Below are 114,322 nucleotides of genomic sequence, written 5' to 3' on the forward strand. Positions count from 1 at the left end.
GGTCAAACTGGTATTCGGTGCAGCCAGCGGTGGCAGCCAGTCGTACAACCTGGTCGACGCCAAGGGCGCGACCATCGGCACCGGCACCATCGTGCCTGGCCAGTCGAACACGCTGAACCTGAAAGTCGGCATCGTCGATGCCAGCGGCAACCCGGTGATGGACACTACCGTCACGCCGAACGTACAGAAGACCTTCACCGTGCAGACCACCGTGGGCGGCACGCCGAAAACCGGCGAGACCTTCACCATGAACCTGACCGGCGCGGCGTCTTCGGACAACCGCAACGCCCAGGCACTGGTCGCATTGCAAACCAAACAGACCGTGGACACCGGTTCGGCGAGCAAGGGCATCAGCCTGACTGACGCCTATAACACCCTGGTGACCAACGTCGGTACCAAGACCGCCCAAGGCAAGTCCGACAGCGCCGCAACCACGGCGATTCTGGAGAACGCCAAGGGTGCCCGCGATTCGTTGTCCGGGGTCAACCTGGACGAAGAAACCGGCAACCTGGTCAAGTACCAGCAGTACTACACAGCGTCTTCGCAGATCATCAAAGCTGCGCAGGAAACTTTCGCCACGCTGATCAACAGCCTTTAAGGAGTCGTAATTCATGCGCATTTCCACCGCCCAGTATTACGGAACGCAAGCCTCGGATTATCAGCGTAACTTCAACAAGGCTGTCGCTACCGCGAGCGAGGCGAGCAGCCTGCAGCGTATCAACACCGCCGCCGATGATCCGATCGGTGCCGGGCGCTTGCTGCAATTGGGCCAGCAGGCGGCGATGCTCGATCAGTACAAGACCAACGTCAACACCACCAAAAGCGCCTTGACCGTGCAGGAGTCCACTCTGGATTCGATTACCACGGCGCTTGCGCGAGCCAAAGAGCTGGCGCTGGCCGCGAACAACGGCACCATCACCGACAAGGACCGCCAGGCATATGCCTCGGAACTGGGTGAGATCCAACAGCAAGTGCTGGGCCTGATGAACGCCAAGGATGCCAACGGCAACTACCTGTTCTCCGGTTCGAAAACCGATACCGCGCCGTATTCGAAGAATTCTGACGGCACGTTCAGCTACAACGGCGACCAGACCACCATCGATCTGGGCATCGGCGACGGCATGACCGTGGGTACCAACACCACCGGTTGGGACGCGTTCCAGCAGACCATCAACACCGGCCGCACCAACACCAAAATGACTGCGCCAGCTGTGGATGACGGCCGTGTCGTGCTGTCCAACGGCACCGTCGGCACTGCCGCCACCTACGACGCCAAGTTCACCGCCGGGCAGCCGTATACCATCGATTTCGTCAGCAGCACCCAGCTGAAAATCACCGATGCCTTGGGTAACGATGTGACTGCCGAGGCCAGCCAGAATGGCCTGATCAGCAACAGCACCGGCGCCAACCAGACTGTCAGCTTCCGTGGTGTCGACCTCAAGCTGAACGTCAACCTGAAGGCTGGCGATACCAATCCGGACGCCGTTATCGCAGGGCACAGTTTTCAGCTGTCGGCCTCGCCGGACTCGTTCACCACCACGCGTAATCCGGGTAACCCGTCGACCAGCGTGATCACCGGTTCGACCATCACCGATCAGGCAGCCTACACCGCAGCGTTCCCGCAGGGCGGCGCGGTGCTCAAGTTCACCAGCGCCACCGATTTCGATCTGTATGCCGCGCCAGTGACCGCCGACAGCAAGCCGGTTTCCTCGGGCACGGTCGCCGGCGGTAACGCCACCGCTGCCGGTGTGACTTTCGCCCTGGGCAGCGCGCCGGCCGCTGGTGATCAGTTCTCGATCCAGCCGAACAATCATCAGACCCAGAACGTGCTCGACACTCTGGGCCAGATGATCACCGCGCTGAATACGCCAGTCGACGGTGACCCGGTTGCCAAGCAGAAATTGCAGGGCGCGATGGAGGCAGGCCTCGGCAACATCGATGCAGCTTCCAACCAGATCGGCACCGCAGTCACCACCATTGGTGCGCGCGGCCAGGCGCTGGACATGCAGACCATTACCAACGACAGCCTGACCACGGCGAACAGCACGACCCAGGGTTCGATTCGTGATTCCGATCCGGCTGAAGTCATGACCCGTCTGACCCTGCAACAGACCATGCTGCAAGCCGCGCAACTGGCGTTCAGCAAGATCAGTCAGTTGGGGCTGTTCAACAAGATCTGATGATTGGCGGGCGCGTGCGCGCCCGCCAACGTTGTCCCTCTGTTAATGATTTTTTGCGGTATCAAGGGCTCGTTTTTGCGAGCGGGCTCGTACCGCCTGTGAGCCCGCCGTGAATTCACTCCCCCTCGTCAGCATTGCCATCCCTGCGTTCAATCCGCGCTTTTTCGAGCGGGCATTGAACAGCGCCGTCAGCCAGACATACGCGCCTCTTGAGATCATTGTCTGCGACGACAGTCGTGGTCATGAGATCGAAGGGATTGTCAGCGCTGTGGCCGAGCGCTCGGGTGTTGCCGTGCGCTATGTGCGCAACCCGCGCACATTGGGCATGGTCGGCAATCTCAAGGCGTGCCTTGATCAGGCGCAGGGTGAATTCGTCAAGTTCATGTGTGACGACGATCATCTCTATGCCGCCTGCATCGAGCAGCAGGCGCACGAGATGTTGCGTGAGGAAGTCAGCCTGGTGCTGGCTCAGCGGTTATTCTGGGACGCCGACGACATCATTCTGCCGGCGCGCCTGGAAAACACTTCGTTGTCACCGGCCAGCGGTCTGTTCAAGGGTGACGACCTGCTGGGCATTTTTGAAAAATTTCCGGTCAATGTGCTGGGCGGTTTCTCCAGCGCCTTGTTCCGTCGTTCGGACCTCGTCGACTTGTTGCCGGCGCTGACTCAGGACGGCCACTGCTTTGTCGCCACCCTGGATTTCGCCTTGTACGTATGCCTGCTGCGGCGCGGCAATCTGGCGATGTCGAACACCGTGCTCAGTGCCGAGCGGCTGTATCCGGAGCGCTTGAGTGCTCAGCAGCCGATGAAAGACGCGGTCGAGGTCGAGCGCGAGTGGATTCTGCAAATGCTCAAGGCGCGCAGCGGCGAGTCGGCGCCAGCGCCGGGTTGGGTGCGCTATGTCCCGCTGACCAAGGCTGACGCAATGCCGCGTGTCTGGGAAGAGCTGCCCCTGAGTCGTACGCTGGGTACCAAGCAGAGTCGCCAGGAGTGGTGCGTCGGCATCGATAGCTGGAGCTTCGCCGAACTCTACGCGCACTGGCTGCAATGCCGCAGTCTCACTGAAGGGCAGCGCAAGTTACTGCCGGAAACTCTGGCCGCCTGGCCACAACAGCCGCGAATAGTGCCGATCGTCATTGATGCCCAGGGCAGTCGCGATGGAGTCGAGCGCACGCTTGAGGCGCTTGCTCGGCAGGACTATGCCCCTGAACTGATTCTGGTGCTGTCCGCTTCCTGTAACGAGGCGACGCTGGATGGCCGCGTGTTCCACATGCCACTGGAAGGTGACGGGCTGGGTCAGATCAACGCGTTGTTGCCCCAACTGGAGGGCGCCGACTGGTTTTACCTGTTGCAGGCCGGTGACCGGCTGATGGCGCCGGCCTTGCTGGTCATGGCTGACCGGATCGCGCACTCGCCGTCGCTCGGTTGCGTGTACAGCGATGAAGGCGGTCTGCGCGATGGTGAGTCCGTGGAACCCGCCTTCAAACCCGATTTCAACCTTGATCTGATGCGCAGCTACCCGTATGTCGGGCGCGCCTTGGCGTTCAAGCGCGAACGCTTTCTGGCGCTGGGTGGTTTTGACACGACGTTCACCGAACTGGCTCCTCACGACATGCTGTGGCGCATGGTCGAAAGCGACGGCACCCAAGTGATCGGGCATGTCGCCGAAGTTCTGCTGGAGTCGCCATTCGATCTGTCGCGGTGGTTGGCCGAGCCAGGCGTCATCGAACAGAACCCTCGTGTGCTCGAAGCGCATCTGCAACGCATTGGCGTTGCCCATGAAATCCGCCGTGGCAGTTGCCAATTCCTCAATCGTGTCGATTATCGGCACGCGCGCCGTCCGCTTGTGTCGATCATCATCGTGACCCGGGATCAGACCGCTGCCTTGCAGCGGTGTGTCGAGACCGTGCTGGAAAAAAGCGCCTACGCCGAATACGAACTGCTGCTGGTCGACAACGGCAGCGAAACCGCTGAGGCCAGAGCATGGCTGGACGGCATCGCGCAATTGGGTGGTGACCGAATCCGCGTGCTGACGTACCCGCAGCCGGACAACATGGCTGCCCTGCACAATTTTGCCGTGACCAAGGCTCGTGGCGAATATGTGCTGCTGCTCAATACCTTTGCGGTGATTACCCACGCCGACTGGCTGGACGAGCTACTCAATCATGCGCAGCGCCCGGAAGTCGGCGTGGTCGGCGCCAAGTTGTTCAACCCGGATGGTTATGTGCTGCATGCCGGCATGATTCTGGGGATGCAGGGCGCGGTCGGGTTGCCATTTTATGGACAGTCGCTGCAGTCGGACGGTTATATGTTCCGGCTGCAGGCCGCCCACGATCTGAGTGCGGTCGGCGGTGATTGCCTGATGGTGCGCAAGGCGGTTTTCGAGGCGGTGGCAGGGCTTGATGAAGAGGATCTGAAGCAGGCGCTGAACGTGGTGGATCTGTGCCTGCGCATCGGCCAGGAAGGCTACCTGGTAGTGTGGACGCCTTATGCCTTGCTGGCTCAGGGCGTGCGCCCGACTGTCGAGTCGACAGCTGAGCAAGGCGAGCAACATTTGCACGAGCAGGAAATCTTCTACAAGCGCTGGCTGCCGCGCATTGCCCGCGATCCGGCCTTCAATGTCAACCTGTCCTTGCAGGGCGTCGGCGCGACGAGTTTCAGCCTTGAGCCGGGCCTGCGTACGGGGTGGACTGCTTTCTCCAGGCCGCAATTGCCCAACGTACTCGCCGTGCCGATCAATGCCTCAGCCATTGGCCATTACCGCATGAGTCAGCCGCTGATAGAGCTGGAAGCGGCGAACCGGGCCGAAGGGTGTATTCGTTACGGCTTGCCGTCGATCATTGAAATCGAGCGTCAGTCGCCGGATGTCATCGTCCTGCAAGGGCGCTATTCCCAGGGCGCGATCGATGAAATCCCGCCGCTGAAAAAATTCTGCCATGCCCGGCGCATCTTCGAGCTGGATGACTATGTGATTGATGTTCCGCATCGCAATGCGCATATCCGCAACATGCCCAGCAAGCAGGAAATGGAGCGGATGGTGCGCCAGGCGATCAGCCTGTGCGACCGCGTGGTGGTGTCGACTCAACCACTGGCCAATGCGCTGTCGGACATGCACCACGACATTCGCGTAGTCCCCAACATGCTCGCGCAAAACCTCTGGACCGGTTTGCGGGGTCAGCGCCGCACCTCGAAAAAACCTCGCGTGGGTTGGGGCGGAGGCACCAGCCACCATGGCGATCTGGCGGTGATTGCCGATGTCGTGCGTGAGCTGGCCAACGAAGTCGACTGGGTATTCTTTGGCATGTGCCCGGATGACCTGCGTCCGTACATGCACGAGTTCCACGGTGTGATTCCTCTGGACGTCTATCCGGCCAAGCTGGCCAGTCTGAACCTCGACCTGGCTCTGGCACCGCTGGAGTTTCACATTTTCAATGACTGCAAGAGCAATCTGCGTTTGCTGGAATACGGCGCCTGCGGTTACCCGGTCATCTGCACTGATACCGAAGCCTATCAGGGCTATCTGCCGTGCACGCGGGTGAAGACCAACAGCACTGATGAGTGGCTGCAGGCGATTCGCATGCATCTGGCCGACCCTGACGCCAGTTATCGCATGGGTGACGAGCTGCACGAGGTGGTCATGCGCGATTATGTGTTGCGTGGTGACAATCTGCGGTATTGGGAGAATGGCTGGCTGGCGGATTGATCGTTTATATAGGCGGCTTTTTGGGGTTGCCTTTTTTTTGGGGCCTTGGCGGCCTTGGCGGCCTTTGGGCCGACCAGGCTGTTGGGGGTTTTGGGTGTAGATCCGTTTCTGCGGGTGTTGCTGATTACGGTTCCGCCCTTACGGCGGGTCACCTTTTTCAAACGCCAAAAAGGTAACCCAAAAGGCTTGCTCCTACGTTCGGCCCTCGCAGGCTCGGGTTCCTTCGCTGCGGGACTGATCCGGGCGCAGCGGCTCCGGTTTGCTTCGCTGCACCTCCTTCCGCTGTGTTCGACTTCGTCGAACGGTCGCTACGCTCCCACGCCCGGATCAATCCCTCCACTCAGCCTTCCGACGTCGCCGGTGGATCAAGATCAAAAGCGGTACTCGAGCTTGCGCTCATTGTTGAGTGGGGCGGCTTTGCCGCGGGCAGCTGCGCTGCTTTGATTTGCTTTGCTTTGCTTTGCTTTGCTTTGCTTTGCTTTGCTTTTGCTTTTGTGGGAGCGAGCCTGCTCGCGAAGGCGGCCTGCCGAGCAACCCGTTTCTCCCAAATGCCCACGATCCAACTGTAGGAGCTGCCGAAGGCTGCGATCTTTTGCTCTTGCTCTTGCTCTTGCTCTTGCTCTTGCTCTTGCTCTTGCTCTTGCTCTTGCTCTTGCTGTTCTGTGGGAGCGAGCCTGCTCGCGAAGGCGGCCTGACAGCCGACCCATTTCTTGCTGGATGCACGCGATCCAACTGGAGCTGCCGAAGGCTCGGGCCGCGATCGGACGATCTTTGCTCTGGCTTTCGATCTCTTGCCCCTTCACGCCCTCAGCCTGCCCATCAGCCTGTTGCCACTTCCACCGAAGCCTCTATCAGCTATCTCCCAAAACCCGGCTACGAGCTGGCGCGTTTCCTGCAAGTGCCCCGCAAATCGCCATAAAACGAGCGCTCGCGGTGTTTCCTCCTGCGCCCGTAGCGGCAGAAGGTTTGGCCAGAAGGCCTGCGACGCTCAAAAAAGCAGTGCGCAGCCCGGTGACGTACGAGAGGGGAGACGATGAAGGCAGTAATTTTGGCGGGTGGCCTCGGCACGCGCATCAGTGAAGAGTCGCACCTCAAGCCCAAGCCGATGATCGAGATTGGCGGCAAGCCAATTCTCTGGCACATCATGAAGCAGTATTCCGCCCACGGGATCCACGACTTCGTCATTTGCCTGGGCTACAAGGGCTACGCGATCAAGGACTTCTTCGCCAACTACTTCCTGCATACATCCGACGTCACTTTCGACATGCGCAACAACCGCATGGACGTCCATCAGAACTACAGCGAGCCGTGGAGTGTGACCCTCATCGATACCGGCGAGGAAACCATGACCGGTGGCCGCCTGTTGCGTGCCGCGCGTTATCTCAAGGATGAAGAGGCGTTCTGCTTCACCTATGGCGATGGCGTTTCCGACATCAATATTGCTGAGCTGGTCGACTATCACAAGGCTCACGGCCGCCTGGCGACCGTCACTGCGGTGCAGCCGCCAGGTCGTTACGGCGCGCTTGAACGGCAAGGTGACCAGGTGCTGGGTTTCACTGAAAAACCTCGTGGTGACGGTGGCTGGATCAATGGCGGTTTCTTCGTGCTGTCGCCAAAAGTGCTGCCCTACATCAGCGATGACAGCACCACCTGGGAAGCCGAGCCGTTGGCCCGTCTGGCTCAGGACGAACAACTGAAAGCCTTCGAGCACGAAGGTTTCTGGCATCCGATGGACACCCTGCGCGACAAGAACCATCTCGAAGCGCTGTGGCAGAGCGGGGAGGCCCCATGGAAGCAATGGGCCTGAGTGCGGAGTTCTGGCGTGGCAAGCGTGTTCTCGTCACCGGACACACCGGTTTCAAAGGCAGTTGGCTGACCCTTTGGCTGCAAAGCCTCGGCGCGCAGGTCAGCGGTTTTTCCCTGGATCCGTCGACTGAGCCAAGCCTGTTCGAACTGGCGCGCGTACACGAAGGCATCAACGACCAGCGCGGCGATTTGCGTGACCTCGGCGCCTTGCTGGAAATCATCGCCGAGACCGAACCGGAGATCGTCCTGCATCTGGCCGCCCAGCCCTTGGTGCGCGAGGGCTATCGCGATCCGCTCGGCACCTATTCAAGCAATGTCATGGGCACGCTGAACCTGCTCGAAGCGATTCGTCAGGTCGGCGGCGTGCGCGCCTGCGTGCTTGTGACTACCGACAAGGTCTACGCCAACAAGGAATGGCTGTGGCCGTACCGCGAAGACGAAGCCCTCGGTGGCCACGATCCTTACAGCAGCAGCAAGGCCTGCTGCGAGTTGCTCGCGCAGTCCTACGCCGCGTCGTTCTTCCCGGCGGACAAACATGCCGAGCATGGTTTGGCCCTGGCGACCGCACGCGCCGGCAATGTGCTGGGCGGCGGTGACTTTGCCCCGGAGCGACTGATTCCCGACGTGCTCAAAGCCTGGAGTGCCGACGAGCCGGTGACCCTGCGTTACCCGCAAGCCGTGCGCCCATGGCAGCACGCCCTTGAACCGCTGGCGGGTTACCTGCAATTGGCCGCAGGCCTTTATGAGCGAGGTCCGGAGTATGCCGGCGCGTGGAACTTCGGCCCCGGTGAGGCGGACATGTGCAGCGTCGGCGAAGTCGTCGAATTGCTCGCCAGCCGCTGGCCGCAGGCACCTGGTTTGCGTATCGAAAAAAGCGAACTGCATGAAGCCGGCCTGCTGCGCCTGGACAGCAGCCGTGCGCGGCAATTGCTGGGTTGGCAAGCGCGCTGGACCTTGCAGCAATGCCTGGCCCAGACCCTCGACTGGCATCTGGCCTGGCAGAACGGCGATGACATGCGCGCTGTAACTCTGGGCCAGTTGAATCTGTACCGAGGCGCGCTGTGAGCGAGTTTTCCCTGAAAGCGTTGCCATTGGCCGGTCTGTTCAGCGTTCAGCACAAACGTTTCGAAGATCAGCGCGGGCACTTCGCCCGGTTGTTCTGCGAGGGCAGCCTGAGTGCGTTCGGCAATGAATTTCATATCCGCCAGATCAACCACTCCTGCACCCGCGAGAAGGGTAGTGTGCGTGGCCTGCATTATCAGAATGCCAACGCCCCGGAAGCCAAACTGATCACGTGCCTGCGCGGTGAAGTCTGGGATGTTGCGGTGGATCTGCGTCCTGAGTCGGAAACCTTTTTGCACTGGCACGCCGAGCACTTGAAGGCGGGCGATGGCCGCAGCCTGTTGATTCCGGCCGGTTTCGCTCATGGCTTTCAGACGCTCACCGACGACGCCGAATTGCTCTATCTGCACAGCGCCGATTACGCGCCGGAGCACGAGGGCGGCTTGTCGGTGAACGATCCTCGGCTGGCGATTGCCTGGCCGTTGCCTGTCAATAATTTGTCAGCGCGCGATTCCAGCCATCCTGCGCTCGATCAACACTTTGCTGGAGTGCGTCTATGAATTGCCGTGGGTGCGCCGCACCGCTGAATCTGCCGCTGATCGACCTCGGTACTTCGCCGCCGTCCAACGCCTACGTGCATGCCGATCGTCTGGAACAGGCCGAGCAATGGGTCCCGCTCAAAGTCGCGGTGTGCCAGCAATGCTGGCTGGTGCAGACCGAGGACTACACCAGTGCCGACAGCCTGTTCGATGCCGAGTACGCCTACTTCAGTTCGTTCTCCAGCACTTGGCTGAATCACGCCGAGCGCTATGTCGCCGAGATGAGTGAGCGCTTCGGGCTTAACGCCGACAGTCGTGTCGTCGAGATCGCCGCCAATGACGGTTACCTGCTGCAATACGTCGCCGCGCGCGGGATCCCATGCCTGGGCGTCGAGCCGACTCGCAGCACCGCACAGGCTGCACGCGAGAAAGGCCTGGAAATTCGCGAGCTGTTCTTCGGCTGCGACACCGCCACGCAATTGCGCAACGAAGGCTGGAACGCCGACCTGATGACGGCCAACAACGTGCTCGCCCATGTGCCGGACATCAACGATTTCCTCGCCGGCTTCGCGACGCTGCTCAAGCCGACCGGCGTCGCCACTTTCGAGTTTCCGCAACTGCTGACGCTGATGGCTGGCGCGCAGTTCGACACGCTGTATCACGAACATTATTCCTACCTGTCGCTGACCGCCGTGCAGACCCTGTGCGAGCGCAATGGCCTGGAAGTGTTCGACGTCAGCCAGTTGAGCACTCACGGCGGCTCGCTGCGCGTATTCGTGCAGCGCAAGGACGGCCAGCGCCGCGCTGTTCTCCCGGCAGTTCAGCAACAACTGCAGGCCGAGCTCGCTGCCGGGGTGACAACTGCCGAGTTCTACGCGACCCTCGCGCCTGCTGCCGAACGCATCAAACATGACCTGCTGCGCTTCTTGTTGCAGGCCAAAGCCGACGGCAAACGTGTGGTCGGTTACGGCGCGGCGGCCAAGGGCAATACCTTGCTCAACTACGCCGGAGTCAAAGCGGATCTGCTGTCCTGGGTGGCCGATGCCAACCCGCACAAACAGGGCAAGTTCTTGCCGGGCAGTCGCATCCCGATTGTTGCGCCAGCGCAGATCGACATTGAGCAACCGGACTACGTGCTGGTGCTGCCCTGGAACCTGCTGCACGAAGTCAGTCAGCAACTGGCGCAGGTGCGTCAGTGGGACGGGCGCTTCGTCATCGCCGTGCCTGAGTTGAAAGTGCTGTGAAAGTTCTGGTCACTGGCGCCACAGGCTTTGTCGGTCGGCATCTGGTTGCTGCATTGCTTGAGCGCGGCTGCGAAGTCCGCGCGGTGGCGCGCAACGCAGAAACCGCGCAGGGCATGCCATGGATTAACCACGTCGAATTCGTCGCGGCAGACATTCACGCTGCCGACCTGAATGTCGTCGCGCTGACCGAAGGCATCGACGCGCTGGCGCATCTGGCCTGGCCGGGGTTGCCGAACTATCGGGCGCTGTTTCATTTCGAGCACAACCTGATGGCCGATTACCGCTTTATCAAAAACGCGATAGAGGCGGGCGTGTCGCAGGTGCTGGTGACCGGCACCTGCTTCGAATACGGCATGCAGAGCGGTCCGCTCAGCGAGTCAACCGAGCCACGGCCGAGCAATCCCTACGGTCTGGCCAAACATACGCTGCACCTGTTTCTGCAGAATCTGCAGCAGGAGCAACCGTTCACCCTGCAATGGGCGCGCTTGTTCTATCTGCACGGCGAAGGGCAGAACCCCAACAGCCTGTTGGCCGCGCTGGACCGGGCAATCGATAGCGGCGAGGCGTCGTTCAACATGTCGGCCGGTGAGCAGTTGCGCGATTTCCTCGCGATTGAAACCGCCGCGAGTCATCTCGCCGCGATCCTCCATCAGCGCGACTTTGGTGGCGTGGTCAACTGCGCCAGCGGTCAACCGGTGTCGGTGCGTGCGCTGGTCGAACAGCGCTTGCGTGAGCGTGGCGCAACCCTGGCTCTGAACCTCGGCCATTACCCGTATCCGACCCACGAACCGCTGGCGTTCTGGGCCGTCACCGAGCGTTTGCAACAGTTATTGGGAGAGTCGCCATGAGGCACGAGTTGTACCGGGCCACCGGCCTGCCGGTATTGCAGAACCGCACTTTCGCCGATGCCGAATCGGCGCGGGCCTCGGCCAGCGCCGACATGGTCCTGGTTCAGGACGAGCGCAGCGGTCTGGTCTTCAACGCCGCGTTCGATGCCGACAAGCTCAGTTATGACGCCGACTATCAGAACGAGCAGGCGCACTCCGGTCAGTTCCAGAAGCATTTAAGTGACGTCGAAGGCATCATCGGCAAGCACTTCAAGGGCCAGGAGCTGATCGAGGTCGGCTGCGGCAAGGGCTACTTTCTCGAGCTGCTCAAAAGCCTTGGCTATTCGATTACCGGCATCGACCCGGCTTATGAAGGCGAAAACCCCGAGGTGATCAAGGCGCCGTTTACGCGCGGCCTCGGCCTGGCGGCAGATGCCATTGTGCTGCGTCATGTGCTGGAGCACATCGAAGACCCGGTGAGCTTTCTGGCCGTGATCGCCGAGGCCAATCAGGGCGGGCAGATCTATATCGAAGTGCCGTGCCTGGACTGGATCCTCGAGCACAAGGCCTGGTTCGACCTGTTCTACGAACACGTCAATTATTTCCGCCTCGATGACCTGCGCCGGATGTTCGGCACGGTGCACGAGGCCGGGCATCTGTTCGGCGGCCAATATCTGTACATCGTCGCTGATCTGTCGACGTTGCGCCTGATACCCGAACAACCGGTGCCGCGCCTGACTCTGCCTGAAGATTTCAGCGCCAGCCTCGACCGTGCTGTGCAGATCATCCGCTCGGCGCCTGCGCAGGGTTCGGCGATCTGGGGTGCCTCGTCCAAAGGCGTGATCTATTCGCTGTACCTGCAACGCGCCGGCGTTGCGGTCGATCGCGTAGTCGATATCAACCCGGCCAAGCAGGGGCGTTATCTGCCGCTGAGCGGCGCGCGCGTGTCCTCGCCGCAAGAGGCCATGGATGCGCTGCCGGAAGGCGCGCACCTGTTTGTGATGAATTCCAATTACCTCGAAGAGATCAAGCGGATGACCGGTGGACGCTACGTCTATCACGCCGTCGACAGCGCTTCGTTCCAGTGACCCTTGAGATGACCAACATGACCGACAACAGCATCAACCAAGCCTTCGAAGCCGAGTGCCGCGAGCAGATCGCCCAGCAAGGTGACGACCCGAAACTGACCGGCCTGGCCCGGGATTTCTTCAACGAATCGGCCAAGCACAAATACAGCTACCACTTCTCGTGGATGGGCCGCCCGATCATCCAGCTGCCGCAAGACATGATGGCCATGCAGGAGATCATCTGGCAGGTCAAGCCGGACCTGGTTATCGAGTGCGGCATTGCCCACGGCGGTTCGATCATCTACTACGCCTCGCTGCTCGAGCTGCAAGGCCACGGCGAAGTGCTCGGCATCGACCTCGACATTCGTCCGCACAACCGTGAAGCCATCGAAAGCCACCCGATGGCCAAGCGCATCAAGATGATCGAAGGCTCAAGCATCGACCCGGCCATTGCCGCTCAGGTGCAGGCCGCCGCCAAAGGCAAGAAAGTCATTCTGGTCCTCGACTCCAACCACACCCACGATCACGTGCTCGAAGAGCTGCGCCTCTACGCGCCGCTGGTGTCGGTCGACAGCTATTGCGTGGTCATGGACACCGTGGTTGAAGACATGCCGGCCGATTTCTTCCCGGATCGTCCATGGGGCCCGGGCGACAACCCGAAAACCGCCGTGTGGAAGTACCTGGAAGAGAACCAGGACTTCGAAATCGACCAGCAATTGCAGAACAAACTGCTGATCACCGTGGCGCCGGACGGCTACCTGCGTCGCGTTCGTTAATTCGCAACATTTACCCAGAGTTGTTTCGGCGAGTCGCCGGTTGTGGAGAGAAGTTATGCAAGGCAAGTACAGTTCTGAACTGACGCTACCGCTCGATGAGCTGTTGACGGTGGTGCTCATTACCCACAACCGACCGGCGTTCCTGCGTCGGGCTGTGAAGTATTACAGCGACTTGCCCTGCAAGATCATGGTGCTCGACTCCTCGCCGGAACGTCCGGAAGGCGATTTTTCCGCCGTCGATTACCATCATGTGCCGCAATTCGCGTACTGGGGGATGCAGGCCAAACTGGCCTATGGTGTCGAGCAACTGACCACGCCGTACATGGTGCTGGCGGCCGATGACGACTTCATCCTGCATGATTCATTGGCCGAATCCGTGGGTTTCCTGCAGGCCAATCCGGATTACGGCATGTGCCACGGCTACTGCCTGATGTACCTGACGCTGGCCGGTGGCGTCAGCTACTACCGCCGCGACAAAAAGGTCCAGGAAGACTACTGCTCTGAACAGGCTCAGGAGCGGGTCATCGATTACATGAGCCAGTACATCCCGCCGTTCTATGCGGTGACCCGTACTGATCTGATGAAGACCTGGCACTCGGCATTGCCACCCGGCACCAGCTTCCAGTGGCAGGAAATCGGCCATGTCTATTTCCTGCTGGCCAGTGCCAAAGCACGGATTCTGCCGATCCCTTATGTGGTTCGGGAGATCAACTACGGTGCCTCCGAGCACAGCACCGAGGTGTATCACTCGCTGACCTACGTCGATGCCAAATCGGTCGCCGAGCGTGAAGCCTTTGCCGAGTTCCTTGCCGCGCTGCCAACCCAGATCAAAGGGCTGAACGCCGAGCAGGGCAAAGCGCTTGCCCTGCAAAGCTTCGAGGCAATGGTCGACAGCCTGCAATCGAATCGAGCGCTGACTGCGGAGCTGATCATCCAGTCCACCTGGAATCAGGAGCTCAAGTACCCGGATCGTCGTTTCGGGCCTTTGCAGTACGTGGAAATGCCGTTCTACAACGAGGCATTTTTCGACCGCCTGGCGCAGTTCGAATTCATGCTGCACGCCATGCCGGCGGGGCGCATCCAGCTTGAAGGCCTGGAGGGCGTCTGGACCCGTCAGGCGCACTTGCTGCAAGCACGCAACAACGACACGCCGGAAAGCGTTCTCGACCGTTTGTGGCAGGCTCACGATCTCAATGCGTTCAATCGCACCGTGATCAAGCGGCTGGCGGCTCAGCTGACTGCGATGGGCCAAGCCGAAGAGGCGCAAGCGATGCAGGCCTGGATCGAGCGTCTCGAAGCGTTGACCGTCGATGACCATCATGCGGTCATGGACAAGATGCAGTCCGGTCGCCTGCTCAACTGGCTGGCCGCACGTGCGCCCGGCGCTCACCTCGAGGCAATCGGCCAACATCTGGCGGTGAATGGCGGCGGGCCGCAGTTCGGCATTTTTCTGCTGGATCTGGACGACGACATCGACAAGCTTCAGGTGTCTCTCGACAGCTTGCTGGAAGGGCAGTGCAAGGCCTTCCGCATTGTCGTGTTCACCACCGGCGAAGCGCCCGCCGCGACCACGGCACAGAACACCCTGCATTTTGTCCGAGTGACCGCGGGCAATCTGATCGACAAGCTCAATCAAAGCGCTCGTCAATCGCCGTCTGACTGGCTGCTGTTGGCTGAAGCCGGTGATGAGTTCACTGCCAGCGGATTGTTGCGCGCCAGCCTGGAGTTGATGAACGCCGGCGATTGCCGCGCGGTATCCACCGACGAAATCCAGCGTCAGGAAAACGGTGCCCTGACCGACGTGTTCCGGCCGGGCTTCAACCTTGATCTGCTGCTGAGCCTGCCAACGCTGATGGCGCGGCACTGGCTGGTACGGCGCGATGCGCTGGTCGAAATCGGCGGCTATCGCGCTGATTTCAGTCAGGCACTGGAGCTCGATGTGCTGCTGCGTCTTATCGAAGAACACGGCCTCAACAGCCTGGCTCACCTCGACGAGCCGCTATTGATCAGCCAGGCACCAGAGCTGGTCGAGAATGCTGACGAGCGCCTGGCGCTGCTGCGCCATTTGGGCAATCGCGGTTACAAGGGCAAAGTGACGTCAGCGGTTCCGGGGGTTTACCAGATCGACTACCACCACAGTGATCGTCCGCTGGTGTCGATCATTATTCCGGCGGGCAGCGATCTGGCGGTGCTGCAACGTTGCCTTGAAGGTGTGTTGCTGCGTACCCGTTACCATCACTATGAAGTGCTGATCGCCGCCACTGCGGATCAGACGGCTGAGATCAATGACTGGCTCGGGACTTACAAGCACTCCAGAGTGCAGGTGCTGCGTACTGATCGGACGTTGAGCGCAGCAGGATTATTCAACGCGGGCAGTCGTCAGGCGCGTGGCGAGTACCTGGTGCTGCTCGCCGCCGATGCGGAAGTGGTCAATCCGAACTGGCTCGACTCTTTGCTCAACCATGCTCTGCGTCCAGAGGTTGGCGTGGTCGGGCCGAAACTGATCGACCGTGATCGCAAGATCAGCCAGGCGGGATTGATCCTGGGCCTGAACGGCGGGGTCGATTCGCCCTTCGTTGGTGAAGAGCACGATGCCGACGGTTACCTGCATCGCTTGGCGGTGGAACAAAACTACTCGGCGGTATCAAGCGTGTGCCTGATGGTCCGCAAAGAGCTGTACGAGGCGCTCGGCGGTCTGGACGAAAGCACATTTGCCGAAGGCTTCAGCGATGTCGATCTGTGCCTGAGCGCCGGGCAGGCCGGTTATCTGACGGTATGGACTCCGGCGGTGCAAGTCATCCATCAGGGCGGTATGCCTGACGCCCCGCAAGCGCTGCTGGCCCTGCGCGAAAAATGGCCGGCGGCATTCGTTCAGGATCAGGCCTACAACGCGAACCTGAGCCTGAAGGGCAAAGGCTTCGTGCTCGATGACAATGCTTCACTGGACTGGGCACAGTTGCTCGCTTAAGCCTGGCGACAGGGACGGAATTGACAAAATGTTCAACGGTAAATCGATCTTCATCTCCGGCGGCACCGGCTCGTTCGGACGCAATTTCATCCGTCGCTTGCTGGAGCAATACCAGCCCAAGCGCGTGGTGGTGTTCTCCCGCGACGAGCTCAAGCAATACGAAATGCAGCAGACCTTCAATGCACCGTGCATGCGTTATTTCATCGGTGACGTGCGTGACGCCGAGCGCTTGCGGCAGGCGATGCGCGGCATCGATTACGTCGTGCATGCCGCCGCGTTGAAGCAGGTGCCGGCGGCGGAGTACAACCCGACCGAATGCATTCGCACCAACGTCAACGGCGCGGAAAACATCATCGCTGCGGCGATCGATAACGGCGTAAAGAAAGTCGTCGCGCTGTCCACCGACAAGGCGGCCAGCCCGATCAATCTGTACGGCGCGACCAAGTTGCTTTCGGACAAATTGTTCGTCGCCGCCAACAACATCGCCGGCGAGCAGCAAACCCGTTTCGCCGTGGTGCGCTACGGCAACGTCGCTGGCTCGCGTGGTTCGGTGGTGCCGTTCTTCAGCAAGCTGATCGCTGACGGCGCGCAAGAATTGCCGATCACCGACGAGCGCATGACGCGGTTCTGGATCACTCTCGACCACGGCGTGCAGTTCGTCCTCGATAGCTTCGCTCGCATGCACGGCGGCGAAGTGTTCGTGCCGAAGATCCCGTCGATCCGCATCGTCGATCTGGCGCGCGGCATGGCCGAGCATCTGCCGCACAAGAACGTCGGCATTCGTCCCGGTGAGAAGCTGCACGAACTGATGGTGCCGCTGGACGATGCGCGCATGACTCTGGAGTTCGAGGATCACTACACGATTCAGCCGTCGATTCGTTTTACCAGCGTCGACGTCGATTTTGCCGTCGATAAACTCGGTGAACGTGGCCGTGCTGTGAGCGAAGATTTCGAGTATCGCTCGGATACCAATCCGCATTTCCTTTCGGTCGGGCAGATCGCCGATCTGCACGCGAAGCTGTCGGTATGATTCCCTACGGTCGGCAGAGCCTTGATCAGGCGGACATCGATGCGGTGGTCGACGTCCTGCAATCGGACTGGCTGACCCAGGGGCCGACCATCGAACGCTTCGAGCAGGCGATGGCCGAGCGCTGTCAGGCGGATTTCGCCGTGGCGGTGTGCAATGCCACGGCGGCGCTGCACATTGCTTGTCTGGCCGCTGACCTGGGCCCGGGCGATCGCTTGTGGACCTCGCCGAACACCTTTCTCGCCTCAGCCAATTGCGGACGCTATTGCGGCGCCGAGGTTGATTTCGTCGACATCGATCCGCTGACCTGGAACCTCGACGCCTTTGCCCTTGAAACGAAGCTCGAGCAGGCCGAACGCGACGGCACGCTGCCGAAAGTCCTCGTTGCCGTAGCGTTCTCCGGGCAGAGCTGTGACCTGCGCAAGATTGCCGACCTGGCGGGGCGCTACAACTTCACCGTAATCGAAGATGCCTCGCACGCGGTGGGGGCGAGCTACGCCGGCCGCCCGGTCGGTTGCGGCGAATTTGCGGCAATGACGGTGTTCAGTTTTCACCCGGTGAAAATCATCACCAGCGCCGAAGGCGGCATGGTCCTGACCAATCGCCCGGTGCTGGCCGGACGTCTGCGACGCCTGCGCAGCCATGGCATGACCCGCGAAGCCGAGCACATGACCGAGCCCAGCCACGGGCCTTGGTATTACCAGCAAATCGAGCTGGGCTTCAACTATCGGATCACCGATCTGCAAGCGGCGCTGGGCCTGTCGCAACTGGCCAAACTGGATGAGTTTGTTGCACGTCGCCGGGAACTGGCCGCACGTTACGATCAACTCCTCGCCTACCTGCCGCTGACCTTGCCGAGCGCGCAACCGGAGGCCGAATCGGCGTGGCACCTTTACGTGGTGCGCGTGCAGGTCGAGCGCTGCAACCTCAGTCATCGCCAGGTGTTCGAAGGTTTGCGCGCCGCCGGCATCGGCGTGAATCTGCACTATATTCCGCTGCATCTGCAGCCTTACTATCGCAAGCTGGGTTTTGCCGAGGGCGATTTCCCCGAGGCCGAGCGCTACTACGCCGAGGCGATCAGCTTGCCGCTGTTCCCTTTGCTCAGCGAAGCACAACAGGGTCAGGTGGTCGAGCAACTGCGTCGGCTGCTACTGGAGGAGTAAGGCACCGTGAGCTGCGTCGCGATCATCCCCGCCCGTGGTGGCAGCAAGCGCATTCCGCGCAAGAATCTCAAACCGTTCGACGGCGTACCGATGATCGTCCGCTCGATTCGCACGGCGCTGGAGTCAGGGCTGTTCGAGAGCGTTGTGGTCAGCACCGACGATGACGAAATTGCCGACATCGCGAGGGCGCACGGTGCGCAGGTACCGTTCATGCGCCCGGCGGAACTTGCCGATGATTACACCGGCACCGCTGCGGTGATCGTGCATGCCTTGCAGCAATTGCCGACGTTCGATTACGCCTGTTGTGTATACGCGACTGCACCGTTGTTGCAGGCGCGTTATCTGCGTCAGGGTCTGGATTTGCTCAAGCAGCATCCGCACAAGTCGTTTGCCTTTTCGGTGTGCGGCTTCGGCTTCCCGGTGCAGCGCGCACTGACCCTCGACGAGGAGGGCGCGTTGACGTCTTTGTACCCCGAATTTCGTACGACCCGTTCGCAGGATCTGCCCGAAGCATTTCAGGATGCCGGGCAGTTTTACTGGGGGCGCAGCGAAGCGTGGTTGCGTGGCGAGACGCTGTTCTCGCCAGCGAGCCTGCCGGTGATCCTGCCGCGTCATCTGGTCCAGGACATCGACACGCCCGAAGACTGGCAACGCGCCGAATATCTGTACGCCGCACTCAGAGCCGGCGGAGAACTGCAATGAGAGTGCTGATCCGCGCCGACGCTTCGCCGACCATTGGCAGCGGCCACATTGCCCGCTGCCTGACCTTGGCGCGGGTGCTGCGCGGGCAGGGCAGTCATGTCGCATTCGCCTGTCGGCGTTTGCCCGGGCATCGACTGGATGCCTTGAATGCCGAGGGCTTCGAGACCTTCGCGCTGCCCGAGCGCTATCGTGATGAAGACCCGCTGCAGGCTATCGAATCGATGTTGCCGTGGCAGTTCGATATTGATGCACTGGGCCTGCTGCTGGACGGGCAGGCACCGTTCGACTGGATCATCACCGACCATTACGGCCTCGATCATCACTGGCAAACCGCCGCCCGGCGCTGGGCGCATCGAATCGCCGCCGTGGATGATCTGGCCACGCGGCGCTACAGCGTCGATCTGCTGCTCAATCAGAACCTGTCCGGTCTTAGCGAAAACTACGCGCCGCTGCTCCCCCCAGGCTGTCGCACCTTGCTCGGCCCGCGCTACGCCATGTTGCGCGAAGAATTCAACTGCGATGCCATCGAGATCAAACCGAAGGCCCGGCGTGTGCTGGTGAATTTCGGCGGTTTCGACGCGGCGAGACAGACTCATCATGCGATGCTGGCGCTGGCTGATTTCACTGAGTTGCAGGTGGACTTCGTCGCTGGCGCCGACAACCCGGCGTGGACGCAGATGCAAGCGTTGGCCGAGACGCGACCGAACTGGCGCCTGCACAGTTTCGTTAGCGATTTCCATCAGCGCATGACTGAGGCCGATCTGTTTATCGGCGCTGGCGGAGGCACCAGTTGGGAGCGCGCGGCGCTGGGTTTGCCGACGATCTGCATCGCCGTGGCGAACAATCAGCAGGCCAACGGCGAAGTCATGGCCGCTGCCGGTGCGCATGTGTTCATGGGCGCCCGCGAGCAGGTCAGCGTCGAGCAGTTGCGTGATGCGGTCGGCTTCGTCGTGAACAATCATTTTTTGCGCCGCAGCCTCGCCGAGCGTTCGCGGCAACTGGTCGACGGACGCGGTGCCGAACGCGTGGCGGCGGCGCTGGCCGGCGCGGTGCTGAAACTGCGCCCGGCGACGCTGGACGATGCGCAGTTGCTGTTCGATGGGCGCAATGCTGAAGCGGTACGGCGCTGGTCGCTGGAAACCGGTGTGATCGATTGGACTCAGCATCTGAACTGGCTGACAGCGACCCTGCGCAATCCGCAACGGTTGCTGTTGATCGCCGAGGCGGACGACGGCCCGGTCGGGGTGCTGCGTTACGACTTGCGCGGGTTCGAAGCCGAAGTGTCGATTTATCTGCTGGAAGGGCGTTTCGGCCTCGGTTGGGGCAGGGCAGTGCTCAGCCGTGGCGAAGCGTTTGTCGCTGCGCACTGGCCGCAACTGACACGCATCACTGCCCGGGTCATGCCGGCCAATCAGTCCTCATTGAAAGTCTTTCGCGACGCCGGGTTCATCCAGGAAACCTGCGCGTTCAGCCGTGTTTTGAAGGATCACCCGCATGTCTAGTTTCAAGATTGGCCACCACACCATCGGTGCCGATGCGCCGCCGTTCATCATTGCCGAGATGAGCGGCAACCATAACCAGTCCCTCGCCGTCGCTCTGCAAATCGTCGAGGCGGCGGCCAAGGCCGGGGCGCATGCCTTGAAGCTGCAAACCTACACCGCCGAAACCATGACCCTGGATTTGGCTGAAGGTGAATTCTTCATCAAGGATCCGGGCAGTCTGTGGGCCGGCACGTCGCTCTACGATCTCTACGAAAAAGCCCACACACCGTGGGAGTGGCACGCGCCGATTTTTGCTCGGGCCAAGGAGTTGGGGATGCTCGCATTCTCGACGCCGTTCGATGACAGCGCGGTGGATTTTCTCGAAAGCCTTGAAGTGCCGGCGTACAAGATCGCCAGTTTCGAAAACACCGATCTGCCGCTGATCCGCCGTGTGGCGGCTACGGGCAAACCGCTGATCATCTCCACCGGCATGGCCAGCATCGCCGAACTGGATGAAACCGTGCGTGCCGCCCGCGAGGCCGGGTGCAAGGATCTGGTGTTGCTCAAGTGCACCAGCACTTATCCGGCCACGCCACTCAACAGCAATGTGCGCACGATCCCGCATCTGCGCGAGCTGTTTGGTTGCGAGGTGGGGCTGTCAGATCATTCGATGGGCGTTGGCGTGTCGGTGGCGGCGGTGGCGCTGGGGGCGACGGTGGTGGAGAAGCATTTCACCCTCGATCGTTCCGCCGGTGGCGTGGACGCGAGTTTCTCCCTGGAGCCTGCGGAGCTGGCCAGTCTGGTCGTCGAAACCGAGCGTGCCTGGCAGGCGATGGGGCGTGTTCAGTACGGTCCGACCGAGGCCGAGCGCAAGTCGCTGGTCTATCGCCGCTCGCTGTATGTCACCGCTGACATGGCTGCCGGTGAAGCCTTTACCGGAGACAATCTGCGCGCCATTCGCCCCGGTCTCGGTCTGCCGCCCAAGCACACCGAAGCCGTCCTCGGACGCCGTGCGCGCACCGCGATCAAGCGCGGTACGCCGCTGGACTGGTCGCTGGTCGAATAGGCCAATCTGCCATCGATTCGGCAAAATAGCGTGACCTGCGAGTCATAACGCGCATCTTCACTGTATTGTATTGACCGGGGAGATGGCGCCTGGCCCGTTTTGCGGTTCCAGTGATAGCCCTTTGCGCTTCCCGTGGCTGCCCGTCGTGGCGGCCGTTTTCTGTTTGTCGGCGCCCCTCGAATCCTTGCGAGCGGTGGTTTTGGGCTGTTTTTTATTGGGAAGCCGTAATGATTGGCATAAAAAGCATTGCGAGCTACGTTCCTGTAGCCGGCGTGGACAATTACGCACAAGGTGCAAAATTCGAGAAGGATGAAGAATTCATCCTGGGCAAGATCGGTTCGGCGTTCCTGCCGCGCAAAGACGCTGAGCAGGAAACCTCCGATCTGTGCGTGGAAGCGGCCAATGCGCTGTTTGCCAGCAATCCTGAACTGAAGCGTGAATCGATTGACGCGTTGATTGTCGTCACCCAGAACGGTGATGAAGAAGGCCTGCCGCACACAGCAGCAATCGTCCAGGACAAGCTCGGCCTGCCGACCAATGTCGCAGCGTTCGATATTTCCTTGGGCTGCTCCGGTTACGTCTACGGCATCTACGCGATCAAGGGCTTCATGGAAGCCGCCGGCCTGAAGAACGGCCTGCTGATTACCGCTGACCCGTATTCGAAAATCGTCGACCCTGAAGACCGCAACACCACCATGCTGTTCGGCGATGCCGCCACCGCTACCTGGATGGGCGAAAACCCGACCTGGGCGCTGGGCAAGGCCAAGTTCGGCACCGACGGTTCCGGCGCACCGCACTTGAAAGTCAGCAACGGCGTGTTCTTCATGAACGGTCGTCAGGTGTTCAACTTCGCATTGCTGAAAGTGCCGGCGCACTTGCACGAGCTGCTCGACGATTCCAATCTCAAGGCCGATGACATCGACGCATTCTGCATTCACCAGGGCAGCGCGGCGATTGTCGATGCCGTGGCGCGACGCTTCGAAGGCGAACCGGAGAAGTTCATCAAGGACATGGTCGAGACCGGCAACACCGTGTCGTCGAGCATTCCGTTGCTGCTCGAAAAACACGTGCTCGACTCCGACTGGCAGCGCGTTGCACTGAGCGGTTTTGGCGTGGGCCTGTCGTGGGGCTCGGCGATCATTTATCGCCCGTAAGCTGCAGCAAAAACCACTGATACAAAAATAGCGTTCAAGGTTAACCTTGAACGCTATTTTTTTGCCCGAGAAGGAGCGCGAGGCGCCATGAGCGAGTTTTTCCAAGCCAATGCCGAGGTGTTGCAACGGCGCTGGCCGGCGCTGTTCGAGCGATTGATGGCTGAAGACAGCGCGTCCGTGCAGGCCGAACTCGTGCAAGGGCTGGGCTCGACGCTGAGCGTCGATGGCATTCAGCTGACCAGTCGCCATGATCGTCTGCACGAGGCGCAGATCCAGGCGGCGAGCCTGCCGGAAAAACCGCAACTTCACGTTTATGGCACTGGCCTGGGCGACTTGGCAGGCGTGCTGCTCGAGCGCGCAGGCCTGGAAAAACTGTACGTACACATTCTCAATGGCGCGCTCTTTGCGCTGGTGCTGCAGTTGCTCGATCAGCGCCAGTGGCTGGAGGATCCTCGGGTCGAACTGTTTTACGCCGGTGATCACCCTGACTTCTTCACGCCATTCTTTGCCTTGCCGGCCGAGATGCTGCTGGCCGATGACTTCAATGCAAAGGTCCGCGACCGGCTGATCAATGAAGTGCATTTGATATTCAACAATCGCGATTTCGATCCGCTGTCGACAGAAATCCAGCAACGCTTGCAGGAATGTCTGCCGGTGTTGCTTGGCGATGACGATGTCGCGCAGCTGTTCGGCAGTTGCGCTGGACGTGAAATCTACGTGATCGCCACCGGACCGACGCTGGAGCAGCATTTCGAGCGTCTGGCGGCGATTCGTCAGCGTGCCGAGCGGCCGTTGTTCATCTGCGTTGATACGGCCTATCGGCCATTGCGTGAGCACGGCATCGTGCCTGATCTGGTGGTGAGCATCGATCAGCGCATCGGCTTGCGGCATCTGCCCTTCGAGACGTCTGACGGCATTACGCTGGTGTACCTGCCGATGAGCGATCCGCAGGTATTGAAGTCATGGAAGGGCAAGCGTTATGGCGGCTATTCGGCCAGCCCGATCTATGCCGAGCTGAAAGAACAGTATCCACGCGGCGAGCTGCACGTCGGCGGCAGCGTGATTCATCCGGCGGTGGATCTCGCGGTAAAAATGGGCGCGAGGCGTATCACGCTATTTGGCGCTGACTTCGCTTTCCCGATGAACAAGACTCACGCCGGTTGGAATGACGGCGATCTCGGACCACCGGTGAATCAGGCGCGGCACTGGGTGCGCGATGGCCACGGTCAGCGCGTCAGCACTCAGCTGAACTTTCGCGGTTATCTGTGTGTGCTTGAGCGTTATATCGCCGCGCATCCGCAGGTCGAGTTTCTCAACAGCAGCCGCGCCGGTGCATTGATTGCCGGGACCGCTTTCAATCCGGAGTTCGTGCAATGAGTGCGCTGAACCAGAGTCAGCATCAGTGCCGCCAGTGCGCGGCTTTGTTTCGCTTGGGGCGTGATGTCGAGGCGGCGTTGACGATGGTCGATGTATTCGAACAGGCTCAACTATGCCTGGCGTCTGCCTCGGAGAAGGTGCAGCAGGACTGGGCACAGGTGCTCACGCAAATGCTCGACTGTCAGGAGCGCCAGGACTGGTTGGGCCTGGCTGACTATATGGAATACGAACTGGTCGAATTGCTGGAAAGTGCCAGGCGCTGAACCGCTGCGCCGCGCTGGCCCGCGGCTTTGCGTTACAGGCGGTTTTATGACGTCATTTTTTCGCGCTGGATGTGCTGCTAAGTCTTTGTTTTCTCGGGGGTGGCGTGGTGATGGCAAAATTTTTTCAAAAAGCCCTCAAGCAACCTGCAAACCCGACGATAACTATTACGAAGGTTCTCTAGGCCATACCCGGCGGTTGCCAGGGCCGGAAGCCGCAGTACCCAACCAACGAGGAATTCGTCATGGCTTTAACAGTAAACACCAACACCACATCGTTGAACGTTCAGAAAAACCTGAACCGCGCTTCCGACGCTCTGTCCACCTCGATGCAGCGCCTGTCTTCCGGCCTGAAAATCAACAGCGCCAAAGACGACGCCGCTGGCCTGCAGATCTCCAACCGTATGTCCTCGCAGATCCGCGGTAACACCCAGGCCATCCAGAACGCCAACGACGGTATCTCCGTTGCCCAGACCGCTGAAGGCGCTCTGCAAGCTTCGACCGACATCCTGCAGCGTATGCGTGAACTGGCTGTTAAAGCTCGTAACGGTACCAACGGCACCGCTGACCAGACCGCTACCAACGCTGAATTCGCTCAGATGTCTGACGAAATCACCCGTATCTCGGCTGCTACCAACCTGAACGGCAAAAACCTGCTGGACGGTTCGGCTGGTACTGTGACCCTGCAAGTTGGCGCAAACACCGGTTCGGCTAACCACATCGACCTGGTACTGAGCTCCAAGTTCGACGCCGTCAGCCTGTCGGTAGGTAGCGGTACTGTAGTTCTGACCGGTACTTCGGGTACTGGTGCTGGTTCTGCTTCGCAGAACATCGACAACGCGATCACTGCAATCGACGCCGCTATCGCTGCAATCGGTGCAACCCGTGCCAGCCTGGGTGCTTCGCAAAACCGTCTGACCAGCACCATCTCCAACCTGCAGAACATCACTGAAAACACCACCGCTGCTCAGGGTCGTGTACAGGACACCGACTTCGCCGCAGAAACTGCTAACCTGACCAAGCAGCAGACTCTGCAGCAAGCTTCGACCTCCGTACTGGCTCAAGCCAACCAACTGCCTTCCGCTGTACTGAAGCTGCTTCAGTAATCCGGAACAAGTTTAGGCGGGGGAGTGCGCTTGTCGTGCTCTCTCGCTTTTTTACGTTAAGAGGTGATGGGCATGGACATGAGCGTAAAGCTTAACGTGTCTTATCCGGCTCCCAAGCCAGTGACACCGGTTGCTGACAAACCGTCAGAGCTGCCTAAAGTCCAAAAGACTGAAGCACCGGTCGCTGCCAAGGATCAGGATTCGGACGGCGCCAAGTTGAAGCTGGCGGTGCAAGAGATCGAAAAGTTCGTCCAGTCGATCAAGCGTAATCTGGAGTTCTCGATTGACGAGCATTCCGGCAAGGTCATCGTCAAGGTGATCGCGAGCGAGACGGGTGAAGTCGTTCGACAGATTCCTTCCGCCGAAGCCCTCAAACTGGCCGACAGCCTCGCCAATGCAAGTCATGTATTGTTCGACGCCAAGGTCTGATAAATGGCATGAATAGTGTTTGTTCGTTCTCAGGACGCGTGTAACGGTCAAAAGAATGGCAGCAATCTGAAGGGAGATGCACATGGCAAGTCCAATTTTACCGGGTTCCGGACTGGGTTCCGGCCTGGACATCGGCGCGATCGTGACCGCGCTGGTCAACGCCGACAAGTCTGCCAAGCAGACGCAGATCGATACCGCGACCAAAAGCAACAGCCTGAAGATTTCCGGCGTTGGTTCGCTGAAAAGTGCACTGGCGGCCTATCAGAAAGCGATGGGTGATCTGAACAAGGCAACAAGCCCGGCGTTTGCCGGTTTTACTGCAACCTCGGATACGCCAACTGTCGTCGGTGCCACTTCGGATAAAACCGCCGTGCCGGGTACTTACAGCGTAGTCGTGAAAAACCTGGCCACCGGCTCCAAAGTTGCCAGTGCCGCCTTTGCCGGCGGGGCCGCCAGTGCCATTCCGAGTGGTACTCTGAAAATCAGTCAGAATGGCATTGATTACAATGTCGCGATTCCGGCCAATGCCACCTTGCAGTCCACGCGCGATGCGATCAACACCGCGCAGTCCAGCAATGGCATTTCCGCGAACATCGTGACTGACAGTACCGGCGCCTCGCGTCTGGTACTGAGCTCCAACAAGACGGGCGCCGGCATGGACCTGCAGGTCAGCGGTATCGCCGGTCTCGAGATCGATGGCACCCAGAAGATGGGTGACAGTCCTGCGGCAGGGGCATCCGGTGCGGTCGGTGATGTGGCCAAGGACGCGAGCCTGACCATCGACGGACTGGCCGTTACCAGCAAGACCAACACCGTCACCGGTGCGATCAGCGGCATGACGCTGAATCTGGTCACTGCGAGTCCCGTCGTGGGCGGCGTGCCAACGCCGGCTACTGTATCGGTTGCGACCAATACCGCCGGCATCCAGACATCGCTGCAATCGTTCATCGATTCCTATAACACCCTGAAGAAAACCATCGACACCTTGTCCAAGGCAACGCCGGATGCCGATGGCAATCTGACCGTTTCGGCGGCGTTCACTGGTGACGCTCTGCCGCGTTCGTTGATGGCGGACGTGCGCGCTCAGTTGACAGATCCAGGGGCGGGCGGAGCAGGCCAATTGTCCGTGCTTTCACAGATGGGTGTGTTGACTGACAGTAAAACCGGTTTGCTGACGCTCGATACTGCAGTGTTCAACAAGCGTATGGAAATCCCAGGCATGGCTGGCCAGGTTCAGCAGCTCTTCAGCGGCACCGACGCCAAGAATGGTCTGTTGGCGCGTATGACTGCGGCGGTTGATCCGTACGTCAAGACCGGTGGGCTGCTGGATCAGCGCAGCTCCAACTTGGCGAGTCTGACGAGCGGCTTGCAGAAGCAGCAGGCGGCGCTGGATCTGCGGGTTGCCAACCTGACGTCGACATTGACCGCCAAGTACAACGCCATGGACTTGCTGGTAGGGCAGATGAAGGCAACGGCGAGCAACATCACGTCGTTCTTCAGCTCGCTGAACGCTCAGCAGTCGGCGAAGTAACAGTCAGTAACGACAAAAACCCGGCTACGCTTTATCGGCGTGCGCCGGGTTTTTGTCTTTTGATCTAAAGTTTTCGGGCCGGTTGGCGATACACTGGTTATACGAGTCAACGTGGCAATGAGGTAGAACATGAACCCGATGTTAGCCCTTCGGCAGTACCAGAAAGTCGGCGCCCATGCGCAGACGTCCGAAGCGAGCCCGCACCGCCTGGTGCAAATGTTGATGGAAGGTGGCCTGGCCCGGATTGCGCAGGCCAAGGGCGCCATTGAGCGCAAGGATATTCCCGGCAAGTGCACGGCGATCAGCAAGGCCATCGGCATTGTCAGTGGCCTGCGTGAAGGTCTCGACCTTGAAAACAATGCAGAGGCACTGGCCGATCTGGATGGCCTGTACATCTACATGATGAAGCGCCTCGCCGAGGCGAACATCAGCAGCGATCCCCGTGTACTCGACGAAGTCGCCGGCCTGCTGACCACGGTCAAAGAAGGTTGGGACGCCATCGCGCCCGTGCCGGCTCCGCAGTTCTGAAGGAGATCACCATGAGTCTTGTATTGCAGCGAATTGCCGATACCCGTGAAGCGTTGGTCGGAGCATTGGCCGAACGAAACTGGGAAGCCATCGGCGAGCTGGATCTGGCTTGCCGTTCCTGCATGGAAGACGTCATGGCGGAAGCTTCGCTGGACGAAGTTGCGTTGCGCGATAACCTTGAAGAGCTGCTATTCGTCTACAAAGAGCTTCTCGAGGTGGCAATGGGCGAGCGGCAGGCGATAGCCAACGAGATGTCGCAGATCACCCAAGCGCAAAAGGCTGCAAAGGTTTACCATCTGTTTGGTTGATTAACCGTCAGTTGAACCAGAGATGTGCGCCATAAATTTGACTGTGCACGGTTTTTTGACTTAACTAGTGGCTATTATCAGATTTAGGGCGTCTACAGGCACAAGGTGTCCTGCAAGCGTCTCGCTTGCCCCATTTTTCGGGCATTGAGTTGACTAGGGAAGTTGCTATTGCATGTGGCGTGAAACCAAAATTCTGCTGATCGATGACGATAGCGTCCGCCGCCGCGACCTGGCGGTGATTCTAAATTTTCTTGGCGAAGAAAATTTACCCTGCGGCAGCCATGACTGGCAGCAGGCAGTCGGCTCTTTGTCGTCTAGTCGTGAAGTCATTTGCGTACTGATCGGGACCGTTAATGCTCCTGGCGCGCTTTTGGGCTTGCTAAAGACACTCGCAACCTGGGATGAGTTCCTTCCGGTTTTGTTAATGGGCGATAATTCTTCCGTTGACCTGCCTGAAGACCAGCGTCGTCGCGTGCTGTCAACCCTGGAAATGCCGCCCAGCTACAGCAAATTGCTCGATTCGCTGCATCGCGCCCAGGTCTATCGCGAAATGTACGACCAGGCCCGCGAGCGCGGCCGTCATCGCGAACCCAATCTTTTCCGCAGTCTTGTCGGCACCAGCCGTGCGATTCAGCACGTCCGGCAGATGATGCAGCAAGTGGCCGACACCGACGCCAGCGTGCTGATCCTCGGCGAGTCCGGCACCGGCAAGGAAGTGGTCGCGCGCAACCTGCACTACCACTCCAAACGCCGCGACGCGCCATTCGTGCCGGTCAACTGCGGGGCGATCCCGGCAGAGCTGCTGGAAAGCGAACTGTTCGGCCACGAGAAGGGCGCCTTCACTGGCGCGATCACCAGCCGTGCCGGGCGCTTTGAGCTGGCCAACGGCGGCACGCTGTTTCTCGACGAAATCGGCGACATGCCGCTGCCGATGCAGGTCAAGCTGCTGCGCGTATTGCAAGAGCGCACCTTCGAACGCGTGGGCAGCAACAAGACCCAGAGCGTCGACGTGCGCATCATTGCCGCAACGCACAAGAATCTCGAAAGCATGATCGAGATCGGCTCGTTCCGTGAAGACCTCTACTATCGCCTGAACGTGTTCCCGATCGAGATGGCGCCGCTGCGTGAGCGCGTCGAAGACATCCCGCTGCTGATGAACGAACTGATCTCGCGCATGGAGCACGAGAAGCGCGGTTCGATCCGTTTCAACTCGGCGGCGATCATGTCGCTGTGCCGTCACGGCTGGCCGGGCAACGTCCGCGAACTCGCCAACCTGGTCGAGCGCATGGCGATCATGCACCCGTACGGGGTGATTGGCGTGGTCGAGTTGCCGAAGAAATTCCGCTACGTCGACGACGAAGACGAGCAGATGGTCGACAGCCTGCGCAGCGATCTGGAAGAACGCGTGGCCATCAACGGCCATACGCCGGACTTCAGCGCCAACGCGTTGCTGCCGCCGGAAGGTCTCGACCTCAAAGACTACCTCGGTGGCCTGGAGCAGGGCCTGATTCAGCAAGCGCTGGACGATGCCAATGGCATTGTCGCCCGTGCCGCTGAGCGTCTGCGTATTCGTCGTACCACCCTGGTCGAGAAGATGCGCAAGTACGGCATGAGCCGGGCTGGAGGAGATGAACAGGCGGATGATTGACGCCTGTTTTTCAAGCGCTTCATTTATAAGCGGTTTTTTTTAGGCACGGGTATTGCTATAGCCCTCGCAACGTTCCGTTTCACTGACGGTCAGCCAAGCGAGAGAGCCCAATGCCCCAAGCCGCCCAGATCTCTTCTGCCTCCAATATCGTGGGGCAACCCTCGTCCGTAGAGCAGGCAAGTCGTCAGGGACTTGAGCAGGCCTTCCAGCTGTTCAACCAGATGTCGAGCCAGCTGACCGACTCCTACAGCCTGCTCGAAGCGCGCGTCACCGAACTCAAAGGGGAGCTGGCCGTGGTCAGCGCTCAGCGCATGCAGGAGCTGGCGGAAAAAGAACGCCTGGCCAATCGCCTGCAAAACCTCCTCGATTTGTTGCCCGGCGGCGTGATCGTCATCGACGGCCACGGTCTGGTGCGCGAAGCCAATCCCGCCGCCATCGATCTGCTCGGCTCGCCACTCGAGGGCGAACTCTGGCGCCATGTGATCGCGCGCTGCTTCGCTCCCCGTGAAGACGACGGTCATGAAATCTCCTTGAAAAACGGTCGACGCCTGTCGATTTCCACCCGCTCGCTGGATGCCGAGCCGGGGCAGTTGGTGCTGCTCAACGACTTGACGGAAACACGTCATCTGCAAGACCAGTTGGCGCGCCACGAACGTTTGTCATCGCTGGGGCGCATGGTTGCCTCGCTGGCCCACCAGATTCGAACACCGCTGTCCGCCGCTTTGCTCTACGCCAGTCATTTGACTGAACAGCAATTGCCGGTGGAAACCCAGCAACGCTTTGCTGGCCGCCTGAAAGAGCGCCTGCACGAACTCGAACATCAGGTGCGCGACATGCTGGTGTTCGCTCGCGGTGAATTGCCGCTGACCGACCGCCTCACGCCCGGTGCCTTGATGCAGTCGCTGCAGGCTGCGGCGCTGACCCATGTGCAGGACCTGCCGATCCGCTGGCAGTGCGACAGCCATGCCGGTGAGTTGCTGTGCAACCGCGACACGTTGGTCGGCGCGCTGCTGAATCTGATTGAAAACGCCATTCAGGCCAGCGCTGGCGAAGCGCGCCTGAAAGTGCATTGCTACACCAGAGGCAACACCCTGCGTCTGTGTGTCAGCGACAGCGGCAGCGGCATTGAGCCGACAGTTTTGGCGCGTCTCGGCGAGCCTTTTTTTACTACCAAAGTCACCGGCACCGGCCTCGGCCTGACCGTGGTCAAAGCGGTGGCCCGTGCGCATCAGGGAGAATTGACCCTGCGTTCGCGAGTCGGGCGCGGCACTTGCGCGCAGGTCAGTCTGCCGCTGTTTTCCGCTGTACAAGGAGTTGAATAAACGTCATGGGCATCAAGGTGTTGCTGGTCGAGGATGACCGTTCGTTGCGCGAAGCGCTGGCCGATACGCTGCTCCTCGCCGGCCACGACTATCACGCCGTCGGCAGCGCCGAAGAAGCGCTGACGGCGGTCGCGCAGCAAGCTTTCAGCCTGGTGGTCAGCGACGTCAACATGCCGGGCATGGACGGTCATCAATTGCTTGCGTTGCTGCGCGCACGCCAGCCGCAATTGCCGGTACTGCTGATGACCGCCCATGGCGCGGTCGAGCGTGCGGTCGATGCGATGCGCCAAGGCGCGGCGGATTATCTGGTCAAGCCGTTTGAGCCCAAGGCATTGCTCGATCTGGTGGCGCGGCATGCGCTGGGCTGCATTGATGCAGGCGAAGCGGAAGGCCCCGTCGCCGTTGAACCGGCCAGTGCGCAGTTGCTTGAGTTGGCCGCACGGGTTGCGCGCAGTGATTCGACTGTCCTCATTTCCGGCGAGTCCGGCACCGGTAAAGAAGTGCTGGCGCGCTATATCCACCAGCAATCGCGACGGGCGAGCCAGCCGTTTATTGCGATCAACTGCGCGGCGATCCCCGACAACATGCTCGAAGCAACACTGTTCGGCCATGAGAAGGGCTCGTTCACCGGCGCCATCGCCTCGCAGGCCGGCAAGTTCGAGCAAGCGGACGGCGGCACCATTCTGCTCGATGAAATTTCCGAAATGCCCCTGGGTCTGCAAGCCAAGTTGCTGCGCGTCCTGCAAGAGCGGGAAGTGGAGCGAGTGGGCGCGCGCAAGCCGATCAGTCTGGATATTCGCGTGGTCGCCACGACCAATCGTGATCTGGCCGGCGAGGTGGCGGCTGGGCGTTTTCGCGAAGACCTGTTTTACCGCTTGTCGGTTTTCCCCTTGGCCTGGCGTCCACTTCGCGAGCGCACTGCCGATATCCTGCCGCTGGCGGAAAAATTGTTGGCCAAACACGTCAATAAAATGAAGCACGCAGCAGCGAAGCTGTCCCCCGAAGCTCAAGCTTGCCTGACCGCGTACCCGTGGCCGGGCAACGTGCGGGAGCTGGACAACGCCATTCAGCGCGCGTTGATTCTGCAGCAGGGCGGTTTGATTCAGCCGCAGGATTTCTGCCTGAGCGGTGCGGTGACATTTGCGCCGTTGCCGATCACGGCACCGGTGATCCGCGAGGTGGAAATCGAGGCGGATTCTTCCGGCGCGCTGGGCGATGACCTGCGCCGCCGGGAGTTTCAGATGATCATCGACACCCTGCGCGCCGAGCGTGGCCGCCGTAAGGAAGCTGCCGAAAAGCTCGGCATCAGCCCGCGCACCCTGCGCTACAAACTGGCGCAAATGCGCGATGCCGGGATGGATGTCGAAGGTTATCTGTTCGCCACCTGATCGATGCTGCAAAACATTCCAGATGCTTTTCTCAGGAGGGTGCCCACTAGCTGGCACCCTTGTTGCTAATACCTGTGTACCCGCCGAGTGAGTGTCAAAAAATTGCGGGCCGCCCAAGAGAGTAGACCATGAGCCAAGGTATTGAATTTAATCGGTTGATGATGGACATGCAGGCCATGAAAGTGGATGCCATGTCTGCGCGTAAATCGACTGCCGCTGTCCCTGAAATCGCGGGCAGCAGCTTTTCCGACATGCTCGGTCAGGCGATCAATAAAGTCAGCGATACCCAGCAGGCGTCGACTCAACTGGCCAACGCGTTCGAGATCGGCAAGAGCGGTGTCGACCTGACTGACGTCATGATTGCGTCGCAAAAAGCCAGCGTGTCGTTCCAGGCTCTGACCCAGGTGCGCAACAAGCTGGTCCAGGCTTACCAAGACATCATGCAGATGCCGGTTTAAGGGCGAAATAAGTCATGGCAGAAGCAGTCGCTGATAACGTTCCGGCCAAGGCCACCCCGATCGACGGCAAACCGCCGCTGTTCGGCCTGTCCTTTCTGGAAAACCTTTCCCAGATGACCGTGCTGCGTCAGGTCGGCCTGTTGGTCGGTCTGGCAGCGAGCGTGGCGATTGGCTTTGCCGTGGTGCTGTGGTCGCAGCAGCCGGATTACCGTCCACTGTACGGCAGCCTTGCCGGTATGGACGCCAAGCAGGTCATGGAAACCCTGGCCGCCGCTGACATTCCCTACAACGTAGAACCCAATTCCGGCGCCTTGCTGGTCAAGGCCGACGACCTGTCCCGTGCGCGGATGAAACTCGCTGCCGCTGGTGTCACTCCCAGCGACGGCAACATCGGTTTCGAAATCCTCGACAAGGAACAGGGTCTGGGCACCAGCCAGTTCATGGAAGCGACCCGTTATCGTCGCGGCCTCGAAGGCGAACTGGCGCGGACCATCTCCAGCCTGAACAACGTCAAGGGTGCCCGCGTGCATCTGGCCATTCCGAAGAGTTCGGTGTTCGTCCGTGACGAGCGCAAGCCTAGCGCTTCGGTACTGGTCGAGCTGTACAGCGGGCGTTCGCTTGAGCCGGGTCAGGTGGTGGCGATCATCAATCTGGTCGCGACTTCCGTGCCCGAGTTGAGCAAATCGCAGATCACCGTCGTCGATCAGAAGGGCAACCTGCTCTCCGATCAGGCGGAGAACTCGGAAATGACCATGGCCGGCAAGCAGTTCGATTACAGCCGCCGCATGGAAAGCATGCTCACCCAGCGCGTGCACAACATTCTGCAACCGGTACTGGGCAACGATCGCTACAAGGCTGAAGTCTCCGCCGACGTCGATTTCAGTGCCGTCGAATCGACCGCCGAGCAGTTCAACCCGGACCAACCGGCGTTGCGCAGCGAGCAGTCGGTCAACGAACAACGCACCGCCAGCAATGGCCCGCAAGGTGTGCCGGGTGCCCTGAGCAACCAGCCGCCGTCGCCAGCCTCGGCGCCGCAGACCACCGGTGGCACCGCCGCACCGGCCGGAATGATTCAGCCAGGTCAGCCTTTGGTTGATGCCAACGGTCAGCAGATCATGGACCCGGCCACCGGCCAGCCGATGCTCGCACCGTACCCGGCGGACAAGCGTCAACAATCCACCAAGAACTTCGAGCTCGACCGTTCGATCAGCCACACCAAGCAGCAGCAGGGCCGTCTCAATCGCCTGTCGGTGTCGGTCGTGGTCGACGATCAGGTCAAGGTCAACCCGGCCAACGGTGAAACCAGCCGTGCGCCGTGGAGCGCCGACGAATTGGCGCGCTTCACCCGTCTGGTGCAGGACGCGGTCGGTTTCGACGCCAGCCGTGGCGACAGCGTCAGCGTGATCAACATGCCGTTCTCCGCCGAGCGCGGCGAAGTGATTGCCGATATTCCGTTCTACTCCCAGCCATGGTTCTGGGACATCGTCAAACAAGTGCTGGGTGTGCTGTTCATCCTCGTACTGGTGTTTGGTGTGCTGCGTCCGGTGCTCAACAACATCACCGGCGGTGGCAAAGGCAAGGAGCTGGCCGGTCTGGGCAGCGACGTGGAACTCGGTGGCATGGGCGGCCTGGACGGCGAACTGGCCAACGACCGCGTGAGCCTCGGTGGTCCGCAGAGCATTCTGTTGCCGAGCCCGAGCGAGGGTTATGACGCGCAGCTGAATGCAATCAAGAGTCTGGTAGCTGAAGACCCGGGTCGCGTGGCCCAGGTCGTGAAAGAGTGGATTAACGCAGATGAGTGATAACCGAGCCGCCACCGTCAAACTGACCAAGGTCGACAAAGCCGCGATTCTGCTGCTGTCCCTGGGTTCGACCGATGCTGCGCAAGTGCTGCGCCACATGGGGCCCAAAGAGGTTCAGCGCGTCGGCGTGGCCATGGCGCAGATGGGCAACGTCCATCGCGAACAGGTCGAGCAGGTGATGAGCGAGTTCGTCGACATCGTCGGCGATCAGACCAGTCTCGGCGTCGGATCCGACGACTACGTACGCAAGATGCTTACCCAGGCCCTGGGCGAAGACAAGGCCAACGGCCTGATCGACCGCATCCTGCTCGGTGGCAACACCAGTGGCCTCGACAGCCTGAAATGGATGGAGCCGCGCGCAGTCGCCGACGTCATCCGTTACGAACACCCGCAGATTCAGGCGATCGTGGTCGCGTACCTCGACCCGGATCAGGCCGGTGAAGTGCTCGGCAACTTCGACCACAAAGTGCGTCTGGACATCATCCTGCGCGTCTCGTCGTTGAACACCGTGCAACCGGCCGCCTTGAAAGAACTCAACCAGATTCTCGAGAAACAGTTCTCCGGCAACTCGAACGCCTCGCGCACCACCCTGGGTGGCATCAAGCGTGCGGCCGACATCATGAACTTCCTCGACAGCTCGATCGAAGGCCAGCTCATGGACTCGATCCGCGAAGTCGACGAAGACCTGTCCGGTCAGATCGAAGACCTCATGTTCGTGTTCAACAACCTTGCCGACGTCGACGACCGTGGCATTCAGGCGCTGTTGCGCGAAGTCTCTTCCGATGTGCTGGTGCTGGCCCTCAAAGGCTCGGACGAGGGCGTCAAGGAAAAGATCTTCAAGAACATGTCCAAGCGTGCCGCCGAACTGTTGCGCGACGACCTCGAGGCGAAAGGCCCGGTGCGCGTCAGCGACGTCGAAACCGCGCAGAAGGAGATCCTCACTATTGCCCGTCGTATGGCCGAAGCCGGCGAGATCGTGCTCGGTGGCAAGGGCGGCGAGGAAATGATCTAAGCCCATGGATAAGCCTGACGAGTCTGTGACGGATCTGATCCGCGCCCGTGATGTTCGCGGCTTCGAATCCTGGGCGCTGCCCAGCTTCGACCCGCCGAAACCGGAACCCGAGCCGGAGCCGGAACCCGAACCGCCGGAAATGGAAGAAGTGCCGCTGGAAGAAGTCCAGCCACTGACCCTGGAAGAACTCGAAAGCATCCGTCAGGAGGCTTACAACGAGGGCTTCGCCATTGGTGAAAAGGAAGGTTTTCACAGCACCACGCTGAAGGTGCGTCAGGAAGCAGAAACGGCGCTGGCGGCGAAAATCGCCAGCCTTGAGCTGCTGATGGCCAACCTGTTCGAACCGATCGCCGAGCAAGACACCCAGATTGAAAAGTCGCTGGTTGACCTCGTGCAACACATCACCAAGCAGGTGATCAAGCGCGAACTGGCCATCGACTCGACACAGATCGAACACGTCATGCGCGATGCCCTCAAGCTGTTGCCGCTGGGCGTGGAAAACGTGCGCCTGTACGTTAATCCGCAGGATTTCGCCCAGGTCAAAGCCCTGCGCGAACGCCACGAAGAAACCTGGCGCATCGTCGAAGACGAGTCGCTGTTGCCGGGCGGCTGCCGGGTTGAAACCGAGCACAGCCGCATCGACGCCAGCGTCGAATCGCGGGTGACCCAGGTCATGGCCAAGCTGTTCGACCAGTTGCACGAGCAGGCTCTGCATCCGGCAGCGCCTGACTTGAGTCTGGACATTCCCGAAGACACCCCAGCGGCTGTCGACTCTGACGAGCCGCGCGCGGACGCCAGCGATGCGCCTTGAACGCACCAGTTTCGCCAAGCGCCTGAGCACCTACGCCGAGGCCACCGAGATTGCCGGCGCGCCGATCCTTGAAGGTCGGCTGCTGCGCATGGTTGGCCTGACCCTCGAAGCCGAAGGCCTGCGCGCCGCCATGGGCACCCGCTGCATGGTGATCAATGACGACAGCTACCATCCGTCTCAGGTGGAAGCGGAAGTCATGGGTTTTTCCGGCAGCAAAGTCTTTCTGATGCCGGTCGGCAGCGTCGCCGGCATTGCCCCGGGCGCGCGCGTGGTGCCGCTGGCCGATACCGGTCGTTTGCCGATGGGCATGAGCATGCTCGGCCGTGTTCTTGACGGTGCTGGCCGCGCGCTGGACGGCAAGGGTGGCATGAAGGCCGAAGACTGGGTGCCGATGGACGGCCCGACCATCAACCCGCTCAACCGTGATCCGATCAGCGTACCGCTGGATGTCGGCATCCGTTGCATCAACGGTTTGCTGACGGTCGGCCGTGGCCAGCGTCTGGGTCTGTTCGCCGGTACCGGTGTCGGTAAATCGGTGCTGTTGGGCATGATGACCCGCTTCACCGAGGCCGACATCATCGTCGTCGGCCTGATCGGTGAGCGTGGTCGCGAAGTTAAAGAATTCATCGAACACATTCTCGGTGAAGAAGGCCTCAAACGTTCGGTAGTGGTCGCCTCGCCAGCGGACGATGCACCGCTGATGCGTATGCGTGCCGCGATGTATTGCACGCGCATCGCCGAGTATTTCCGCGACAAAGGCAAGAACGTTCTGCTGCTGATGGACTCGCTGACCCGTTTCGCCCAGGCCCAGCGCGAAATTGCGCTGGCCATCGGCGAACCGCCAGCAACCAAGGGTTATCCGCCCTCGGTGTTCGCCAAACTGCCGAAACTGGTGGAGCGCGCCGGTAATGCGGAGAAGGGCGGCGGTTCGATCACGGCGTTCTACACCGTACTGTCCGAAGGCGATGACCAGCAGGACCCGATTGCCGACTCGGCGCGTGGCGTGCTTGACGGCCACATCGTCCTGTCGCGGCGCCTGGCCGAGGAAGGCCACTATCCGGCGATCGACATCGAAGCCTCGATCAGCCGGGTGATGCCCGCGGTGGTTTCGCCGGATCACATGCAGCGCGCGCAGTATTTCAAGCAGCTTTGGTCGCGCTATCAGCAGAGCCGCGATCTGATCAGCGTCGGTGCCTATGTGGCCGGTGGCGATCGCGAGACCGATCTGGCGATTTCCCTGCAACCGCAGTTGGTCAGGTATCAGCGCCAGGGCCTCAACGACAAAATCAATCTGGGTGAAAGCCAGGCCTATCTGGAAACCCTGTTCGCCCCTGCGGCGGGCGGGTAACCGGCCATGGCCGTCAGCCGCGCTGCGCGCCTGGCACCGGTGGTGGACATGGCCGAGAAGGCCGAGAAAGCCGCCGTGCAGCGCCTCGCCTACTTTCAGGGCCAGGTCAAAGTTGCCGAAAGCAAACTGGCCGACCTCAATGCCTTTCGTCTGGATTACTCGCAGCAGTGGATCGTGCGCGGCAGCACCGGCGTGACCGGGCAATGGCTGCTGGGTTTTCAGGGGTTTCTGGCGCAACTCGACACCGCCGTCGACCAGCAGCGGCAGAGCCTGGTCTGGCACCAGAACAAGCTCGACAAGGCGCGAGAGGAATGGCAGCAGGCGTTTGCCCGCGTCGAGGGCTTGCGCAAACTGGTGCAGCGCTATCGTGATGAAGCGCAACGCCTGGAAGACAAACGCGAGCAGAAGCTGCTCGATGAACTGTCACAGCGTTTGCCACGGCGTGATGCCTTCTAAACCACACCGCCAAACCCTGTGGGAGCGAGCCTGCTCGCGAAAGCGCCGTGTCAGTCAATCCTGTAGTCAACTGACAGAATGCCTTCGCGAGCAGGCTCGCTCCCACACTTGTTCCACTGCTGCGCCTTGCCCCAAGCCTATCCAGGTGCTAAACCTTGTACAGGTTCGTCAATGACAAGGAAGCCAGTCAATGTCAGTCGTTACAGAAGTCTCTCCAGACCAGAAAAAGCTCACGATCGCCGTCAAAGGCCGGTTCGATTTTGGTCGCCATCAGGAATTTCGCGAGTCGTATGAACGGCTCCCACACAAACCCGAATCCATCGTGGTCGATCTCAAAGAGGCCACTTACCTCGACAGCTCCGCGCTGGGCATGCTGCTCCTGCTGCGTGATCACGCCGGTGGCGACAATTCGGATATCCGCGTCGTCAATAGCAGCTCCGATGTGAAGAAAATTCTCGCGATTTCCAACTTCGACAAACTCTTCGACATCAGTTGATGCCCATGCAGGCGCAAGAGCCGCTGACTATTCTTATCGCCGAAGACAGTGCCGCCGACCGGCTGCTGCTGTCGACCATCGTCCGCCGTCAGGGCCATCAGGTGCTGACAGCGGCCAATGGTGCCGAGGCGGTCGAAACGTTCAAAGAGCAGCAGCCCGATCTGGTGTTGATGGACGCGCTGATGCCGGTGATGGACGGCTTCGAAGCGGCGCGGCAGATCAAGGCGCTGGCGGGTGAAGCGTTGGTGCCGATCATCTTCCTCACCTCGCTGACCGAGAGTGAAGCGCTGGCCCGGTGTCTGGAGGCCGGCGGCGACGACTTTCTGGCGAAGCCGTACAACCAGGTGATCCTTGCCGCCAAAATCAAGGCGATGGATCGCTTGCGTCGCCTTCAGGCCACGGTCCTGCAGCAGCGCGATCTGATCGCGAAACATCATGACTATCTGCTCAACGAACAACGCGTGGCCAAAGCGGTGTTCGACAAGGTCGCGCATTCCGGATGCCTGAGTGCGCCGAACATTCGGTACCTGCAATCGCCTTACGCCCTGTTCAATGGCGATCTGTTGCTCGCTGCGTATACGCCGGCCGGTGACATGCACGTCATGCTCGGCGATTTCACCGGGCATGGCTTGCCGGCAGCGGTGGGGGCGATGCCGCTGGCCGAAGTGTTTTATGGGATGACCGCCAAGGGCTATGGCCTGGCCGAAACCCTGCGCGAGATGAACGCCAAGCTCAAGCGCATCCTGCCGGTGGACATGTTCTGCTGTGCCACCTTGCTCAGTCTGAGTTTCCAGAGCCGTTCGGTGGAGGTGTGGAACGGCGGCATGCCCGACGGTTACCTGCACCGCATGGCCAGTGGCGAACGCGTGCCCTTGCCGGCGCGGCATTTGCCCCTGGGGATTCTCAGCGCGCAAGCCTTCGATGACCGTACGGATGTCTATCCGATGGCGGTTGATGATCGGGTGTTCCTGTTGTCGGACGGTGTCATCGATACCTGCGATGCCAATGATCAGTTGTTCGGCGTTGAACGCTTGCAGCAGGTGTTTGCGGCGAACCGCGAGCCGGATCGGTTATTCGAGGATATCGAACAGGCGCTGCGCGATTTTCGCGGACAGGCCCGAGATGACGTAAGCATGGTCGAGGTCAGTCTGCTCGAGTCGGCTCAGGCCCACGGCGCGACGCCGGTGTATTCCGACAGCGGCCAGTCGTGCCCGCTGGACTGGTCGGCCAGTTTCGAGTTTCGCGGCGCCACACTCAGGCGCTTCAATCCATTGCCGTTCCTCTTGCAGTTGCTGCTTGAGGTGCATGGCCTGCGCGCGCAAAGCGGGGCGCTGTACAGCGTGCTCGCCGAGTTGTATTCCAATGGGCTGGAGCATGGCGTGCTCGGGCTGGACTCGAGCCTCAAACGCGATGCGGCAGGTTTCGCCCGCTACTATGAAATGCGCGCGGCGCGGTTGGAGGCGCTGCAAGACGGTTTCGTGCGAGTGCATTTGCAGGTCCAGCCGCAAGGCGAGGGTGGGCGGCTGGTCATTCGTGTCGATGACAGTGGCAAGGGGTTTGATGTGGCGCGGGTCATGGAAAGGCCCGTGGATAACGTCCGCTTGTCGGGACGCGGCATCGGTCTGGTCCGGCAACTGGGGCGCAACGCCAGTTGGTCGGACCAGGGTCGTAGTGCCAGCGTGGAGTTTTTCTGGGAGATTGAGGCATAATCCGCCCATTCTTGATCAAGGAGTGAGCAAGTGACAGACGCACATGTAAATCGCGAAGTCCTCGATACTTTGCGCGAGGTGATGGAGGACGGCTATACGGAATTGCTGGAGACTTTTCTGGCAGATTCGCAAAGCCGCCTGCACGAGTTGCAGGACAGCACCAGCGCCAAAGCGCTTTCCGATGTAGCGCATAGCTTCAAGGGCAGCGCCAGCAACATGGGCGCGGTTCGACTGGCCGAGTTGTGCCAGGACCTGGAGTCGAACGCGAAGGACAAAAGCCCGGAAGCGCTCGCTCAGCTAGTCGCCGATATCCATTCTGAATTCGCCGAAGTACGTCCGGTGTACGAAAGCGAAAAGCACCACGCCCACATCCACTGAAGCTGCCGTCCGGCGCTTTTCGCAAGTGTCTGGCCAAACTGGCCCGGCACTTGCAGTCAACTTGCTCAACTGTACCTACGATCCCAGTGCAGCGGAGACCTTGTCATGCCTGCGACCCCCAACATTCTTCTTCAGACCGCCGCTCAGGCCAAGGCGCAAGCCGTCTCTGCCAAATCGTCGGCAATGGCCGCAGACGCCGGGGACAAGGCCTCCAGCTTCGCCAAAGTGTTTGCCGATCAGGCGCCGGCCAAGCCCGCCGTGAGCGCTGACAATTCAGTCAAGCCGGCACGCGATAAGGTCGCGGACAGCAGCGGCAAAAAGGATATCGGCAAAGAGCAGTCTGCCGCGCCCGAGCCAGCAGTTGCCGATAGCGGCAAAGCGTTGCCTGCCGACAAGGCGGCGGCGAGCGACGACGCGACAGCGACTGCCGATGACACCACTGAAACCGTACAAACCCCTGTGGCCGATGCCGCGCCTGTAGACCCGGCCCTTGATCCGGCCTTGGCGCAAGTCGTTCAGCCGTTGGTGGCAGCGCCTGTGGTGCAAACGCCAACAGTCGCCACGCCAGCGCAGCCGGAAACCGAGACGCCTGCATTGGCGGTCGTGTCGGGCATGGTCAAAGATCCGGCGGCAACCGACAGCGATTTCGATCCATCGGCCGACCCGCTCGACTCGATGCCGGCCGTGCGCATGGCGATGGAGCAGGGCGGGCATATTTCCGCCGCCAGTCAGGCGCAACCGAAAGCCACGCCTGCTCAAGCTCAGGCTGACGGCGAATTGACCGCCGCGCAGAACTTTGCCGCCGGCATGGCCAGCATGCTCGACGTGCAGGCCGACAAGGACAGCACCAGTCAGGGCGGCGAACAAGCTTTCAGCGGGCTGATCGACGATGGTCTGAAGGATCTGAAATCGGCTACCAGCGACACCCGCGTCGATGACTTCGCCAACCGTCTGGCGGCACTGACCCAGGCCGCTACGCCGAAAACCGCCAATGCGCTGCCGGTGAATCAGCCGATCGCCATGCACCAGAGCGGCTGGACCGAAGAAGTGGTCAACCGCGTCATGTACCTGTCCAGCGTCAACCTGAAGGCCGCCGACATTCAGTTGCAGCCGGCGGAGCTTGGGCGTCTGGATATCCGCGTGAACATGGTTCCCGATCAGCAAACCCAGGTCACCTTTATGAGCGCACACCCAAGCGTGCGTGAAGCGCTCGACAGCCAGATGCACCGCCTGCGTGACATGTTCAACCAGCAGGGCATGGGCCAGGTGGACGTCAACGTCGCCGACCAGAACCGTGGCTGGCAGGGGCAGCAAGGTCAGGAACAGGCGCAGCAGGGGCAGAGTGGCCGGACCAGCGCTGCGGGTGGCCGCCTGGATTCGGCGGATGAGGAATTGGCACCGGCTACTGTCGCTGAAGTGGCGGCGCAGACTACCAGCGTAATTGGCAGCAGCGCGGTCGACTATTACGCCTGAGCAAATCAAGAGCCCCCTCACCCTAGCCCTCTCCCAGAGGGGAGAGGGGACCGATTGGGGAATCTTGAAGAACTACGCCGACCTGAACGAGCATCGCTGAATCCGTTCGACATTCGGCGACCTGTTGATTCCCGCCCTGAACTTGCAATCACCTCGGTTGTGCAGGTCGATGTCCAGCCCCATTACATCTCGGTCGGCCCCCTCTCCCTCAGGGAGAGGGCTGGGGTGAGGGGTGCTTTTGACTTTAGCGTCGTTCTCGACCTCCGACACTTCTGGCATAACACTTGCTCTTGCCTTGCCGTGCGACTGTGAAACCCCCGATTAGTGACGGATTATTGGCATGGCGAAGAGCGAAGCTGCAGCAGTAAAAGACCCCGCAACCAAAGGCAAACTCAAGCTGATCATCGTGATCGTGCTGGCGTTGCTGGTGGCCATTGGTGCATCCGTCGGGGCGACCTGGTTCTTCATGCACGGCGCGCAAAGCAAGCCTGCCGAGGCCGCTGAAGCAGCGCCGGTCGGCAAGCAGGCGGCGATTTTCGAGCCGATGGCGCCGGCCTTCGTGGCCAACTACAACCAGAACGGCCGTCAGCGCTACATGCAGGTGAGCATCACCATGCTGGCGCGGAATCAGGCCGATCTGGACGCGCTCAAAGTGCACATGCCGGTTATCCGCAACAACCTGGTAATGCTCTTCTCCGGTCAGGATTTCGCCACACTGGCGACACCGGTCGGCCAAGAGATGTTGCGCCAGAAGGCCACCGCCAGCGTCCAGGAAGTGGCGCAGAAAGAACTGGGCAAAGTGGTCATCGAACAGTTGCTTTTCACTAATTTCGTACTGCAGTAGGAACACGACATGGCCGTGCAGGATCTGCTGTCCCAGGATGAAATCGATGCGCTGCTGCATGGCGTCGATGATGGTCTGGTACAGACCGATAATGCTGCCGAACCCGGCAGTGTCAAAAGCTACGACCTGACCAGTCAGGATCGCATCGTCCGTGGACGCATGCCGACGCTGGAAATGATCAACGAGCGCTTTGCCCGCTACACCCGCATCAGCATGTTCAACATGCTGCGCCGCTCGGCGGACGTGGCTGTCGGTGGTGTGCAGGTGATGAAGTTCGGCGAATACGTGCACTCGCTGTACGTGCCGACCAGCCTCAATCTGGTCAAGATCAAACCGCTGCGCGGCACCGCGCTGTTCATCCTCGACGCCAAACTGGTGTTCAAGCTGGTGGACAACTTCTTCGGTGGTGACGGCCGTCACGCCAAGATCGAAGGGCGTGAGTTCACCCCGACCGAGTTGCGCGTAGTGCGCATGGTGCTCGAGCAGGCTTTCGTCGATCTGAAAGAAGCCTGGCAGGCGATCATGGAAGTCAATTTCGAGTACATCAACTCGGAAGTGAACCCGGCCATGGCCAACATCGTCGGCCCGAGCGAAGCAATTGTGGTCTCCACCTTCCACATCGAACTCGATGGCGGTGGCGGCGATCTGCACGTGACCATGCCGTACTCGATGATCGAGCCAGTGCGCGAGATGCTCGACGCCGGTTTCCAGTCCGACCTCGACGATCAGGACGAGCGCTGGGTCAACGCCCTGCGCCAGGACGTGCTCGATGTCGACGTGCCGATCGGCGCCACCGTGGCCCGCCGCCAGTTGAAGCTGCGCGACATCCTGCACATGCAACCGGGCGATGTGATCCCGGTCGAGATGCCGGAAGACATGATCATGCGCGCCAACGGCGTGCCGGCCTTCAAGGTCAAGATGGGCTCGCACAAAGGCAACCTCGCGTTGCAGGTGATCGAGCCGATCGAGCGTCGCTGAGGCGGCGCTTTTCACCCCCGTATTTAACCGAATTGTTGCCCGCCGAGGACACATGATGAACGACGATATGAACGCGCAGGACGACCAGGCACTGGCCGATGAATGGGCTGCGGCCCTGGAAGAAACCGGTGACGCCGGCCAGGCTGACATCGATGCACTGCTGGCCGCCGACGCCGGCACTTCCAGCTCCAACCGTCTGCCGATGGAAGAGTTCGGCAGCGTGCCGAAGAACAATGATCCGGTGACCCTCGACGGTCCGAACCTGGACGTGATCCTCGACATTCCGGTGTCGATCTCGATGGAAGTCGGCAGTACCGACATCAACATCCGCAACCTGCTGCAACTCAACCAGGGTTCGGTGATCGAGCTTGATCGTCTGGCCGGTGAGCCGCTCGACGTGCTGGTCAACGGCACCTTGATCGCCCACGGCGAAGTAGTGGTGGTCAACGAGAAGTTCGGCATCCGCCTGACCGACGTGATCAGCCCAAGCGAACGCATCAAGAAGCTGCGCTGAGTGAAAAGGTTTCTCTGGGTGCTGCTGGCATGGCCGTTGGGCGTGCTGGCTGCCGAACCGAGCGCAACCACTGCCGCGCCTGCCGCCACCGCGCCAATGGTCAACAGCGGCGTGGCCGGTCAGTTAACGCAACTGGTGTTCGGTTTGCTGCTGGTGCTGGGTTTGATCTTTTTCCTCGCCTGGCTGTTGCGCCGCGTGCAGCAGGCGGGGCCAGCGGGCAAGGGCCAGGTAATCGAGCTGATCGGCTCACGCGCGCTCGGTCCGCGTGACCGCTTGATGCTGGTGCAGGTCGGCAACGAGCAGATTCTGCTCGGCCTCAGCCCCGGCACCATCACCGCGCTGCACGTGCTCAAAGAGCCGGTCGAAGTCCCCACCGCCAGTGAAAAAGCGACGCCGGAATTTGCTCAGCATCTGCTGAAGATTCTTGGCAAGGACCAAAAGGATACGAAGTAATGGGTGCGCTCCGCATCGTCTTGACGCTGGTCCTGTTGCTGGCCGCGCCGCTGGCGTTGGCCGCCGATCCGTTGTCGATCCCGGCGATCACGCTGGGCACCAATGCCGACGGCGCGCAGGAATATTCGGTCAGTCTGCAGATCCTGCTGATCATGACCGCGCTGAGCTTTATTCCAGCGGCGGTCATCCTGATGACCAGCTTCACGCGGATCATCATCGTCTTCTCGATATTGCGTCAGGCCCTCGGCCTGCAACAGACGCCGTCGAACCAGATCCTCACCGGCATGGCGCTGTTCCTGACGCTGTTCATCATGGCGCCGGTGTTCGACCGGGTGAACAACGACGCGCTGCAACCGTATCTGGCGGAAACCCTCACCGCCCAGCAAGCGGTGGAAAAGGCTCAGGTGCCGATCAAGGACTTCATGCTCGCGCAGACCCGCACCAGCGATCTGGAGCTGTTCATGCGCCTGTCCAAGCGCACCGACATTGCCAGCCCGGATCAGGCGCCGTTGACCATTCTGGTGCCGGCGTTCGTGACTTCCGAGCTTAAAACCGCCTTCCAGATCGGCTTCATGATCTTCATTCCGTTCCTGATCATCGACCTCGTCGTGGCGAGCGTGCTGATGGCCATGGGTATGATGATGCTCTCGCCGCTGATCATCTCGCTGCCGTTCAAGATCATGCTGTTCGTGCTGGTCGATGGCTGGGCGCTGATCATCGGTACTCTGGCCAGCAGTTTTGGAGGTGTTTCGCCATGACGCCGGAAGTCGCGGTCGATATCTTTCGTGAAGCCCTGTGGCTGACCACCATGATGGTCGCCATCCTGGTGGTGCCGAGCCTTCTGGTCGGCCTGCTGGTGTCGATGTTCCAGGCCGCCACGCAGATCAACGAACAGACCCTGAGCTTCCTGCCGCGTCTTCTGGTGATGCTGGTGACCCTGATCATCGGCGGTCCGTGGATCGTGCAGACGTTCATGGAATACATCATCCAGCTGTACAAAAACATTCCGATGGTCATCGGCTAAGCCATGCAATCGCTGCTTCAGCTGACCGACACCCAGATCAGCACCTGGGTGGCGTCGTTCATGTTGCCGCTGTTTCGCGTGGCGTCGATGCTGATGGTCATGCCGGTGTTCGGCACCACCCTGATCCCGCGCCGCGTGCGCCTGTATTTCGCCGTGGCGATCACCGTGGTCATCACCCCGGCGCTGCCGCCGATGCCCGCCGTCAGCCCACTCGATCTCAGCGGCCTGTTGCTGATCGGCGAGCAGATTCTGGTGGGCGCCGTACTCGGCTTTTCCCTGCAACTGTTCTTCCAGGCTTTCGCCGTCGCCGGGCAGATTGTTGCGATCCAGATGGGCATGGGCTTCGCCTCGATGATCGACCCTACCAACGGCGTTTCGGTGGCGGTGATCGGGCAGTTCTTCACCATGCTGGTGACGTTGCTGTTCCTGTCGATGAACGGCCATCTGGTGGTGTTCGAAGTCCTCACTGAAAGTTTCACCACGCTGCCGGTCGGCGGCGGTTTGATGGTTGCGCATTACTGGGAACTGGCCGGCAAACTCGGCTGGGTCCTCGGCGCCGCATTGCTGCTGGTGTTGCCGGCCGTCACCGCACTGTTGGTGGTCAACATCGCCTTCGGCGTGATGACCCGCGCCGCGCCGCAACTGAACATCTTCTCGATCGGTTTTCCGCTGACCCTGGTGCTCGGCCTGTTCATCGTCTGGGTGGGCCTGGCGGACATTCTCAACCAGTATCAACCGCTGGCCAGCGAGGCCTTGCAGTTGCTACGCGAACTGGCACGGGCGCGCTGAGTCATGGCAGAGAGCGAGAGCGGTCAGGACAAGACAGAAGACCCCACGGAGAAACGCAAAAAGGACTCCCGTGAGAAGGGTGAGATTGCCCGTTCCAAAGAGCTCAACACCCTCGCCGTGATGATGGCCGGCGCCTCTGCGCTGCTGATTTTCGGCGGCATGCTTGCGCAAGAAATGATGGACGTGATGCGCCTGAACTTCACCCTGTCCCGCGAAGTGGTCATGGATCAGGGCGCCATGGGCCGGTTTTTGCTGGAGTCGGGCCTGATCGCCTTGCTGGCGATTCAGCCGGTGATGATAACCCTGTTGCTCGCCGCCATCATCGGGCCAATCTCCCTGGGTGGCTGGCTGTTCGCGGCAAGTTCGCTGGCACCCAAATTCAGCCGGATGAACCCGGCCGCCGGCCTCAAACGGATGTTCTCGTTCAAGGCTGTGGTCGAACTGCTCAAGGCCCTGGCCAAGTTTCTGATTACCCTGGGCGTGGCGCTGTTGGTATTGTCCGCCGACGTCGACGACTTGCTGCGCATCGCCCACGAACCACTGGACATGGCGATCATCCACAGCGTGTTGCTGGTGGGCTGGAGCACGCTGTGGCTGGCCTGCGGCCTGATCATCATCGCCGCCGTCGACGTGCCGGTGCAGATCTGGGAGAGCATGAAGAAGCTCAAGATGACCAAGCAGGAAGTGCGCGACGAGCACAAGGATCAGGAAGGCCGCCCGGAGGTCAAGCAACGCATTCGCCAGACCCAGCGCGAAATGTCCCAGCGACGGATGATGGCGGCGATTCCCGAAGCCGACGTGGTCATCACCAACCCGACCCACTACGCGGTCGCGCTCAAGTACGACTCGGAGAAGGGCGGCGCACCGGTGCTGCTGGCCAAGGGCAGCGACTTCATCGCCCTGAAAATCCGCGAAATCGCAGTGGCCAACAACGTCATGCTGCTCGAGTCGCCTGCGCTGGCGCGCTCGATCTATTACTCAACTGAGCTTGAGCAGGAGATTCCTGGCGGGCTGTATTTGGCAGTGGCGCAGGTGTTGGCCTACGTCTATCAGATTCGCCAACACCAGGCGGGCAAGGGCAAGCGGCCGGACCCGCTCAAGGATGATCTGCCGATTCCGCCGGACTTGCGTCGGGATTCCTGACGTTGCTGCGCAGCCTTTTGTCTGAGATTCCCCTTTACTGTCAACTCTGACAGGTGCAGTCGCCGTGATTTTGCAGTTTGATGCAAGATGCAGCTGCGTACTGGCGCGGTCAGGCGAGCGAGTGCAAGGGAGCACGACGATGAAAGGTATTTTCAGCAGCTACGATGAAAAAACCGGCAAAGGCACCATCACGCCGAAGCCGACGGGACGATGCCTTTCCTTTGCCGAAGCCACGGGTTTTTTTCTGACTGCCAAAGAGTACCGATTCAGCGTTCCATTGGCTGAGGCCTTGCAGGCGAAGATCAAAGTGGGCGGCGAAGTCGAGTTCGAATTGCCCAGAACCAAAAATGGGAAAGTGAAAATCCTTCGGTATTGAGCAACCGATCGCAAAGCCCCGAAACGAAAAAACGCCGCCCTTATTCAACGATGCGGCGTTTTCTTATGCCTGAAGACATGCATCGGCTACCGGGTCGCTTTCGCGAGCAGGCTCGCTCCCACAGGTCCGTCGTCTAGACAAAAGGTTTGTGATCGACGCCAATCTCTGTGGGAGCGAGCCTGCTCGTGAAGACGTCAGCCTCCACAGCGCTTTACTCAAGCTCGTCAAAAATCCCTGCTACTGCGGCAACTCCAGATTCTCCAGCACATGACTCACCGCCCGACTCACTGCCAGCTCGCCGAGCACAATTAGTTGCGCGATTCCCAGCAGGGTTCTGCGCTGTGATGCGGATTGAGGTTGGCGAAGTCATTGGTGATGGTTCTGGCCGAGGCAAGGCTGTCGCAGCCGTTGGCCAGCAGGTCTTCACTTTTGGCGTCGGCGGTAACGGCATACAAGGCGATCGCCGCTCCTGCGTCAAACTCATTCCGGTAACAAGCACCAACCATGTGCTTGGGAGTTGTTGCCGGTGAAGCAGGAAATTGTCCAGGCATTTGGATTATTGGTTACTACCGAAAGGTAGTGCCCAGCGCCGCATCCATCAGTTCGGCATAACCAGCCGCCTGCGCTGGACACCAGTGGCCTGAATTTGACTTTAAGAACATCGATGGCTGCATTCGAAACGGGTGATCCACCTATCGAATTCATCCAATTAATGGCTGCACCGATGCTGTAGGTATGGGTAGGTGTCATAACAAGGCGAGTAACATTCTGCACTCTGACGGGGAACGAAACTTCTCGTTGCGTGCTGTTTTCTCGTACCGTAATAGTCGCACTGCCGTTTTTGCAGCCGCTGACCAGTCCGTTGCTGTCGACTGTCGCTACATCTGTAGAACTGGAGAAATAGGCATAGTCACCATCGCCAGAGGTTGGTGAGCGCGTTTGGGTTGTTCCGGGTGCTGGAGTTCCGGTCAGAGCAAGAAAGTCAGCATTGATGTTCAGACCATTAAGCTCCATGAGGACGGTTTCTATGGTGAAAGGATGTAATGCCTTGACGGTATAAATACGCGACGGCAGAACTACCGCCTTAGCGGCATCGGAGACCCCATCAAGGTTTACTTTCACGGTTGTCGTCTGCTTCGTCCCGTCCTTGAGAGCCTTGAGCCATTCAATTGGCGCTTCCACTGACAAGCCGTTCGCTGATTCATTGAACTCTCCCGACCTCACATGCTTGCTGACGGCATTGCCATTCTTGTCAAAGCCGGCACACGTTACCCAAATCGGTTGTCTTGGTTCGAACAGCGGCCATCGCGCCGCAAGAATCCGTGCTTCTGGTGAGAGTTCTGTGGTGTTCAGTAAGTCGCCGGTATTGCCGGCAATGTCAGGCGTCGGCAAACGCGGGTCTCCATCGGCGATTTTCATAACATCAAAATTGGCAGATGGTGATTCGTAGGCCGGTACCCCAGCGCGAATCAAATCCCACCGAAACTCAATCGCCTTGCCATGCGAAGCCGCCAGAAACGCAGCGCTCAATGAAATCTCTGCAATCCCACCAACAAAATCCACCACCGGAAACGGCGGCGCACCGGCCGGCGCGTTCACCTGGACGAATTGAGCTTTATCGTCTTTCTCTGCTGCGAAACCTGTTATCTGAAGCTTCACTCCATCCGGATTAGCCAAAACGTCAATCGGCACAGTGGGCGGGGTCAAGGTTGGGGGTGGCAGGACAAGTTGCAGGCCAATGACGGTATACACCTGATACGGAAACTGCGTGGCGCTAGCGAAGTCATTGCTCTTGTCCTCCGATACCCAGAATTCCAGTTTCAACAGCGATCCTTCTTTCAATTCTTTCAGAAAAGCTATGAGCAGCGGTTTATCCCAGAACCCCTGACTGACCCAGGTCGCATTCACCTTGTGGGTGTCACCATTCCAGAATTGCAGGACGTGCGCCGAGCCGTCAGGTTTCTGGCCGGTGAGCTTCAACCACACCTGCTGACCGACCTGGATTCCCGTCCAGTCGCGTGCTCGTAGCGTGGCGTCCTGGCCCCTCAGTGCGGCCACGTCGAGCATGCCGTCCACGGCCTCAGCGATTATCGGCGAGTTGTACACCTTCTGATTGGCGGTGATAGTGATCGGGGTCGTCGCCGACTCATTGTTGTTGGTCAATTGATCGCGCACCCTGGCGAAGACCGAATGGGTGCCGTCGCCAATCAACTGCAATTCGGCAGCCGTCAGGGTATGGGTGATCGGGCTTGTGGGGTTGGGAAATGTGATGCTCCAGGTGCCTATGGTGAGCGTGACCGTGTCGTGAGGCCGTGGGTAACCGACGGTGATCGTGATGACTGCCGTCTGCCCCGGTGCGACGCTGGGTGGATGGCTGACGGTGACGGTAGGCGCCGGGTTGTTGTAGAGCAGCTTAAGTGTGGGTGAGTCAGCGTCGTTACCGCTGGCTCGGGTCACTCTGTAGCGGACATCGTTGACACCGTTTGTGAACCAGCTCGCCGGCACGTGCAAAAGAATGCGTTCTTGCTCCTCACCGGGATAGATGGTTTTGCTGATGCCGGTGTTGACTCCGTTGACAAAAATAGTCACGACGTCATAAGCCGCCATGACCCAATTCCGCAAGCCGGTTATGGGGTCGATGACAAGTTCTACCCCAGATGGAGTGAATGCCGAGAGAGGAAGGCCACCATCAGCAGTACCTGGAGGCAGCACCGGTGTTATCCATTGCGGGGGGTACACGGGATACAAGGCCAGGGCAGCGTTGGCTTCGGTTGAATAGACTTGAACGCTCATTCTGTTCTCCTCGAACACTGGTGATGAACAATGGCGGGCAAGGTTCATCACAACGCAGAACGAGGCGTCCGTCACCTGTCAGATCTGACAGGTGGGGACGGTTTTCCGACCAATGGTATCGCTTTGTGTGTGTTTTTTTTTGCGAACTCCGGAGCTTGGATTAACCTTTTTTATTGATTCAGGTGCGGGGCGGCTTATCGTACACATCTAAAATTGTCGATGGCGATCGCGTCATTATTTGTGATTATTTCCACTCGAGCAACATCAGTGCCTCTAAATTCGATAAGTTGCGCGGGATCTTTTACTGTGGGAGTCAGAAGTTGATATCCTAGGAAAGATCCTTTTGAATCATAATAGTTTGCCCTATTTGTTACGTTTCCCCAGGCTTGATAAAAGCTGATGTATGTGAATGCATGTTTAAAGTTAAAGTGTATTTGGCAGGTTCCCAGTGATGTAAAAACTACTTGCCTCTCAATGTTTTGTAATGGGGGGTCACCGCTGCCACTTGCCGGCGATATTGATATGGGGTGCGACGAAGATATATTAGTGATAGTGACATACTGCGTTTCGAGTGACTCCCCGGTGTACAGTGCTCGAGACGGCTCATTATCAAAGTTTATGATTATCTCGTTTGGAATTATAATGAGAGTGAGGATTAACGTCGGAAGCATTATGGTCGGAATGCCGTTGCTTGAGGCAAATTCTACCCATGCTTTAATTTGAATCTCTTCGTTGTCCTTAAGTTTATTGAGCTCGCTTCTTGATAGGCTCTCTATAAAACCGTGTTCGATATTTTCCGCAGTGATTTGATGGTTGGTCAGAAGCTCGATTGTATGGGGGGTGCCAGAGTTGTCGACTCCAATGCACTGTAGATTAATAATCTGATCCGTCGAAATGCCAGTCCAGTGATCTAATGTCACTTCCGCATCGCCCGTGAAGCTGTTTAAGTTTAACGTTTTATTATCCTGTGCCTGGGTCACGTTCGGCGTTGGCAAGCGGGGATCTGCATCAGCGATAATCCTGACATCAAAGCCGGCTATTGCTGATGCCCCGGCCGGTTGTCCAGCGCGAATCAAATCCCACCGAAACTCAATCGCCTTGCCATGCCAAGCCGCCAGAAACGCAGCGCTCAATGAAATCTCTGCAATCCCACCAACAAAATCCACCACCGGAAACGGCGGCGCACCGGCCGGCGCGTTCACCTGGACGAATTGAGCCTTATCGTCTTTCTCTGCTGCGAAGCCTGTTATCTGAAGCTTCACTCCATCCGGATTAGCCAAAACGTCAATCGGCACAGTAGGCGGGGTCAAGGTTGGGGGTGGCAGGACAAGTTGCAGGCCAATGACGGTATACACCTGATACGGAAACTGCGTGGCGCTAGCGAAGTCATTGCTCTTGTCCTCCGATACCCAGAATTCCAGTTTCAACAGCGATCCTTCTTTCAATTCTTTCAGAAAAGCTATGAGCAGCGGTTTATCCCAGAACCCCTGACTGACCCAGGTCGCATTCACCTTGTGGGTGTCACCATTCCAGAATTGCAGGACGTGCGCCGAGCCGTCGGGTTTCTGGCCGGTGAGCTTCAGCCACACCTGCTGACCGACCTGGATTCCCGTCCAGTTGCGTGCTCGTAGCGTGGCGTCCTGGCCCCTCAGTGCGGCCACGTCGAGCATGCCGTCCACGGCCTCAGCGATTATCGGCGAGTTGTACACCTTCTGATTGGCGGTGATAGTGATCGGGGTCGTCGCCGACTCATTGTTGTTGGTCAATTGATCGCGCACCCTGGCGAAGACCGAATGGGTGCCGTCGCCTATCAACTGCAATTCTGCAGCCGTCAGGGTGTGGTTGAGCGGGCTTGTGGGGTTGGGAAATGTGATGCTCCAGGTGCCTATGGTGAGCGTGACCGTGTCGTGAGGCCGTGAGTAACCGACGGTGATCGTGATGACTGCCGTCTGCCCCGGTGCGACGCTGGGTGGATGGCTGACGGTGACGGTAGGCGCCGGGTTGTTGTAGAGCAGCTTGAGTGTGGGTGAGTCAGCGTCGTTACCGCTGGCTCGGGTCACTCTGTAGCGGACATCGTTGACACCGTTTGTGAACCAGCTCGCCGGCACGTGCAAAAGAATGCGTTCCTGCTCCTCACCGGGATAGATGGTTTTGCTGATGCCGGTGTTGACTCCGTTGACAAAAATAGTCACGACGTCATAAGCCGCCATGACCCAATTCCGCAAGCCGGTTATGGGGTCGATGACAAGTTCGACCCCAGATGGAGTGAATGCCGAGAGAGGAAGGCCACCATCAGCAGTACCTGGAGGCAGCACCGGTGTTATCCATTGCGGGGGGTACACGGGATACAAGGCCAGGGCAGCGTTGGCTTCGGTTGAATGGACTTGAACGCTCATTCTGTTCTCCAGGAACAATGGCAGGCAAGGTTCATCACAACGCAGAACGAGGCGCCCGTCACCTGTCAGATCTGACAGGTGGGGACGGTTATCCGACCAATGGTATCGCTGAAGGGGTGGGCGCTCCTGCGCCGCCGAGAGGCCTAGCTCGCGCAAGCTGCACTCGACAGGATCTTCAGCCGCTGCAAGATTTGCATCCAAGAAGATCAAAATGTGGGAGCGAGCTTGCTCGCCAAAAGGCCGGCTCTCTCACTCGAATCACTCAGCCGAACCGCATCATCCAGGCAACTCCAGATTATCCAGCACCCGATTTACCGCCAGTTCCCCGAGCATGATCAACTGCGCGATGCCCATCAGCGTTCGGCGCTGCGATGGTTTCACCAGCCCGGCGAATTCCTGGGCAATGGTTTTGGCCGAGGCGAGGGTTTCGCAGGCGTTGGCCAGCAGGTCTTCGTTTTTCGTGTCGGCGGTGACGGCGTACATGGCGCGGGGACTGAAGGGCGGTGGGGTCGAGCCGGGTGGGCAGAGGTAGTGGTCGAGGGCGCGATCGGCGGCTTCGTGAAGTTTTTTTGAGTCGAGGGATTCGTAGGGGGAGGTGGGGTCGGATTCGGGCGGGTTGGGTGTTGGTTTGATCATGGTGAAGCTCCTTTGAAGTGGAGCCGCTACAACCTGTCGCTAAACAGGGAGGGTGGCGGCTGTACGCGGGTTAGCGAACCGGTCAAAGGCACCCGGCAGACCCGAAGGTCTCCCGCATACAGCCACCATGACGAAATCGCGAACATACAGATCCGCAACGAAGCCTGGAACGCTGATGCACCTTTGACTTGAGTTCGAGTCGCTAAACCCGATCGCTGATTCGTCAGCGACCGGACCACGATAGAACTCGACCCCAAAGCGCACAAGCCGGCGGATTCTGGCTTGGCTGTAGGCTATGGCGCAAGGATTTGTAGCCTTGAGACCGTGTCTGGAGGTGTCTTTTAAACAGCTTCGTTTAAATCGACAAAATGCGCCGCATTCGATGGCCTCTTCGCGAGCAGGCTCGCTCCCACAGGGGCCGTATTCCAAATGTCCGATTGGGAATGCATGTCAAACTGTGGGAGCGAGCCTGCTCGCGAAGGGGTCAGCCCAATCAGCCGATAAATCCCAAGTAAAACCGCTCTATTTCATTCCCCGGCAAAAGTTGGAAAGCTTCTTGCAATAGCCGCCCTGCGCCCGTTCGGGGCGTCAAAAGTTTGCTTTAAAGGAACGGGGAAAAACGGTGGATCGCACTCAGTTATTCAATACAGCACGCACCAACGTTGCCGACCTCAGTCGAGGCAATCTGGGCGTGCCGTTGTTGCTGCTGGTCATGCTGGCGATGATGATGTTGCCGGTACCGCCGTTCCTGCTCGACGTCTTCTTTACCTTCAACATTGCCCTGTCCATCGTCGTCCTGCTGGTCTGCGTGTACGCGCTGCGGCCGCTGGATTTCGCCGTGTTCCCGACCATTCTGCTGGTGGCGACGTTGCTGCGACTGGCGCTGAACGTGGCCTCGACGCGGGTGGTAATGCTCCACGGTCAGGACGGCCACGCCGCTGCCGGTAAGGTGATTCAGGCGTTCGGTGAGGTGGTGATCGGCGGTAACTACGTGGTCGGTATCGTGGTCTTCGCGATCCTCATGATCATCAACTTCGTCGTGGTGACCAAGGGTGCCGGGCGGATTTCCGAGGTGAGCGCGCGCTTCACCCTCGATGCGATGCCCGGCAAACAAATGGCGATCGACGCCGACCTCAACGCCGGCCTGATCGACCAGAATCAAGCCAAGTCGCGCCGTCAGGAAGTCGCCCAGGAGGCGGAGTTCTACGGTTCGATGGACGGTGCCAGCAAGTTTGTCCGTGGTGACGCGATCGCCGGCCTGCTGATTCTGTTCATCAACCTCATCGGCGGCATGGCCGTGGGTATCTTCCAGCATGGCATGAGCTTCGGCGACGCGGGCAAGGTTTACGCCTTGCTGACCATCGGTGACGGTTTAGTGGCGCAATTGCCATCACTGTTGTTATCTACAGCAGCGGCGATCATGGTGACCCGTGCGTCCGGCTCGGAAGACATGGGCAAGCAGATCAACCGCCAGATGTTCGCCTCGCCGAAAGCGCTGGCCGTGGCCGCTGGTTTGATGGCGGTGATGGGTCTGGTGCCGGGCATGCCGCACTTCTCCTTCCTGAGCATGGCGGCGCTGGCTGCGGGCGGCGCGTACCTGTTCTGGAAAAAGCAGAACGTTGCCAAGGTTGTGGCGCTGGAAGAGGTCAAGCGTCAGCAGGAACTGCTGCCGTCGCCGGCCCGCGCCATGGAAACCAAAGAACTGGGCTGGGACGACGTGACGCCGATCGACATGATCGGCCTGGAAGTCGGCTATCGCCTGATTCCGCTGGTGGACCGCAATCAGGGTGGGCAATTGCTCGCGCGGATCAAGGGTGTGCGCAAGAAGCTCTCGCAGGATCTGGGCTTTCTGATGCCGACCGTGCATATCCGCGACAACCTCGATCTGGCGCCGAGCGCGTATCGGCTGACGCTGATGGGCGTGATTCTCGCCGAGGCCGAGATTTATCCGGATCGCGAACTGGCGATCAACCCGGGGCAGGTGTACGGCTCGCTCAACGGGATCAACGCCAAAGATCCGGCTTTCGGCCTGGAGGCGGTGTGGATCGAAATCAGCCAGCGCGCCCAGGCGCAATCGCTCGGCTACACCGTGGTTGACGCCAGCACCGTGGTCGCCACGCACTTGAACCAGATTCTGTACAAGCACTCCAGTGAGCTGATCGGCCACGAGGAAGTGCAGCAACTCATGCAATTGCTGGCCAAGAGCTCGCCGAAACTGGCGGAAGAGCTGGTGCCGGGCGTGGTTTCGCTGTCGCAGTTGCTCAAGGTTCTGCAAGCGCTGCTCGCCGAGCACGTGCCGGTGCGCGACATCCGCAGCATCGCCGAAGCGATCGCGAACAACGCCGCGAAGAGTCAAGATACCGCCGCGCTGGTCGCCGCTGTGCGGGTCGGCGTATCCCGTGCAATCGTCCAAAGCATTGTAGGCACTGAGTCCGAGCTGCCTGTAATCACATTGGAACCAAGGTTGGAACAGATATTGCTCAATAGTCTGCAGAAGGCAGGACAAGGCTCGGAAGAGGGCGTTCTGCTGGAGCCGAGCATGGCCGAGAAGCTGCAACGTTCGTTGATCGAAGCGGCCCAGCGTCAGGAAATGCAAGGCCAACCGGTGATCCTGCTGGTAGCAGGCCCGATTCGCGCGATGCTCTCGCGTTTCGGCCGCCTCGCAGTGCCAGGGCTGCATGTACTGGCCTACCAGGAAGTACCGGACAACAAGCAAGTGACCATCGTTGCGACAGTAGGGCCCAACGGCTGAGGTAGTGGTTTATGCAAGTTAAGCGTTTTTTCGCCGCCGATATGCGTCAGGCCATGAAGCTGGTTCGCGATGAGCTGGGCGCTGATGCCGCCATCATCGGCAACCGCCGCATCGCCGGCGGCGTCGAGTTGACGGCGGCTCTGGATTACAAATTGTCGGCGCTGGCGCCACGGGTTCCAAACATGGAACTCGAAGACGAGCTGCGCAAGACCCAGTCGCGCATCGTCACCGCCCAGGCCGAGCTGAGCCTGCGTGGCGAAGCCGACGGCAACACCAATCAGCAGTTGTTCGCCGGGCTGCCGTTGACCGCAGGCCTGCCGCTGACTGCTGCCGAACCGCTGAGCGAGCCGACCTACGCCGCACCGACGCGCCCGGCCGCAGCGCCTGCGCAGGCCTCGGCGGGTGTCGATCCGCGTGCACTGGATTCGATGCGTTTTGAATTGAACAGCTTGCGCGAGCTGATGGAAGTGCAGCTCGGCACCCTGGCCTGGAATCAGCTGCAAGGCAGCCGTCCGGCCCAGGCCAATCTGTATCGCCGTCTGCAGCGCATCGGCCTGTCCGGCCCGCTGTCGCGCGATCTGTTGGCGATGATCACCGATATCGAAGAACCCCGTCAGGCTTGGCGCATGCTGTTGGCCCACCTGGCGCGGATGATTGCCGTGCCGGAAGTCGAGCCGCTGGAAGAGGGCGGTGTGATTGCCATGGTCGGCCCCGCCGGCATGGGCAAGACCACCACGCTGGCCAAGCTCGCCGCGCGTTATGTGCTCAAGTACGGCGCGCAGAACGTTGCACTGGTAAGCATGGACAGCTTCCGCATCGGCGCGCAGGAACAATTGAAAACCCTCGGGCGCATCCTCAACGTGCCGGTAACGCACGTCGATCCGGGTCAGTCGCTGGTGCAGGCATTGGATCCACTGCTACGCAAACGCGTAGTTTTGATCGATACTGCCGGCCTGCAAGCCAGTGATCCGGCGTTGCGCATGCAGCTTGAGAGCCTGGCCGGGCGTGGCATTCGCTCAAAAAATTATCTGGTCCTGGCAACCACCAGCCAGAAACAGGTTCTAACCGCCGCTTATCACAGTTACAAGCGTTGCGGGCTGGCCGGCTGCATCCTGACTAAACTGGATGAAACGGCCAGTCTCGGCGAAGTGTTGAGCCTGGCGATCAGTCATGAATTGCCGGTCGCGTACCTGACCGATGGCCCACGGATTCCGGATGATCTGCATCTGCCGCGTCGTCATCAATTGGTCAGCCGCGCCGTCAGCGTGCAAATGCAGGAAGAACCCAGCGAAGAAGCCATGGCTGACATGTTCGCTGATATCTATCACAGCCCGACCAAGCAGGTTGGCTGAGGTAATCATGAACAGTTTTTGTACCTACATCGATGGTCTGCCACGCATTGTTCCGATCAGGAACGCGCAGCCAGTAATGTGGCCTCCGTCTATGCAAGACAAGGTAAAGAAATAACATGGGCAGCATGCATCCCGTACAGGTGATCGCGGTGACCGGCGGCAAAGGTGGCGTCGGCAAGACTAACGTGTCAGTGAACTTGTCGCTGGCGCTGGCAGAGCTTGGCCGTCGGGTCATGCTGCTGGACGCCGACCTGGGCCTGGCGAACGTCGACGTTCTGCTGGGGCTGACACCCAAGCGCACACTGGCCGACGTTATCGAAGGCCGTTGCGAACTGCGCGACGTGCTGTTGCAAGGCCCGGGCGGGATTCGCATCGTGCCGGCGGCCTCCGGCACGCAGAGCATGGTGCACTTGAGCCCGGCGCAACACGCCGGCCTGATCCAGGCGTTCAGCGACATCGGCGACAATCTCGACGTGCTGGTGATCGACACCGCTGCGGGTATTGGTGACTCGGTAGTCAGTTTCGTACGCGCCGCCCAGGAAGTGTTGCTGGTGGTCTGCGACGAGCCGACTTCGATCACCGATGCTTACGCGCTGATCAAGTTGCTCAACCGCGATTACGGCATGAACCGCTTCCGCGTGCTGGCCAACATGGCGCAGAGCCCGCAGGAAGGGCGCAACCTGTTCGCCAAGTTGACCAAGGTCACGGATCGCTTCCTCGACGTCGCCCTACAATACGTCGGCGCCGTGCCATACGACGAAAGCGTGCGCAAGGCAGTGCAGAAGCAGCGCGCTGTCTACGAAGCCTTTCCCCGTTCCAAGTGCGCACTGGCCTTCAAGGCCATCGCCCAGAAGGTCGATACCTGGCCGCTGCCCGCCAACCCGCGCGGGCATCTGGAATTTTTCGTCGAGCGTCTCGTGCAGCAAACCGCAGGGCCTGTGATATGACCGCCAGTGGCATGAATCTTTACAAAAAGTCGGCGCGTGACGCGCAATACGAATTGATCGAGCGTTACGCGCCACTGGTCAAGCGCATTGCCTATCACTTGCTGGCGCGCCTGCCGGCCAGCGTGCAGGTCGAAGACCTGATCCAGGCCGGGATGATCGGTTTGCTGGAAGTCTCGACCAAATACGACGCCAGCAAAGGCGCCAGTTTCGAAACGTACGCGGGCATTCGAATCCGCGGCGCGATGCTCGATGAAGTGCGCAAAGGGGATTGGGCGCCACGCTCGGTTCACCGTAATACCAGGATGGTCAGCGACGCGATTCGCTCGATTGAAGCTAAAACCGGCCGTGACGCTAAAGATCACGAGGTTGCGGCCGAACTCCAATTGAGTCTCGACGATTACTACGGGATTCTGAATGACACCTTGGGCAGTCGCCTGTTCAGTTTCGACGACCTGTTGCAGGACGGCGAACACGAAGGGCTGCACGAGGATGGCGCCAGTGCTCATATGGAGCCGTCACGCGATCTGGAAGATGAACGCTTCCAGGCGGCGCTGGCGGACGCGATTGCCAATTTGCCGGAGCGTGAGCGACTGGTGTTGGCGCTGTACTACGACGAAGAGCTGAACCTCAAGGAAATCGGTGAAGTCCTTGGCGTCAGTGAATCGCGGGTCAGCCAGTTACACAGCCAGTGCGCGGCCCGTCTGCGGGGGCGTTTGGGGGAGTGGCGAGCGCGCTGAAGGCAGTGTGGGGACACTGCGAAACGAGGCTGGTGCGGTGATAAGCGGCGCCGGTCTCGATCCGTTGTGCTCCAGACAAACTTCGAGTGCTATGCCGATTGATTGAAGTGGCGCGTCCAGGTGCTGGGCGCGTTTAAGACTGCTTGGAGGTCGAATTGAACAAAGACATGAAAATCCTCATCGTTGATGACTTCTCAACGATGCGGCGGATCATCAAGAACCTGCTGCGCGATCTTGGGTTCACCAACACCGTCGAGGCCGACGATGGCACCACTGCCATTCCGGTGCTCAACAGCGGCAGCATCGACTTTCTGGTAACGGACTGGAACATGCCGGGCATGACCGGTATCGACCTGCTGCGTCACGTGCGCGCCGATGAAAAACTCAAGCACCTCCCGGTGTTGATGGTGACTGCTGAAGCCAAGCGCGAGCAGATCATCGAGGCCGCTCAGGCCGGTGTGAACGGTTACGTAGTCAAACCTTTCACGGCTCAAGCGTTGAAAGACAAAATCGAGAAGATTTTCGAACGCATCGGCTGATGAATGCGCGGGGGAGCTATGGAGCATAACGAATCATCACAGGGCGATTTCGAATCGACCCTGAAAAAACACGCGGTCGAACTGGTCGAGAGCCTTGAAAAAGGCAAGTTCGGCGACGCGGTGCAACTGATCCATGAGCTCAATCAGACCCGTGACCGCGGCCTGTATCAGGAAGTGGGCAAGCTCACACGTGAACTGCACAGTGCGATCGTCAATTTCCAGATCGATCCGCACATGCCGCAGGCCGAGGAAGTGTCGCAAATTACCGACGCCACCGAACGCCTGGGCTATGTGGTCAAGCTGACGGAAGCCGCGGCCAACCGCACCATGGATCTGGTGGAAAGCGCCACCCCGGTGGTCAACAGTCTGGCTGATGAAGCGCAGACGTTGAGCGCCGATTGGGGCCGCTTCATGCGTCGCGAGGTCGGGGCTGAAGAGTTCCGTGAACTGGCGCGCCGGGTCGACGGTTTTCTGTCACGCAGCAGCACGGACAACCGTGCGGTGTCGAGCAACCTCAACGACATCCTGCTGGCTCAGGATTACCAGGACCTCACAGGTCAAGTGATCAAGCGTGTGACCCAACTGGTCACCGAAGTCGAAAGCAATCTGCTCAAACTCGTGCTCATGGCCAGTCAGGTCGACCGCTTTGCGGGCATCGAACATGACCGCGCCGCAATGCTTGCTGAAAAAGATCCACAAAAACATCTCTCGCAGGGTGAAGGTCCGCAGATTCATGCCGATAAACGAGAAGACGTTGTGTCCGGTCAGGACGATGTGGACGATTTGTTATCCAGCCTTGGATTCTAGAGTTTCGGAATTCGGGTTTTTTGGGTTTTTAGACCTGTAGGAGCACCCCATTAATGAGCTTCGGCGCCGATGAAGAGATCCTTCAGGATTTCCTGGTTGAGGCCGGCGAGATTCTTGAGCAACTGTCCGAACAACTGGTCGAGCTGGAAAGCCGCCCGGATGATGCAGATCTGCTCAATGCAATTTTTCGCGGTTTCCACACTGTAAAAGGGGGCGCCGGCTTCCTTCAGCTCAATGAGCTGGTGGAGTGCTGTCACATCGCCGAAAACGTTTTCGACATCCTGCGCAAGGGTGAGCGTCGCGTTGATGCAGAGCTGATGGACGTTGTGCTCGAAGCACTGGACGCGGTGAACAGCATGTTCAGTGAAGTCCGTGAGCGTGCACCGATCACCGCTGCCACGCCGGAACTGTTGGCCGCGCTGGCGCGTCTGGCCGAACCGCAATCGGCGGATGAAGCCCCGGCTTCGCCGGTTGCCGAGATGATCGAAGAACTGGTCGTTGAAAGCGACTCCTCGGACGACATCACCGATAACGAATTCGAACAACTGCTGGACTCGCTGAATGCCGTCAAGGCCCAGGCCGAGGCTCCGGCCGCTGTTGCTGCTCCCGCGCCGGTTGCCGACACGGCGGCCAGCGATGAAATCACCGACGCCGAATTTGAATCGCTGCTCGATCAACTGCATGGCAAAGGCCAGTTTGCTGTCGATGCGGTCGCTCCGGCGGCACCAGCAGCGCCGGCTGCTCCGGCCGCGCCTGCTACGGGCGACAGCTCGGACATCACCGACGACGAATTCGAAGCCTTGCTCGATCAGTTGCACGGCAAGGGCAACTTCGCCGTTGACGCGCTGGAATCGGCCATCGCTTCGGCCCCGTCAGCACCTGCTGCACCGGCAGCCGCTGCGGCCGGCAGTGACCTGATCAGCGATCACGAATTCGAATCGCTGCTCGACGAACTGCACGGCAAAGGCAAGTTTGACGCCAGCGCTGCGACTGCCGGCTCCGTGTCGAGCGTCGCCACGCCAGCGGCGAAAGCTCCGGCTGCCGCTGCTGCGCCGAAGCCTGCCGCCAAGCCTGAACCGAAAGCCGAGGCGCCGAAACCGGCCGCCGCTGCTGCACCGGCTCCGGCCCGCGCGCCAGCTGCTGCCCCGGCAGAAAAGCCGGCCAGCGAAGCGGAAACCACCGTGCGCGTCGACACCGCGCGGCTCGACGAGATCATGAACATGGTCGGTGAGCTGGTGCTGGTGCGTAACCGTCTGGTGCGTCTGGGCCTCAACAGCGGCGACGAAGCCATGTCCAAGGCCGTGTCGAACCTCGACGTGGTCACCGCTGACCTGCAGACCGCCGTGATGAAAACGCGGATGCAGCCGATCAAGAAGGTCTTCGGGCGCTTCCCGCGTCTGGTTCGCGACCTCGCACGTCAGCTCAAGAAAGAGATCAACCTGGAACTGGTGGGCGAAGAAACCGACCTCGACAAAAACCTTGTCGAGGCTCTGGCCGACCCGCTGGTCCACTTGGTGCGCAACGCTGTCGACCACGGCATCGAGTCGCCGGAAGAACGCGAAGCATCGGGCAAGGCCCGTGGCGGTCGCGTGGTGCTGGCGGCCGAGCAGGAAGGCGACCATATCCTGCTGTCGATCTCCGACGACGGCAAAGGCATGGACCCGAACGTCCTGCGTTCGATCGCGGTAAAACGCGGTGTGATGGACAAGGACGCGGCCGATCGCTTGAGCGATACCGAGTGCTACAACCTGATCTTCGCCCCGGGTTTCTCGACCAAGACCGAGATCTCCGACGTGTCCGGCCGTGGTGTCGGCATGGACGTGGTGAAGACCAAGATTTCCCAGCTCAACGGTTCGATCAACATCTACTCGACCAAGGGCCAGGGTTCGAAGATCGTCATCAAGGTGCCGCTGACCCTGGCGATCATGCCGACGCTGATGGTCATGCTCGGCAATCAGGCGTTCGCGTTCCCGCTGGTCAACGTCAACGAAATCTTCCACCTCGACTTGTCGACCACCAACGTCGTCGACGGTCAGGAAGTGGTGATCGTGCGCGACAAGGCGCTGCCATTGTTCTACCTCAAGCGCTGGCTGGTCAGCTCCGCCGCTCACGAAGAGCAGCGCGAAGGCCATGTGGTGATTCTTTCGGTGGGCACTCAGCGGATCGGCTTCGTCGTCGATCAACTGGTCGGCCAGGAAGAAGTGGTCATCAAGCCATTGGGCAAAATGCTCCAGGGAACTCCGGGCATGTCCGGCGCCACCATCACCGGTGACGGCCGCATTGCGCTGATTCTCGATGTTCCAAGCATGCTCAAGCGTTACGCCACAAAGCGTATTTGAATCCGGGGCGGCGGCGCGATGACGCGCCGCTGCACCTAATGGAGTGTTTATGGCAGTCAAAGTCCTGGTGGTGGACGATTCGGGTTTTTTCCGCCGCCGCGTCTCGGAAATTCTTTCGGCGGATCCGAGCATCCAGGTGGTCGGCACGGCCACCAACGGTAAAGAGGCGATCGATCAGGCCATGGCCCTCAAGCCTGACGTGATCACCATGGACTACGAGATGCCGATGATGGACGGCATCACGGCAGTGCGGCACATCATGCAGCGCTGCCCGACCCCGGTGTTGATGTTCTCCTCGCTGACCCACGAAGGCGCGCGGGTAACCCTCGATGCGCTGGACGCCGGCGCGGTGGATTTCCTGCCGAAGAATTTCGAAGACATCTCGCGCAACCCCGAGAAGGTCAAGCAACTGCTTTGCGAGAAAGTCCACAGCATCTCGCGCAGTAACCGTCGTTTCAGTGCCTACAGCGCGCCGGCTCCCGCCGCTGCGCCAGCGCCGACGCCTGCTCCGGCAGCGTCGAGCTACGGCAGCCACACGAGCCACAGCAGCCCTGTCCCGGCACGTCCGGCACCTGCGCCTGCGCCTGCCCGTGCATCCGCTGCCAGTGCTTCGTCGCCGGCTCCGAAACGCAAAGCCTACAAACTGGTTGCCATCGGCACCTCGACTGGCGGCCCGGTCGCGCTGCAACGTGTACTGACGCAGTTGCCGGCGAACTTCCCGGCGCCGATCGTGCTGATCCAGCACATGCCGGCGGCGTTCACCAAGGCGTTTGCCGAGCGTCTCGACAAGCTCTGCCGTATCAGCGTCAAGGAAGCCGAGGATGGCGACATCCTGCGTCCGGGCCTGGCGCTGCTGGCGCCGGGTGGCAAGCAGATGATGATCGACGGCCGTGGCGCGGTGAAGATTTTGCCGGGTGACGAACGTCTGAATTACAAGCCGTGCGTGGACATTACCTTCGGTTCTGCAGCCAAGTCTTACGGCGACAAAGTTCTGGCAGTGGTGCTGACCGGCATGGGCGCCGACGGCCGCGAAGGCGCGCGTCTGCTCAAGCAGGGCGGCAGTTCGGTGTGGGCACAGGACGAAGCTAGCTGCGTGATCTACGGCATGCCGATGGCCATCGTCAAAGCCGATCTTGCTGACGCGGTGTATGGTCTGGACGACATCGGCAAGCACATCGTCGAGGCGTGTATCTGATGGATGTTCTCAGCCTAATCGGCCTCATCATGGCGTTCGTCGCCATCATCGGCGGCAACTACCTTGAAGGCGGTCACCTCGGCGCGCTGGCCAACGGCCCGGCGGCGCTGATCGTACTGGGCGGCACGGTCGGTGCTGCGCTGCTGCAATCGCCGATGAGCGCGTTCAAGCGCGCCATGCAGATTCTCGGCTGGATCTTCTTTCCGCCGCGTGTCGACCTGGCCGGCGGCATCGACCGCGTGGTCAATTGGAGCCTGACGGCGCGCAAGGAAGGCCTGCTCGGCCTCGAAGGCGTGGCCGACGCCGAACCTGACAGCTATTCGCGCAAGGGCCTGCAATTGCTGGTCGACGGCGCCGAGCCGGAGGCGATTCGCAGCATTCTCGAAGTGGATTTCTACACTCAGGAATCCCGTGATATCGAAGCGGCCAAGGTGTTCGAAAGCATGGGCGGCTACGCACCGACCATCGGCATCATCGGTGCGGTGATGGGCCTGATTCACGTGATGGGCAACCTCGCCGATCCGTCGCAGTTGGGTAACGGGATTGCCGTGGCGTTCGTCGCGACCATCTATGGCGTGGCCAGTGCCAACCTGATCCTCTTGCCGGTCGCGGCCAAGCTCAAGTCCATCGCGTTGCGGCAGTCGCGTTATCGCGAAATGTTGCTGGAAGGAATTCTGTCGATCGCCGAAGGTGAAAACCCTCGTTCCATTGAGTTGAAGCTGCAAGGCTTCATGGACTAAGGGAATAACCTCATGGCTCGTCGTCGCCACCAGGAAGAACACGTCAATCACGAGCGCTGGCTCGTGTCCTACGCGGATTTCATCACTTTGCTGTTCGCGTTTTTCGTGGTGATGTACTCGATCTCGTCGATCAACGAAGGCAAATACAAAGTCATTTCCGAAGCGCTGATCGGCGTGTTTACCGACTCCGACCGCTCGCTCAAACCGATTCCGATCGGCGACGAACGACCGAAAACCGTGACCCCGGCCAAGCCGCTGGTCAAGGATGCCGAACAGGTCGACGCCGGTATTTCCGGGGCCAGCGATCCGCTGAAAAGCATCGCCGATGACATCAGCGCCGCCTTCGGTGACTTGATCAGCTCCAACCAGATGACCGTGCGCGGCAACGAGTTGTGGGTCGAGATCGAGCTCAATTCCAGCCTGTTGTTCGGCAGCGGCGATGCCATGCCGAGCGACATCGCGTTCAACATCATCGACAAGGTCGCGGCGATCCTCAAACCGTTCGATAACCCGATCCACGTCGAAGGCTTCACCGACGATCAACCGATCCGCACCGCGCAGTACCCGACCAACTGGGAACTGTCCTCGGCGCGCTCGGCGAGCATCGTGCGGATGCTCGCCATGCAGGGCGTAAACCCTGGGCGACTGGCGTCGGTGGGCTACGGCGAATTCCAGCCGGTGGCCAACAACGCCACGGTCGAAGGCCGGGCGAAGAACCGTCGCGTGGTGCTGGTGGTGTCGCGCAATCTTGATGTGCGCCGCAGCCTGACGGGCACCGGAACCGCCAATGCGCAACCGGACGCGGCGTTGAAGCGCGCTGGCACACAAACTGCACCGACCCCGGTCAAGACGCCGGGACGCGAGAGTGCCGTCAATTCTCCGTCGCCCGCATTAACACGCTGAAGCATGTCTCGGCCAATCAACCTGGCCGGGAGGAACGAACTGAATGAGAGTCTGGGCAGTCGCCAATCAAAAGGGTGGTGTCGGTAAAACCACATCCTCCATCGCTTTAGCCGGATTGCTGGCCGAGGCGGGCAAGCGCGTGGTTGTGGTCGATCTCGACCCGCACGGCTCGATGACCAGCTATTTCGGCTACGACCCCGACAGCCTGGAACACAGCAACTACGACCTGTTTCTGCACAAGGGCAGCGTGCCGCAAGGCCTGCCGGGGCAGTTGCTGTTGTCGACCAGCGACGAACGCATTTCCCTGCTGCCATCGAGCACCGCACTGGCCACCCTTGAGCGGCAGTCGCCGGGGCAGAGTGGCTTGGGCCTGGTGATCGCCAAGAGTCTGGCGCAATTGTGGCAGGACTTCGATTACGCGATCATCGACAGCCCGCCGTTGCTCGGTGTGCTGATGGTCAACGCCCTCGCGGCGAGCCAGCAACTGGTGATCCCGGTGCAGACCGAGCACTTGGCCGTGAAAGGTCTGGAGCGCATGGTCAACACCCTGGCGATGATCAATCGCTCGCGCAAACAACCGCTGCCGTTCAGCATCGTGCCGACCCTGTTCGACCGCCGCACGCAGGCGTCGATGGGCACCTTGCGCGTGCTGCGTGACAAATTCCCCGAAGACATCTGGCACGGCTACATCCCGGTCGATACCCGTCTGCGCGACGCCAGCCGCGCCGGCGTCACGCCTTCGCAATTCGACGGCAAGAGCCGTGGCGTGCTGGCCTACCGCGCGCTGCTCAAGCACCTGCTCGCGCAGCAACTTGTTCCGCAGGTGGCCTGAGCATGATCTTTATTCGTCTAGGAGCTGCCGCAGGCTGCGATCTTTTGATCTTGCCTGTGAGTGTTCCTGAAAAGATCAAAAGATCGCAGCCTTCGGCAGCTCCTACCGGGAGTCGCGCATGAACCGGCCGGTGAAGCTGACTTCTCGTCCGCAACAGGCCTTGCAGTCCTATCTGGAAGACCTGTTGCTCGACCTGCCCGAGGACTTGCCTGCGCCGGTCGAAGCGCCGCCGCCAGTCGTCGAACAGGCGCAGCCTGAAGTGGTGGAAAGCACCGAGGCCATGGACGAGTTCCAGGCCGCGGTGCTGGAAGAACAGGCCCGCGACGCGCAGAAATCCGTCGCTCCAATTGCCGCGCCCGCTGCTGCCCCCGTGGCCAAAGCGCCAGTCGCGCTGATCGACGAACCGCGCGCGCCGCTGTCGACCTTGGCGCCGCTGCTGCAAACGCAATTATTGACCGTGCCGGAACCCGAGCCGGAGCCAGAACCCGCGCCGCAGATTGCGGAGCCGAAGGTGCTGGTCCCGCCGCTGGTCGAAGTGCACCTGCCACCGAACAACCCGCCGCCACCGGTCGAACCCGATGGCCGTCCGGCCTGGGCTGCCGATGCATTCGAATGCTTGCTGTTCGACGTTGCCGGGCTGACCCTGGCGGTGCCGCTGGTGTGCCTCGGCTCGATCTATTCGCTGGCCGGCCACGAGCTGACGCCGCTGTTTGGTCAGCCGGAGTGGTTCCTCGGCATTCTGCCGAGCCAGGCTGGCAACCTGAAAGTTCTGGACACCGCGCGCTGGGTCATGCCGGATCGTTACCGCGATGACTTCCGGCAGGGCCTGCAATACGTGATTTCGGTACAAGGTTACGAGTGGGGGCTGGCAGTGCATCAGGTCAGCCGCTCGTTGCGCCTGGACCCGAATGAAATCAAATGGAGAAGTCACCGGGGTCAGCGGCCATGGCTCGCCGGCACCGTGATCGAGCACATGTGTGCATTGCTTGACGTATCCGCGCTGGCCGAGTTGATCGCCAGCGGCGGGGCAAAGCACTTGAGTGGCAACAAGCCGCTACATAAACCGACATAGCAGCCGACATAACAATCAGGCGATGGCATTTTCCAATGCCACCACACAGAACACACACCGCCCGGGGCGGTTTTTTCGAGGGGTCAGGGTATGAGTAGTCAGGCGTCGAATGCAAAAGGTTCTGAAGATCCGATCCTGCAATGGGTGACCTTCAAACTGGATAACGAAACCTACGGCATCAACGTGATGCGCGTGCAGGAAGTGCTGCGCTACACCGAGATCGCGCCGGTGCCGGGTGCACCGAGCTACGTGCTGGGCATCATCAACCTGCGCGGTAACGTGGTCACCGTGATCGACACCCGTCAGCGCTTCGGCCTGCACAGCGGCGAGATCAGCGACAACACCCGTATCGTCATCATCGAAGCCGACAAGCAAGTCGTTGGCATCATGGTCGACAGCGTGGCCGAAGTGGTTTACCTGCGTCAGTCGGAAATCGAAACTGCGCCGAACGTCGGTAACGAAGAATCGGCCAAGTTCATTCAGGGCGTGTGCAACAAGAACAATGAGCTGCTGATTCTGGTCGAGCTGGACAAGATGATGAGCGAAGAAGAATGGTCGGAACTGGAGAGCATCTGATTTGATTCTCGAGGTTGCGGTAATTGTTCTGTTCCTGTTCTGGGCCGGCACGCTGGCGATGTTCGTCTCGTACATCAAGGCGCAGCGAGTGATCGCTGCACAGCAGGCCCAGGGTGATGCGCTGCGTGATCAGCGCATCAAGGAACTGGCCAAACGCGTCGACGATTACCAGAACGGCAACGTGCGCATGGGCGAGGCCCTGCACGAGTTGCGCGCGGTGGTAAGCCCGTTGCCGGACAAGATCGTTGCACTGGAACAACGCGACCCGTCGAGCCTGTCATTCGCCCAAGCGGCGAAACTGGTGGGCATGGGCGCCAGCGTCGATGAACTGACTCAGTCGTGCGGCTTGACCCAGGCTGAGGCGGAGTTGATGCGCAAGTTGCACAAGGGCAGCTAGGGGCTTCAAGCTTCAAGCGGCAAGCAAGATCAAAAGATCGCATCGGAGGCAGCGCCTGCATAAATCTCGTGTAAGCGGTGTCGAAGGCTGCGATCTTTTTTCTCGATTGCATCGCAGGCATAGCGATCCGCAGTTGTCCGGATCAGCTCGCCGGAGTTTTTGTGTAACTGATCAGTTGATACAGGGCTTTCTGCTCACCGTTACCGCCGAAGTCGGCGTTGCCCCAAGCCACTACCCGACGATCTGCCCTGAGTGCCACGAAGGTATCGCCTCCTCCGTACACAGCACGAACGTCAGTGAGCAAATGGGCAACTGCGCTGGTATCGCCGCCGCCGTTCTCTCTTCCCCACGCAACTGCCACGCCGTTGCTGCGCAATGCTACGACCGCGTCTTGGTTGGCATTAATGGCGACAATGTCTCTCAACTGGCGAATGTCTGGCGGAATGTTAACGATATCGCTGGGGAGGGTAGCCCAAGCGTGCACTGAGCCATCCCCGCACAGCACGACAAATCCGGATCCGGAGCCTATGACGTGGACGATGTCGTTGCGACTGGCAATCTCTTCTGGCATGGCCGGCATATGTCCCCATACGACCAGTGCGCCATTGCTTCTGCGTGCTGCAAAGGCTGAGCTGTTACTGGCCAGGTCGACGATATCTCTAAGCGCTGCGATGTCCGACGGCACTTGGCCTCCAAGCGATTCATGCCCCCATGCGCGCACTTGGCCATTGCCGCTCAGTACTGCGAAAGCATGAGTCGAGCAAGCCAGTCTGGTTATGTCGGTGAGCAACGCGATATCGTCCGGCAACTGCGCTGAATGGTCATGATAGCCCCAACAGACGACGTTGCCAGTGCTGCGCAGCGCGGCGAAACCATACTGGCCACCCGACGCTTGCATGATATCGGTCAAATCGGCGATTTCGGGCGGAAGTGCGCCTCCCATCTCGGGCATGCCCCATGCGACAAGCTTGCGCGATTCAAGAAGGGCTACGAAAACATAAGTGCTTCCCGACACCGCGACAACCGTATTCAGCTGTGCGATATCTTCGGGGACGGTCCCGCTGGGCTGAAGTCCCCAAGCGAGGACATTGCCTTGCGCGCGCCGAATCGCAAAGGCTCTCATCCCCGCCGACAACTCTACGACGTCGTGCGCTTCTCTTACCGGTTCCGGCAAAGTGCCGCCGCCATCGACGTGACCCCATGCATGGACTGCCCGGCTGTCCAAAACAGCGCACAGGGCGAATGATGTACCGATAATGTTTGACGGGTTCAGGGTTATCCATTTCTTGCCCGACCAGACGATCAGTTCCTCATAAGGCCGGACATCGAAAAATTCGCTACCAGTGGCTGACTGCTTGTCTCCAACATACTGCCACATGACGTTCAACGGTTTGAGCGTTGAGGCGTCCAGCGCTACAAGTCGCCAGCTGCGCGTGTAGAAGTTGCCAAGACCACCCCGATTGCCGCGTGCGCCCATGACCAGCAGTCCGCCTTCAGCGTTTATCTTCAGGGGCAATTCATCTTTCTCGTTTGGCATGGAATCAATCCCTCAAGATTGTGGACCTGCGGTCAACCTGGTCAGGTCTGGTCCGTAATCAAGCGCTGCGGGATCGGGCATGCGCTACTGTCAGACCTGACAGTAGCGACAAACGGTATATGGCAGGGCGCAGAATAGACTGCGACTGCGGCTCAGTAGTCATCCCCGCGTGCGGTGATGTCCTTCTCGACCATCGGCGCGTTCGGGTCTTGTCCTTCGGGGAATTTGCCCTTCAGATTCCAGGCAAACGCGATGATCTCGGCGATGGTGCGATAGAGCTCTTCGGGAATGCTGTCGCCCAGTTCCATCCGCGCCAACAGGCGCACCAGTTCTGCGTTCTCGTAGATCGGCACTTCGTAATCGCGGGCGATACGCAGGATTTCTTCGGCCAGTTCCTCGTCGCCCTTGGCAGTGAGGGTCGGGGCGTGGTTGCCGTCGTATTTGAGGGCGATGGCCTGGCGTGGGGCGGTGGAATCGTTCATGCGGTTTCGTCGACCCAGCGGTGTTCGAGGCGGGTTTGGTTGCCTTGCGGCGGGGTGCCGTGGTGGCAGTCGAGGTCGCCGACGTTGAGCCCGGAATCGAGCAAGCGCTGGCGCAGGGCGAACAGGTTGTTCTCGATCAGGTCGGCGGTGTACGGCCGCTCGGCCCACAGCTGACTGGACAGGCTGCCGGCGATCAATTGCGCCTGAATCTGCATTGGCCCGAGCGGTTCCAAATCGAAGGCCAGATCGACGCGCCACAGTTGCTGTTTGGCTTCGCGCTCATCGCGGCGTTCATGCGGCTGCGGTTCGCGCTCCGGCGCTTCTTCACGCTGGAATTTGACCTGCAACGGCACGATGTCTTGCAAATTGCGCATGGGGATTTCCAGTTGCCAGGTGCTGAGCAGGCGGCCATCGTCGGTGACGCCGGTCTGTTCCAGGCTCGACAGCTGATGGCTCTGCAGACGCGACACCGCAGCGGCGGCGAGGCGCAGCAGTTGTTCGAGATCACCTTCGCCTTCGAGTTTCGCCAGCAGTCGTTCGGGCAACGGGAAGCTGCTCGGCACCGGTTTGGCGCTGACCTGGCCGAGGGTGCCGAGGGCGTTCCGGACGAAACTCGGCAGTGCCTGGGCCAGGGTATTGGCGGCGATGATCGCATTGAAATTGGTGTTGCTCGGCAGGCCCGGGGTCAGTTGCGCGATCAGTTTTAGCAGGTCGGCTTTCATGTCCGGGGCGAGAGTCGGGTTTTGTCCGCCGAGCAATTTCGCTTCGAGGAACGCGCCGCTGTTGGCCAAGGCCAGCGCCACGCCTTTGGCGGTGCTCATTTGCGGCAGGTCCGGCAGGCTGGCAAGCAGCTTGTCGACCACCGTGCGCAGATCGGCCGAAGTCTGATCGCTGGATGGCGGCAGGTTCTGCAACATCTTCAGCAGACCATCGAGCGAGCCCTGACGACTTTGCTGACCGAGCAATTGCTGACTCACCGCCAGTTGTTCCTGGCGGCTGCTCAGCGGCACGAATTTGAGGGTTTGCGCATCCTGCACCTGCGCCGACAACAAGGTGCCGATGCGCAGCGGTTGCGGGCTGTCGACGGTCAAAGTGCTGCCGCTCAATGCGGTGTTGAGCAGGGTGACCATCGAGCGAAATACCGCCGCTTGCCCCGGCGTCTGCGGCAGGGCCTGCGAGGTCACGACTTTGCCTTGCAGCAAGGTGCCGGCGGGCAATTGCGCGGTATCGATGCGGGTGAGGGTGGCGACGCTGCTGGCGATCGCTTGCTGTACGGTGATCGCCAGATTACCGGCCGATGGCTGAGTGATCGCCAGGTTGGTGCCCTGTGGCAACGGCAGGTTGCTGCTGGCCTGCACGGTGGTCTGACGGCCGCTGTCGAGGGTCACTTTGAGCAGCAATTCAAAGGTCTGATCGGCCTGCTTGAGCGACAACACCTCGGCCTTGGCGCTTTGTCCCGCGCCGATCAAGCCTTCGACCGGTGTCAGCAGCTTGAGCAGTTCACCCGTCTGCGGGCGAGCGCTCGCCGGCACGGTGGGCGGCAGCGGGAGGATGTTCATTTCGCCTGTCATACGCGGACACAACCTGAGGAAATTGCGCTCTTGAGAGTAAGGCACGGCATGTATAATGCCGCGCGTCGTGCGCTTCGTTCAAAAAACCTGGCAATTGTTTGATCCAGCTCGCCAGATCGAGCGATCAAAGCATCTATGCTGCATCTCTTTAACGGCCGCTCTAGAGCCGACTTGAACCGTATAAGGCCCGTGATCCCTTGACCAGTCCTGTCCTGCAAACCGTTGCCCTGGCGTGTGAACGCGATCTCAGGCTGCTTTTCGAAAACCTCGAATTGCGCCTGGCCAGTGGCGACATGGTGCAGATCAGCGGCCCCAACGGCAGCGGCAAGACCAGTCTTTTACGTCTGCTCGCCGGTTTGATGCAACCCACCGACGGCCAGGTGCTGCTCAACGGTCAGCCGCTGGCCGAGCAACGCAGCGAACTGGCGCGAAACCTGTTGTGGATCGGCCACGCCGCCGGGATCAAGGACCTGCTCACTCCCGAAGAAAACCTTTCCTGGCTCTGCGCCCTGCATCATCCCGCCGAACGCGAGGCGATCTGGCAGGCGCTGGCAGCGGTAGGATTGCGCGGTTTCGAAGACGTTCCCTGCCACAGTCTTTCCGCCGGCCAACAGCGCCGCGTGGCGCTGGCGCGGTTGTATCTGGACAGCCCGCCGTTGTGGATTCTCGACGAACCGTTCACCGCGCTGGACAAGCAGGGTGTCGCTCAGTTGGAAGAGCATCTGGCCGGCCACTGCGAACGCGGCGGTCTGGTGGTGCTGACCACCCACCACACCCTGAGCCGAATGCCGGCCGGTTATCGCGACATCGATCTGGGGAAATGGGCGGTATGAGTGTCTTCGGCCTGCTGCTTGCCCGCGAATCGCGCCTGCTGTTCCGCCGCCCGGCGGAGCTGGCCAATCCGCTGATTTTCTTTGCCATCGTCATTGCCCTTTTCCCGCTGGCCGTCGGCCCGGAAACTCAAGTCTTGCAAAACCTGTCCCCGGGGTTAGTCTGGGTGGCGGCGTTGTTGTCGGTCCTGCTTTCGCTGGACGGATTGTTTCGCAGTGACTTCGAAGACGGCTCGCTGGAACAGTGGGTCCTTTCGTCGCACCCGCTGCCGCTTCTGGTCCTGGCCAAGGTGCTGGCACACTGGCTGTTCTCCGGTCTGGCACTGGTGCTGCTGTCGCCGGTGCTGGCGTTGATGCTCGGTTTGCCGGCCGCGTGCCTGCCGGTGCTGCTGTTGTCGCTGCTGTTGGGCACGCCAGTGTTGAGCCTGCTCGGTGCAGTCGGTGCTGCGCTGACGGTCGGCCTGAAGCGCGGCGGGCTGTTGCTGGCGCTGCTGATTCTGCCGTTGTACATCCCGGTGTTGATCCTTGGCAGTGGCGCGTTGCAAGCGGCGTTGCAAGGCATGCCGGCGACCGGATACTTGTTGTGGATGGCCAGCCTCACAGCGCTGGCGATCACCCTGACACCCTTTGCAATAGCCGCTGGCCTGAAGATCAGCGTCGGCGAATAATAATGAGGCCTGGTCAAAAATTGACCACTTCTTCAAGAAGAAAGGCATGACCCTCTGCCAGCTCGCGATGATGAGCGGCAACCGTGATGGAAACAGTATGAACTGGACCTGGTTTCACAAGCTCGGCTCGCCCAAGTGGTTCTACGGCATCAGCGGCAAGTTCCTGCCGTGGTTGAGCATTGCAGCGTTGCTGCTGATCGGCGTTGGCGTGGTCTGGGGCCTGGCCTTCGCGCCGCCGGATTACCAGCAAGGCAACAGCTTTCGCATCATCTATATCCACGTGCCAGCGGCGATGCTCGCCCAGTCGATCTACGTAATGCTCGCGGTGTGCGGCGTAGTCGGGCTGGTGTGGAAAATGAAGCTGGCCGACGTTGCCCTGCAATGCGCCGCACCGATCGGTGCGTGGATGACCGCCGTGGCGCTGGTCACCGGGGCCATCTGGGGCAAGCCGACCTGGGGCTCGTGGTGGGTGTGGGATGCGCGCCTGACCTCAATGCTGATTCTGCTGTTTCTGTATTTCGGCGTGATCGCGCTGGGCAACGCCATCAGCAACCGCGACAGCGCCGCCAAGGCCTGCGCGGTGCTGGCGATCGTTGGCGTGATCAACATTCCGATCATCAAATACTCGGTGGAGTGGTGGAACACCCTGCACCAGGGCGCGACGTTCACCCTCACGGAAAAACCGGCGATGCCCGCGGAAATGTGGCTGCCGCTGCTGCTGACAGTGCTGGGTTTCTACTGCTTCTTCGGCGCCGTGCTGTTGCTGCGCATGCGGCTGGAAGTGCTCAAGCGCGAGGCCCGCGCCAGTTGGGTGAAGGCCGAAGTGCAGCAGAGTCTGGAGGCGGTGCGATGAGTTTTGCTTCATTCGGCGATTTTCTCGCCATGGGCCATCACGGCCTGTATGTCTGGTCGGCCTACGGCATCTGTCTGGCGGTGCTGGCCCTCAACGTGGTGGCGCCGATTGCGGCGCGCAAGCGTTATCTGCAACAAGAGGCGCGTCGTCTGCGCCGGGAGAACGGCAAGTGAATGCGCTGCGCAAAAAACGTCTGATCATCATTCTGGCGATTCTGGCCGGAGTGGGCGCTGCTGTCGGCCTGGCCCTGAGCGCGTTGCAGGAAAACATCAATCTGTTTTACACGCCGACGCAGATCGCCAACGGCGAAGCGCCGCAGGACACGCGCATCCGCGCCGGCGGCATGGTCGAGGCCGGTTCGCTGCAACGCTCCAAGGATTCGCTGGACGTCAGATTCGTCGTCACCGATTTCAACAAATCCGTGACCATCGCCTATCGCGGCATCCTCCCGGATCTGTTCCGCGAAGGGCAGGGCATCGTTGCCCTCGGTAAGCTCAACGCTGATGGCGTAGTGGTCGCCGATGAAGTGCTGGCCAAGCACGACGAGAAGTACATGCCGCCGGAAGTGACCAAAGCGCTGAAGGACAGCGGTCAATCCGCACCGACGCCTGTGAAGGAGGGTTGATCGATGGCTGCTGCACTGTTTATTCCCGAGCTGGGCCATCTGGCGATGATCCTCGCCCTGTGTTTTGCGCTGGTCCAAGCGCTGGTGCCGATGCTCGGCGCGTGGCGCGGTGACCGCTTGTGGATGAGCCTGGCGCAACCGGCGGCGTGGGGCCAGTTTGCCTTTCTGCTGTTTGCCTTTGGCTGCCTGACCTACGCGTTCATGACCGACGATTTCTCGGTCGGCTACGTTGCGATGAACTCCAACAGCGCGCTGCCGTGGTACTACAAATTCAGCGCGGTGTGGGGCGCCCACGAAGGTTCGCTGCTGCTGTGGGCGTTGATCCTCGGCGGCTGGACCTTCGCCGTGTCGGTGTTCTCCCGGCAGTTGCCACAAGTCATGCTCGCCCGGGTACTGGCGGTGATGGGCATGATCAGCACCGGTTTCCTGCTGTTCCTGATTCTTACCTCGAACCCGTTTTCGCGGATCCTGCCGCAGATTCCCGCGGACGGTCGCGACCTCAACCCGTTGCTGCAGGACATTGGCCTGATCGTGCATCCGCCGATGCTGTACATGGGTTACGTCGGTTTCTCTGTGGCCTTCGCATTTGCCATCGCCGCGCTGCTCGGCGGCCGTCTCGATGCGGCATGGGCGCGCTGGTCGCGGCCATGGACCATCGTCGCCTGGGCCTTCCTCGGGATCGGCATCACCCTCGGTTCGTGGTGGGCGTATTACGAACTCGGCTGGGGCGGCTGGTGGTTCTGGGACCCGGTGGAAAATGCCTCGTTCATGCCATGGCTGGTCGGCACCGCGTTGATTCACTCGTTGGCGGTCACCGAGAAACGCGGCGTGTTCAAGAGCTGGACGGTGTTGCTGGCGATTGCCGCTTTTTCGTTGAGCCTGCTCGGCACCTTCCTCGTCCGCTCGGGCGTGCTGACTTCGGTGCATGCCTTCGCTTCGGATCCCGAGCGCGGCGTGTTCATCCTGATTTTCCTGCTGTTCGTGGTGGGCGGTTCGCTGACGCTGTTTGCGCTGCGTGCACCGGTGGTGAAAAGCCAGGTCGGGTTCAATCTGTGGTCACGGGAAACCTTGCTGCTGGGCAACAACCTGGTGTTGGTTGTCGCTGCATCGATGATCCTCCTTGGCACTTTGTATCCGCTGATTCTTGATGCCATCAGCGGCGCCAAGCTGTCGGTCGGCCCACCATACTTCAATGCGTTGTTCATTCCGTTGATGGCGTTGCTGATGCTGGTCATGGCGATCGGCGTGATCGTGCGCTGGAAGGACACACCAGTGAAATGGCTGGCGAGCATGCTCACTCCGGTGCTGCTCGGCAGCGTCGCATTGGCCGTGGTGGCCGGCGTGGCTTATGGCGATTTCAACTGGGCAGTGATCGCGACGTTCCTGCTGGCGGCGTGGGTGTTGCTTGCCGGTGTGCGCGATCTGTTCGACAAGACTCGGCACAAAGGCCTGATCAAAGGTTTGCCGACGCTGACCCGCAGCTATTGGGGCATGCAGATCGCCCACCTCGGCATCGCCGTGTGCGCGCTGGGCGTGGTGTTGTCGAGTCAGAACAGTGCCGAACGCGACCTGCGTCTGGCACCGGGCGAGTCGATGGATCTGGCCGGCTATCAATTCGTCTTCGAGGGCGCCAAGCATTTCGAGGGGCCGAATTTTACCTCCGACAAAGGCACCATCCGCGTCATTCGTGACGGCGAGGAAATCAGCGTGCTGCACCCGGAAAAACGTCTGTACACCGTGCAGAACTCGGTGATGACCGAAGCCGGCATCGATGCCGGTTTCACTCGCGATCTCTACGTCGCCCTCGGCGAGCCGCTGGATAATGGCGCCTGGGCCGTGCGCGTACACGTCAAACCGTTTGTGCGCTGGATCTGGTTCGGCGGCTTGCTCACCGGATTGGGTGGTTTGCTGGCGGCGCTGGATCGGCGTTATCGGGTCAAGGTGAAAAGCAAAGTGCGCGAAGCGCTGGGCATGACGGGAGCGGCGGCATGAGGCGTTGGTTGATGTTGTTGCCGTTGGCGATTTTTCTGCTGGTGGCGGTGTTTCTCTATCGCGGCTTGTACCTGGATCCGGCGGAGCTGCCGTCGGCGATGATCAACAAGCCATTCCCGGAGTTTTCCCTGCCGAGTGTGCAGGGTGACAAGACGCTGACCAAGGCCGACATCCTCGGCAAACCGGCGCTGGTCAATGTCTGGGGCACCTGGTGCATTTCCTGCCGCGTCGAGCACCCGGTGCTGAACAAACTCGCCGAGCGCGGCGTGGTGATCTACGGCATCAACTACAAGGACACCAACGCTGATGCCTTGAAGTGGCTGGCGGAATTCCACAATCCATATGCGCTGGATATTCGTGACGACGAGGGTTCGCTGGGCCTCAACCTCGGTGTCTACGGCGCGCCGGAAACCTTCTTCATCGACGCCAAAGGCATCATCCGCGACAAGTTCGTCGGGGTGATCGACGAGCAGGTCTGGCGCGAAAAACTCGCGGCCAAGTATCAGGCGCTGGTCGATGAGGCCAAGCCATGAAGCGTTTTCTCGCTGCGGTCGTGTTGGGTTTGAGCCTGGCCGGTGTCGCCCATGCGGCCATCGACACCTACGAATTTGCCAAAGAGGGCGACCGCGAGCGTTTCCGCGAACTGACCAAGGAACTGCGCTGCCCCAAATGCCAGAACCAGGACATTGCCGACTCCAACGCGCCGATCGCCGCCGACCTGCGCAAAGAGATTTTCCGCATGCTCGGCGAGGGCAAGGACAATCAGCAGATCATCGACTTCATGGTCGATCGCTACGGTGATTTCGTCCGCTACAAACCGGCGCTCAATGCCAAAACCGCGCTGCTGTGGTTCGGTCCGGCCGGATTGCTGCTCGGTGGTTTCGTGGTGATCGCGCTGATCGTGCGCAGGCGTCGCGGGCAACGTGCCGAAACGCCGTCATCGCTGTCTGCCGAAGAACGTCAGCGCCTCGACCAACTGTTGGATAAAAACCAAGAATGATTGATTTCTGGCTCGCCGCAGGGCTGTTGCTTCTGGTCGCCCTGAGTTTTCTGCTGATCCCGGTACTGCGCGAACGCCGCGCTCAGCGGGAAGAAGATCGCACCGCGTTGAACGTCGCGCTGTACCAGGAACGGGTTGCCGAGCTGCAAGCGCAGCAGGCCGAAGGCGTGCTCGACGCCGCGCAACTGGACAGCGGCCGCGCAGAAGCCGCGCGTGAATTGCTCGCTGACACCGAAGGCGTCACCGCACCGCGTGTCTCCCGCCTGGGCAAGCCGTTGCCGCTGCTGGCCGCCGTGTTGGTACCGGTGCTGGGTCTCGGTCTGTACCTGCATTTCGGCGCCGCCGACAAGGTCGAACTGACCCGCGAATTCGCTCAGGCACCGCAGTCGATGGAAGAGATGACCCAGCGTCTGGAACGTGCGGTCGCCGCACAACCGGATTCCGCTGAAGGTCTGTATTTTCTCGGCCGTACCTACATGGCTCAGGACCGTCCGGCAGACGCGGCGAAGATGTTCGAACGCGCCGCCAACCTCGCCGGTCGCCAGCCGGAACTGCTCGGCCAGTGGGCGCAGGCGCAGTATTTTGCTGACGGTAAAAAGTGGTCGGAGCAGATTCAGAAATTGACCGACGAAGCGCTGAAGGCCGATCCGAAGGAAGTTACCAGCCTCGGCCTGCTCGGCATCGCCGCGTTCGAAGGCGAGCGTTATCAGGAGGCCATCGACTACTGGAATCGCCTGCTCGCGCAACTGCCGCCGGATGACAACTCTCGCGCTGCGCTGCAAGGCGGCATCGAGCGTGCCGCCGAACGACTGAAAGCCAGCGGCGGCAAGGTTGCCCAGGCACCGGCGCCGAAAGCTGCGTTGCTGACAGTCAGCGTTGATCTGGCCAGCGAACTCAAAGGCAAGGTGCAACCGGGCGACAGCGTGTTCATCTTCGCCCGCGCCACTTCAGGCCCACCGGCGCCGCTGGCGGCCAAACGTCTGACCGTGGCTGACCTGCCGGTGACCGTCGAACTGGGCGATGCCGACGCAATGATGCCGCAGTTGAAACTGTCCAACTTCCCTGAAGTCCAACTGGTTGCGCGCATCTCACGGGCCGGTCAACCGACTGCCGGTGAGTGGATCGGTCGCAGCGGCCCAGTGGCCAGCAGCACCACCGCGCCACAAAAACTGACTATCGACAGCCCGGACAAGTAACCGGACCCAACAGGAAAGCACCGCCATGCACACCATCGCCCGCATCACAGTCCTCACACTGGCCCTGGGCTTGAGTGCATGTGCGGTACAACGCCCGGAACCGACCACCAGCCTGCCGCCAATCCCGCCCTCGCAGCCAAGCCCGACCCCGTCGACCTCGCCGAGCCCCGGCAAGAGCATCCCGGCCAAACCCGCCAAGCCCGTGCCCCGCACCTCGGCCAGCTTCGCCCCGCCACCGGGCGGCAACAGCCACTGGGACCAGAAGCTCGGCGTCTACGTGCTCGACGACCAGACCAACACCTTCTACCGCCAGCGCACCTACTACCGCTGGAACAACGGCTGGAGCCGCTCGGTCAGCCCCAACGGCCCGTGGGAAGACACCAACATCCACGGCGTCCCGCCGGGGTTGGGCAAGAAATTCGGGCAGTAAGAGAAACGGCGATCCTGGGATCGCCGTTTTTTTTGCGTCTGATTCTCAGAGAATCGCACGATAGTGACCTAACGCCTTTACCGACTCGACCAATCCTTGCCGTTGGAGAAAGCCGAGATATTTGTCCACCTCCACATTGGGCGTTTTCAATTGCCGTCGCTGGCTTTGAGCCGCAGCGACGACGGCAGCCGAATCAAGATGGAAAAGGTTTTCCACAAACTCATCCGGGTGCTGAGCTTCAATGCCGTATGGCGCGAGGTGACGGGTGGGTAAATCTTTCAGGTTGAACGTCACTATTACATCGGCACCGCATCGGATTGCGGCCGCTAGAACATGGCGATCGTTCTCATCAGGCAGTGTCAGGCCTGACACCAAGTCTTCATAGCCATCGATACACGCGTCTGGAATGGCCAGGTCCATCAATTGCGATGTGCGATCGAGTTGTTCGAGGGTCAGGTCGGACCTGTTCTTCAATAAGTTACGCTTCCATTCGTGGTGTACTTCCTGAGTCCAGCGAGCCCGATACAGCCCTGACAACGCGAGCCACATCAGGAAATCTCTTAGAGGGGCCGGATATAAAACGCATGCATCGTATACAGCAGTGAAAGAGGAATGCCTCACTCGTATCCTGTCCTTAGCGCCTGTGCCTGCTCCGCGAGAAGCATCATTGCCTGCTCGCTGGCGGTGTCTCGCCGGGTTTTATATTCCATCAGATCAGCAAAACGCACACGTCGGTGCTTGCCTGTTTTGTGGTAGGAAATCTCACCGCTCTCCAGCAGTTTGATCATGTGCGGACGTGAGACGTTGAGCAGATCGGCAGCTTCCTGCGTGGTCAGCTCCGCGTGGATCGGTACCACCTTCACCGCGTTGCCCTGCGCCAGCGCCGCGAGGATATCGCTCAGCAAGCGCAACGCCGATGTTGGCAGCTCGACGCTGTGGGCTTCGTTCTGTTCATCAAAAATCTGGATTCGCTGAGTTTCAAAAGCGGTTGTGAGGAAGGCGCTCAGGGCGCGCTGGCCTTCAATCGCGGCTTTGACCTCACGTTCGACGGGCAGATTGATGGCAGATGGAGTAGCGGTGGTCATAAGACTGTTCCAGCATTGTGAGGAAGATCCGCGGACGTTATTCGAATCAAACGAAATTCGCAATAAACGAAACTGTTGCAGGAATACTTTGTAAAACAACCAACCATCACCCCATCCCATTCTGTGCTTGAGTAAAGATAACTCTAGAGTTACTTTTAATGGGCCAGGCCAAGGAGGCGGTTGGTGCAGAGCAGGCTATTGATGAAGGAGCTGGAGGAGGCGGGCTGGACGCTGGATCGGGTTGCGGGCAGTCATCACATCTTCACTCATCGTTACAACCCGAACACGATTGCCGTCCCGCATCCGAAAAAGGATTTACCGTTGGGGACAGTCAAAAGCATTCGGCGGCGCGCGGGGTTATTCAGCCCGCCAACCCGTCATGAAGGAGATCCGTAATGCAATATCCCATCTGCATCGAGTGGGGTGACGAGAACACTGCCATCGGCATTCAGATCCCCGATATTCCCGGCGCAGTCACGGCCGGGGACAGCTTTGAGGAGGCCTACAACGCGGCCGTGGAAGTGGCTCACCTCATGCTGCAGGAGATCGCGGCGGCCGGTCAGGCGATTCCGATGCCGACCTCGGCAGCGGCGCATCGCAATCATCCGGATTTTGCCGAGATGGGCTGGGGCATGCTGGAGCTGGATATCTCGCCGTACCTGGGCAAGACCGAAAAGGTCAACGTTACGCTGCCCGGCTATGTCATTCAGCGTATTGATCGCTATGTACGCGAGCATAACGTCAAAAGCCGCTCCTCGTTTCTGGCGGATGCGGCGATGGAGAAACTGGTTCGGTATTGAGGGTCTGCGCAATTGTGGGAGCGAGCCTGCTCGCGAAGGCGTCAGGTCAGGCAATGATCTATGGCTGACACACCGCCTTCGCGAGCAGGCTCGCTCCCACTATGACATCGCGTCAGGACGCGACTTTTCGCTGCGCCAGCGCAGCGTTTTGCGATGCACTCAGAAACCGCACCAACGCCAACAGCGGAAAGACGCTGCCGACAATGACGATCCACAACCAGCCGCCGTGCTCGTACACCGCGCTGGCCACCGACGAGCCGAACGCGCCGCCGATGAAGATGCTGGTCATGTACAGCGCGTTCAAACGGCCACGACTTTTCGCGTCCAGCGAGTACACCGCGCGTTGGCCGAGGACCATGTTCATCTGCACGCAGAAGTCCAGCACCACGCCGGTCACGGCCAGGCCGATGACGCTGTAGGCCGGGTGAATGAAGGCGGGCAGGAAGCTCAGGCTGGCGAAGAGCATGGCCAGCAGCGAGGCGATGCGTGTGTGACCGGCATCAGCGAGGCGGCCGCTGATTGGCGCGGCGATGGCACCGATGGCGCCGACCAGGGCGAAGATCGCGATTTCGCTTTGCGACAGGCCATGGTTGCGTGCCAGCTCCAGCGGCACGGCGGTCCAGAACAGGCTGAACGTGGCAAACATGCAGCCCTGGTAAAACGCCCGCTGACGCAGCACCGGTTGCTGGCGCAGCAGTGTCCATAGCGAACCGATCAACTGGCCATAAGTAGCGCTGTGATCCGGCTGGCGCTTGGGCACGGTCAGCGCCAGCACCACGCTGATAGCCGCCATCAATGCTGCGGCGATCATGAACATGGCGCGCCAGCCGAGGTGATCGGCGACCACGCTCGACACCGGTCGCGCCAACAGAATACCCAGCAGCAAACCGCCCATGATCCCGCCCACCACGCGGCCACGGGACTCTTCCGGCGCCAGATGCGCGGCCAGCGGAATCAGGATCTGCACCGACACCGAGCTGAAGCCGACCAGCAGCGAGATCAGCAGAAATACGTTCGGCTGTTCAGTGAACGCGGCGCCAAGCAGACTGGCGATCGCCACCAGCGTAGTGATGATCATCAGCCGACGGTTCTCCAGCAGATCCCCCAGCGGCACCAGAAAGAACAGGCCCAACGCGTAACCGATCTGCGTCAGCGAGACGATGAAACTGGCCATGGTGTCGGAGAGGCCGATGTCCGGCGCGATCAGGCCGATGATCGGCTGTGCGTAGTAGATGTTGGCAACGATGGCGCCGCAGCAGAACGCGAACAGCAGGACCATGCCTCGGGTCATTGCGTGAGGAGTGGTGGTCATAGGGGATCTCGGGTCGGGCACAGGAAAGGGCTGAGGCTAATGGACAACGTGGACTGGCAGAAGACGTTTTCGGATGATAACTGTTATTACGCAGTGTAATGAGCGGTATTGCCGCGCAACAAAAAGGCGACCCGGTGGGTCGCCTTTTGATTTTTTCAGATCAAGCCTTACTGCCCGCTATAAATCTGATCAAACACGCCACCATCATTGAAGTGGGTTTTCTGCACCGTGCGCCAGTCACCAAAGGTCTTCTCCACCGAAAGGAAGTCGACTTTCGGGAAACGGTCGGTGTACTTCGCCAGCACCGCCGGGTCACGCGGGCGCAGGTAGTTGGCCGCCGCAATTTCCTGACCTTCCGGCGACCACAGGTACTTCAGATACTCATCAGCCGCAGCGCGCGAGCCTTTCTTGTCGACCACTTTGTCGACCACCGAAACCGGTGGCTCGGCTTCCGCTGAGACGGTCGGGTAGATGACTTCGAACTGATCGCGACCGAACTCGCGGGCGATCATTTCCGCTTCGTTTTCGAAGGTCACCAGTACGTCGCCGATCTGGTTGGTCATGAACGTGGTGGTGGCGGCGCGGCCACCGGTGTCGAGCACCGGCGCCTGCTTGAACAGCTTGCCGACGAAGTCCTTGGCCTTGTTCTCGTCGCCACCGTTTTTCAGCACATAGCCCCAGGCTGACAGGTAGGTGTAGCGGCCATTACCCGAAGTTTTCGGGTTGGGCACGATCACCTGAACGCCATCCTTGAGCAGGTCAGGCCAGTCTTTCAAAGCTTTCGGGTTGCCCTTGCGAACGATGAATACCGTCGCCGAGGTGAACGGTGCGCTGTTGTTCGGCAGGCGCGTGACCCAGTTGTCCGGGACCAGTTTGCCGTTGTCGGCGAGGGCATTGATGTCGGTGGCCATGTTCATGGTGATGACGTCAGCCGGCAGGCCGTCGATCACCGAACGCGCCTGCTTGCTCGAGCCGCCGAAGGACATCTGCACGGTGATGTTTTCGTTGTGCTCGGCTTGCCAGTGCTTCTGGAACGCAGTGTTGTAGTCCTTGTAGAAATCGCGCATCACGTCGTAGGAAACGTTAAGCAGCGTCGGTGCTGCCTGGGCGATGTTGGCCAAGGCCAGACCGGCGGCGAGAAGTGAGGCGCCAAAGAGTTTTTTCACTGCGCATTCCTTGTTCTGTGGGGGTGTTGTGTAAAAAGTGAGGCCATTTGCCAGCGACTATAGCGGGCCTCGCATAGTCGCTTAAAGATTAAAAAGCTCTGTGCTTATTCCACTTTCTTGAACAGCTGACTGCCGCAGCGCGAACAGAACGCTGCGCTCTGTTCATGGCTCTTTTTCTGGCAGCCCGGGCAGTCATGTTGCAGCTGTTCGCCGCGCATGGCGTTGGCCAGCTCAGCGGTGAAAATCCCTGTGGGCACGGCGATGATCGAGTAACCGGTGATCATCACCAGCGAGGAAATCACCTGGCCCAGCGGCGTCTTCGGCACGATGTCGCCGAAGCCCACAGTGGTCAAGGTCACGATCGCCCAATAGATGCCTTTGGGAATGCTGGTGAAGCCATGTTCCGGGCCTTCGATCACGTACATCAGCGTGCCGAACACTGTCACCAGCGTGCACACGCTGACCAGAAACACGACGATTTTCTGCTTGCTGCCGCGCAGCGCCGACATCAGATAGTTGGCTTGCTTGAGATACGGGCTGAGCTTGAGCACGCGGAAAATCCGCAGCATCCGAATGATGCGGATGATCAGCAGATACTGCGCATCGCTGTAATACAGCGCGAGGATGCCCGGCACGATCGCCAGCAGATCCACCAGGCCGTAAAAGCTGAAGGCATAGCGCAGCGGCTTGGGCGAGCAGTACAGACGCAGGATGTACTCGCCGAGGAAAATCGCCGTGAAGCCCCACTCGATATAGGCCAGAACATCGGCGTAATTACGGTGAATGCTGTCGATACTGTCGAGCATCACGATCACCAGACTGGCGAGGATGATCAACAGCAGAATGCCGTCGAAGCGACGCCCGGCCGGGGTGTCGCTCTGGAAAATCATGACGTAAAGCCGTTCGCGCCAATTGTTGCTGCTGTCCATGGATAACGCCTGAATCGAAGATCAGCGCAGCCTAGGGTGATTCTCCTCATGAGCGCAAGACTCATGCGCGAGCGACGCTTTGCCAAGCATTTGAATGCCGGCACGAATCAACCAGCAGGCGAGGATGAACGGCGCGGTCAGCGTGGCCAGCCCGAGGGCGGCAAACAGCGGCGTCACCAGCAAGGCCAGGACAATGGCGAGCAGCGGCAGCCACGGATTTTGTCGCTGAGCGCTGAAGGCGAGGGCGGCGAGTACAGCGTTGTAGCCACCGAGCCCGAGCAGTGCGGCGGACGTGTCGTGGTGCAGCAGACTCGAGCCGAGGCCGATCGCCGACGCCAGCAGCGCCCAGCAGAACGCGCGGCGATCGGCGAGCAGCAAGCCGCTGGCGATCAAGGCCCCGGCCAATGGATGGTCGAGAAACATCACCTGGCCGAATCCGCGCAGTTCAGCGGCCAGCAGATTTGTCGTGTTCAGGTCGACCGATGCCGCCGGCGCGGACGGCTCGGCGAACATCAGCAGCACCCAGCTGAGCGCCACGAACGGCGAGGTATACGCCGGTATGGCGCGACTGCGGTACACGTGTTTGAGCCATTGCTGAGTAAGCATCGCGCTCAAGCCACCGGCTGCAAGAATCAACGGCGGCAGCAGTGGCGACCAAGGGAAATACAGGCTCAGCAGCAGGCCGAGCAGCACGCCGTTGTAGCTGAACAACCCGGCCTGGCGATCGGCCTTGGCGTAGTTGCGCCGCTGCGCGGTGAGCAGACCGGCAACGCCACCGAGCAGCGCCCCGGCGAACAGCACCGGCGCCGTCAGCAGAATCGCCAGCAGACACAGCAGCCCGCACAGCGGATGGCGCTGGAAGAAAATCTGACTGAAACCGTTGAGCAAAGCCTCGGCCCAGTCGGGGCAGTGGGTGTTGAAGTGATTGGCAGGCATGTTGAGAAAATCTGGGCAGTTGGAACATCAAAAGGTCTTGCAAGTCCCTGTGGCGAGGGGATTTAGCGAAACGTCGCACCGCCCCGTTCGGCTGCGCAGCAGTCGTCGCTTTTGAGGGTGTGGCGGTTTCCACAGAGAAACCGCATTCTCCGATGGGGGGCCGCTTCGCAGCCCAACGGGAATAAATCCCCTCGCCACAAGCTTATGCACCCACTTCTATGGTGGGTCAGATCAACGTCTCAATGCGCAGCGAGTTGGTCGACCCCGGCTGCCCGAACGGCACGCCGGCGGTGATCAGCAGCGTGTCGCCACGCTCGGCCATGCCTTGCGCCTGAGCAATCTCCAGTGCGGTCGAGCAGACTTCGTCGACCTGACGCAGGCGATCGTTGACCACCGAATGAATGCCCCACGCTACGCTCAAGCGCCGCGCCGTTTGCAGGTTCGGCGTCAGATTGAGGATCGGTGCTTTCGGCCGTTCCCGGGATGCGCGCAACGTCGAGGCGCCGGACTCGCTGTAATTGACCAGCACCGCCACCGGCAGCACGTTGCTGATCCGGCGGATCGCACAGCTGATCGCATCGGAAACCGTCGCCTCGGCTTTCGGTCGGCTGACGTCAAGCTGGGTCTGATAATCCGGGCCGTTCTCAACTTGACGGATGATCTTGCTCATCATCTGCACGGCTTCCAGCGGGTATTCGCCGGACGCGGTCTCCGCCGAGAGCATCACCGCATCGGCGCCTTCGGCTACGGCGTTGGCGACGTCAGTCACCTCGGCACGGGTTGGGGCAGGGGAGAAGCGCATTGACTCGAGCATCTGCGTCGCCACCACCACCGGTTTGCCCAGCGCGCGGCAGGTGGTGATGATGTTTTTCTGAATCTGCGGCACGCTCTCCGCCGGCACTTCCACACCAAGATCGCCGCGCGCGACCATGATCGCGTCGCTCAACTCAGCAATCTCACGTAGTTGCTCGACCGCTGAAGGCTTCTCGATTTTCGCCATCAGAAACGCCTTGTCGCCGATCAATGCGCGGGCTTCGACAATGTCCTGCGGGCGCTGTACGAACGACAGCGCGACCCAGTCCACACCCAATTCCAGGCCGAAGCTCAAATCGCGGCGATCCTTGGCGGTCAGCGGGCTGAGGTCGAGCACCGCTTGCGGCACATTCACGCCTTTGCGATCGGACAGTTCGCCGCCGTTGAGCACGCTGGTGTCGATCGCATCGGCGTACTTGGTGACCACGCGCAGGCGCAGCTTGCCGTCGTCGAGCAGCAGGTCCATGCCCGCTTCCAGCGCGGCAATGATTTCCGGATGCGGCAGGTTGACCCGGCGCTCATCGCCCGGTGTCGCATCGAGATCCAAGCGGAACGCCTGACCGCGATGCAACTGCACCTTGCCGTCAGCGAACTTGCCCACACGCAGTTTCGGCCCTTGCAGGTCCATCAGAATGCCCAGCGGATAGTTGAGCTGGCGCTCGACTTCGCGGATCCATTGATAGCGCTTGGCGTGGTCGGCGTGATCGCCATGGCTGAAATTCAGCCGGAAGATGTTGACCCCGGCCTCGACCAGCTCGCGGATGTCGTCGATACCGTCGACCGCAGGGCCGAGGGTGGCGAGGATTTTGACCTTTTTATCAGGCGTCATGATTTGCAGTTCTCAAGGATCAGAATGGCGCGGAAGTCGTTGACGTTAGTGCGGGTCGGCTCGGTGACGATCAGCGCATCGAGCGCCTGGAAGTAGCCATAGCCGTTGTTGTTATCCAGCTCGTCGCTGGCGCTCAGACCCAGTGCGGCGGCGCGGGCGTAGCTGTCCGGAGTCATGATTGCGCCGGCGTTGTCTTCCGAGCCGTCGATGCCATCGGTGTCGCCGGCCAGCGCGTAGACGCCGGGCTGGCCCTTGAGGCTGTCGGTCAGGCTGAGGAGGAATTCGGCGTTACGCCCGCCACGGCCATTGCCGCGCACGGTTACCGTGGTCTCACCGCCAGAAAGAATCACGCACGGCGTCGCCAGTGGCTGGCCGTGATTGATGATCTGTCGGGCGATGCCGGCGTGGACTTTCGCCACTTCGCGGGATTCGCCTTCGAGGTCGCCGAGAATCAAGGTGCTGAAACCGGCCTGACGGCACTTCACCGCCGCCGCGTCCAGCGACTGCTGCGGGCGGGCGATCAACTGGAAATGACTGCGCGCCAGACTCGGATCGCCGGGTTTGACGGTTTCCGATTCCGGGCTTTGCAGCCAGGTACGCACGGAGGCGGGAATCTCGATGCCGTAGCGTTTGATGATCGCCAGTGCTTCGGCGGAAGTGCTCGGGTCGGCCACGGTCGGGCCGGAGGCAATGACGGTGGCGAGGTCGCCCGGCACATCGGAAATCGCGTAGGTGTAAACCGTCGCCGGCCAGCAGGCCTTGCCGAGGCGGCCGCCCTTGATCGCCGAGAGGTGCTTGCGCACGCAGTTCATCTCGCCGATGGTCGCGCCGGATTTGAGCAGGGCTTTGTTGATCGCCTGCTTGTCAGCGAGGGTAATGCCTTCGGCTGGCAGGGCGAGCAGGGCAGAGCCGCCGCCGGAGAGCAGGAAGATCACGCGGTCGTCTTCAGTCAGGTTGCTGACCAGTTCCAGCACACGTTTGGCCACGGCCAGACCGGCGGCGTCCGGCACCGGGTGCGCGGCTTCGACCACTTCGATTTTTTCGCACGGGGCGCCGTGACCGTAGCGGGTCACCACCAGACCGGTGACTTCACCCTCCCAGCAGCGCTCGACCACTTGCGCCATGGCGGCAGCGGCTTTGCCGGCACCGATGACGATAACCCGACCGGTGCGATCGGCAGGCAAATGGGCTTCGAGGACTTGGTTCGGATGGGCCGCGTCGATGGCTGTGGCAAACAGCTCGCGCAGCAGTTGTTGCGGATCGACCGACATGGCGGGCTCCCGGAATTCTTGTTATTCGAAAGGGCAACTCGGAACCCTTGTGGGAGCGAGCCTGCTCGCGAACGCGGTATGTCAGCCAACATGGATGTTGAATGTGAAGCCGCTTTCGCGAGCAGGCTCGCTCCCACAGGGTTTTGTGCAGACTTTATTTTTTGTCGCGAATCGAGAAATTGGCCATGTGCTCAAGGCCCTTGATCAGCGCCGAGTGGTCCCAGTTGCTGCCACCGATGGCCGCGCAGGTGCTGAATACCTGCTGGGCATTGGCGGTGTTCGGCAGGTTGATGTTCAGTTCCTTGGCGCCTTGCAGGGCCAGGTTCAGGTCCTTCTGGTGCAGGCTGATGCGGAAGCCCGGGTCGAAGGTGCCTTTGATCATGCGCTCGCCGTGCACTTCGAGAATCTTCGAAGAAGCGAAACCGCCCATCAGCGCTTCACGCACCTTGGCCGGATCGGCACCGTTTTTCGAGGCGAACAGCAGGGCTTCGGCAACGGCCTGGATGTTCAGCGCAACGATGATCTGGTTCGCGACTTTGGCGGTCTGACCATCGCCATTGCCACCAACCAGGGTGATGTTCTTGCCCATGGCCTGGAACAGCGGCAGGGCGCGTTCGAAGGCATCGGCGTCGCCACCGACCATGATGCTCAGGGTCGCGGCCTTGGCGCCAACTTCACCGCCGGACACTGGCGCGTCGAGGTACTGCGCACCTTTCTCGTTGATCTTGGCGGCGAAGGCTTTGGTCGCGGTCGGCGAAATCGAGCTCATGTCGATGACCACTTTGCCTTTGCCGATACCGGCGGCAACACCGTCGGCGCGGAACAGCACGTCATCGACCTGCGGGGTATCCGGAACCATGACGATGATGAATTCGGCTTCCTGCGCCACTTCACGCGGGTTGGCGAGGGCGACGGCGCCAGCGGCGACCAGATCGGCCGGGGCCGCGTCGTGGTGTTGCGACAGGAACAGGCTGTGACCGGCTTTCTGCAGGTTCGCCGCCATTGGGTGGCCCATGATGCCGGTGCCGATGAATCCGATTTTAGCCATGAGAAAATCCTCTTGTTTTTGTCGTGCTCAAGCAAATAGGGGAGCTGCTTTTCATGTGGGAGCGAGCCTGCTCGCGAATGCGGTGGAACATTCAATATCCGTGTTGACTGAACCACCGCATTCGCGAGCAGGCTCGCTCCCACAGGGGATTTGCTGTGTTTCTTAGATTGCGTTGTGTGATTTCAACCAACCCAGGCCCGCTTCGGTGGTGGTCAGCGGTTTGTATTCGCAACCGACCCAACCCTGATAACCGATGCGATCAAGGTGTTCGAACAGGAAGCGGTAGTTGATCTCACCGGTGCCCGGCTCGTTGCGCCCCGGGTTGTCCGCGAGTTGCACGTGGTTGATCTCGCCCAGGTGCGATTGCAGGGTGCGGGCCAGATCGCCTTCCATGATTTGCATGTGATAGATGTCGTATTGCAGGAACAGATTGGCGCTGCCGACCTGCTCGCGAATCGACAGGGCCTGCGCCGTGTTGTTCAGGTAGAAGCCGGGAATGTCGCGGGTGTTGATCGCTTCCATCACCAGTTTGATGCCCACCGCTTGCAGCTTGTCGGCGGCGTATTTGAGGTTGGCGACGAAGGTCTTTTCCACGGTGGCATCGTCAACGCCTTGCGGGCGGATGCCGGCCAAGCAGTTGACCTGGGTGTTGCCCAGCACTTGTGCGTAGGCGATCGCCAGATCGACCCCGGCGCGGAACTCTTCGACCCGATCCGGCAGGCAGGCGATGCCACGCTCGCCCTTGGCCCAGTCACCGGCCGGCAGGTTGAACAGCACTTGGGTCAGCCCGTTGGCCTCGAGTTTTGCCTTGATTTCAGCCGAGCTGAAGTCGTACGGGAACAGGTATTCCACGCCACTGAAACCGGCCTTGGCGGCGGCGTCGAAACGGGCAAGGAAATCCTGTTCGGTGAACAGCATGGACAGGTTGGCTGCGAAACGCGGCATGGTGGTCTCCTAAAAACTGATGAGGCACGGTAGGTCAGACTGAACGCGATCAGTCCCCTCTCCTTGGGGAGAGGGTTAGGGTGAGGGGGAATCCTGAGTCAGATCCCGATTGTGCGAACACCGCAAAACCTTTCCCTCACCCCAGCCCTCTCCCAGAGGGAGAGGGGGCTAAAAGCAATCAATCGAGCAACGAAATCGCCGTCGGCGCATCGTTGCCGACCAGTGCCAGGTCCTCGAACTCGTTGACCGCGTTGATCTCGGTACCCATGGAGATGTTGGTCACACGCTCCAGAATGATCTCGACGATCACCGGCACCTTGAACTCTTCGATCATCTGTTCGGCCTTGCGCAGGGCAGGGGCGATTTCCGACGGTTCGAACACACGCAGTGCCTTGCAGCCGAGGCCTTCGGCGACTGCGATGTGGTCAACCCCGTAACCGTTGAGTTCCGGCGCATTGAGGTTATCGAAGGACAGCTGCACGCAGTAGTCCATTTCGAACCCGCGCTGGGCCTGACGGATCAGGCCCAGGTACGAGTTGTTCACCACGACGTGGATGTACGGCAGTTTGAACTGAGCGCCGACCGCCAGTTCTTCGATCATGAACTGGAAATCATAGTCCCCCGACAGGGCCACGACTTTGCGGTTCGGATCGGCCTTCACCACGCCCAGCGCCGCCGGAATGGTCCAGCCCAACGGGCCGGCCTGACCACAGTTGATCCAGTGACGCGGTTTGTAGACGTGCAGGAACTGCGCGCCGGCAATCTGCGACAGACCAATGGTGCTGACGTAGCAGGTGTCCTTGCCGAACACCTGGTTCATTTCTTCATAAACGCGCTGCGGTTTGACCGGCACGTTGTCGAAGTGGGTCTTGCGATGCAGGCTGGCCTTGCGCTGCTGGCAATCCTGCAGCCAGGCGCTGCGGTTCTTCAGCTTGCCGGCGGCTTGCCATTCACGGGCCACTTCGATGAACACGGTCAGCGCTGCGGCGGCGTCGGAAACGATGCCCAGATCCGGGGTGAACACACGACCGATCTGCGTGCCTTCGATGTCGACGTGAATGAACTTGCGACCTTCGGTGTACACGTCAACCGAACCGGTGTGGCGGTTGGCCCAACGGTTACCAATGCCCAGCACCACGTCGGATTTGAGCATCGTCGCGTTGCCGTAACGGTGCGAAGTCTGCAGACCGACCATGCCGACCATCAGCGGGTGGTCGTCAGGGATGGTGCCCCAGCCCATCAGGGTCGGGATGACCGGGATGCCGGTCAGCTCGGCGAACTCCACCAGCAGATCACTGGCATCGGCGTTGATGATGCCACCACCGGCGACCAGCAATGGACGCTCGGCCTGATCCAGCAGCGCCAGAGCCTTCTCGACCTGCACGCGGGTCGCGGTCGGTTTGGCCAGTGGCAGCGGTTGGTAAGCGTCGATGTCGAATTCGATCTCGGCCATCTGCACGTCGAACGGCAGGTCGATCAGCACCGGGCCTGGACGGCCGGAGCGCATTTCATAGAAGGCTTTCTGAAACGCATAAGGCACCTGGCCCGGTTCGAGAACGGTGGTCGCCCACTTGGTCACTGGCTTGACGATGCTGGTGATGTCGACAGCCTGGAAGTCTTCCTTGTGCATACGGGCGCGGGGTGCCTGACCGGTAATGCAGAGGATTGGAATCGAGTCAGCCGAGGCGCTGTAGAGCCCGGTGACCATATCGGTGCCGGCCGGGCCGGACGTGCCGATGCACACGCCGATATTGCCGGCCTTGGTGCGGGTGTAGCCCTCGGCCATGTGCGAGGCGCCTTCAACGTGGCGAGCAAGGACGTGATCGATGCCACCGACCTTCTGCAAGGCGGAGTACAGCGGGTTGATCGCTGCGCCTGGGATGCCAAAAGCGGTATCAACCCCTTCACGGCGCATCACCAGAACGGCGGCTTCGATTGCTCTCATTTTGCTCATGGTTTTGTGCCTCGTTACGTTTTGTAATTGTATACAAGTGGCTTTGCGCAGAGTGTATTCACGGCGGACGGCGCAGGTCAATCCATTTTCTCAAGCGGCTGTTTCATTCGTCGGAAGCCCGATGTGCTGTGGCTTTTCGTCGCATGTGGCGCTTTTCGAGAATTATTGTATACAAAAAAATAATTCATTGTGTTCTATTTGTGGCATCGGACTGCGGCACAAACGCGCGGTCCCACGACTTTCCCTATAACAAAATGAGGACGGCACCATGAGCGCTTTAACCTTGAAAGTCGCAGTCAACCTGGTCAGCGAAGCCATCAACGCAGGACGCGGCATCAACGCCGCACCTCTGACCATCGCGGTACTCGATAACGGCGGCCACCTGATCGCCCTGCAACGCGAAGACGGCGCCAGCCTGCTGCGCCCGGACATCGCCATCGGCAAAGCCTGGGGCGCCATCGCCCTGGGCAAAGGCTCACGCCTGCTCGCCCAGGACGCCCAGCAACGCCCGGCGTTTTTTTCTTCGTTGAACAGCATGGGGCAGGGCAGCGTAGTGCCGGCACCGGGTGGGGTGTTGATTCGAAATCAGGCGGGTGAAGTGCTAGGCGCGATCGGGATCAGTGGGGATTTGTCGGATGTGGATGAGCAGGTGGCGATCAGAGCGGTGGAAGCGCTGGATTTGAGGGCGGATGGCGGGGTGGTTGGTTGAATGTCAGTGTCTGAATAACCGCTTTCGCGAGCAGGCTCGCTCCCCCATTGGATCAGGGTTGGACACAAAATGTCTGAACACCTGAAGCCCACTGTGGGAGCGAGCCTGCTCGCGAATACGATCTGCGCTACACATCTTGCTAAAAGTCTGACGCTCTCTTCGCCATCTCCACGGCTAGCCTTCTCATGATCAACATATGAGAAGGCAACGGAATGCCGGGTTTATCTGCTTCACATCGCTTGCGCATCGGACGCTATTCAGAACACAACCGCATTTACCTTCTGACCGCCAATACCGCCGGGAGAGAACCTGTATTCAGCGATTTCTTCCTCGGCAGATTGCTTGTAAGCCAATTCAGGGCAGCTGAGGAAACGGGATTGGCCAATTCTCTGGCTTGGGTCGTAATGCCAGATCATTTTCACTGGCTGATTGAATTGAAGAGTGGCTCGCTCGGCGAATTGATGCAGCGAACTAAATCCCTCAGCACCAAATCGGTAAAGCTTTCGACCGGTAGAAAGTCCAGCCTTTGGCAACCTGGCTTCCATGACCGGGCACTGCGTAAAGAGGAGAATCTGGTGAAGATGGCTCGGTATGTCATTGCCAACCCATTGCGGGCAGGGCTGGTCAAAAGCCTTGGCGACTATCCGTTGTGGGATTCGATCTGGTTATGAGTTGAGGTCTGCGGTGCAGCTATTCGCGAGCAGGCTCGCTCCCACAGTGGATCTGGGTTGGACACAAAATGTCTGGACACCACAACCCCTGTGGGAGCGAGCCTGCTCGCGAAGCGGTTCCCCCGATCTCACCGATCCGGCTCACACCCCTTCAACACCAACCGGATAATCGTCTGCGCCGCCGCTTCATAATCGGCTTCATCAAGCTTGTCTTTCCCGGTCACCGCGGAAATCTGCCAGTCGAAGTCGGCGTAGGTCTGGGTCGCGGCCCAGATGCTGAACATCAGGTGGTTGGGATCGATCGGGGCGATCTGGCCGCGGTCGATCCAGCTCTGGATGCAGGCGATGTTGTGTTTGGCCTGGGCGTTGAGCTGCTCGACAAGATCAGCGCTCAGGTGTGGGGCGCCGTGCATGATTTCGCTGGCGAACACCTTGGAGGCGTAGGGCAGGTCGCGGGAGATGCGGATCTTCGAGCGGATGTAGCCGCTCAGCACTTCGCTCGGTACGCCGTCCGGGTTGAACGGGGTCGAGGCCTGCAGAATCGGCTCGATGATGCTTTCCAGCACCTCGCGATAGAGGTTTTCCTTGGATTTGAAGTAGTAGTAGACGTTGGGCTTGGGCAATCCCGCCTTGGCGGCGATGTCGCTGGTTTTGGTCGCCGCGAAGCCCTTGTCGGCAAACTCTTCGCTGGCGGCGCGCAGGATCAGTTCTTTGTTACGCTCGCGGATTGTGCTCATAAACCCGGTGGTTCCTTGCCTGTTCTGGCGGTGGCGCATGGTAGCACCGGCCTTGAGCGGCGCTCAACAATGCAGCCTGTGGCCGGCGGTCGCGTTATGCTTGGCAACATTCATACACAGAAGGAAACAGGATTCATGGCAGGAAGCAGTTTGCTGGTGCTGATCGATGACATCGCCACCGTTCTGGATGACGTTGCGTTGATGACCAAGATGGCCGCGAAGAAGACCGCCGGGGTGCTCGGTGATGATCTGGCGCTCAATGCCCAGCAGGTATCGGGCGTGCGCGCCGAGCGGGAAATTCCCGTGGTCTGGGCGGTGGCCAAGGGCTCGTTCGTCAACAAACTGATCCTCGTGCCGTCGGCGCTGGCAATCAGCGCCTTTGTGCCTTGGCTGGTGACGCCGCTGTTGATGGTCGGCGGCGCGTACCTGTGTTTCGAGGGTTTTGAAAAACTCGCGCACAAGTTTCTGCACAGCAAAGAGGAAGACGAGGCAGAACACGCACAGTTGACCGAAGCAGTGGCCGATCCGGCGACCGATCTGGTGGCGTACGAAAAGGACAAGATCAAAGGCGCGATCCGCACCGACTTCATTCTCTCGGCAGAAATCATCGCCATCACCCTCGGCACCGTGGCAGATGCCTCGCTGACTCAGCAAGTGGTCGTCATGTCCGGCATCGCCATTGTCATGACCGTGGGCGTTTACGGTTTGGTGGCGGGCATCGTCAAGCTCGACGATCTGGGGCTGTGGCTGACGCAGAAACCCGGGCAGATGGCGAAAAAGATCGGCGGCGGCATTCTCAGTGCCGCGCCGTACATGATGAAAACCCTGTCGGTGGTCGGCACGGCGGCGATGTTCCTGGTCGGCGGCGGCATCCTGACCCACGGCGTGCCGGTGCTGCATCACTGGATCGAAGGTGTTGGCGCAGCGGCAGGGAGCGCCGGGGTCGCCGTGCCGATGTTGCTCAATGGTGTTGCGGGAATAATTGCCGGGGCGGTGGTGTTGGCGGTGGTTTCGGTCGTAGGCAAGCTCTGGAAAGCGCTGAAGGGTTAATCAGCAACACATAACAAATGTGGGAGCGAGCCTGCTCGCGAATGCGGTAGTTCAGTCAACATCGATGTTGACTGAAACTCCGCGTTCGCGAGCAGGCTCGCTCCCACAGTGTTTTGCGGCAGCCGATTTACTCGGCGATCTGCAACTTGCGCGCTTCGGTGTACACGTACCGCACTTTCTCGTACTCGAACGGCGAGTTCATCTGACCATAGCGGAAGCTGGTCTGGTAGCGCTTGTCGATCGCACGCAAGGCCCAGACTTCCGGATGATTCGAGCTGACTTCCGCGACGTTGAGGAAGTTGATCGCGGTGTCGGCGGTGTAATCCACGGCCAGACCTGCGGTGTCGCGGATGTTCGACGGGCCGAAGATCGGCAGTACGAAGTAGGCGCCGCCCGGTACGCCATAGAAGCCCAGAGTCTGCCCGAAGTCCTCGTTCTGGCGCGGCAGGCCCATGGCGGTTGCCGGATCCCACAGGCCGGCGATGCCGATCGTGGTGTTGAGCAGCAGGCGCGCGGTGGTTTCCATCGAGCGCTGGCCCTTGAACTGCAACAGGCTGTTGACCAGGTTCGGCACGTCACCAATGTTGTTGAAGAAGTTGCTCACCCCGGTACGCAGGAAGCTTGGGGTGATGTAGCGATAGCCATCGACTACCGGCAGGAACACCCACTGGTCGAAGCGGTAGTTGAAGTGATAGACCCGGCGGTTCCACGATTCCAGTGGGTCATAGACGTTCAGCGCATTGAGCGTGGAGCGTTCGAATTCGCGCTGATCCAGGCCCGGGTTGAACTTGAGTTTGGTCAGCGGCTGCTTGAAGCCGTCGCTGTCGACCACCACCGGTGCATCGGCTTTACTGTTGTCGGCCTGGGCCACGCCTGCACAGAGGAACGCTGCAATCAGCAGGAGATATTTAGCCACGGAAGAACTCCAGCATGGCGTCGCTGTTGACGCGATAGTTAAGGTTGCCGCAGTGGCCGCCCAGTGGATAAACGGTCAGGCGATCACCGAAGGTTTTCCGCAGGAAGCCCAGGTCGCCAGGGCCGAGGATGACGTCGTCGGCGTTGTGCATGACGGCGATTTTCGGGCTGTCGTGCAGGTAGTCCTTGAGCGCATACAGGCTGACCTGATCGATCAGTTGCAGCAGGCTGCCGCCGTCGGTGCGTGCGCGCCACATCGGAATAACCTGCTCGGTGATGTAGCAGTCGAAATCGCATTGCAGCGCACGCTTGAGGAACGGCGTGAGGCTGGTGCCTTCGGTGATCGGGAATTTCGGCGGGGTGATCAGGCCGCGACGGTTGACCAGGTCCGAGGTGTAGGCAATGTCGGCTGCCGAAAAGCGGAACGACGTGCCGATGAGCATGGCCATCTGTTCGTTGGTCAGGTGCTGCTTGGACTGCTGGAAGTCGTACAGCAGCGCATCGTTGAGATCGATGTAGCCTTTCTGCTGGAAGTAACGGGTCAGCTTGGTCAGTACCAGTTCATAGAACGTGGTGCTGTTGTTGATGCCCTTGACCTCGGTCTGCACCAGCTTGTCGAGGTTGGTCACCGAGGTGTATAGGTTGACCGGCGGGTTCAGCAGCAGGACTTTTTTGAAGTTGAAGCTACGGCGCGTTTCGTCCAGATGCGCGACGAACGCGGCATCAAGGGCGCCGAGGCTGTAGCCGGTCAGGTAATACTCGGTGACCGGCAGCTTCGGGTTCTGCGCCCGCACGGCCTGCATCACCCGATACATGTCTTCGGCATCTTCCTTGGTCACGCCCGGGGTGGCGAAACGCGAGGCGGCGCTGATGAAGTCGAAGCTGGTCGGCGACGACAACTGCACGACATGGTAGCCGGCCTTGTAATACAGCTTTTTCAGGTATTCGTTGAGCGTGCTGTCAAAGCGCGCGCCGGTACCGGCGATCAGGAAGATAAGCGGCGCCGGTTTGTCCTGCGTGGCGATGCGGTAAGTGAGTTTCTTCACTGCCCAGAAATTGTCCGGCAGTTGGAATTCACGCTCCGGGCGCAGGGTGAGGCTGCGGTCCGTTTGATTGATGTCGTCGTCCAGCGGCAGCTCCGGACGCAGGTCCGGTGGTGTCGTGGCGATCGTCGCCTCGAACGGGTTGGTCAGCGGGTAGCCATAGCTGGCGGCGTCGATATCCACCGCCAGCGCGGACGCACTCAAGATAAGGCCGCTGAACAGCGCGGCGAAGCGCAAGGAACGGAGCATGACTAGATCCCTTAGAGGAAGGTGCCGATTGAAGTTCGCAGGCTATGACCACCGGCCGTGCGCCAAAGTGCCATGCTGCGGCACCAAACAGGCGGAATTCGGGGTAATAGTAGCTGGACGATACACGTTGCAAGGGCTCGCTGAACAGTTAACAGTTGTTAGTGCTTGCGAATGCCGGTCGGCAGATTAAGCTGGCCGCCGATTTCCGCAGATTGGAGTGCTCCATGTCCCGCCGCTTGCCCGTTATTGTGCTGCTCGTTTTGTTGCCGCTGTGGCTGGCCGGCAGTTATGCCGCGCGCTATGGCTTCATGGAAGACGGGCAGTGGGTGGGCATCTGTGTCGACGAGGCCGGCCGTTGGGAATGCCTTGTGCGTTCGAACCTGGGGTTGATGATTCATTTCAAGGTGTTGGGCTGGGCGGCGGTGGGCGCGGCGGTATTGGCGTTTGTATTGCCGGGACGGACAGGGTGGTGGCTGGGGGTGCTGGCGCTGGTGTTCGGCCTGCCGGCGCTGGCGTTGTACAACACCACATTAGCGGTATTTGCGGTGGTGATTGCCGGGTTGCGCCTGGTCCGCGAGTCCCGCAGCGCCTGACAGTCAGTCATCGCGGGCAAGCCCGCTCCCACAGGGATTGAGGTGAACACAACGTTTGTGTGCAGCAGAAATCCTGTGGGAGCTGGCTTGCCAGCGATGGCGATTTCGAAAGCGCTGAAATCAGGCCTTGCGAACCCGCAGACAGCGCCACAACGCCACCACCATCAATCCACTGACCAGCGCCCAGCCCCACGCCTGCTGATTCAGCATCCCTTCCTGATACAACTGCGGTGCAATCCCCGCGCCGACGATAAAGGTCAGCAGAGCAACCTCCCGACGCGGCACGCTCACCGGGCGGCACAGGTACACCAGCGCCGGCAGGACGAACGCCATGCTGGCGAAACTGCGATAGCGCGGGTCGAAGACCATTTCCAGCATCATCACCGCCGCGGCAAAACCGGCCACCGCGACCAGCCAGCCGGCGCGACGCTCGAGCAAATCGAATGCTCGCGCGCGCCAACCGCTGCGTGCGCTCAACGTCAGCGCGGCATGCGCGAGCACCAACAGATTCAACCCGGTCAGCAAGCCGACCCACAGCCATTCACCGGCAAATCGTGTGGTCAATCGAGCCAGATCGCCCCAAGCGCCAATCGAGCAAGCAGCGACAGCGCCCAGCAGCGGTAGCAGCAACGCCGAACGAGTGGTGCGCACGCATCCACCAAGGATCAGCGTGCCGAGGAAAATCAGAGCACCGACTGCCAGCCATTCTTTCCAGTACGGCACATTGCTCACCGGTCCGGTGAGCACGCCCTTGTCCTGTCGATCCGCATCGAACAGCCCCCAGTAGCCGCCGACCGCGCCTTCACTGCCGCGCTTCCACGGTTGATCAAAGGCTTCGATCAGGTTGTAGCGCCAGCCCTCCTGCTCGGCCATCGCCACGAATCCACGAATGAATTTCGCCTCGTTGACCCGGCTCGGCACGGCGGTTTCGCGCTGGCGGCCTTCGCTGGGCCAACCGGTTTCGCCGATCATCACGTCCTTGGGCGCGAACTTGTTGCCGAACACCTGACGCACATCCGCCACATGCCGCAGCGCCACGTCGATATTCGACGGATCGTCTTCCCAGTACGGCAGCAAGTGGATGGTCAGAAAATCCACAGCCGGCGCGACTTCCGGGTGCTTGAGCCAGAATTCCCAAACATCGGCGTAAGTCACCGGTTGCTTGACCTGGCTTTTTACCTTGTTGATCAGCCGGGCCAGTTGCGCGCCAGTGACCTCTTTGCGCAGCAGCGCTTCGTTGCCGACGATTACGGCGGTGACCACGTCGGGGTTGGCATTGGCCGATTTGATCAGCAGGTCGACTTCCTGCTCGGTATCGACGGGGTTGCTATTGACCCAGGCGCCGATCATCAACTTCAGACCGTGTTTGCGCGCCAGATCGGGCAGGGCGTCGAGGCCGGTCATCGAGTAGGTGCGGATGCATTCAAAGCGCGTCGCCAGCAGCGCGAGGTCGGCATCCATGCGCTCGGGGCGCAATTTGAACGGCACGTCGAACGGCGATTGGTCTTTGTCGAACGGTGTGTAGGAGGCGCATTGCAACTTGTGCGTCGGCGTCGCGGCGTCCGGCAGGATCACCGGTTGGCCGAGGCCATACCAGAAACCGCCAAGGGCCAGGAGCCCGAGCAGGCAGGTGAACAGATAAGGCAGAAAAGGAAATCGGTACGTTGCGGACATGGTCAGGCCGAGTGGCTGCAAAGCGACGCATGTTACCTGCATTTATAGAAGGGCTGGTGGCTTGCAGGCGTTGTACATGCAAAGTTCGGGCGGATTGTCTGGCGTCAATTAATCGCGCTTGATTAATGGCTTTCTGATGTCGTTTCTCGCTGCCTTGAGGTCGCTGACAGAGCAGGTCGCCGGCCGCTTGAGGTTGATGATCAAACCATCAGTACCCTTTTTGAAAAATCGGCTGATGTTCGGTGTGTGAGGTCCGGCGTGATGGGGGCGCTGTGCACCATAACAATACGTTGACGATGCCCGGCATCCGTCGGGCGCAGCATTTCGGGGAAGTAAACGATGAAGATGCGACGACTTTTAGGCGCAGGTGCCGCTTTGGCGCTTGCGATGAGTTCCACTTTCGCCAACGCTGAAAAACAGACCCTGAACATCGGTTACGTTGACGGCTGGTCCGACAGCGTCGCGACCACCCACGTGGCGGCCGAAGTGATCAAACAGAAGCTCGGTTATGACGTGAAGCTGCAAGCTGTCGCCACCGGGATCATGTGGCAGGGCGTGGCCACCGGCAAACTCGATGCGATGCTCTCGGCCTGGCTACCCGTGACCCACGGTGACTACTGGACGAAAAACAAGGATCAGGTCGTCGATTACGGCCCGAACTTCAAGGACGCGAAAATCGGCCTGATCGTGCCGGAGTACGTCAAAGCCAAATCGATCGAAGACCTGAAAACCGACGATACCTTCAAAAACCGCATTGTTGGCATCGACGCCGGTTCAGGCGTAATGCTCAAGACCGATCAGGCGATCAAGGATTACGGCCTGGACAAATACAGCCTCAAGGCCAGTTCCGGCGCCGGCATGATTGCCGAGCTGACCCGCGCCGAGAAGAAGAACGAATCCATCGCCGTCACCGGTTGGGTGCCGCACTGGATGTTCGCCAAGTGGAAACTGCGCTTCCTCGACGACCCGAAAGGCGTGTATGGCCAGGCTGAAACCGTGAACAGCATCGGCAGCAAAGGCCTGGACGCCAAGGCGCCGGAAGTGGCCAAATTCCTGAAAAACTTCCAGTGGGCCTCGAAAGACGAAATCGGCGAGGTCATGCTGGCGATTCAGGACGGTGCCAAGCCTGATGCAGCGGCCAAGGACTGGGTGGCCAAACACCCGGATCGTGTAGCTGACTGGACCAAATGATTTAAATCCCGCCGCACCCCTGTGGGAGCGAGCCTGCTCGCGAATGCAATCTGTCAGTTGATGCAATATCGACTGATACGACGCCTTCGCGAGCGGGCTCGCTCCCACAGTTGTTTTTGTGTGTACCGGAAAATGGCAAAAACATCATGGCCATCTACTACTAAGGTCGTCTGGATCCTCTCTCGCAGCCGCATACATTAGCTACGTTCCAACAATAATTTGTGCTGCGAGGATAAAAACAATGAACGACAGCATTTACCTCTCGATTCAGAACAGTCCCCGATTCAAGGAGCTGGTTCAGAAACGGGAACGATTCGCCTGGATTCTCTCGGCAATCATGCTTGGGCTCTACTCCGCATTCATCCTGCTGATCGCATACGGGCCGCACGTGCTCGGGGCGAAACTCAGTCCTGAATCCTCGATCACCTGGGGCATCCCGATCGGTGTCGGTCTGATCATTTCAGCCTTCGTCCTGACCGGCATCTACGTGCGCCGCGCCAATGGCGAGTTCGACGACCTGAACAATGCGATTCTCAAGGAGGCTCAGCAATGATCCGGCGTCTACTGGCTTTATTGAGTGTTGCGGCTTTCGCGCCGAGTGTCTGGGCGGCTGACGCATTGACGGGGGAGGTGGCCAAACAGCCGCTGAACATCCCGGCGATCCTGATGTTCGTGGCCTTCGTCGGCGCGACGTTGTACATCACCTACTGGGCTTCAAAGAAAAACAACTCGGCCGCCGACTACTATGCGGCGGGCGGCAAGATCACCGGTTTCCAGAACGGCCTGGCGATTGCCGGCGACTACATGTCGGCGGCGTCTTTCCTGGGGATTTCCGCGCTGGTGTTCACCTCCGGTTATGACGGCCTGATCTACTCGATCGGCTTCCTGGTGGGCTGGCCGATCATTCTGTTCCTGATCGCCGAACGCCTGCGCAACCTGGGTAAATACACCTTTGCCGACGTGGCGTCGTACCGCCTCGGGCAAACCCAGATCCGCACCCTGTCCGCCTGCGGCTCGCTGGTGGTGGTGGCGTTCTACCTGATCGCGCAAATGGTCGGTGCCGGCAAGCTGATCCAGCTGCTGTTCGGCCTCGATTACCACGTTGCGGTGATCCTGGTCGGCGTGCTGATGTGCATGTACGTGCTGTTCGGCGGCATGCTCGCGACCACTTGGGTGCAGATCATCAAGGCAGTGCTGCTGCTGTCCGGTGCCTCGTTCATGGCGCTGATGGTGATGAAGCACGTGGGCTTCGACTTCAATACGCTGTTCTCCGAAGCGATCAAGGTTCACGCCAAGGGCGAAGCGATCATGAGCCCCGGCGGTCTGGTGAAGGATCCGATCTCGGCATTCTCGCTGGGTCTGGCGCTGATGTTCGGCACCGCTGGCCTGCCGCACATTCTGATGCGCTTCTTCACCGTGAGTGACGCAAAAGAGGCGCGCAAGAGCGTGCTGTACGCTACCGGTTTCATTGGCTACTTCTACATCCTGACCTTCATCATCGGCTTCGGAGCGATCCTGCTGGTCAGCACCAACCCGGCCTTCAAAGATGCAGCGGGCGCCTTGCTCGGCGGCAACAACATGGCGGCGGTGCACCTGGCCAACGCGGTGGGCGGCAGCATCTTCCTAGGCTTCATCTCGGCAGTGGCGTTTGCAACCATTCTGGCTGTGGTAGCCGGTCTGACGCTGGCGGGTGCTTCGGCGGTTTCTCACGACCTGTACGCCAGTGTGATCAAGAAGGGCAAGGCCAACGAGAAAGATGAGATTCGCGTGTCGAAGATCACCACCATCGCCCTGGCGGTGCTGGCGATTGGTCTGGGCATTCTGTTCGAAAGCCAGAATATTGCGTTCATGGTCGGCCTGGCGTTCTCCATCGCGGCGAGCTGCAACTTCCCTGTGCTGCTGCTTTCGATGTACTGGAAGAAGCTGACCACTCGCGGCGCGATGATTGGTGGCTGGCTGGGTCTGGTCAGTGCTGTTGGTCTGATGATCCTCGGCCCAACCATCTGGGTGCAGATTCTGCATCACGAGAAGGCGATCTTCCCTTACGAATATCCGGCGCTGTTCTCGATGATGATTGCGTTCATCGGGATCTGGTTCTTCTCGATTACCGACAAGTCGGCGGCTGCGGATAACGAGCGGGCGCTGTTCTTCCCGCAGTTTGTGCGTTCGCAGACCGGGTTGGGGGCGAGTGGGGCGGTTTCGCACTAAGAGATCAGTTGTAAGCTGCAAGCTTCAAGCTTCAAGCTTCAAGAAAACGCCCTGATTGAGAGATTGGGGCGTTTTTTTTTGTGGGTGGTTATGGTTGGTTTTGGGTGTATATCCGTTTTTTGCAGTGCTGCGGCTGGCGGTTTCGCCCTTACGGCGACTTACTTTTTTACAAGCGCCTAAAAAAGTAAGCAAAAAACGCTAGCTCCTACGTTCGGCCCGCTCGCTGGGGCTCGGGGTTCCTTCGCTCCGGGACTGATCCTGGCGCAGCGGCTCCGGTTTGCTTCGCTGCACCTCCTTCCGCTGTGTCTGGCTGCGCCAGACGGTCGCTGCGCTCCCACGCCCGGATCAATCCCTCCGCTCAGCCTTCCGACGTCGCCCGTGGATCAAGATCAAAAGCACTCGAGCTAACGCTCATTGTTGAGTGGTTAGAAGCGTCGCATGGCTTGAGATTTTCGGTGGATTCGCCCCTCACCCCAGCCCTCTCCCCAGGGAGAGGGAGCCGATTTGTGTGGTGTTCAAAACCTGCATTCGACTCGGTATCGCAAGTCGGCGTGTTTCGCCCAAACACCTCGGTCAGTCCCCTCTCCCTCTGGGAGAGGGCTAGGGTGAGGGGCTCTTGATCTGGCTTTGGCTTTGGCTTTGGCTTTGGCTCTTGCTTTTGATCTCTTGCCCCTTCGGCAGGCTTCGTTACGGGATCGATCCGGGTGTGGGAGCGCAGCGACCGTACGACGCAGTCGTACACAGCGAGTGTAGGTGCAGCGAAGCCAACCGGAGCCGCTGCGCCCGGATCGGTCCCGTAACGAAGGTACCCCGAGCCCCAGCGAGCGGGCCGTACGCCGGGGCAAAGCCTTTTGGGTTACCTTTTTGGCGTTTGGAAAAGGTGACTCGCTGTAAGAGCGAAACCGCCAGCGGCAGCACCCGCAGCAACGGATATGCCCCCAAAATCCAAGAACCAGTCGGCCCGAAGGCCGCTGAAACCACAAACAAAAACGGCCTCTATATAAGAGGCCGTTCCTGACACACCACTAAACCATCACAAAAAAGAAAAACCCTTATTTGCGATCTTCCAGCTTGGTAATGTCACGCGACTCGTAACCGGTGTACAGCTGGCGCGGACGGCCAATCTTGTACGGGCTCGAAAGCATTTCTTTCCAGTGCGAAATCCAGCCCACAGTACGCGCCAGGGCGAAAATCACCGTGAACATGCTGGTCGGAATGCCGATCGCCTTGAGGATGATCCCCGAGTAGAAGTCGACGTTCGGGTACAGCGAGCGCTCGATGAAGTACGGGTCGGTCAACGCGATCTCTTCCAGGCGCATGGCCAGTTCGAGTTGCGGATCGTTGTTGATGCCCAGTTCCTTCAGCACTTCGTCGCAGGTCTGCTTCATGACAGTCGCGCGAGGGTCGCGGTTCTTGTAGACGCGGTGACCGAAGCCCATCAACTTGAACGGATCGTTCTTGTCCTTGGCTTTGGCGATGAACTTGTCGATGTTCGACACATCGCCAATCTCGTCGAGCATGGTCAGCACGGCTTCGTTCGCACCGCCGTGGGCAGGACCCCACAGTGCGGCGATACCGGCGGCGATGCAGGCGAACGGGTTGGCACCCGAAGAGCCGGCCAGACGCACGGTGGAGGTCGAAGCGTTCTGCTCGTGGTCGGCGTGGAGGATGAAGATCCGGTCCATGGCCTTGGCGAGTACCGGGCTGATCGGTTTGATCTCGCACGGGGTGTTGAACATCATGTGCAGGAAGTTTTCCGCGTAAGTCAGATCGTTGCGCGGGTACATCATGGGTTGGCCCATGGAGTACTTGTAAACCATCGCTGCCAGGGTCGGCATCTTCGCAACCAGACGGATCGCGGAAATTTCGCGATGCTGCGGGTTATTGATGTCCAGGGAGTCGTGGTAGAAGGCCGAGAGGGCGCCGACTACACCGCACATGACGGCCATCGGGTGGGCGTCGCGACGGAAACCGTTGAAGAAGGTTTTCAGCTGCTCGTGAACCATGGTGTGGTTCTTCACGGTGCTGACGAACTGGGCCTTCTGTTCTGCGGTCGGCAATTCGCCGTTGAGCAGCAGGTAGCAGGTTTCCAGGTAGTCCGACTTTTCAGCCAGCTGTTCGATCGGGTAGCCGCGGTGCAACAAAATGCCGTTGTCGCCGTCGATATAGGTAATTTTCGATTCGCACGAAGCGGTCGACATGAAACCCGGGTCGAAAGTGAAGCGGCCCGTGGCCGTCAGGCCCCGAACATCGATTACATCGGGACCAACGGTGCCGGTTAAAATGGGCAGCTCGACGGGGGCTGCGCCCTCGATGATCAACTGCGCTTTTTTGTCAGCCATGTGGCCTCCTATTTATGCTTGAACCATCAGACAGACCCCCCACGCAGGGCCCGCACCACTATAGTGAGATAAATTCGAATGTCAATTTGCCTAAAGTCTTGCTCCAGAAGGCTTTAAGCCGACTTTTTCCTCGAAATTGCCTGCCATTTACGCCTTTTATGCAACTTGTGCAATCCGCTATTGGGGGTAGGTGAACGCGTTGTCATTAGTAGCCTAACTGTCTATACTCGGCCACCGACCGCCAAGGGCTTTTGGGCTTGCTTTCATTGGGGGTCGCATCCCTGGGTGGTGGTTACCTGACCAGTGCACTCCCCAACAACTTTGCCCTGATTGTTAGGGGCTCTTCAGTGTGAAAAAAAGCCGTGAAAAGCCAACGACCTGTAAACCTAGACCTAAGGACCATCAAACTCCCAGTCACTGCTTACACGTCCATTCTTCACCGTATCTCCGGTGTCATCCTCTTCGTGTGCCTTGCCATCATGCTTTACGCATTGGACAAGTCGCTGAGCTCCGAGGAAGGCTTCGGTCAGGTGAAAGCGTGTCTGACCAGTCCGCTAGCCAAGCTAGTGATTTGGGGCATCCTGTCCGCTCTGCTGTATCACCTGGTAGCCGGTGTGCGCCACTTGATCATGGACATGGGCATCGGTGAGACGCTGGAAGGCGGCAAACTGGGCTCGAAAATCGTTATCGCCGTTTCCGTGGTGGTAATCGTTCTGGCAGGAGTCTGGATATGGTAACTAACGTCACTAACCTGTCGCGTTCGGGCCTCTATGACTGGATGGCACAGCGTGTGTCTGCGGTCGTTCTCGCGGCTTACTTCATCTTTCTGATCGGATACATCGTCGCCAACCCTGGCCTCGAGTATGCCCAGTGGCATGAACTGTTCGCTCACAACGGAATGCGTATTTTCAGCCTGCTGGCCCTTGTTGCTCTGGGCGCTCACGCCTGGGTCGGCATGTGGACCATCGCGACCGACTACCTGACGCCAATGGCGTTCGGCAAGTCCGCAACGGCGATACGTTTCCTTTTCCAGGCAGTATGCGGCGTTGCGATGTTCGCTTACTTCGTCTGGGGTGTGCAGATTCTCTGGGGTATCTGATTCATGGCTAACATTCCAACGATTTCTTTCGACGCCATCATTATTGGTGGTGGCGGTGCCGGCATGCGCGCTGCGCTGCAGCTGGCACAGGGCGGCCACAAGACTGCGGTGATCACCAAGGTTTTCCCGACCCGTTCGCACACTGTGTCCGCACAGGGCGGCATCACGTGCGCCATCGCTTCCGCCGACCCGAACGATGACTGGCGCTGGCACATGTACGATACCGTCAAGGGTTCCGACTACATCGGTGACCAGGACGCTATCGAATACATGTGTCAGGAAGGCCCTGCCGCTGTTTTCGAGCTGGACCACATGGGTCTGCCGTTCTCGCGTACCGAGCAAGGCCGCATCTACCAGCGTCCATTCGGTGGCCAGTCCAAGGATTACGGCAAGGGCGGTCAGGCTGCACGTACCTGCGCTGCATCCGACCGTACCGGTCACGCGCTGCTGCACACCCTTTATCAGGGCAACCTGAAAGCCGGCACTACGTTCCTCAACGAGTACTACGCTGTTGATCTGGTGAAAAACCAGGAAGGCGAATTCGTTGGTGTGATCGCGATCTGCATCGAAACCGGCGAAACCTCCTACATTCGTGCCAAGGCCACGGTTCTGGCCACTGGCGGTGCAGGCCGTATCTACGCGTCCACCACCAACGCCCTGATCAACACCGGTGACGGCGTCGGCATGGCTCTGCGTGCTGGCGTGCCGGTACAAGACATCGAAATGTGGCAGTTCCACCCGACCGGCATCGCCGGCGCCGGTGTACTGGTTACCGAAGGTTGCCGTGGTGAAGGTGGTTACCTGATCAACAAGCACGGCGAGCGTTTCATGGAGCGTTATGCTCCGAACGCGAAGGACCTTGCAGGTCGTGACGTGGTTGCCCGTTCGATGGTTAAGGAAATCATCGCCGGCAACGGTTGCGGTCCGAATGGCGACCACGTAATGCTCAAGCTCGACCACCTGGGCGAGGAAGTGCTGCACAGCCGTCTGCCAGGCATCTGCGAACTGTCGAAGACTTTCGCCCACGTTGACCCGGTCGTTGCTCCGGTTCCGGTTGTGCCGACCTGCCACTACATGATGGGCGGCGTTGCCACCAACATTCATGGCCAGGCGATCACCCAGAACGCCGAAGGTCAGGACCAGATCATCCCTGGCCTGTTCGCGGTAGGCGAAGTGGCTTGCGTATCGGTACACGGTGCGAACCGTCTGGGCGGCAACTCGCTGCTCGACCTGGTGGTCTTCGGTCGCGCTGCCGGCCTGCACCTGGAAAAGGCGTTGACCGATGGCATCGAATACGACGACGCTACCGAGTCCGACATCGAAGCTGCACTGTCGCGTCTGAACGCGCTGAACAACCGTACCGACGGTGAAGACGTTGCCACCCTGCGTCGCGAGCTGCAAAGCTGCATGCAGAACTACTTCGGTGTATTCCGTACCGGCGAATACATGCAGAAGGGCATCGCTCAGCTGGCCGATCTGCGCAAGCGTATCGCCAACGTGAAGATCAACGACAAGTCGCAAGCGTTCAACACTGCACGTATCGAAGCGCTGGAACTGCAGAACCTGCTGGAAGTGGCTGAAGCTACCGCCATCGCGGCCGAAGTACGTAAAGAGTCCCGCGGCGCTCACGCCCGTGAAGACTTCGAAGACCGTGATGACGAAAACTGGCTGTGCCACACCCTGTACTTCCCGGGTGACAAGCGCGTCACCAAGCGTGCCGTGAACTTCTCGCCGAAGACTGTTCCGACTTTCGAACCTAAAGTCCGGACTTATTAAGGGTGACCGCCATGTTGCAAGTCAGTGTTTATCGCTACAACCCTGATCAGGACGCCGCGCCGTTCATGCAGGATTTCCAGGTCGATACCGGTGGTAAAGACCTGATGGTGCTGGACGTGCTGGCCCTGATCAAAGAGCAGGACGAAGGTTTCTCCTATCGTCGCTCCTGCCGTGAAGGCGTCTGCGGCTCCGACGGCATGAACATCAACGGCAAGAACGGTCTGGCCTGCATCACGCCGCTGTCTGCCGTTGTAAAAGGCAACAAGCTGATCGTTCGTCCGCTGCCAGGTTTGCCGGTTATCCGTGACCTGGTCGTCGATATGAGCATCTTCTACAAGCAATACGAGAAGGTGAAGCCTTACCTGCAGAACGACACGCCGGCTCCGGCCATCGAGCGTCTGCAGTCGCCAGAAGAGCGCGAAAAGCTCGACGGTCTGTACGAGTGCATCCTGTGCGCCTGCTGCTCGACCTCTTGCCCGTCCTTCTGGTGGAACCCGGACAAGTTCCTGGGTCCTGCTGCGCTGCTGCAAGCCTACCGCTTCCTGGCAGACAGCCGCGACACCAAGACCAGCGAGCGTCTGGCTTCACTTGACGACCCGTTCAGCGTTTTCCGCTGCCGGGGCATCATGAACTGCGTCAACGTATGTCCGAAAGGCCTGAACCCGACTAAGGCCATCGGTCACATCCGTAACATGCTGCTTTCGAGCGGCGTGTGATTCAGCTGCTGTAACCGTTGCACCGTAGAGGCTGTGGCGCGGGCTTCAACCCGCGTCATGGCTATAACCAGAGCAGTAGCCATAAGCTGCAGCTCTTCTTTTGAAGAAATGAGACAAGCAGGGGCATCCGGGCTGGTACCCGGACTATCAGTGTGATCCTAGGTGGCTTGTTTTAGTCGCTGCATTCGGACTTCTGCAAGTTTGCTCGGTGTCGACACCGATGGTGTTCCCCTAACCGAGGGTGACCAAGCATGCAAGAAAGCGTGATGCAGCGCATGTGGAACAGCGCCTACCTTTCAGGTGGAAACGCTGCCTATGTGGAAGAGCTTTATGAGCTCTACCTGCACGACCCTAACGCTGTGCCAGAAGAGTGGCGCACCTACTTTCAGAAGTTGCCAGCCGACGGCAACTCTGCCACTGATGTTTCGCACTCGACGATTCGCGATCATTTCGTGCTGCTGGCAAAGAACCAGCGCCGCGCCCAACCGGTTTCCGCCGGCAGCGTGAGCAGTGAGCACGAGAAGAAGCAAGTTGAAGTGCTGCGATTGATCCAGGCCTACCGTATGCGTGGCCACCAGGCAGCCCAGCTTGACCCGCTGGGGCTGTGGCAGCGTCCTGCACCTGCAGACCTGTCGATCAATCATTACGGCTTGACCAATGCCGATCTTGATACGACCTTCCGTGCCGGCGACCTGTTCATCGGCAAAGAGGAAGCGAGCCTACGCGAAATTCACGAAGCGTTGCAGCAGACATATTGCCGCACCATCGGCGCTGAGTTCACGCACATCACCGATTCCGAGCAGCGCCAGTGGTTCCAGCAGCGTCTGGAAAGCGTGCGTGGTCGTCCGACGTACTCCGCCGACATCAAGAGCCACCTGCTTGAGCGCGTGACTGCCGGTGAAGGCCTGGAAAAATACCTCGGCACCAAATACCCGGGCACCAAGCGTTTCGGTCTGGAAGGCGGCGAAAGCCTGATTCCGATGCTCGACGAACTGATCCAGCGTTCCGGCTCGTACGGCACCAAGGAAGTCGTCATCGGCATGGCCCACCGTGGCCGTCTGAACGTACTGGTCAACACCTTCGGCAAGAACCCGCGCGAGCTGTTCGACGAGTTCGAAGGCAAGAAGAAGGTCGAGCTGGGTTCCGGTGACGTTAAATACCACCAGGGCTTCTCGTCCAACGTGATGACCACCGGAGGTGAAGTTCACCTCGCCATGGCGTTCAACCCGTCCCACCTGGAAATCGTTTCCCCGGTGGTTGAAGGTTCGGTGCGCGCCCGTCAGGACCGTCGCAACGACCTGACCGGTGAGAAAGTTCTGCCGATCTCCATCCACGGTGACGCGGCATTCGCCGGTCAGGGCGTGGTCATGGAAACCTTCCAGATGTCGCAGACCCGCGGTTTCAAGACCGGCGGTACCGTGCACATCGTGATCAACAACCAGGTTGGTTTCACCATCAGCAACCCGCTGGACTCGCGCTCCACCGAGTACGCCACCGACGTTGCCAAGATGATCCAGGCGCCGATCCTCCATGTGAATGGTGATGATCCGGAAGCCGTGCTGTTCGTGACCCAGCTGGCCATCGACTACCGCATGCAGTTCAAGCGTGACGTGGTGATCGATCTGGTCTGCTACCGTCGTCGCGGCCACAACGAGGCCGACGAGCCAAGCGGCACCCAGCCACTGATGTATCAGCAGATCACCAAGCAGCGCACCACCCGTGAGCTGTACGCTGATCGCCTGACTCAGGCCGGTGTGCTTGACGCTGAACGCGTTCAGGCCAAGGTCGACGAATACCGCAACGCGCTGGACAACGGTCTGCACGTAGTGAAATCGCTGGTCAAAGAGCCGAACAAAGAGCTGTTCGTCGACTGGCGTCCGTACCTGGGCCACGCCTGGACTGCGCGTCACGACACGCGTTTCGATCTGAAGACCCTGCAAGAGCTGTCCGCCAAGCTGCTGGAAATTCCGGAAGGCTTCGTCGTTCAGCGCCAGGTCGCGAAGATCTACGAAGACCGTCAGAAGATGCAAGCCGGCGGCCTGCCGATCAACTGGGGTTACGCTGAAACCATGGCGTACGCGACCCTCGCGTTCGAAGGTCACCCGATCCGCATGACCGGTCAGGACATCGGCCGCGGTACGTTCTCGCACCGTCACGCTGTGTTGCACAACCAGAAAGACGCGGGCACCTACATTCCGCTGCAGAACCTGTACGACGGTCAGCCACGTTTCGACCTGTACGACTCGTTCCTCTCGGAAGAAGCGGTACTGGCATTCGAATACGGTTACTCGACCACCACGCCAAACGCGCTGGTGATCTGGGAAGCCCAGTTCGGCGACTTCGCCAACGGTGCTCAGGTCGTGATCGACCAGTTCATCACCAGCGGCGAGCACAAGTGGGGCCGTCTCTGCGGTCTGACCATGCTGCTGCCACACGGTTACGAAGGCCAAGGCCCTGAGCACAGCTCGGCTCGTCTTGAGCGTTACCTGCAGCTGTGCGCCGAGCACAACATTCAGGTGTGCATGCCGACCACGCCAGCGCAGATCTACCACTTGCTGCGTCGTCAGGTGATCCGTCCGCTGCGCAAGCCGCTGGTCGTGCTGACGCCGAAGTCGCTGCTGCGCCACAAGCTGGCCATCTCGACGCTGGAAGATCTGGCCGAAGGTTCGTTCCAGACCGTGATCCCGGAAATCGATGCACTGGACCCGAAAAAGGTCGAGCGCGTGGTTCTGTGCAGCGGCAAGGTCTACTACGACCTGCTGGAGAAACGCCGTGCCGAAGGCCGCGAAGATATCGCCATCGTGCGTATCGAGCAGCTGTATCCGTTCCCTGAGGACGACTTGAAAGAAGTCCTGGCTCCGTACACCAACGTCAAACACGCCGTTTGGTGTCAGGAAGAGCCGATGAACCAGGGTGCCTGGTACTGCAGCCAGCATCACTTGCGTCGCAGCATCGCCAACCTCGACAAGACTCTCGTACTTGAGTACGCGGGCCGTGAGGCTTCGGCTGCGCCAGCTTGTGGTTACGCATCGATGCACGCCGAGCAGCAGGAAAAACTGCTGCAAGATGCTTTCACTGTTTAACGCCTTCGCGCTGACTGAAACCGAATTTTAAGGACCCACAGATAATGGCTATCGAAATCAAAGCCCCGTCATTCCCGGAATCGGTTGCCGATGGCACCGTTGCCACCTGGCACAAGAAACCAGGTGAGGCCGTCAAGCGTGACGACCTGATCGTCGACATCGAAACCGACAAAGTCGTGCTCGAAGTGTTGGCTGAAGCAGACGGCGTGCTGGGCGCAATCGTTGCCGAAGAGGGCGCTACCGTTCTGTCGAACC

107 protein-coding genes and 1 pseudogene (2 of these 108 cut by a window edge) are annotated in these 114,322 nt (G+C 60.1%); 85 read left to right on the forward strand and 23 right to left on the reverse strand.

Features of this window, described 5'->3' with window-relative positions:
• The 46 genes from flgK to AB4N41_RS16375 all read left to right on the forward strand — a co-directional run.
• Positions 1-598 carry the 3' portion of a flagellar hook-associated protein FlgK gene (flgK, locus tag AB4N41_RS16150; protein ID WP_071171415.1) on the forward strand. 1,448 nt of this gene lie to the left of the window's left edge, so only the last 598 of its 2,046 coding nucleotides appear in the window; the start codon falls outside the window, past its left edge; the stop codon is at positions 596-598.
• 13 nt (positions 599-611) lie between these two features.
• On the forward strand, positions 612-2,180 hold the full coding sequence (locus tag AB4N41_RS16155) for a flagellar hook-associated protein 3 (RefSeq protein WP_150636629.1): 1,569 nt from the start codon (positions 612-614) through the stop codon (positions 2,178-2,180).
• A gap of 109 nt (positions 2,181-2,289) precedes the next feature.
• Positions 2,290-5,883 carry a glycosyltransferase gene (locus tag AB4N41_RS16160; protein ID WP_460137856.1) on the forward strand — a complete coding sequence of 1,198 codons (3,594 nt, stop codon included), beginning with the start codon at positions 2,290-2,292 and terminating at the stop codon, positions 5,881-5,883.
• A 1,033-nt stretch (positions 5,884-6,916) separates the two neighbouring features.
• A complete protein-coding gene (gene rfbF, locus AB4N41_RS16165; protein WP_041478997.1) occupies positions 6,917-7,690 on the forward strand; it encodes a glucose-1-phosphate cytidylyltransferase in 774 nt (257 codons plus the stop codon).
• Positions 7,672-8,754, forward strand: a complete 1,083-nt coding sequence (rfbG, locus tag AB4N41_RS16170; RefSeq protein WP_150742453.1) for a CDP-glucose 4,6-dehydratase — start codon at positions 7,672-7,674, stop codon at positions 8,752-8,754. Before rfbF ends, rfbG begins: the two co-directional genes overlap by 19 nt.
• Positions 8,751-9,311, forward strand: a complete 561-nt coding sequence (gene rfbC, locus AB4N41_RS16175; RefSeq protein WP_252877683.1) for a dTDP-4-dehydrorhamnose 3,5-epimerase — start codon at positions 8,751-8,753, stop codon at positions 9,309-9,311. Before rfbG ends, rfbC begins: the two co-directional genes overlap by 4 nt.
• Positions 9,308-10,534 (forward strand): class I SAM-dependent methyltransferase, encoded by a 1,227-nt coding sequence (locus tag AB4N41_RS16180; protein ID WP_252877684.1) that lies wholly within the window; start codon positions 9,308-9,310, stop codon positions 10,532-10,534. The genes rfbC and AB4N41_RS16180 overlap by 4 nt, the downstream gene beginning before the upstream one ends.
• Positions 10,531-11,382, forward strand: a complete 852-nt coding sequence (locus AB4N41_RS16185; protein WP_150636639.1) for an NAD-dependent epimerase/dehydratase family protein — start codon at positions 10,531-10,533, stop codon at positions 11,380-11,382. Before AB4N41_RS16180 ends, AB4N41_RS16185 begins: the two co-directional genes overlap by 4 nt.
• Positions 11,379-12,449: a class I SAM-dependent methyltransferase gene (locus tag AB4N41_RS16190; RefSeq protein ID WP_150636640.1), complete on the forward strand. Its 1,071-nt coding sequence runs from the start codon at positions 11,379-11,381 to the stop codon at positions 12,447-12,449. Before AB4N41_RS16185 ends, AB4N41_RS16190 begins: the two co-directional genes overlap by 4 nt.
• A 17-nt stretch (positions 12,450-12,466) precedes the next feature.
• Entirely contained in the window at positions 12,467-13,204 is a 738-nt protein-coding gene (locus AB4N41_RS16195; RefSeq protein ID WP_038860482.1) for a cephalosporin hydroxylase family protein, read from the forward strand.
• 55 nt (positions 13,205-13,259) lie between these two features.
• A complete protein-coding gene (locus tag AB4N41_RS16200) occupies positions 13,260-16,172 on the forward strand; it encodes a TIGR00180 family glycosyltransferase (RefSeq protein ID WP_252877685.1) in 2,913 nt (970 codons plus the stop codon).
• Positions 16,173-16,200: 28 nt separating this feature from the next.
• Positions 16,201-17,202, forward strand: a complete 1,002-nt coding sequence (gene pseB, locus AB4N41_RS16205; RefSeq protein ID WP_122602232.1) for a UDP-N-acetylglucosamine 4,6-dehydratase (inverting) — start codon at positions 16,201-16,203, stop codon at positions 17,200-17,202.
• Positions 17,199-18,362 carry a UDP-4-amino-4,6-dideoxy-N-acetyl-beta-L-altrosamine transaminase gene (gene pseC, locus AB4N41_RS16210; RefSeq protein ID WP_252877686.1) on the forward strand — a complete coding sequence of 388 codons (1,164 nt, stop codon included), beginning with the start codon at positions 17,199-17,201 and terminating at the stop codon, positions 18,360-18,362. The genes pseB and pseC overlap by 4 nt, the downstream gene beginning before the upstream one ends.
• A gap of 6 nt (positions 18,363-18,368) precedes the next feature.
• Positions 18,369-19,064, forward strand: coding sequence for a pseudaminic acid cytidylyltransferase (pseF, locus tag AB4N41_RS16215; protein WP_122602234.1), 696 nt, complete (start codon positions 18,369-18,371; stop codon positions 19,062-19,064).
• The gene (pseG, locus tag AB4N41_RS16220) at positions 19,061-20,566 is read left to right on the forward strand and encodes a UDP-2,4-diacetamido-2,4,6-trideoxy-beta-L-altropyranose hydrolase (protein ID WP_122602235.1); all 1,506 of its coding nucleotides are present in this window, start codon (positions 19,061-19,063) and stop codon (positions 20,564-20,566) included. The genes pseF and pseG overlap by 4 nt, the downstream gene beginning before the upstream one ends.
• The gene (pseI, locus tag AB4N41_RS16225) at positions 20,559-21,611 is read left to right on the forward strand and encodes a pseudaminic acid synthase (RefSeq protein ID WP_122602236.1); all 1,053 of its coding nucleotides are present in this window, start codon (positions 20,559-20,561) and stop codon (positions 21,609-21,611) included. Before pseG ends, pseI begins: the two co-directional genes overlap by 8 nt.
• A 227-nt stretch (positions 21,612-21,838) precedes the next feature.
• The gene (locus AB4N41_RS16230) at positions 21,839-22,765 is read left to right on the forward strand and encodes a ketoacyl-ACP synthase III (RefSeq protein WP_016771093.1); all 927 of its coding nucleotides are present in this window, start codon (positions 21,839-21,841) and stop codon (positions 22,763-22,765) included.
• Between the two features lie 87 nt (positions 22,766-22,852).
• A complete protein-coding gene (locus AB4N41_RS16235) occupies positions 22,853-24,142 on the forward strand; it encodes a motility associated factor glycosyltransferase family protein (protein ID WP_122602237.1) in 1,290 nt (429 codons plus the stop codon).
• Complete coding sequence (locus AB4N41_RS16240; protein ID WP_252877687.1) at positions 24,139-24,405, forward strand: hypothetical protein; 267 nt, start codon at positions 24,139-24,141, stop codon at positions 24,403-24,405. The genes AB4N41_RS16235 and AB4N41_RS16240 overlap by 4 nt, the downstream gene beginning before the upstream one ends.
• Before the next feature lie 242 nt (positions 24,406-24,647).
• Positions 24,648-25,508, forward strand: coding sequence for a flagellin domain-containing protein (locus AB4N41_RS16245; RefSeq protein WP_016771090.1), 861 nt, complete (start codon positions 24,648-24,650; stop codon positions 25,506-25,508).
• Positions 25,509-25,580: 72 nt separating this feature from the next.
• Positions 25,581-25,937, forward strand: coding sequence for a flagellar protein FlaG (locus AB4N41_RS16250; RefSeq protein ID WP_041479011.1), 357 nt, complete (start codon positions 25,581-25,583; stop codon positions 25,935-25,937).
• Positions 25,938-26,019: 82 nt separating this feature from the next.
• Positions 26,020-27,468 carry a flagellar filament capping protein FliD gene (gene fliD, locus AB4N41_RS16255; RefSeq protein WP_095180716.1) on the forward strand — a complete coding sequence of 483 codons (1,449 nt, stop codon included), beginning with the start codon at positions 26,020-26,022 and terminating at the stop codon, positions 27,466-27,468.
• 129 nt (positions 27,469-27,597) lie between these two features.
• On the forward strand, positions 27,598-27,996 hold the full coding sequence (gene fliS / locus AB4N41_RS16260) for a flagellar export chaperone FliS (protein WP_041479013.1): 399 nt from the start codon (positions 27,598-27,600) through the stop codon (positions 27,994-27,996).
• An 11-nt stretch (positions 27,997-28,007) separates the two neighbouring features.
• A complete protein-coding gene (locus tag AB4N41_RS16265) occupies positions 28,008-28,304 on the forward strand; it encodes a hypothetical protein (protein ID WP_016771085.1) in 297 nt (98 codons plus the stop codon).
• 172 nt (positions 28,305-28,476) lie between these two features.
• Complete coding sequence (locus tag AB4N41_RS16270) at positions 28,477-29,952, forward strand: sigma-54 dependent transcriptional regulator (protein WP_041479014.1); 1,476 nt, start codon at positions 28,477-28,479, stop codon at positions 29,950-29,952.
• 110 nt (positions 29,953-30,062) lie between these two features.
• Positions 30,063-31,274 carry a sensor histidine kinase gene (locus tag AB4N41_RS16275; protein ID WP_252877688.1) on the forward strand — a complete coding sequence of 404 codons (1,212 nt, stop codon included), beginning with the start codon at positions 30,063-30,065 and terminating at the stop codon, positions 31,272-31,274.
• A 5-nt stretch (positions 31,275-31,279) separates the two neighbouring features.
• Entirely contained in the window at positions 31,280-32,662 is a 1,383-nt protein-coding gene (locus tag AB4N41_RS16280; protein ID WP_252869006.1) for a sigma-54-dependent transcriptional regulator, read from the forward strand.
• A gap of 128 nt (positions 32,663-32,790) precedes the next feature.
• Positions 32,791-33,120 carry a flagellar hook-basal body complex protein FliE gene (fliE, locus tag AB4N41_RS16285; protein ID WP_016771081.1) on the forward strand — a complete coding sequence of 110 codons (330 nt, stop codon included), beginning with the start codon at positions 32,791-32,793 and terminating at the stop codon, positions 33,118-33,120.
• A gap of 14 nt (positions 33,121-33,134) precedes the next feature.
• The gene (gene fliF, locus AB4N41_RS16290) at positions 33,135-34,922 is read left to right on the forward strand and encodes a flagellar basal-body MS-ring/collar protein FliF (protein ID WP_217850623.1); all 1,788 of its coding nucleotides are present in this window, start codon (positions 33,135-33,137) and stop codon (positions 34,920-34,922) included.
• On the forward strand, positions 34,915-35,934 hold the full coding sequence (fliG, locus tag AB4N41_RS16295; protein ID WP_016771079.1) for a flagellar motor switch protein FliG: 1,020 nt from the start codon (positions 34,915-34,917) through the stop codon (positions 35,932-35,934). Before fliF ends, fliG begins: the two co-directional genes overlap by 8 nt.
• A 4-nt stretch (positions 35,935-35,938) precedes the next feature.
• A complete protein-coding gene (gene fliH, locus AB4N41_RS16300; RefSeq protein WP_041479018.1) occupies positions 35,939-36,745 on the forward strand; it encodes a flagellar assembly protein FliH in 807 nt (268 codons plus the stop codon).
• Entirely contained in the window at positions 36,735-38,093 is a 1,359-nt protein-coding gene (gene fliI, locus AB4N41_RS16305) for a flagellar protein export ATPase FliI (protein ID WP_016771077.1), read from the forward strand. The genes fliH and fliI overlap by 11 nt, the downstream gene beginning before the upstream one ends.
• 6 nt (positions 38,094-38,099) lie before the next feature.
• Positions 38,100-38,549: a flagellar export protein FliJ gene (fliJ, locus tag AB4N41_RS16310; RefSeq protein WP_016771076.1), complete on the forward strand. Its 450-nt coding sequence runs from the start codon at positions 38,100-38,102 to the stop codon at positions 38,547-38,549.
• Positions 38,550-38,739: 190 nt separating this feature from the next.
• The gene (locus tag AB4N41_RS16315) at positions 38,740-39,045 is read left to right on the forward strand and encodes an STAS domain-containing protein (RefSeq protein WP_056783805.1); all 306 of its coding nucleotides are present in this window, start codon (positions 38,740-38,742) and stop codon (positions 39,043-39,045) included.
• Between the two features lie 5 nt (positions 39,046-39,050).
• Positions 39,051-40,754, forward strand: coding sequence for an ATP-binding SpoIIE family protein phosphatase (locus tag AB4N41_RS16320; RefSeq protein ID WP_252877689.1), 1,704 nt, complete (start codon positions 39,051-39,053; stop codon positions 40,752-40,754).
• A 30-nt stretch (positions 40,755-40,784) separates the two neighbouring features.
• Positions 40,785-41,132 (forward strand): Hpt domain-containing protein, encoded by a 348-nt coding sequence (locus AB4N41_RS16325; protein ID WP_056783810.1) that lies wholly within the window; start codon positions 40,785-40,787, stop codon positions 41,130-41,132.
• 105 nt (positions 41,133-41,237) lie between these two features.
• Positions 41,238-42,605, forward strand: coding sequence for a flagellar hook-length control protein FliK (locus AB4N41_RS16330; RefSeq protein ID WP_252877690.1), 1,368 nt, complete (start codon positions 41,238-41,240; stop codon positions 42,603-42,605).
• 340 nt (positions 42,606-42,945) lie between these two features.
• A complete protein-coding gene (fliL, locus tag AB4N41_RS16335; RefSeq protein WP_016771071.1) occupies positions 42,946-43,449 on the forward strand; it encodes a flagellar basal body-associated protein FliL in 504 nt (167 codons plus the stop codon).
• Between the two features lie 9 nt (positions 43,450-43,458).
• Positions 43,459-44,427 carry a flagellar motor switch protein FliM gene (gene fliM, locus AB4N41_RS16340; protein WP_003222890.1) on the forward strand — a complete coding sequence of 323 codons (969 nt, stop codon included), beginning with the start codon at positions 43,459-43,461 and terminating at the stop codon, positions 44,425-44,427.
• A 55-nt stretch (positions 44,428-44,482) separates the two neighbouring features.
• Positions 44,483-44,941: a flagellar motor switch protein FliN gene (fliN, locus tag AB4N41_RS16345; RefSeq protein ID WP_016771070.1), complete on the forward strand. Its 459-nt coding sequence runs from the start codon at positions 44,483-44,485 to the stop codon at positions 44,939-44,941.
• Positions 44,942-45,394: a flagellar biosynthetic protein FliO gene (gene fliO, locus AB4N41_RS16350; protein ID WP_150742468.1), complete on the forward strand. Its 453-nt coding sequence runs from the start codon at positions 44,942-44,944 to the stop codon at positions 45,392-45,394.
• Positions 45,394-46,152 (forward strand): flagellar type III secretion system pore protein FliP, encoded by a 759-nt coding sequence (fliP, locus tag AB4N41_RS16355; RefSeq protein WP_150636664.1) that lies wholly within the window; start codon positions 45,394-45,396, stop codon positions 46,150-46,152. The genes fliO and fliP overlap by 1 nt, the downstream gene beginning before the upstream one ends.
• Positions 46,149-46,418: a flagellar biosynthesis protein FliQ gene (fliQ, locus tag AB4N41_RS16360; RefSeq protein WP_016771067.1), complete on the forward strand. Its 270-nt coding sequence runs from the start codon at positions 46,149-46,151 to the stop codon at positions 46,416-46,418. Before fliP ends, fliQ begins: the two co-directional genes overlap by 4 nt.
• Positions 46,419-46,421: 3 nt before the next feature.
• On the forward strand, positions 46,422-47,207 hold the full coding sequence (gene fliR, locus AB4N41_RS16365; protein WP_016771066.1) for a flagellar biosynthetic protein FliR: 786 nt from the start codon (positions 46,422-46,424) through the stop codon (positions 47,205-47,207).
• Between the two features lie 3 nt (positions 47,208-47,210).
• Positions 47,211-48,350, forward strand: a complete 1,140-nt coding sequence (flhB, locus tag AB4N41_RS16370; RefSeq protein WP_016771065.1) for a flagellar biosynthesis protein FlhB — start codon at positions 47,211-47,213, stop codon at positions 48,348-48,350.
• Positions 48,351-48,489: 139 nt separating this feature from the next.
• Positions 48,490-48,726 (forward strand): hypothetical protein, encoded by a 237-nt coding sequence (locus AB4N41_RS16375; protein ID WP_150636666.1) that lies wholly within the window; start codon positions 48,490-48,492, stop codon positions 48,724-48,726.
• Positions 48,727-48,963: 237 nt separating this feature from the next.
• On the opposite strand, the pseudogene AB4N41_RS16380 reads toward AB4N41_RS16375, so the two are convergent.
• The 4 genes and pseudogenes from AB4N41_RS16380 to AB4N41_RS16395 all read right to left on the reverse strand — a co-directional run.
• Positions 48,964-49,181, reverse strand: a pseudogene (locus AB4N41_RS16380) (DUF6124 family protein); the annotation flags it as partial.
• 25 nt (positions 49,182-49,206) lie between these two features.
• Positions 49,207-51,519 (reverse strand): Ig-like domain-containing protein, encoded by a 2,313-nt coding sequence (locus AB4N41_RS16385; protein ID WP_252877691.1) that lies wholly within the window; start codon positions 51,517-51,519, stop codon positions 49,207-49,209.
• Positions 51,520-51,713: 194 nt separating this feature from the next.
• Complete coding sequence (locus AB4N41_RS16390; RefSeq protein WP_252877692.1) at positions 51,714-53,915, reverse strand: Ig-like domain-containing protein; 2,202 nt, start codon at positions 53,913-53,915, stop codon at positions 51,714-51,716.
• A 276-nt stretch (positions 53,916-54,191) separates the two neighbouring features.
• Complete coding sequence (locus AB4N41_RS16395; RefSeq protein ID WP_217850644.1) at positions 54,192-54,551, reverse strand: DUF6124 family protein; 360 nt, start codon at positions 54,549-54,551, stop codon at positions 54,192-54,194.
• A 622-nt stretch (positions 54,552-55,173) separates the two neighbouring features.
• Here AB4N41_RS16395 and flhA point away from each other — a divergent pair.
• From flhA to AB4N41_RS16465, 14 genes are all read left to right on the forward strand, one after another.
• Positions 55,174-57,303, forward strand: coding sequence for a flagellar biosynthesis protein FlhA (gene flhA / locus AB4N41_RS16400; protein WP_016771062.1), 2,130 nt, complete (start codon positions 55,174-55,176; stop codon positions 57,301-57,303).
• Positions 57,304-57,314: 11 nt separating this feature from the next.
• Positions 57,315-58,655: a flagellar biosynthesis protein FlhF gene (flhF, locus tag AB4N41_RS16405; RefSeq protein ID WP_024012117.1), complete on the forward strand. Its 1,341-nt coding sequence runs from the start codon at positions 57,315-57,317 to the stop codon at positions 58,653-58,655.
• Positions 58,656-58,771: 116 nt separating this feature from the next.
• Positions 58,772-59,602, forward strand: coding sequence for a flagellar synthesis regulator FleN (gene fleN, locus AB4N41_RS16410; RefSeq protein WP_016771060.1), 831 nt, complete (start codon positions 58,772-58,774; stop codon positions 59,600-59,602).
• Positions 59,599-60,339, forward strand: a complete 741-nt coding sequence (gene fliA, locus AB4N41_RS16415) for an RNA polymerase sigma factor FliA (protein WP_016771059.1) — start codon at positions 59,599-59,601, stop codon at positions 60,337-60,339. The genes fleN and fliA overlap by 4 nt, the downstream gene beginning before the upstream one ends.
• Positions 60,340-60,506: 167 nt before the next feature.
• Positions 60,507-60,878, forward strand: coding sequence for a chemotaxis response regulator CheY (locus AB4N41_RS16420; protein WP_024012118.1), 372 nt, complete (start codon positions 60,507-60,509; stop codon positions 60,876-60,878).
• Positions 60,879-60,896: 18 nt separating this feature from the next.
• Positions 60,897-61,685, forward strand: a complete 789-nt coding sequence (locus tag AB4N41_RS16425; protein ID WP_016771058.1) for a protein phosphatase CheZ — start codon at positions 60,897-60,899, stop codon at positions 61,683-61,685.
• A 53-nt stretch (positions 61,686-61,738) separates the two neighbouring features.
• Positions 61,739-64,024, forward strand: a complete 2,286-nt coding sequence (locus tag AB4N41_RS16430) for a chemotaxis protein CheA (RefSeq protein ID WP_150741290.1) — start codon at positions 61,739-61,741, stop codon at positions 64,022-64,024.
• Positions 64,025-64,073: 49 nt separating this feature from the next.
• Entirely contained in the window at positions 64,074-65,219 is a 1,146-nt protein-coding gene (locus tag AB4N41_RS16435) for a protein-glutamate methylesterase/protein-glutamine glutaminase (protein ID WP_056783833.1), read from the forward strand.
• On the forward strand, positions 65,219-65,959 hold the full coding sequence (locus AB4N41_RS16440; protein ID WP_016771055.1) for a flagellar motor protein: 741 nt from the start codon (positions 65,219-65,221) through the stop codon (positions 65,957-65,959). The genes AB4N41_RS16435 and AB4N41_RS16440 overlap by 1 nt, the downstream gene beginning before the upstream one ends.
• A gap of 12 nt (positions 65,960-65,971) precedes the next feature.
• The gene (motD, locus tag AB4N41_RS16445; protein WP_016771054.1) at positions 65,972-66,862 is read left to right on the forward strand and encodes a flagellar motor protein MotD; all 891 of its coding nucleotides are present in this window, start codon (positions 65,972-65,974) and stop codon (positions 66,860-66,862) included.
• Positions 66,863-66,905: 43 nt separating this feature from the next.
• Positions 66,906-67,694: a ParA family protein gene (locus AB4N41_RS16450; protein WP_039763606.1), complete on the forward strand. Its 789-nt coding sequence runs from the start codon at positions 66,906-66,908 to the stop codon at positions 67,692-67,694.
• A 118-nt stretch (positions 67,695-67,812) separates the two neighbouring features.
• A complete protein-coding gene (locus AB4N41_RS16455) occupies positions 67,813-68,766 on the forward strand; it encodes a CheW domain-containing protein (RefSeq protein WP_252877693.1) in 954 nt (317 codons plus the stop codon).
• A gap of 90 nt (positions 68,767-68,856) precedes the next feature.
• Positions 68,857-69,342 (forward strand): chemotaxis protein CheW, encoded by a 486-nt coding sequence (locus AB4N41_RS16460; RefSeq protein ID WP_016771050.1) that lies wholly within the window; start codon positions 68,857-68,859, stop codon positions 69,340-69,342.
• A gap of 1 nt (position 69,343) precedes the next feature.
• A complete protein-coding gene (locus tag AB4N41_RS16465) occupies positions 69,344-69,739 on the forward strand; it encodes a DUF2802 domain-containing protein (protein WP_016771049.1) in 396 nt (131 codons plus the stop codon).
• Positions 69,740-69,881: 142 nt separating this feature from the next.
• Here AB4N41_RS16465 and AB4N41_RS16470 read toward each other — a convergent pair whose 3' ends face one another.
• The 3 genes from AB4N41_RS16470 to fliK form a co-directional block, all read right to left on the reverse strand.
• Positions 69,882-71,276, reverse strand: a complete 1,395-nt coding sequence (locus AB4N41_RS16470) for an RCC1 domain-containing protein (protein ID WP_252877694.1) — start codon at positions 71,274-71,276, stop codon at positions 69,882-69,884.
• A gap of 152 nt (positions 71,277-71,428) precedes the next feature.
• Positions 71,429-71,758, reverse strand: coding sequence for an EscU/YscU/HrcU family type III secretion system export apparatus switch protein (locus AB4N41_RS16475; protein ID WP_041479625.1), 330 nt, complete (start codon positions 71,756-71,758; stop codon positions 71,429-71,431).
• Positions 71,755-73,329, reverse strand: coding sequence for a flagellar hook-length control protein FliK (fliK, locus tag AB4N41_RS16480; protein ID WP_252869014.1), 1,575 nt, complete (start codon positions 73,327-73,329; stop codon positions 71,755-71,757). Before fliK ends, AB4N41_RS16475 begins: the two co-directional genes overlap by 4 nt.
• Before the next feature lie 197 nt (positions 73,330-73,526).
• Between fliK and ccmA the strand changes: the two genes are divergently transcribed.
• The 10 genes from ccmA (at position 73,527) to AB4N41_RS16530 (ending at position 80,923) form a co-directional block, all read left to right on the forward strand.
• On the forward strand, positions 73,527-74,162 hold the full coding sequence (gene ccmA, locus AB4N41_RS16485; protein WP_041479623.1) for a cytochrome c biogenesis heme-transporting ATPase CcmA: 636 nt from the start codon (positions 73,527-73,529) through the stop codon (positions 74,160-74,162).
• Complete coding sequence (gene ccmB, locus AB4N41_RS16490) at positions 74,159-74,827, forward strand: heme exporter protein CcmB (RefSeq protein WP_252869015.1); 669 nt, start codon at positions 74,159-74,161, stop codon at positions 74,825-74,827. Before ccmA ends, ccmB begins: the two co-directional genes overlap by 4 nt.
• Positions 74,828-74,924: 97 nt before the next feature.
• Positions 74,925-75,680 (forward strand): heme ABC transporter permease, encoded by a 756-nt coding sequence (locus AB4N41_RS16495; protein ID WP_056786756.1) that lies wholly within the window; start codon positions 74,925-74,927, stop codon positions 75,678-75,680.
• The gene (gene ccmD / locus AB4N41_RS16500) at positions 75,677-75,853 is read left to right on the forward strand and encodes a heme exporter protein CcmD (RefSeq protein WP_016771045.1); all 177 of its coding nucleotides are present in this window, start codon (positions 75,677-75,679) and stop codon (positions 75,851-75,853) included. The genes AB4N41_RS16495 and ccmD overlap by 4 nt, the downstream gene beginning before the upstream one ends.
• Positions 75,850-76,305 (forward strand): cytochrome c maturation protein CcmE, encoded by a 456-nt coding sequence (gene ccmE / locus AB4N41_RS16505; protein WP_252877695.1) that lies wholly within the window; start codon positions 75,850-75,852, stop codon positions 76,303-76,305. The genes ccmD and ccmE overlap by 4 nt, the downstream gene beginning before the upstream one ends.
• 3 nt (positions 76,306-76,308) lie before the next feature.
• Entirely contained in the window at positions 76,309-78,297 is a 1,989-nt protein-coding gene (locus AB4N41_RS16510; RefSeq protein ID WP_056783848.1) for a heme lyase CcmF/NrfE family subunit, read from the forward strand.
• Positions 78,294-78,830: a DsbE family thiol:disulfide interchange protein gene (locus AB4N41_RS16515; protein WP_016771042.1), complete on the forward strand. Its 537-nt coding sequence runs from the start codon at positions 78,294-78,296 to the stop codon at positions 78,828-78,830. The genes AB4N41_RS16510 and AB4N41_RS16515 overlap by 4 nt, the downstream gene beginning before the upstream one ends.
• Positions 78,827-79,297, forward strand: a complete 471-nt coding sequence (locus AB4N41_RS16520) for a cytochrome c-type biogenesis protein (RefSeq protein ID WP_016771041.1) — start codon at positions 78,827-78,829, stop codon at positions 79,295-79,297. The genes AB4N41_RS16515 and AB4N41_RS16520 overlap by 4 nt, the downstream gene beginning before the upstream one ends.
• On the forward strand, positions 79,294-80,493 hold the full coding sequence (ccmI, locus tag AB4N41_RS16525) for a c-type cytochrome biogenesis protein CcmI (protein WP_252877696.1): 1,200 nt from the start codon (positions 79,294-79,296) through the stop codon (positions 80,491-80,493). Before AB4N41_RS16520 ends, ccmI begins: the two co-directional genes overlap by 4 nt.
• A gap of 25 nt (positions 80,494-80,518) precedes the next feature.
• On the forward strand, positions 80,519-80,923 hold the full coding sequence (locus AB4N41_RS16530) for a hypothetical protein (RefSeq protein WP_016771039.1): 405 nt from the start codon (positions 80,519-80,521) through the stop codon (positions 80,921-80,923).
• A 45-nt stretch (positions 80,924-80,968) separates the two neighbouring features.
• On the opposite strand, the gene AB4N41_RS16535 is transcribed toward AB4N41_RS16530, so the two are convergent.
• Both AB4N41_RS16535 and AB4N41_RS16540 read right to left on the reverse strand, forming a co-directional pair.
• Positions 80,969-81,544, reverse strand: a complete 576-nt coding sequence (locus tag AB4N41_RS16535) for a PIN domain-containing protein (protein WP_252877697.1) — start codon at positions 81,542-81,544, stop codon at positions 80,969-80,971.
• The gene (locus AB4N41_RS16540; protein ID WP_129999052.1) at positions 81,541-82,008 is read right to left on the reverse strand and encodes a helix-turn-helix domain-containing protein; all 468 of its coding nucleotides are present in this window, start codon (positions 82,006-82,008) and stop codon (positions 81,541-81,543) included. The genes AB4N41_RS16535 and AB4N41_RS16540 overlap by 4 nt, the downstream gene beginning before the upstream one ends.
• Before the next feature lie 183 nt (positions 82,009-82,191).
• Between AB4N41_RS16540 and AB4N41_RS16545 the strand changes: the two genes are divergently transcribed.
• Both AB4N41_RS16545 and AB4N41_RS16550 read left to right on the forward strand, forming a co-directional pair.
• Entirely contained in the window at positions 82,192-82,404 is a 213-nt protein-coding gene (locus tag AB4N41_RS16545) for a type II toxin-antitoxin system HicA family toxin (protein ID WP_076566640.1), read from the forward strand.
• Positions 82,404-82,808 carry a type II toxin-antitoxin system HicB family antitoxin gene (locus AB4N41_RS16550; RefSeq protein WP_016771035.1) on the forward strand — a complete coding sequence of 135 codons (405 nt, stop codon included), beginning with the start codon at positions 82,404-82,406 and terminating at the stop codon, positions 82,806-82,808. Before AB4N41_RS16545 ends, AB4N41_RS16550 begins: the two co-directional genes overlap by 1 nt.
• A gap of 112 nt (positions 82,809-82,920) precedes the next feature.
• Here the strand turns inward: AB4N41_RS16550 and AB4N41_RS16555 are convergent, their stop codons facing one another.
• The 9 genes from AB4N41_RS16555 to gcl form a co-directional block, all read right to left on the reverse strand.
• Positions 82,921-84,120: an MFS transporter gene (locus AB4N41_RS16555; protein ID WP_236169678.1), complete on the reverse strand. Its 1,200-nt coding sequence runs from the start codon at positions 84,118-84,120 to the stop codon at positions 82,921-82,923.
• A 167-nt stretch (positions 84,121-84,287) separates the two neighbouring features.
• Entirely contained in the window at positions 84,288-85,286 is a 999-nt protein-coding gene (locus AB4N41_RS16560; RefSeq protein WP_056783861.1) for a sulfate ABC transporter substrate-binding protein, read from the reverse strand.
• A 104-nt stretch (positions 85,287-85,390) separates the two neighbouring features.
• Positions 85,391-86,215, reverse strand: coding sequence for an ion transporter (locus tag AB4N41_RS16565; protein WP_041479613.1), 825 nt, complete (start codon positions 86,213-86,215; stop codon positions 85,391-85,393).
• 21 nt (positions 86,216-86,236) lie between these two features.
• The gene (locus AB4N41_RS16570; protein ID WP_252869021.1) at positions 86,237-87,151 is read right to left on the reverse strand and encodes an urea transporter; all 915 of its coding nucleotides are present in this window, start codon (positions 87,149-87,151) and stop codon (positions 86,237-86,239) included.
• 226 nt (positions 87,152-87,377) lie between these two features.
• Complete coding sequence (gene pyk / locus AB4N41_RS16575) at positions 87,378-88,793, reverse strand: pyruvate kinase (RefSeq protein WP_095180738.1); 1,416 nt, start codon at positions 88,791-88,793, stop codon at positions 87,378-87,380.
• A complete protein-coding gene (locus AB4N41_RS16580) occupies positions 88,790-90,064 on the reverse strand; it encodes a glycerate kinase type-2 family protein (protein WP_252877698.1) in 1,275 nt (424 codons plus the stop codon). The genes pyk and AB4N41_RS16580 overlap by 4 nt, the downstream gene beginning before the upstream one ends.
• Before the next feature lie 154 nt (positions 90,065-90,218).
• Positions 90,219-91,112 (reverse strand): 2-hydroxy-3-oxopropionate reductase, encoded by an 894-nt coding sequence (locus AB4N41_RS16585; protein WP_056783869.1) that lies wholly within the window; start codon positions 91,110-91,112, stop codon positions 90,219-90,221.
• Between the two features lie 162 nt (positions 91,113-91,274).
• Entirely contained in the window at positions 91,275-92,057 is a 783-nt protein-coding gene (gene hyi / locus AB4N41_RS16590; protein WP_056783872.1) for a hydroxypyruvate isomerase, read from the reverse strand.
• Between the two features lie 178 nt (positions 92,058-92,235).
• Positions 92,236-94,011, reverse strand: coding sequence for a glyoxylate carboligase (gene gcl / locus AB4N41_RS16595; RefSeq protein ID WP_042607573.1), 1,776 nt, complete (start codon positions 94,009-94,011; stop codon positions 92,236-92,238).
• 268 nt (positions 94,012-94,279) lie between these two features.
• On the opposite strand from gcl, the gene AB4N41_RS16600 reads away from it, so the two are divergent.
• Together AB4N41_RS16600 and AB4N41_RS16605 are read left to right on the forward strand one after the other, a co-directional pair.
• Complete coding sequence (locus AB4N41_RS16600) at positions 94,280-94,720, forward strand: GlcG/HbpS family heme-binding protein (RefSeq protein ID WP_041479606.1); 441 nt, start codon at positions 94,280-94,282, stop codon at positions 94,718-94,720.
• A gap of 212 nt (positions 94,721-94,932) precedes the next feature.
• Positions 94,933-95,391: an REP-associated tyrosine transposase gene (locus tag AB4N41_RS16605; RefSeq protein ID WP_252877699.1), complete on the forward strand. Its 459-nt coding sequence runs from the start codon at positions 94,933-94,935 to the stop codon at positions 95,389-95,391.
• A 128-nt stretch (positions 95,392-95,519) separates the two neighbouring features.
• Here the strand turns inward: AB4N41_RS16605 and AB4N41_RS16610 are convergent, their stop codons facing one another.
• Entirely contained in the window at positions 95,520-96,128 is a 609-nt protein-coding gene (locus AB4N41_RS16610) for a TetR/AcrR family transcriptional regulator (protein ID WP_041479604.1), read from the reverse strand.
• Positions 96,129-96,263: 135 nt separating this feature from the next.
• Here AB4N41_RS16610 and AB4N41_RS16615 point away from each other — a divergent pair, with 135 nt between their 5' ends.
• Positions 96,264-97,178, forward strand: a complete 915-nt coding sequence (locus AB4N41_RS16615) for a DUF808 domain-containing protein (RefSeq protein WP_252877700.1) — start codon at positions 96,264-96,266, stop codon at positions 97,176-97,178.
• A gap of 127 nt (positions 97,179-97,305) precedes the next feature.
• Here the strand turns inward: AB4N41_RS16615 and AB4N41_RS16620 are convergent, their stop codons facing one another.
• Positions 97,306-98,094 (reverse strand): MlaA family lipoprotein, encoded by a 789-nt coding sequence (locus tag AB4N41_RS16620; protein WP_056783881.1) that lies wholly within the window; start codon positions 98,092-98,094, stop codon positions 97,306-97,308.
• Entirely contained in the window at positions 98,087-99,385 is a 1,299-nt protein-coding gene (locus AB4N41_RS16625) for a serine protein kinase PrkA (protein ID WP_024012145.1), read from the reverse strand. Before AB4N41_RS16625 ends, AB4N41_RS16620 begins: the two co-directional genes overlap by 8 nt.
• Positions 99,386-99,609: 224 nt before the next feature.
• Between AB4N41_RS16625 and AB4N41_RS16630 the strand changes: the two genes are divergently transcribed.
• Positions 99,610-99,978: a hypothetical protein gene (locus tag AB4N41_RS16630; protein WP_056783885.1), complete on the forward strand. Its 369-nt coding sequence runs from the start codon at positions 99,610-99,612 to the stop codon at positions 99,976-99,978.
• Between the two features lie 120 nt (positions 99,979-100,098).
• On the opposite strand, the gene AB4N41_RS16635 is transcribed toward AB4N41_RS16630, so the two are convergent.
• Positions 100,099-101,694 (reverse strand): glycoside hydrolase family 17 protein, encoded by a 1,596-nt coding sequence (locus tag AB4N41_RS16635; RefSeq protein ID WP_252877701.1) that lies wholly within the window; start codon positions 101,692-101,694, stop codon positions 100,099-100,101.
• 297 nt (positions 101,695-101,991) lie between these two features.
• On the opposite strand from AB4N41_RS16635, the gene AB4N41_RS16640 reads away from it, so the two are divergent.
• The 3 genes from AB4N41_RS16640 to AB4N41_RS16650 all read left to right on the forward strand — a co-directional run bounded on the left by AB4N41_RS16640 (position 101,992) and on the right by AB4N41_RS16650 (position 105,051).
• On the forward strand, positions 101,992-102,843 hold the full coding sequence (locus tag AB4N41_RS16640; RefSeq protein WP_041479599.1) for a glycine betaine ABC transporter substrate-binding protein: 852 nt from the start codon (positions 101,992-101,994) through the stop codon (positions 102,841-102,843).
• A gap of 241 nt (positions 102,844-103,084) precedes the next feature.
• The gene (locus AB4N41_RS16645; RefSeq protein ID WP_016771016.1) at positions 103,085-103,396 is read left to right on the forward strand and encodes a DUF485 domain-containing protein; all 312 of its coding nucleotides are present in this window, start codon (positions 103,085-103,087) and stop codon (positions 103,394-103,396) included.
• The gene (locus tag AB4N41_RS16650; RefSeq protein ID WP_016771015.1) at positions 103,393-105,051 is read left to right on the forward strand and encodes a cation acetate symporter; all 1,659 of its coding nucleotides are present in this window, start codon (positions 103,393-103,395) and stop codon (positions 105,049-105,051) included. The genes AB4N41_RS16645 and AB4N41_RS16650 overlap by 4 nt, the downstream gene beginning before the upstream one ends.
• Before the next feature lie 1,052 nt (positions 105,052-106,103).
• Here AB4N41_RS16650 and gltA read toward each other — a convergent pair.
• Entirely contained in the window at positions 106,104-107,393 is a 1,290-nt protein-coding gene (gene gltA, locus AB4N41_RS16655) for a citrate synthase (protein ID WP_003222994.1), read from the reverse strand.
• A 362-nt stretch (positions 107,394-107,755) separates the two neighbouring features.
• Between gltA and sdhC the strand changes: the two genes are divergently transcribed.
• The 6 genes from sdhC to odhB form a co-directional block, all read left to right on the forward strand.
• A complete protein-coding gene (gene sdhC, locus AB4N41_RS16660) occupies positions 107,756-108,130 on the forward strand; it encodes a succinate dehydrogenase, cytochrome b556 subunit (RefSeq protein WP_016773673.1) in 375 nt (124 codons plus the stop codon).
• Complete coding sequence (sdhD, locus tag AB4N41_RS16665) at positions 108,124-108,492, forward strand: succinate dehydrogenase, hydrophobic membrane anchor protein (protein ID WP_008049683.1); 369 nt, start codon at positions 108,124-108,126, stop codon at positions 108,490-108,492. The genes sdhC and sdhD overlap by 7 nt, the downstream gene beginning before the upstream one ends.
• 3 nt (positions 108,493-108,495) lie before the next feature.
• Entirely contained in the window at positions 108,496-110,268 is a 1,773-nt protein-coding gene (gene sdhA / locus AB4N41_RS16670) for a succinate dehydrogenase flavoprotein subunit (protein WP_024012149.1), read from the forward strand.
• A gap of 11 nt (positions 110,269-110,279) precedes the next feature.
• Entirely contained in the window at positions 110,280-110,984 is a 705-nt protein-coding gene (locus AB4N41_RS16675; protein WP_016773675.1) for a succinate dehydrogenase iron-sulfur subunit, read from the forward strand.
• Positions 110,985-111,235: 251 nt separating this feature from the next.
• Positions 111,236-114,067, forward strand: coding sequence for a 2-oxoglutarate dehydrogenase E1 component (locus AB4N41_RS16680; protein ID WP_041479560.1), 2,832 nt, complete (start codon positions 111,236-111,238; stop codon positions 114,065-114,067).
• Positions 114,068-114,111: 44 nt separating this feature from the next.
• On the forward strand, positions 114,112-114,322 hold the 5' end (the start) of the coding sequence (odhB, locus tag AB4N41_RS16685) for a 2-oxoglutarate dehydrogenase complex dihydrolipoyllysine-residue succinyltransferase (RefSeq protein WP_024012151.1). It continues 1,016 nt past the right edge of the window; the window shows 211 of its 1,227 coding nt (coding positions 1-211); its start codon is at positions 114,112-114,114; its stop codon lies off the right edge, out of view.

This window comes from Pseudomonas sp. S2_A10 (genome assembly GCF_054668465.1).

Excerpts from the sequence above, each read along its gene's own strand:
- AB4N41_RS16570 (WP_252869021.1), bottom strand. The coding sequence starts at position 87,151 with ATGCCTGCCAATCACTTCAACACCCACTGCCCCGACTGGGCCGAGGCT.
- AB4N41_RS16515 (WP_016771042.1), top strand. The coding sequence starts at position 78,294 with ATGAGGCGTTGGTTGATGTTGTTGCCGTTGGCGATTTTTCTGCTGGTG.
- AB4N41_RS16550 (WP_016771035.1), top strand. The coding sequence starts at position 82,404 with ATGCAATATCCCATCTGCATCGAGTGGGGTGACGAGAACACTGCCATC.
- AB4N41_RS16580 (WP_252877698.1), bottom strand. The coding sequence starts at position 90,064 with ATGTCGGTCGATCCGCAACAACTGCTGCGCGAGCTGTTTGCCACAGCC.
- AB4N41_RS16385 (WP_252877691.1), bottom strand. The coding sequence starts at position 51,519 with ATGAGCGTTCAAGTCTATTCAACCGAAGCCAACGCTGCCCTGGCCTTG.
- AB4N41_RS16455 (WP_252877693.1), top strand. The coding sequence starts at position 67,813 with ATGAACCGGCCGGTGAAGCTGACTTCTCGTCCGCAACAGGCCTTGCAG.
- AB4N41_RS16680 (WP_041479560.1), top strand. The coding sequence starts at position 111,236 with ATGCAAGAAAGCGTGATGCAGCGCATGTGGAACAGCGCCTACCTTTCA.
- AB4N41_RS16395 (WP_217850644.1), bottom strand. The coding sequence starts at position 54,551 with ATGATCAAACCAACACCCAACCCGCCCGAATCCGACCCCACCTCCCCC.
- gltA (WP_003222994.1), bottom strand. The coding sequence starts at position 107,393 with ATGGCTGACAAAAAAGCGCAGTTGATCATCGAGGGCGCAGCCCCCGTC.
- fliP (WP_150636664.1), top strand. The coding sequence starts at position 45,394 with ATGGGTGCGCTCCGCATCGTCTTGACGCTGGTCCTGTTGCTGGCCGCG.
- flhF (WP_024012117.1), top strand. The coding sequence starts at position 57,315 with ATGCAAGTTAAGCGTTTTTTCGCCGCCGATATGCGTCAGGCCATGAAG.
- fliN (WP_016771070.1), top strand. The coding sequence starts at position 44,483 with ATGAACGACGATATGAACGCGCAGGACGACCAGGCACTGGCCGATGAA.
- pseC (WP_252877686.1), top strand. The coding sequence starts at position 17,199 with ATGATTCCCTACGGTCGGCAGAGCCTTGATCAGGCGGACATCGATGCG.
- AB4N41_RS16565 (WP_041479613.1), bottom strand. The coding sequence starts at position 86,215 with ATGGACAGCAGCAACAATTGGCGCGAACGGCTTTACGTCATGATTTTC.
- sdhD (WP_008049683.1), top strand. The coding sequence starts at position 108,124 with ATGGTAACTAACGTCACTAACCTGTCGCGTTCGGGCCTCTATGACTGG.
- fliA (WP_016771059.1), top strand. The coding sequence starts at position 59,599 with ATGACCGCCAGTGGCATGAATCTTTACAAAAAGTCGGCGCGTGACGCG.
- AB4N41_RS16555 (WP_236169678.1), bottom strand. The coding sequence starts at position 84,120 with ATGACCACCACTCCTCACGCAATGACCCGAGGCATGGTCCTGCTGTTC.
- AB4N41_RS16280 (WP_252869006.1), top strand. The coding sequence starts at position 31,280 with ATGGGCATCAAGGTGTTGCTGGTCGAGGATGACCGTTCGTTGCGCGAA.
- AB4N41_RS16530 (WP_016771039.1), top strand. The coding sequence starts at position 80,519 with ATGCACACCATCGCCCGCATCACAGTCCTCACACTGGCCCTGGGCTTG.
- AB4N41_RS16675 (WP_016773675.1), top strand. The coding sequence starts at position 110,280 with ATGTTGCAAGTCAGTGTTTATCGCTACAACCCTGATCAGGACGCCGCG.
- ccmI (WP_252877696.1), top strand. The coding sequence starts at position 79,294 with ATGATTGATTTCTGGCTCGCCGCAGGGCTGTTGCTTCTGGTCGCCCTG.
- AB4N41_RS16460 (WP_016771050.1), top strand. The coding sequence starts at position 68,857 with ATGAGTAGTCAGGCGTCGAATGCAAAAGGTTCTGAAGATCCGATCCTG.
- AB4N41_RS16265 (WP_016771085.1), top strand. The coding sequence starts at position 28,008 with ATGAGTCTTGTATTGCAGCGAATTGCCGATACCCGTGAAGCGTTGGTC.
- AB4N41_RS16520 (WP_016771041.1), top strand. The coding sequence starts at position 78,827 with ATGAAGCGTTTTCTCGCTGCGGTCGTGTTGGGTTTGAGCCTGGCCGGT.
- AB4N41_RS16600 (WP_041479606.1), top strand. The coding sequence starts at position 94,280 with ATGAGCGCTTTAACCTTGAAAGTCGCAGTCAACCTGGTCAGCGAAGCC.
- AB4N41_RS16510 (WP_056783848.1), top strand. The coding sequence starts at position 76,309 with ATGGCTGCTGCACTGTTTATTCCCGAGCTGGGCCATCTGGCGATGATC.
- motD (WP_016771054.1), top strand. The coding sequence starts at position 65,972 with ATGGCTCGTCGTCGCCACCAGGAAGAACACGTCAATCACGAGCGCTGG.
- AB4N41_RS16250 (WP_041479011.1), top strand. The coding sequence starts at position 25,581 with ATGGACATGAGCGTAAAGCTTAACGTGTCTTATCCGGCTCCCAAGCCA.
- fliR (WP_016771066.1), top strand. The coding sequence starts at position 46,422 with ATGCAATCGCTGCTTCAGCTGACCGACACCCAGATCAGCACCTGGGTG.
- gcl (WP_042607573.1), bottom strand. The coding sequence starts at position 94,011 with ATGAGCAAAATGAGAGCAATCGAAGCCGCCGTTCTGGTGATGCGCCGT.
- AB4N41_RS16650 (WP_016771015.1), top strand. The coding sequence starts at position 103,393 with ATGATCCGGCGTCTACTGGCTTTATTGAGTGTTGCGGCTTTCGCGCCG.
- fliS (WP_041479013.1), top strand. The coding sequence starts at position 27,598 with ATGAACCCGATGTTAGCCCTTCGGCAGTACCAGAAAGTCGGCGCCCAT.
- AB4N41_RS16190 (WP_150636640.1), top strand. The coding sequence starts at position 11,379 with ATGAGGCACGAGTTGTACCGGGCCACCGGCCTGCCGGTATTGCAGAAC.
- AB4N41_RS16240 (WP_252877687.1), top strand. The coding sequence starts at position 24,139 with ATGAGTGCGCTGAACCAGAGTCAGCATCAGTGCCGCCAGTGCGCGGCT.
- fliI (WP_016771077.1), top strand. The coding sequence starts at position 36,735 with ATGCGCCTTGAACGCACCAGTTTCGCCAAGCGCCTGAGCACCTACGCC.
- flhB (WP_016771065.1), top strand. The coding sequence starts at position 47,211 with ATGGCAGAGAGCGAGAGCGGTCAGGACAAGACAGAAGACCCCACGGAG.
- AB4N41_RS16495 (WP_056786756.1), top strand. The coding sequence starts at position 74,925 with ATGAACTGGACCTGGTTTCACAAGCTCGGCTCGCCCAAGTGGTTCTAC.
- fliE (WP_016771081.1), top strand. The coding sequence starts at position 32,791 with ATGAGCCAAGGTATTGAATTTAATCGGTTGATGATGGACATGCAGGCC.
- AB4N41_RS16155 (WP_150636629.1), top strand. The coding sequence starts at position 612 with ATGCGCATTTCCACCGCCCAGTATTACGGAACGCAAGCCTCGGATTAT.
- AB4N41_RS16180 (WP_252877684.1), top strand. The coding sequence starts at position 9,308 with ATGAATTGCCGTGGGTGCGCCGCACCGCTGAATCTGCCGCTGATCGAC.
- AB4N41_RS16245 (WP_016771090.1), top strand. The coding sequence starts at position 24,648 with ATGGCTTTAACAGTAAACACCAACACCACATCGTTGAACGTTCAGAAA.
- AB4N41_RS16235 (WP_122602237.1), top strand. The coding sequence starts at position 22,853 with ATGAGCGAGTTTTTCCAAGCCAATGCCGAGGTGTTGCAACGGCGCTGG.
- hyi (WP_056783872.1), bottom strand. The coding sequence starts at position 92,057 with ATGCCGCGTTTCGCAGCCAACCTGTCCATGCTGTTCACCGAACAGGAT.
- pseG (WP_122602235.1), top strand. The coding sequence starts at position 19,061 with ATGAGAGTGCTGATCCGCGCCGACGCTTCGCCGACCATTGGCAGCGGC.
- AB4N41_RS16440 (WP_016771055.1), top strand. The coding sequence starts at position 65,219 with ATGGATGTTCTCAGCCTAATCGGCCTCATCATGGCGTTCGTCGCCATC.
- pyk (WP_095180738.1), bottom strand. The coding sequence starts at position 88,793 with ATGACGCCTGATAAAAAGGTCAAAATCCTCGCCACCCTCGGCCCTGCG.
- AB4N41_RS16540 (WP_129999052.1), bottom strand. The coding sequence starts at position 82,008 with ATGACCACCGCTACTCCATCTGCCATCAATCTGCCCGTCGAACGTGAG.
- fliL (WP_016771071.1), top strand. The coding sequence starts at position 42,946 with ATGGCGAAGAGCGAAGCTGCAGCAGTAAAAGACCCCGCAACCAAAGGC.
- AB4N41_RS16315 (WP_056783805.1), top strand. The coding sequence starts at position 38,740 with ATGTCAGTCGTTACAGAAGTCTCTCCAGACCAGAAAAAGCTCACGATC.
- ccmB (WP_252869015.1), top strand. The coding sequence starts at position 74,159 with ATGAGTGTCTTCGGCCTGCTGCTTGCCCGCGAATCGCGCCTGCTGTTC.
- fliJ (WP_016771076.1), top strand. The coding sequence starts at position 38,100 with ATGGCCGTCAGCCGCGCTGCGCGCCTGGCACCGGTGGTGGACATGGCC.
- fliF (WP_217850623.1), top strand. The coding sequence starts at position 33,135 with ATGGCAGAAGCAGTCGCTGATAACGTTCCGGCCAAGGCCACCCCGATC.
- AB4N41_RS16200 (WP_252877685.1), top strand. The coding sequence starts at position 13,260 with ATGCAAGGCAAGTACAGTTCTGAACTGACGCTACCGCTCGATGAGCTG.
- AB4N41_RS16435 (WP_056783833.1), top strand. The coding sequence starts at position 64,074 with ATGGCAGTCAAAGTCCTGGTGGTGGACGATTCGGGTTTTTTCCGCCGC.
- fliD (WP_095180716.1), top strand. The coding sequence starts at position 26,020 with ATGGCAAGTCCAATTTTACCGGGTTCCGGACTGGGTTCCGGCCTGGAC.
- AB4N41_RS16585 (WP_056783869.1), bottom strand. The coding sequence starts at position 91,112 with ATGGCTAAAATCGGATTCATCGGCACCGGCATCATGGGCCACCCAATG.
- AB4N41_RS16645 (WP_016771016.1), top strand. The coding sequence starts at position 103,085 with ATGAACGACAGCATTTACCTCTCGATTCAGAACAGTCCCCGATTCAAG.
- fliQ (WP_016771067.1), top strand. The coding sequence starts at position 46,149 with ATGACGCCGGAAGTCGCGGTCGATATCTTTCGTGAAGCCCTGTGGCTG.
- AB4N41_RS16635 (WP_252877701.1), bottom strand. The coding sequence starts at position 101,694 with ATGCAGGTAACATGCGTCGCTTTGCAGCCACTCGGCCTGACCATGTCC.
- AB4N41_RS16270 (WP_041479014.1), top strand. The coding sequence starts at position 28,477 with ATGTGGCGTGAAACCAAAATTCTGCTGATCGATGACGATAGCGTCCGC.
- pseI (WP_122602236.1), top strand. The coding sequence starts at position 20,559 with ATGTCTAGTTTCAAGATTGGCCACCACACCATCGGTGCCGATGCGCCG.
- AB4N41_RS16330 (WP_252877690.1), top strand. The coding sequence starts at position 41,238 with ATGCCTGCGACCCCCAACATTCTTCTTCAGACCGCCGCTCAGGCCAAG.
- AB4N41_RS16450 (WP_039763606.1), top strand. The coding sequence starts at position 66,906 with ATGAGAGTCTGGGCAGTCGCCAATCAAAAGGGTGGTGTCGGTAAAACC.
- AB4N41_RS16430 (WP_150741290.1), top strand. The coding sequence starts at position 61,739 with ATGAGCTTCGGCGCCGATGAAGAGATCCTTCAGGATTTCCTGGTTGAG.
- fliM (WP_003222890.1), top strand. The coding sequence starts at position 43,459 with ATGGCCGTGCAGGATCTGCTGTCCCAGGATGAAATCGATGCGCTGCTG.
- fliG (WP_016771079.1), top strand. The coding sequence starts at position 34,915 with ATGAGTGATAACCGAGCCGCCACCGTCAAACTGACCAAGGTCGACAAA.
- AB4N41_RS16470 (WP_252877694.1), bottom strand. The coding sequence starts at position 71,276 with ATGCCAAACGAGAAAGATGAATTGCCCCTGAAGATAAACGCTGAAGGC.
- AB4N41_RS16420 (WP_024012118.1), top strand. The coding sequence starts at position 60,507 with ATGAAAATCCTCATCGTTGATGACTTCTCAACGATGCGGCGGATCATC.
- AB4N41_RS16425 (WP_016771058.1), top strand. The coding sequence starts at position 60,897 with ATGGAGCATAACGAATCATCACAGGGCGATTTCGAATCGACCCTGAAA.
- AB4N41_RS16640 (WP_041479599.1), top strand. The coding sequence starts at position 101,992 with ATGAAGATGCGACGACTTTTAGGCGCAGGTGCCGCTTTGGCGCTTGCG.
- AB4N41_RS16475 (WP_041479625.1), bottom strand. The coding sequence starts at position 71,758 with ATGAACGATTCCACCGCCCCACGCCAGGCCATCGCCCTCAAATACGAC.
- AB4N41_RS16605 (WP_252877699.1), top strand. The coding sequence starts at position 94,933 with ATGCCGGGTTTATCTGCTTCACATCGCTTGCGCATCGGACGCTATTCA.
- sdhA (WP_024012149.1), top strand. The coding sequence starts at position 108,496 with ATGGCTAACATTCCAACGATTTCTTTCGACGCCATCATTATTGGTGGT.
- AB4N41_RS16195 (WP_038860482.1), top strand. The coding sequence starts at position 12,467 with ATGACCGACAACAGCATCAACCAAGCCTTCGAAGCCGAGTGCCGCGAG.
- rfbG (WP_150742453.1), top strand. The coding sequence starts at position 7,672 with ATGGAAGCAATGGGCCTGAGTGCGGAGTTCTGGCGTGGCAAGCGTGTT.
- AB4N41_RS16630 (WP_056783885.1), top strand. The coding sequence starts at position 99,610 with ATGTCCCGCCGCTTGCCCGTTATTGTGCTGCTCGTTTTGTTGCCGCTG.
- pseB (WP_122602232.1), top strand. The coding sequence starts at position 16,201 with ATGTTCAACGGTAAATCGATCTTCATCTCCGGCGGCACCGGCTCGTTC.
- AB4N41_RS16375 (WP_150636666.1), top strand. The coding sequence starts at position 48,490 with ATGAAAGGTATTTTCAGCAGCTACGATGAAAAAACCGGCAAAGGCACC.
- AB4N41_RS16320 (WP_252877689.1), top strand. The coding sequence starts at position 39,051 with ATGCAGGCGCAAGAGCCGCTGACTATTCTTATCGCCGAAGACAGTGCC.
- fleN (WP_016771060.1), top strand. The coding sequence starts at position 58,772 with ATGGGCAGCATGCATCCCGTACAGGTGATCGCGGTGACCGGCGGCAAA.
- rfbF (WP_041478997.1), top strand. The coding sequence starts at position 6,917 with ATGAAGGCAGTAATTTTGGCGGGTGGCCTCGGCACGCGCATCAGTGAA.
- fliH (WP_041479018.1), top strand. The coding sequence starts at position 35,939 with ATGGATAAGCCTGACGAGTCTGTGACGGATCTGATCCGCGCCCGTGAT.
- AB4N41_RS16610 (WP_041479604.1), bottom strand. The coding sequence starts at position 96,128 with ATGAGCACAATCCGCGAGCGTAACAAAGAACTGATCCTGCGCGCCGCC.
- AB4N41_RS16625 (WP_024012145.1), bottom strand. The coding sequence starts at position 99,385 with ATGCTCCGTTCCTTGCGCTTCGCCGCGCTGTTCAGCGGCCTTATCTTG.
- AB4N41_RS16275 (WP_252877688.1), top strand. The coding sequence starts at position 30,063 with ATGCCCCAAGCCGCCCAGATCTCTTCTGCCTCCAATATCGTGGGGCAA.
- AB4N41_RS16615 (WP_252877700.1), top strand. The coding sequence starts at position 96,264 with ATGGCAGGAAGCAGTTTGCTGGTGCTGATCGATGACATCGCCACCGTT.
- AB4N41_RS16390 (WP_252877692.1), bottom strand. The coding sequence starts at position 53,915 with ATGAGCGTTCAAGTCCATTCAACCGAAGCCAACGCTGCCCTGGCCTTG.
- fliK (WP_252869014.1), bottom strand. The coding sequence starts at position 73,329 with ATGACAGGCGAAATGAACATCCTCCCGCTGCCGCCCACCGTGCCGGCG.
- AB4N41_RS16230 (WP_016771093.1), top strand. The coding sequence starts at position 21,839 with ATGATTGGCATAAAAAGCATTGCGAGCTACGTTCCTGTAGCCGGCGTG.
- ccmD (WP_016771045.1), top strand. The coding sequence starts at position 75,677 with ATGAGTTTTGCTTCATTCGGCGATTTTCTCGCCATGGGCCATCACGGC.